A 115,343-nucleotide genomic window follows, 5' to 3' on the forward strand; every position below is an offset into this window, starting at 1 on the left:
GTTTCCTGTAGCGCCTTTTAGCTCTAACCAATGGTTGTCTTTAACAGGGGTTCTTGTTGCTGGTATGTCTATTTTTTCTCGACCAGAAAGGTACTTTCCAGTAAGTGAGTGTTCACTGTTCTTAATGTCGTCAAGCGAACCTTCAGCAATAATTTCTCCACCGTGTACCCCAGCGCCAGGACCAATATCAACAATGTAGTCAGCTTCTCGTATGGCATCTTCGTCGTGCTCTACCACTAACACGGTGTTACCTAAGTCACGCAGATGAGTAAGTGTGCCAAGCAAGCGTTCGTTATCACGCTGGTGCAGACCAATTGAAGGCTCATCGAGAACATACATAACACCCACAAGACCTAGCACCAATCTGGCTTGCTAGACGAATACGCTGTGCTTCGCCTCCCGATAGCGTGTCGGCACTACGCGACATAGAAAGATAATTAAGTCCTACATTTACTAAGAAGCGCAGGCGGTCGAGAATTTCCTTAAGGATCTTCTCAGCAATCTGAGCTTTTTGTCCCTCTAGACTTAAGGTTTCGAAAAAGCCATAGGCGTCTGCTATCGACATGTCAGCGATGGCTGGTAAGTTAGTCCCTTCAATAAATACGTTGCGCGCTTCGACGCGCAGGCGAGTACCGTCACAGCTGTTACAGGGCTGTTGACTTAAGTACTTTGCCAACTCTTCGCGCACAGAATTTGATTCTGTTTCGCGATATCGGCGCTCCATGTTAGGAATAATTCCTTCAAATGGATGCTTTCGCTCCATGATATCGCCGCGCTCATTAATGTATTTGAACGACAGTGATTTTCCCTTAGAGCCGTACAACACAATGTCTTGGTGCTTTTTATCAAGTTCTTCGAAAGGAACGGTTAGGCTAAAACCATAGTGGTCTGCAACCGTTTGTAGCATTTGAAAATAGTAGTAACTGCGTTTGTCCCAACCGCGTATTGCGCCACCAGACAAACTTAGCTCAACATTTCCAACCACACGAGCTGGGTCGAAAAACTGTCGTGTACCCAAACCGTCACAAGTAGGGCAAGCACCCGCAGGGTTATTAAATGAAAACAGGCGAGGCTCTAGCTCGCTTAAACTGTATCCGCAGTGTGGACATGCAAAATTAGCCGAAAACACGATTTCTTCGGCGTCTTTATCGTCCATATCAGCAACTACCGCGTTGCCTCCAGCAAGTGCTAACGCAGTCTCAAATGACTCTGATAAGCGCAGCGCCATGTCTTCACGAACTTTAAAGCGGTCGACGACCACTTCAATGGTATGCTTTTTATGTAAGTCCAACGGGGGAGGGTCAGACAAATCACATACGTCCCCATCAATACGCGCTCGTATAAAACCTTGTGCCGATAGGTTTTGTAAGGTTTTAACGTGCTCACCTTTGCGGTCTTTCACAATAGGAGCAAGCAACATTAATTTGCTGCCTTCTGGCATTGCAAGCACCTTATCGACCATTTGACTGACCGTTTGTGCATCAAGCGGCACATCATGGTCTGGGCAACGCGGTGTACCTACGCGAGCAAACATCAAGCGAAGGTAATCGTAAATTTCAGTTATTGTACCCACTGTCGAGCGCGGGTTATGTGATGTTGATTTTTGCTCAATGGATATTGCAGGCGACAGGCCTTCAATATGGTCAACATCTGGCTTTTCCATCATGGAAAGGAATTGACGTGCATACGCAGACAATGACTCAACGTAACGTCGTTGGCCTTCCGCGTACAAGGTGTCGAATGCAAGAGACGATTTTCCCGAGCCCGACAGGCCCGTTATCACCACCAGTTTGTCTCGTGGCAGTGTTAAATCGATGTTTTTCAAGTTGTGGGTGCGAGCACCGCGAATTTCGATTTTATCCATTGAAGCCTAAATGAGAGAAAAAGAATCAGTATGCCATAGCTGTCAACCAAAGTGATATGACAATCAAGTTATACTTAATAGCGACACTTGGGATCACATCTTGGCAATGCGCATATGTTGACTGAACAGGCGCTAGACGCGAAGTATTAATCCGCAGTAAGGAACGTGGGCACATGTACAATTTGTGCTACACTTCGCGACCTTAATGCTTAGGTTGTAGAGATTATCTACGCGTAAATGATCATCTTTTGAGGAACACTGACGCTTTGAACGCTTTGGAATTACGCGCTGCACTTGCGCTAGCTTCGGTATACGTCTTACGCATGATGGGACTGTTTATGGTTATGCCCGTGCTAGCAGTGGCAGCCATGAATTATCCCGATTACTCACCGCTTTTAGTGGGGCTAGCCGTTGGCGGTTATGGTCTAACGCAGGCGGCACTGCAAATTCCAATGGGCATGATGTCAGATAAATGGGGTCGCAAACCTGTAATTCTGCTTGGCTTAAGCGTATTTGCTGTAGGTAGTTTTGTGGCCGCGTACGCCGACAGTATGATGATGATGATAGTCGGTCGTATTCTTCAGGGAGCGGGCGCTATTGCAGGCGCCATTATGGCTCTGGCCACAGATGTGAGCCGCGAAAGTCAACGCGCTAAAGTGCTGGCAATTATTGGTATAGCAATTGGGTTTTCGTTTTACCTTGCTGTAATACTGGGCCCGTTAATTGCCAACAGTTATGGGCTGGCGGGCGTTTTTGCCATTACGGGCATACTCGCATTGCTATGTATGCCACTTGTTAAGTGGGTAGTGCCAAACGGCGAACCGTTAAGTAGTGGTGACACGCTTCCGCAAAAAGACCAATTAAAACAACTCTTACTTTCACCTCAGTTATGGCGCCTAAACGTAAGCGTGATGGTGCTTCATATGCTCATTACGCTGTTATTTGTGCAGCTGCCTTTAACGTTGTTACAGTTTGATATGACTTTAGAAAGCCACTGGAGTGTTTACCTGCCAGTATTAGGTCTTTCTATTGTTGGACTTATTATAATGATGGGAGCTGCGCGAGGCCGTACGCCTAAATCACTTCTATACATAGCTATCTTGCTTATGGGAAGCGCATTTCTTGCACTCAGCTTACAAGTTCAAAATTGGTGGCTAGTAACCACGGCCGTAGTACTGTTTTTCACTGGCTTTAACTACCTTGAAGCCAATTTTCCAGCGTTAGTATCAAGTATTGCGCCAGCGGGCAAGAAGGGTACGGCAATGGGAATATATGCAAGTTTCCAGTTTTTTGGTGCGTTTTTAGGTGGTGTGGTTTCAGGTCTAGTTACCGATATTTGGACCCCAGAAATAGCGTATTTAGTGGGTGCGATTAGTACGTTAATGTGGTTAGTTGTTATTAGCGGCCTACAAGAAGTCAGTCGCGTTAAACGTGTAATGATGCAATCATCGCTGAGTATCGACGCAATGAACCAAACACATCAACACAATCTGGAACAACAGCTAAGTGTTGTTCCAGGTGTACTAGAGGTCACGTTGAATGGTGATAATGGTGCGGTGTATTTGAAAGTAAACCGCGAATTCGACGCGGTAAAAGCGCGAGATGTGTTAGATACTTTTTAGTGTGCACCATACATTAAGCTAATTTCAGGGCATTAGCCTGCTGGTACTGGAGGACGATAATGATAGATCTTAGTGCGTTTAAGGGCATTATCTTCGATATGGACGGCACGTTAGTTGATTCAATGGCTGCGCACATTGAGGCGTGGCGATTGGCCTGTGAAGAGTTCGGCTACCCATTTGACAGTGATTTTCAATACAGCCTTGGCGGCGTTCCGTCGCTAGCCACTGTGGACATGATGAATCACCGCTATGGTAAAAACTATAGCCCAAAAAACGTCGCAGCGTTTAAACAACGAGCATACGAAGGGCTTTCACACACACCAACACTTATCCAGAGCACGTTAGCGGTCTTCAATTACTATAAATCGATTATGCCCATCGCAATAGGCACGGGGTCAGATAAGAAGCACGCCAAGTGGGTTCTTAGTAAGCACGGGATACTAGCGCATTTATCTGCATTGGTAACGGCCGATGACGTCAATGAGGGTAAACCTCACCCTGAAACCTTTCTCAAAGCGGCAGAAACAATGGGAATTGCACCTAAAGACTGCGTAGTTTTTGAAGATACAGAGATGGGAAGGCAAGCAGCCGTCGATGGCGGAATGACATGCATCTTAGTGGAAAATGGCCACATCCAAGCATAATGCGGCCTATAATGTGGCCTATTCAGGTTTTGTGTTTACTGACAACTTTCAGGAAAGCTATTTCGTAGCTGCTAAATAGCATTTGCGTTTGTAACCGAGCCTTCGCACTCATGCAAAAGTGATGATTTTAACCGACGGGTAGCTTGAGTGATAGCTTCTTCAATGGCGTCCTCTGCACGATCGTAGCCTTGGCTATCGGCACTTTCAGCATTCACTTGCATACCTTTTCCGCGATAAGACACGCTAGGAGAATATTCGTCCGCGTAGTGAGGACGATATTGCACATCGATAATCACGGTAGCCACCATGTTTGACCCCAATGTTTTTACGAATGCCCGTTCAAGAGATACTTTCACGCTGTTATCTGTAGCAACATCAGGCGTCACATTCATATTCATCAAACTTTGTTTTAACAAGTTAAATAGCGCGTCTTGAGACACATTGTCACTGCCAACCAGCAAGTCTTTGCTTGAACGCTCATCGGTTAAACTTGCAAGGTGAAGGGGACATGCTTCGGCTTTTGTAAGACTCGCTAAATACTCTTTGCGTTGCGATGCTGGAATCAGGCTTGAGTTGAAGTCAGGCTCTGGCGTAGATGCGCAGGCAACCACAAATGAAAGGCCACAGCAGATAAAAGTCGTCCTTAATAAGCGCTGTAATGTGTTTGTGCTATACATCATACTGAATTCACTGTTTATTGTGTCATTAGTTGGGTGTGTCACGAAGTAAAACGCCTCTAGTATATGAAACTAATGCGGTTTGAGATATAGGCGAACTGTTGCAAACTGTTTCAGCTTTGCATGTTGAAAAATCAAACAGTGTGTTACATTGAAGTTGAGTACTCACGGTTTTTTATGCGTGCTTTTGGGTACACTTTTACCATTTTGGTTTTGTTATCAACACGGACAGTTTTATTCTTATGGCTTCTTACCTACGTCTATTATGTATTGCATTATGCCTTTGCCTAAGCAGTTGCGCGATCAACGTTTCTCCTTCCGCGTTTTTCTATCAAGACACAAACCAAAAGCCGCTTGATACGACCAAGTTGCATGCTGCTATTCAGCAAGACAAAACATCGGCAGGTATTACTCGTGTTGAAGTAAAAAACAACCAAGGCCTTATGCTAAGAGGCGTTGCTGTATCTTATCCAACCCCAATGGTTAACGTTCTCTTTTTTGCTGACAACCGCATGTCTATTAGCGAAAACAACAGCGTAATACACCGCATGGGTAAACTGCCTGCAAATATTCTGTGGCTCGATTATCAAGGTGTGGGAGCGAGTGAAAAGTCGAATGATTTAAGTATCGATGCCATAAAGCAAGACGCACTCACTCAGTTTGATTATGTCAAAACTACTTTTGATAATACGTTACCTACAATTGTTCACGGACGGGGTATTGGTAGCTACTTTGCAAGTTACGTTGCGGCAAACCGTCAAATTGATGCCCTTGTGCTTGACGGTGCTTTTAATAATATTTCCGACTTAATTGCTAACATGGTGCCTGGTTTTTCTAATGCCATTACCAGCATGCGCTTGCACGATGAAGTGCATAGCATGCAAATTGCACCTATTTTACGTCACTACGATGGACCGCTTTGGTTGGTTGTAGGTGAGCAAGACAAAATTACTCCTTATCCAATCAGTCAACAGCTGCTGGCACAGTCGGCGAGTGAGGCAAAACTTATTTCTATTATTCCCGGTGCCACACATAACGCAACGCTCAGATCTGACTATGCAATCTCTGAGTATCGTCGTTTTTTAGCAAGTCTACGACGTTAAGTTGGCCTGTGGATAAGTAGTGGAAAACCTTGTTGGTAAGTCTGTTAATACCCTTTTAGAGCAACAGATCACGATCGTATTGCCTACAGCTGGTCGGATCACGAAATCACAGTAAAATCAAGCGCTGTAGCGAAGTGTGTTACGATCTTGTTGATTTTTGATCCTAAGTGACGAATGGATCGCGAGTTTTTCCGTATTGGGGATAAAAATATAATTACTGACGATCACATGCTGATTTTTGTCAATAGATATGCGCTATGAAATTTTTAGAATTTGCCAGTCGACTTAAGCAGCATATTTCGATTAACAAAGAGGCAAACTTGCTATTTTGTAGTCGAAATTAAAGAACCGTTAGGTTCGCGTTATACGCGAACCACAGAGTCACGTTTTACAACGGTGGGCGTATATTTGAAGGTAAGTCCTTCTTCAGGCTTGCTACCAGACGCATATTTCAGCGCCAGTTCTGCAGCTTTAGCCGCCATCATTTCAACTGGATAGCGCAACGTTGTTAGTTTAGGGCGACAGTACTTGGCCAACAACACATCATCATACCCCATTACCGAAACCTGTTCTGGCACGGCGATACCGTGGTCTTGCAGCATGGTCATAGCGCCAGAAGCCATTGCATCGTTATACGCAAGTACTGCAGTAAACTTCGCGCCAGTGGCAAGAAGGTTTTGCATTGCTAGTTCACCACCTTCTTGATCGGGAGTAGCGTATTCAACCATGCTCTCCGGCAAATCTAGCTTCGCTTCTTTCACCGCATTGTGAATGCCTTCAAGGCGATGATTTGGGTCATCGATGCGATATTGACTGCTAATAACGGCCAAATGTTGGTGACCTTGATTAATCGCATATTCCGCCATCAATCTTCCACCTGTTACGTTGTCTAGCCATACGCATCGATTAGCAATTTCTGGAATATAACGGTTAATCAAAACAAATCCAGGCACCTGTTTTGCAAAGTCGATGAGGGTCTCGTCATCGAGTGCTTTACTATGCACAACCATAGCTTCAACCCGATGTTCTAGAAGCGTTTCTATAGCGCGAAGCTCGGTGTCTTTTTCGATGGAGCCTGCACTCAACAATATCTGAACATTATTCTTTCGCGTAATAGATTCAACGCCGTGTGCTAGCATGGCGAAAAATGGGTCGTGAAGTTCTGCAATGACAACGCCTAGCGACGCGCTGCGTTTTGTTACTAGCGCCCTCGCATTTGCATTTGGGCGATAGCCCATCTCTTCCATTATTTTTTTGACACGCTGGCGGGTGTCGTTACCCACCTTGGGTCCATTATTTATCACTCGTGAAACAGTCGCCAGCGACACACCTGCGGCTTGGGCTATGTCTTTTATTGTTGCCATTGTCTTTCAAACTTCATCATTGCGGGAAATAAACGGGTTTACTCAAACCCAAAGTTTTCATAGCGTACATTATATTTACAAAAAAAGATAAAATTCTCGCGCATTGCAATCGAATGTATGTAACGAAAAATGGCAAGTGGTTATACCATAGCGTGAATTTAGCCAAACCACTGTAAATCATCACGGAAAACGTATAACCTCAACCTGAAAAAAACAGTGAAATTTGTACCAATTTAATTTTTCGACGGTTTTGAAAAATGAGTTTTTCTTCGCTTAACGCTCGCAAAAGGTAAACAGTTTGTTATGAATATAGAAATCACAAAATTTGGTGAAATTGGGGGCGACACAGTTAATAAGTTTACCCTAACCAATGCAAACGGTATGCAAGTCGAATTGCTAAACTTCGGGGGTATCATTAAAGCGATAACATTGACTGACGCTTATGGCGCTCGCAAAAATTGCGTGCAGGGTTTAGCGTCACTTGATGATTATATCCAAGACACTAGCTATTTAGGAGCCATCGTAGGTCGTTATGCCAACCGTATCGGCAACGCTACATTTACGCTAGATGGAACCCAGTATCTTCTCGATAAAAATGGCGGTGAACACAACCTACACGGCGGCAATGCAGGGTTTCATAAAAAAGTGTGGAACGCGACGAGTGAATCGACAAACGACGAACTAAGCGTAACCCTTCAGCTTACCAGCCCTGATGGAGAAGGTGGGTTTCCAGGTAATGTTAACGTTACAGCGCGATATACGTTAGATAATAACGACACACTCACGCTTGTTATGACGGCTGACACTGACAAGGCGACGCCGTTGAGCTTTACACAGCATGCGTACTTTACGTTGAGCAATGAAGCAACTATAGGCACTACGCAACTGTATATAGATGCTGAAAATGTCACTGAAGCAGACGCCAGTTTGCTGCCAACGGGTAATTATGTTGACGTAAAAGACACGCCATTCGATTTTAGAGAGCTTATCGCCATCAATGAGCGAGCCAATGCGAGTAACCCTATTGCGCTTTATAAAATGGTGGGGGGATACGATCACAACTATGTATTGCGTGATGCGCAAGAAGGTCAGCCGCAAGCTCGAGTGTTAGCAAAGGATACCGGTATCGCGATGTCGCTATATACTTCACTACCAGGGCTACAATTTTATACTGGCAATTTAGAAACCTCAGAGCAACTCGGGTCATTGTGTTTAGAGCCTCAGCATTTTCCTGACGCGCCGAACAAACCACAATTCCCAAATGCGATTGTGCGTCCTGGTGAGCCTATTCAAATGGTCATGCGCTACGCGTTTTCTGTGAAAAAATAGCGAAGACAAAAAAGTCAAAAGAAAATCAAATGTTATAAAATTAACAATTAATTTTCTTTGTTACAGAATTGATAAAATAGCATTCTTAATATACTATTGATGGGTAAACGTTTAACCTTTTAAGTTCCTTGTTGTGCTCAAAGCACGATAGAGCAGATTCAGAGAGAGTGAATATGGGAAGCCCATTTGACCCAACGAATGATCCACACCGCAGATACAACCCGTTGCTTGGTGAGTGGGTATTGGTGTCGCCGCATCGTGCTAAGCGTCCTTGGCAGGGCGCGTCTGAAGAGCCTAATAATGAGCAGAAACCAGCCTATGATGAAACCTGCTATTTGTGCCCAGGTAACACGCGCGTAAACGGTGAGGTTAATCCTCAGTACACCTAAGCACCTTTGTTTTTGAGAACGATTTTGCGGCGCTAAAAAAGGACACAGAGGTTACTAGCGAAAAGAAAGGTCTGTTTCAGTTTGAGACTGAGCAAGGTTGCAGTCGCGTTATTTGTTTCTCTCCGGATCATAGTAAAACACTACCTGAGCTTTCCAATGAAGAGCGCGCTGAAGTGGTAGAATGTTGGAAAGAGCAAACCAAAGAACTTGGTGAGACGTACCGATGGGTTCAGGTGTTCGAAAACAAAGGGTCAATGATGGGGTGTTCTAACCCGCACCCTCATGGACAAGTATGGGCGCAGCAGCACCTGCCTACAGACCCAGCTAAGAAACTGGTTCAGCTAAAGCAATATTACGCTGATAATGCGACACCCATGTTATTGGATTACGCCGAGCAAGAAGTTGCAAAACAAGAGCGTGTTGTTTGTCAAAATGATTATTGGGTTGTAGTAGTTCCTTATTGGGCGGCATGGCCATTTGAAACACTGTTATTACCGCGATTCAACGTACAATCGATGCCGGATTTAAACGGCGAGCAGTCTTTTGCACTGGCACAAATAATTGGTGACATTACTGCAAAGTATGACAACCTTTTCGAAACTTCTTTCCCATATTCGATGGGATGGCATAGTGCACCATTTGATAGTGAAGATCATCCTGAATGGACACTGCATGCGCATTTCTTCCCTCCATTACTTCGCTCTGCAAGTGTAAGGAAGTTTATGGTGGGATACGAAATGATGGCTGAAGCGCAACGAGATCTGACGCCTGAACAAGCCGCTGACAGACTAAAAGCACTTTCAAATGTGCACTATAAGAAACGTGAGAACGCCAATGGATAACAAAACACTTTCTTCAGCTTTCCAACAGCACTACTCAGAGTCGCCTGCGCTTGTAGCTCACGCCCCGGGTCGAGTAAACCTTATTGGTGAGCATACTGATTACAACGAGGGTTTTGTTTTTCCCGCGGCAATTAATTTCGGCACGTGGGTAGCGGCTTCCAAGCGCAACGACAATGACATTAAAGTTATTGCCATGGACTATGGTGAACAGGAAAACCAATTTCCGCTAGCCGATATTCAGTACGATGAAGAGCAAGGCTGGGCAAATTACGTGCGCGGTGTTGTTAAAGTATTAAAAGAAGCGATGCCTGAGTTTGGAGGTGCAAACCTTCTTGTAACCGGAAATGTTCCTCAAGGCGCCGGACTAAGTTCTTCAGCGTCGTTTGAAGTCGCTATATTGAAAGCAATAAGTGCACTTTATGACTTGCCTTTAGATGGCGTTAAAGCAGCACTTCTGGGTCAGAAAGCTGAAAATACCTTTGTAGGGTGTTCGTGCGGCATTATGGATCAGCTAATTTCTGCCATGGGGAATGAAGGCATGGCAATGCTGCTTGATTGCCAGTCTCTTGCCATTGAGCATTCGCCGCTACCTGACACTCACCAAATTGTCATTATTAACTCGAACGTTAAACGTGGCCTGGTAGACAGTGAATATAATCTACGTCGTCAACAGTGTGAGCAAGGCGCATCGTTGTTGGGTGTTTCATCACTGCGCGAAGCCAACATTGACATGCTTGAAGCAGCAAAAGCACATATGCCTGAGGTGGTTTATCGCCGAGCAAAGCACATCATCACCGAGAACGCACGTACGCTTGACGCTAGCCAAGCGCTTAAAGCAGGCGACATCGCGACTGTTAGTAAAGCGATGGCGCAATCGCATGTTTCGATGCGAGATGACTTTGAGATTACCGTGCGTCCTATCGATTATCTCGTTGAGATTATTGATGAAGTATTGGGCAGTACAGGGGGCGTGCGCATGACTGGTGGCGGCTTTGGCGGCTGTGTTGTTGCTTTAGCGCCGACAGATAAAGTCGAGGCAGTCAAACAGGTGGTTGCCGACAAATATTTTGATGAAACCGGTTATAACGCCGACATCTACGTTTGCACCGCAACGCAAGGTGCTTTTGCATAACGCGTTGTACACATTTATTTAAACAGAACAATCCATCCCGTACGATTGTTTGTGTCCCTTAAGCCGCATCATTAGATTGCGGCTTTTTTTTGTCAAAAAAACGAAATTGATACAAATAAGTTAAAAAAATTAAACAAAGTGTGATACTAATATCAACCGCAATCATCAAAAGTGTTGAGAGGATTCTATTTTCAAACACTGCATTGCAAAAAGGCGTCTTCTTAGAAGGCGTTACACTGGTGTGGCAAAACCTAAAAAATAATAAAAACAATTTTTCACCTGTGTACCCTGCAAAAATTTAAATCGCCGCACCCAAAATTAGAACTTTGGGAAAAACTATGAAATTAGCATCATTAGATATCACGTTGTTTGTGATATATGTTGTCGCGCTTATCGGTATAGCGTGGTGGGTGTCTCGTGAAAAGCAGGGTCACGAAAAAGATACCAACGATTACTTCCTTGCTTAGCTCTAGCTTGCCTTGGTGGGCGATAGGCGCATCTTTGATTGCAGCAAATATTTCTGCAGAACAAATTATCGGTATGTCTGGTTCTGGTTATCAGCTGGGACTGGCAATTGCCTCATACGAATGGATGGCTGCTATCACGTTGCTTCTAGTCGGTAAATTCTTCCTACCTATATTCTTGAAGCACAAAATTTACACCATGCCGCAGTTTTTAGAACAGCGCTACGACCATCGCGTTCGTAAAGTCATGGCAATTTTTTGGCTAGGCGTTTATGTCTTCGTAAACCTAACGGCAGTGTTGTGGTTAGGAGCATTAGCTATCAATACCATTTCGGGCGTTGATATGATGTACGGCATGATGTTTTTGGGTTTGTTTTCTCTGGCGTATTCGCTTTATGGCGGGCTAAAGGCAGTGGCACTCACCGACATAATACAGGTGGTATTGCTAGTTTTTGGAGGCCTTTTCTTATCCTATACCGCGCTTAACTTAATCAGCGATGGCAATGGTGCATTCCAAGGCTTTGTTGACCTTACCAACAAACTCCCTGAAAAGTTCGATATGATCTTGTCTAAGGACAATCCCCATTATATGGATTTACCTGGAATTTCAGTATTGATTGGTGGCATGTGGATCATGAATCTTTCGTACTGGGGTTTCAATCAATACATCATTCAGCGAACCCTTGCGGCGAAAAGCGTTCAAGAGGCACAAAAAGGCATCGCATTTGCGGCATTTTTGAAACTTTTAATGCCGCTAATTGTGGTGTTACCAGGTATTGCAGCGGTCCTTATTGTGCCCGACTTACAAAAGCCTGACCAAGCTTATCCCAGCTTGATGACACTTATGCCTGTGGGTTTGAAAGGGGTTATTTTTGCAGCGCTTGTGGCGGCGATCGTGTCTTCGTTGGCGTCGATGACAAATAGTGTTTCGACCATATTTACAATGGACCTTTATAAAGACAAGCGTCCAAATGAGTCGCAGCAACATTACGTTAAAGTAGGGCGCATTGTAAGCTTTGTGGCGCTTGTTATTGCCATGCTTGTGGCAAAACCATTGCTAGGTAATTTTGACCAAGCCTTCCAGTATATTCAGGAATTTACGGGCTTCTTCACTCCTGGCATTTGTGCACTGTTTGTTCTTGGTATGTTTTGGAAGAAAACCACAGCCAATGGCGGCTTGCTTGCGGCACTAGGATCGTTTGTTCTTAGCATTGTGTTTAGGCAGTTTTGGCCTGAGTTGCCGTTTATTGACCGCGTTGGCCTCGTATTTTTGCTTTGTGTGGGGCTTGCTATCGCTGTGTCTTTATTCGAGAAAAAAGGCGTAAGCGAAAATGCCGTTGACCTAAATGAAGTTCAGTTTGCAACTACGAAAGGCTTCAATGTGGCGTCGCTTGCCGTTATCGTGCTTACCACAGCGTTCTACATTACGTGGTGGTAGTGGCAGGAGCGTTCGAGTAAGGGCTTGAATACAGGGCGAAAGTGCAGAGGACGCTTTGGTAAAATGCTGTTAGCATTAAAAGACGAAGCGTCAGTCGGTGAAAAACTTCCAATTTTGTTGGTAGAATACGATATACTAGCTTACTAATACCGATGAATTTTCGCGCTTGTCGCTGCCGTGTCAACCAGACACTATAGCGGTAAGCCATATACAAACGTTACAGGAGACATCAATGGCAACGAAAGGCGTTAATAAGGTTATTCTTGTCGGAAACCTTGGCAATGATCCCGAAGTTAGATACATGCCTAACGGAAACGCCGTTGCGAACTTAAGCCTAGCAACTAGCGAAAGCTGGAAAGACCAACAAGGTCAGGTTCAAGAGCGCACTGAGTGGCATCGCCTTACTATGTACCGTCGCTTAGCAGAAATTGCCGGAGAGTACCTGAAGAAGGGCTCGCAAATTTACGTTGAAGGCAAACTACAGACTCGTAAATGGCAAGACCAGCAAGGCCAAGATCGTTACACTACTGAAATTATCGTAGACCAAATGCAAATGCTTGGTGGTCGTGGTGCTGAAGGTGGCGGTGGTAACGGTGGTTATCAGCGTCAGCAAAACAACCAAGGTGGCGGTTACAATCAAAACCAAGGTGGTTATCAGCAGCAGGGTGGCGGCCAGCAGCAGGGCGGTCAAGGTGGCTACAACCAAAACCAAGGTGGCAGTTATAATCAAGCGCCTCAAGGTGGCAGCAACCAGTCACAGCCAAAAACTCCACCAATGGCTGAGCCTGACTTTGATTTTGACGACGATATTCCGTTCTAATCAATAACAAATCGAAAATTGCTCAATAAATCATTGAAAGCCGCATTGTTAGCGGCTTTTTTATTTTTTGGATGATAGCAATGGTGATTTTTTATCGTATTGACCTATATTTAAATGTAACAACTTTAAATGTTAAAATTTGACCAATTAATATATGAATCACCAGCAGAAAGGTTTAACTAATGTGTTGCGTCCATCGATTGAACACACAGCAGAAAGCGGACATAAAGAACTAACCTCTTTGACACTCAAAAACCACTTATTGACCAGTCGATAACTCTACAAATGTTTGCCATCCTATAATCCAAATAGCGCAATCACGGATGAGACCGTTACTGGCAACACAGCAAACTGCATATTACAAACGAACCTAGCCAGAAAACACCTTGCTCTATCAATTGGTAGAACGTCATTATCCAGAGTTTAAAGAAGCCTTATCATAACAGGAGAAACAACTTCCACAGTTTGCCGAACGTGAGTTTGACGATTTTTTGTGTTGTGGCGGTTTAGAGCATGGATTTTTGCGAGTGGTATGCAGTGATTGCAAGCATGAGAAGCTTGTCGCGTTTAGTTGCAAGTGCCGCGGTTTTTGATAAGTCATTGCTTAAGTTCTCGTTGCTTGTTAGCATCGAAGAGCAAGTGATTTTATTTGTTTCATTTATACAAAAGGAATTCGTTATGAATCAATTTAAAACCTTAATTTTTATTTGCAGCATCGTCATTTTTTCGACGACGGCATCAGGGTCTAATTCACACCTAAGCGGGCAATCTGTTGTCGAATATATTCCTAATCAGTTAGGCATGCCGTTCGAGACGTATAAAAAGTTTCACGCAGTTATAAGAGGAAATGTAGATGCTGAGACTTTGCAGCTTCCGTACGTTTTCGACGACCATCCCGCAGCCATTTCCTATCGCCAACTTATTAACGGTAACAATCCGATACCCCAAGCGCTATTAAATGAACTGTCTGAAGTACATCAAGAATATCGAAACGCACTTGCTGCCTATATTGGGATTTCAACTGATGAGTTCAGCCTTGCTGAAAAAAAATTTACTATCATTCAAAACTCGCTAAATAAATTAGACAAACTGAACGTTGAAAAAAAACTGGGTGTTTCAAATGACAACGATGATAACGACCGTGTTATTGTCGTTATTCGAGACGAGGACCAGCTTGAAGAGTCTACGAGCGGCGGTGGCGATTATGAAACCATCATAGAGGTGCACGGTAGAGGCCAACCGTTCAGAGAAAACTGGTTCGTTGACGTTCAGGTGGTCTTTCAAACGCCTTCTGGTCGTAATTTAGGTTCTCAGATGTGGCAAGTGACTAATAGTTACGCTTGGCCTACAGATAACGTTAGAGGAGGAGCGCTTGTTCCTCTTTAAGAATATTATCCAGACATCGAGCTGATTGCTCGTTAGCTACATACAAAAAGCCCAGCATGGTCGCTGGGCTTTTTATTGCGTGAAAGACGCGTTATTAATGTTTTCGAGATAGTCTTGTTAGTATCAATAACCGTAAGTTCGCCAGCCTTGGAGATAATAATCGAGTAAAACAGGGTTATCTAAACGATTTACTTGAGCTTCTTGAAATGAAAGGTCCTTAGAAAATACCTGCATCGGTCCAATCATACTGAGATCTATATACGTAGTGGGAACTGTAAGTTTGCAGTCTTCTGGTTTACGAAGAGGGCTCTTTGATGCCATAACAAAGCCCCACATACCAAAAGAGGGAACATCAGCATGATACGGAATAACTTTCGCAAAGTGTATTGATTCAATTGTATTTGCGATGCTTCCAAACGCTTTAGTTGCATAATACGGGCTGGTTGCTTGAGTAACGAACATACCATCATTTTCAAGCCGTTGTGATAACACATGATAGAAATGCCTGCTGTAGAGGCGTGCTAGCGATAAATTGTTGGGGTCAGGTAAATCAGCGACAATAAAGTCGAATAAAGTTTCGTTGCCTTTTAAGAAGCTATAAGCATCAGCGTGAACAATGGTTACCTTATCGTTCTTCAGGGAGTTTTCATTTAATCTTGTCAAATATGGATTTTCAGTAGCTAGTTCTACTACACGAGGGTCTAAGTCAACGAGGACTATTTCTTCAATGCTGTCGTACTTAAGTAGTTGCTTTACCGCTAGTCCATCTCCTGCTCCCAACAGTAGGACTCTTTTCGGGAGGCTGATTTTAAAAGCCAGAGGATATGATACAAGCGCTTCATGGTAGCGGTGTTCATCAATGGAAGAGAATTGAATGTTACCGTTCAAGAAAAGGCGAGTATCGCCTCGCTCGTGCGTAATGACAATGTTCTGGTATTGGGTTTGTTCAGTATGCACTACACGGCCTGAAAACATCGCTGAGTCCCACTGCTCCAAAGCGGGCTTTGTGAGCAAAATACTTACTATTAGTATCAAACCTGCTGCGAGTAATATCTTCGATATTGTGCGTCTTTGAGCCCCCAATTTTTCATTGAAGCGCTTGGCCACGACAACGACAATAGTTAAGTTGATAAGTCCCAATATAAGAGAAGACTGATAGTTACCAAACATTGGAAGTAAAAAAAATGGAAATGCTAACGTAGCGAGCAATGCGCCTATATAATCAAAAGTTAATATGTTGGCAATATTCGACTTTAGGGTTTGAAAACTTTCCATCAATCGTGTCAGAAAAGGGATTTCCATACCAATCAAAAAGCCAACGCTCAGCGTGCAGAGCACATAAGTAGGTATAAAAATGTCACCAGCAACATAGGTTAGATACAATAATGGGACGCTTAAACCTCCTAACGTTGCTAAAACGACTTCCAATACTAAGAAATGCTTTAGTAAATCGTCAGCAAAAAACCTAGAGCAGAAGGACCCAGCGCCCATCGCAGCCATATACAGGCCTATGGTAAGCGAGAAAATCGTAACGCTATCACCTAGAAAATATGAAACCGTTGTCGCAATAAGCAGTTCATAGACAATTGAACAAAGACCAGCTACAAAAGCTGCAAAAATAAGTGCTTTTTGTTGTTTATTGTCTTTACTCACTTGCCCCTTCCCGGACCGCCGCCACGAAGGTTAGGGCCTGATACACTGCCTGCTCGATTACTTTTTTCATAGTAGTAATGAGTGTCGTTCCAATACAAAAAAGATGGGCTGTTATAGTATCCAAAATAGCCCATGTAGCCGTATCCATTTGCCGCGAAAGGGATCATTACGACGTAAAGAATTGCAACTATAATCCCTGCAATTTTGATGCTTTTTTTAGTCGTCATAATTCATGTTTTCCAATGTTTTTCGAAATATCCCATACTGAATTTCAATACAAAATAAGCCGCTAATAATTAGAATTAGCCCTGTCCAAAAATGAAGCATGGCACTTCCGTTTCGTTTTGTAAGTCTCACTTTCAAACGACTAGGGTGTTTGTTTGCTTTGCTGCTAACCATAAAATTTAGAAAAAATTTGCCCGTTTCCGGGAAAGTAAGATCAGTATCAAAATCGTATCTAACATCAGTCCAGTTTCCATCAGAGTCTCGACCAGTTTCATGCCAAAGCTCCTGACCAAATGAATATAGATAATCTCCTTTGTGATTCACTACCTCAATCTCGACAAATGTCCAGTGGTTTGCTGGAAGGCCTACAGCTGTATAAACTTCGAATGCGGTGTAGGGTTTGTCGACATCAATTGGACCAATTTGGTAAGGCTTGTCGGTATTAGTAGTCGGTTCGTTCTGCGCAATTTTGTTTGTTGCCCTAGGGATAACGGAGTATTCTTTTGTACTGGCTATTGCATTGAAATAAATAGCAAATATAAAACCTACTAGCCCTAACAAGCATAGCGCGACACCAAGCTTACCAATTTCAAATTCCTTCTGTGTGCTACTTTTCATTTGGACTTTCTCTAAAAAAGTTTCACTAGAACAAAAGAGAAGCTTACCAGCAGAGAAGCTGACAATAAGCCAGCAGCAATATTCCTATTTTGTGCAATTTCAACGGCTAGGCTTTTGCCAGGAATGACTAATCTGTCAGTCAATCTGAGAAGCGCGGGTAAGAAGATAAAGCTTGCGACAGCGGTAGTTGCAAACCATAAAATATCTTCCTTCCATGCAATAAAGTCTCCTGATGCACTGTTCTTAACAATTATTCCTAATCCTATTAATGCGCCAGCAAAGGAGATAGCAGCAGCAAAGTTGTCATTTTCAAGTTCTTGATACAAATCATAAGTAGAGAGGGTGTTGTAGAAACGGGAGAAGACAATTAGAGCCAACTGACCTAGAACAAAAAAGACAAAGAAAGATAAAACTGAGCCACTACCACTTAATGCACCAGATGCAATCATACCTGTAGCGACATAAATCGAAAATTGAATAATCCCAACCCCGTTATTCTTTTGCACTGTTAACTTTTCGATGTTGCAAAATGTTCGCAAGATAGCTTTATCATTGATCCAGCGAGACAGATTTAAAAAAAGAATTCCCAATACGCTGTAGCCACTTACAACCAATAAATCTGTTTTCAGCCCAACGCTAGGGCCAGATAGCTGGCTAACAAAAATGAGTGCTACGCCAATATAGTATCCAGCCATCGTTAGCGATATTGACACGTTATTTTGCTCAGCTAGTTCTTTATTCAAGCTATAAGGAGTGAATACATCTTTCGCCCATTTTGCGCCAAGCAAAATCACGCAGAAAAGCACGACATAAATAGCAGCCGAGAAAAAGGCAAAGGGGAAGTTTGCAAAATCCATTGTTTTACGACCTTTAAATTTTTAATGATTAAGCCATTACTCTGGCCTTAAGTGGACGGGCATCGCTATGATGACCTCTAATTTGAAGTGAGCATCTTATTTCTTTGGCATTGAATGCATTTTGAAGAGGCTCCACTGCCTTTTCTGGATCACAGTCTCCACACATGAATATATCTAAAGCGGCGTACTGAACTTCGGGCCAGGTGTGAATACTGATATGAGATTCAGCCAAAATAGCCACGCCTGTGACGCCATTCCCGCCGTCGAAAGAATGAAAGTGAGAGCCCAATATCGTTGCTCCACAAATTCTTGCTGCTTCACATAACTGAGAATCAATGAATTCGATGTCGGATAAATGGTCTGCGCCATACAGGTCAAGTAGAAGATGTTTGCCTTGCGCAATATGCGATGCGGGCATTTTGTGCTTCCTTGCTGTGAAGTATGTTAATTGCTTTGTAAAATATGATACTTGAGTTCAATGTAGATTACGATGAGTCTATTCAGTACGCCGACAGTCGTACACTTGAATTAACTTTTCGTTGATTTACCTGTCAGTGAGATGCGTGTCTGCACATCAATGAATGAATCATATACAATACGTTTTTGTTAAATGAGCAATCATTTTTAGGCGTTACGTTTTGTCGAGATCTGCGTTATTGGTAGTCGTGCTACTCGGTTCGTTCTTTTTACCGAGCTTATCATTAGCACAAACTGCGAAGACACATTTTGCCGAGCATACAAGCAGGAACATGCCTGAAGTGGTATGGCTGCGCCCTCCTGAAGTTGGATTAACAGTAGAGGGAGTTACCATCGTAGATGGTCCTCTGTTTGAGAACATGGTCTTTCTCGCTTCACACCTACCTCAATATTCACATCGTTTTGAAGCGTACCCCGTAAAGCGTGCGTGGTCATTAATTGAAAGCAGCGCCACACAAGAAACTGTTTATTGTTTTTTTGGTGCTTCGTATCGTGAAAAGCGCACGTCGTGGGGCTATTTTTCTTCCCCAACTTCCATTAGTTTGCCGATGCTAGTGGCAACATCGAAGGCGTTATCAAACAAACTATCAAAAGGTAGCGCCAACGATCAAGGCGTAAATCAATCGGTGTCGCTTAAGTCACTGTTAGAGGCAAATTATAGAACGGTGTTGTATAGCGAAGTGCAAAATGCCTACGTTGATGCCGTAAAACAATGGGCAAAAACAAGTAGCATTGTGCAAATCAATGGGCTAGAGAAGGATTTAGGTGTACACACGGTAGATCTCATTGAGACGGGACGTATCGACTTCGGCTACGTCGGTCACAGAGAGTTAATGAGTCTTAATGAAAAGGATCTTGGTTTAATTTCGGTATTCCGCGTTGAAGAACTGTCACAAGAAACTCGGTTAACTAAGCGATTGTTTTGTTCGAAAAGCGAGCGAGGTAAGCAGGTGATTGATGACTTCGACACTGCAATGCAAAACCTTAAAGGTGATGTAGTGCAAAGCCTAGCACTTAGAGATATTAATTTTGTGGCAGATGGTTATCCAACTATGCTTAAATCATTGTTCGATGAACGTTGGAGTATAATGCAAACCAATGAGCGTCAACAAAGTGAAAAGCTAGGTCATTAATCAGGTCAATTATTCGACTATCTACAGGCTTTGCTGTACACGTTTTACCTCACGCCAGTTCCAACAATTATCTATTCTTATTTTCGTTGATAAGCAATAACAATATTGCCAGCCTTGTTAAGTAGGACAGGCGCGGTAATATAACTTTTGCCTACAAATGACGAAAAAAAGTAATCAATCATGAAAACGTTATCCCCTTTGTTTGGAGCAACGATCATTGCTTCTACTGCCCTAAACGCTCCTGCATTCGCAGCGCAAAATATTTATAAACCTTTCCCATCTGACGTGATGCCTGAGTTAAGTGAAAATGGCCAGTACAAAGTCGGGGTTAAAACCATTGAGGCAACGTATCCAGATAAGGTGACTGACTTTTTAAAGGGCAAAGTAGAGCGTAGTTTGACGCTTGAGGTATGGTACCCAACTGCCGAAACCACAACACTTGCCACTTACAGTGACGAAACGCGCAGCGGTAAAACCTTCGAAATTCAAGCGAATGCCTATCGAGATGTTGCTATTGCAGAAAGTGAAACTAAGTACCCTGTTGTCGTTATTTCTCACGGTTACACTGGCTACCGCACGTTGATGCATTACTTAGGTGAACACTTGGCATCACACGGTTATGTGGTTGCAGCTATTGACCACACTGACTCTACCAATAAAGAGGTTAATTTTGCTGAAAGCCCCTATTCAGGCTTTCCAAGCACATTGCTTAACCGCTCGCGTGACCAAGTATTTACACTAAACACCATAGTTGAACATGATTTCTTTAAAACACTTGTTGATAAAGATAATGCGGGTGTTATTGGCTATTCTATGGGGGGCTATGGCGCAGTAAGCACCGTTGGTGGTTGCTATGCGTTTAATGATACGACCGCAGCAACGTTTACGGGTACACAAGACCCCGCAGCCGTTGCGTTGGTAAAGAAAGCTTTGAATACCTGTGCAGGTGGGAAGCCTAACGCAGAAGAAGTTTTACCGTCGTGGAAAGCGGCGCTGGCACTAGCGCCTTGGGGTGGTCAGCATCAACTCTATGATGTGGAGTCATTAAATAGTATTGATGTACCCGTCTTATATGTTGCGGGCGATAACGATGATATTTCAGGTTATCAGGGAATTCGCTGGTTGTTTGACAATACAGGTAGTAAGCAGTCGAAGTTGCTTACGGTAAAAAATGCCCGTCATAACGTTGCGCCACACCCAGCGCCGAAAGAGGCATATGAAAGTGAATTTGACTTAGGAAGTTATATTGAGCCTGCTTGGGAAGTGCAAAAGCTCAACGCTATTAACGAGCATTTTGCGCTGGCGCTAATGAATTGCCATGTGAAAGGCTTACCCGAGTATTGTGACTTTCTAGCCGTATCGGGAAGCAGCGATCAGGCACCCGTTGACGGTCAGGTGCCTGCACCTTGGAAAGGGTTTGATAACCGCTGGGCAATGGGGCTGGTCATGGAAAGTAAGCAATAACTAGAGCGTGTTGACCTTTGCCGTACGTTTTTGTAGCAAAGTGTTTAGCATTTAGACAAGGAAGTGCACACGTCGTGTAGCCATCTACATAAGTGTGCGCAGACGCAGTATAAATGCTAAACAATTGCTGCCTGAAAGGTTCATCCAAGCGAGCCTCATGCGGCTTTACTCATCGCTAATTTGGAATAACCAAACCACGCAACTCGTTCATTGCCTGATACTCGCTTGGAATGAACGAAAAGTGTACCGCAAAGGTCAACACGCTCTAGGCTTTTCGAAACGAAGAAGGCGCTTAATGATGTTTAAGCGCCTTTTTTGTGCACTTTTTTCATTATAAATTGTTACAAATAATCGATGTAAATTTGTTCAGCCTGAGTTAATTTAAAACAGTCTATTTTGAATGAACATACCGCAGTCATAGATGTCTGAGGGTATATGTTTACTGATTAGCTTCCTAGCACAGTTCAGTAATGCTCTGTTGTGACAACGACATCCTACTTTTCCAACAATACTCATACCAAAGGGAATTGAAATGAAACTTAACAAAAATGCATCCCGACTAATCCGCGCAGTGGCAGTGTCGACATTGTTAAGCAGCACGGCTCCAATGGCTTTAGAGAGTAACGCAGTGCCCGCGGCGACCAAAGCAAGCATTGAAGTGCTTGATGCCCATTTCAAGAAAGGGGATTTCGAGTACGTTGTCTCAACATTAGAAGACCTAAAAAACAAAACACCCCAGCAATATAACTTACTCATTTCTGCGCTTATGAACATTGACCTTGATGATGCCGAGGAGGTAGCTGATGAATTTATTGCCGTATATAGCAACGACTACAAGGCTTATCACACGCACGCGAATGTCATGGGAGCACAGGCTAGTAATAGTGTGTTTTCAGCTCTTGGATATGCCAAAAAAGCCAGGGAAAGCTTGGAAACCGCTATCGAAATTGCGCCGAATGAGGTTGGGGTCTACAAAGCGTTGATGCAGTTTCATATCGTAGCGCCATCTATTGCGGGTGGAGATATGGAGGAAGCTGAAAGGCTAGCCAACAAAATTGCCACTATTGATGCGCTGGAAGGCCAGTTCGCTAAGGCGAGATTTTATCTTGAAGACGAGCAAGTAGAAAAAGCGAACGCCATTTATGCTGACCTTACACAGCAAGAGGCTTCAAAAATACGCGCGAGTTTAGAATTGGGCAGCTATTACTTATCTGAAGAAAGTTTTCAAAGTGCGTATGAGACACTGTCTGTCTTGTTAAACGCGTCGGTACCAATTGTAGAAGATAAAGACTCTACGTTATGGGAAGACTATCAAGAAAATAAAAGCGACCTACTATACGGAAAATACCGTCTGGGGCTGGTCGCTGTGAATAGCGGCGAACATACCGATAGTGGAATTAAAGCACTAGAGCAATACATTGACGAGTATCACACAACCAATATAGATACTACGCATTTGCCTACGATGAATTGGGCTCATTTGCGATTAGCTGAGCTTCGTTTGAACGCAAATGATGTTGAAAAGGCGAAAGCCACGCTTGCGCTTATCGAAGGGGAAGAAGACAAACGTTTCGCGAAAATCTTAAAAGGCCTTAAAAAGCAAATAAAAAAGCGAGCTTAGGGCACACATCCTAAACCCGCTTTTTGTCGGGAAAGCTAGACCACTTTGGTGCTTATTTATACCGCTTTAACGGTATAAATAAGTGTCGTTTGAGGGAATAGAACCAAGCAGCTGCATACCGTATTTCATTAGTACTTCCCCTGAGAATACTTGGCCTTCGGTTTGTTGAAGGATTGACGGCGTGTACTCTTTCAGCTTTTCTGGCCACACGCGATCAATGGTGTATTGTTTCTTAGCATCCAACCCAGCAAAGTAGAAGCGAGTTGGTGTGGTACGAAGGGTTTCTTTTACGCTGTTGTACGCAAATATACCTTCCTCTTTATCTTTAGATACGTAGCCAAACTTGACGTTAAGACCATCGTCATCCATGCGATACAAGTCGCCCCCATGCGTTACATGACGGTACTTCTTGTAAAGTGAAATAGCGTCGGTCAGCACACTTTGTTCATGCTCTGTAAGTTCACGCGGATCCATTTCGATGCCCATGTGTCCAAATAGGGCAACTGCACTGCGAATTTCGATAGGTAAATTACGGCCTGTAATATGGCAGTCTCTTGGACCTACGTGAGCGCCCATCACTTCTGAAGGGAAGAAGTAAGAGCAACCTCGCTGGATATACAAACGGTCTAAAGCATCATTTGAATCAGAGGTCCAAAAGCGATCTGTGTGAGGGAGTATGCCTAAATCTACGCGTCCGCCACCGGAACAACAACTTTCTATTTCAAGGCCAGGATGCGCTGCTTTTACGCGATCGATTAGTGAATACAGGGCTTTCATTTGACCATGCATTGCAGGCTTGCCGTGTACGTTTCCAGGATGGTTCACATCCCGGTTCATATCCCACTTAATGTAACTAATTTTGGGGTATGCACTTAGTACATCAGTGATCACCTTATACAAATACTCAACAACTTCTGGATTGGTTAAGTCAAGCACATACTGGTTTCTAAACGGAACATGCGGATTATTTTTTGTTTGTAGTGCCCACTCTGGATGCGCGCGATAGAGGTCGCTATCAGGATTAACCATCTCAGGTTCAAACCAAATACCGAATTCCATGCCTAAGCCAGTAACGTGATCTATTAATCCATCGAGACCATCGGGGTAGATAGCTTTATCGACAAACCAATCGCCTAAACCAGCTTTGTCATTACGTCGGCCATTAAACCAGCCGTCATCTAAGACAAATCGTTCTATGCCTAGAGGTGCAACTTTATCGGCAAGGGCCTTCAACGTCTCTTCATTGTGGTCAAAATAAATACCTTCCCACGTGTTGTAGTGCACTGGACGCGGTTTAGACTCTGCACTGTGATTCAGCACATTAGCGCGAATATAATTGTGAAACTGTTGAGAAAGAGAAGAGAAGCCATTGTCGCCATGACCGGTGTAAAGTACCGGCGTGGTATAGCTTTCACCCGCTTGTAAAACAACTTCACCAGGAAATAACAATTCACCGAATTGCACATAGCTTCGGCCATCAGCCATTAACTCAGCGCGCAGTTTATGATTTGCTGACGCTCCCAAATGATAACCAAAACATTCCCCGTTTAATTCACCGGTATCTGGCGCAAACGCAATGAGACCTGGGAACGTATCGTGTGAGGTTTTACCACGGCGGTTCTCTCGCACATAGCTGCCAAAGAAAAGATCGTGATCAGTCGTTTGAAATTCAGCTGACCAACGGCCTTCAAACGTCTTTATTTTTGTCACTGTGGTTGGCAGTGGAAGACTTGCTGCGTTGAGGTAATTTAAATTTAGTGCGCTAGTGCCAGTGTTGTCTAAGCGAGTGGTATATTTGACTATCGAAGTCTTATCATCAAGTTCCACTGTGGTGGTTAGCTGCATACCGCGATGCTCATCAACAGCGACAAATGCTACTGCGTTGTCGGTGCGATTGATTTTCGCCAGGCTAAAACCTGCTGACCACTGGTCTGCATCACCTGAAACTTCTAATCCGGGCTGTCCCGTCCAACCCTCTCCATGAGTAGGAACCAGTGTGATTGGCGGCTCGATGACAGGTGCACATTTTGCTTCTTGACGTGTGTTGAGCACACTTAACATCTCTGGTGTCGTCGCTTCGCTTAGCAGTGCGCCATAATAAATAACCTTTGGCATACGACCCTGACAGTCGAAAATAAGCGTAGTTGTATCATTCGACAAACGAACGAAAGAAGAAAGTGACGACATAAAAACCTCAGCGTAAATAAAGCATGAAACAGGCGATGTTTATAAAATGTTATGGCATTTTGCCATTAACAATTACCCGTATTAGACCATGTATCACCATGTGTTCATAGTTATTTAGGGTAAACGTTTTACTTTCAAGTGTAGTAGGGTTTTTCGATAAATTGAAGTCTGACCAATACCTACAAAAACACTGAAAAATATTTGTTAAAAAGATAGTGAAGCGCACCTTTACCAAACGCAGTCAAAAAAAGAGGATGCGTGCTTGCATCCTCTTTAAGTGCCTAATGAAAAGTAGGCTTATTCTTTGTAAAGTGCCAACGAAAATTCCGCTTTTTGATTAAAGATAACTCTATTCATAACCAAAGCGAATGTGACGCAGCCAATAAGCGTTGCAAACATCAAGTGAATATAATGAAGGCCGAATGGTGCGTACATCGGAGACGCTTCAAAACTCATTAATGCATAAATAGACACGCCAAACACAACCGCGCCAATGGCAGCAAATGCATGAACGTTTCTAAACAGAAGGCCCACAATAAATACCGACAAGATAGGCATGCTTAATAAGCCATAAAGCTTTTGCACAAGGTTTATGATGCTGTCTGCTTGTTGATAAACCGGAATTAGCGCTAGCGAGACAAGGCAAAGTAGTATGGTGACATAACCGCTTAACTTCGGAACGTTAGGCGTTTTGTTAACATAGCTCTCATGAATATCGCATACATAAAGTGCGGTAGCAGAGTTTAAGTTACTGTTGAAAGTGGTAAGCACCGCTGCTGCCATCGCTGCTGCAAATACGCCAGAAAGCCAATCGGGTAATACGGTAGCTACTATTTTGCCGTAAGCGCTATCGCCTATATCGCCAAATAACTTATAAGACACAATGCCAGGTATTACTATTATCGCAGGGACAATAAGTAGGCGAATACCAGCGGCTGCAAACACACCTTTTTGCGCTTCTTTTAGCGATGGCGCAGCCATTGCCCGCTGAGTGATAACCTGATTAGTACCCCAGTAGAACATCTGAATAAAGATCATTCCCGTTAGAAGGGTGTGCCATGGGATCGGAGACTCATCATCACCAATTAGGGTCAGGCGCTCTTTAGGAATACCGTCAAAGTTATAGTCGATAGCCTGTAATGCAAGAATAACTACTAGCACTGCCATGGTGAGTAATAGTACACCTGAGTAGGTATCAGACACGGCTACTGCGCGTAGCCCACCAAATATTGCATACAGAGCGCCGACAATAACGAAAATGACCGCGATATACATTAATGGCAATTCAACGTTAAACATCGACTGCATAAACAAAGAGCCAGAGTAGATAACCGCAGGGCAGAAAATTAACGCGCTTCCAGCAAAGAACAGGGCACTGATAACGGCACGAATGTGCTTATCGTTATAGCGCTGCTCAAGCAGTTCTGTGGTTGTTGTGCATTTGAACTTGTAATAGACGGGCAGAAATACTTTTGCCAGAACAAACAAACCTACCACCGCAGACAATTCCCACAGCGCCAGTAGCGCCATTTGGTTGCCGTTCATGCCGACAAGCTGGTCTGTACTTAGGTTTGTTAAGGTAATACTACCTGCAACGAAATACCAAGCAAGGCCGCCGCCCGCTAGGAAGTATTCTCTATTTTGGTTCTGGGTATTTCTATTTTGACCGCGGCAGCTCAGGTAGGTCAAAAAACCAATTAAAGCAGTCACAAAGACAAAAACAGACACCTGTAAAGTGCTGGAAAACATGGGGTACTCCTAGAGTATAGTTATGACTTGCTGGTTTCGAACTTGATGTTGTTAACAGCGCGCTCAGGGAACTTGGTGTTTTGAAGGCGAATAATGCGATTCACTTGGAAAATAGAACCCAAGATATTGAATAGGACTGACAACACCCCTTTTTGATGAAGCGTTGCAAGCTCATCTGCGGATAGGCTTTGCAACCTTTGTTCGTTCACTGTGGCAAGGCCACCAACGCGTTGCTTAGTGTTGTCACTAAACTCGATGATCAAATCAATTGGCTGTATAAGCCCCATTTCGCTGACATCATTCAAAATTACTGCCGTTTGCTTCATTGATGTTACGCGCTCGGCAAGTAGCTTCTGCTTATTGTCTAGAAATGCAGTGGGTCGCTTAGATGATAAAAACAGCGCCTCTCCACCTTCTTCTTGTACCGATGGAGAATCAATATCAATCAAGGTCTCAGGTTCAGTGCTGCTCTTGTCAAAGTTCAACGTAAAAGGCAGGGTGCGAAGGCTAAGTGGCGTGAAATGCGGTAGCCAACTGCCTTGGGTTTCAAATACGTTTTCTTGTGGCGCAAGACCGCATAAGGCAGAAATCGTCCAGTATTGGTTATTGGAAGCACGACTGAAAAAAAGTGGATATTCACTGGAAGCTTGTACTGCCTCTTTAATCTCCACATTAACCATATGGAACTTAGAAAACGTTAACGGTAGCTTGCTCTCGTCAATAGTTATGTTGTTGTGTGATTCAGCTGATAAGGTTTGAAAATTTGGCATATTATTATTCTCTTTAGCTCGCTAACCATTGTTCAATGTAGTCTCTATGGTTAGGTAAGCTGCTTAGTTTTTGTTGCGTGATTAACTGATTTTGCTTTATTACTTTATCAGCTAACTCTCGCTCATTATAGAAATGAGATTGCAAAGAAAAATCCGGAGAAAATCCCATTCCATAAAGGACGTACTGATAACTTGCGGCAGGGAACAGTTCTATCGCCGCTGAGAAATCAGCGATTTGTGGGCCGCGATATTTCCATATTTCCAAGTCTTGCTTTAACGACTCAGGAATAGTGCTTTCTTCGCGGTTTGCAACCCAGTATGGCTCACTACGTTGGTTGAATATGTAGTGAAGCTTTAGAAAATCGATAATGCGCTGCCAGCGATACTGCATTTGCTGGTTAAAACGCTGGCTCACAATAGGCATTGCCACACTTGGCAAGGGCATTTGTTCAGCAATGTAGCGCGCTGAAATCTCAATAAGCATGAGTGCTGTAGCTTCTAGCGGCTCTACAAACCCCGCCGCTAAACCAACAGCAATACAATTGCCTTTCCAGATTTGCTTTTTATAGCCGGAATTGAAACGAATGACGCGTGCATTAAGCTCGCCTTTTTCGTCTCCAACGTATTGTCGCAAAATCTCTTCTGCGCGTTCATCGGTGGTAAAGTCCGTCGAGTACACATGCCCAACACCACGTCGTGAAGACAATCCAATATCCCAAATCCAACCTGCTTCTTGTGCAGTGGCTTGCGTATAGGGTTTTATTTCAAAGTCACTGTTGTAGGGTACATGAAGCGCTAGTGCTGAATTATTGAAAAGGACATCGTCTGTGGATATAACAGGTTCTTTTAATGCTTCGCCCAATAGCAATGAGCGGAAACCAGAGCAATCTACAAATAAATCTGCTTCTACAACACTACCGTCATTAAGTGTAATGCTCTGAATATGCTCCTGCGACGTTGCGTTAACGTGCTCAACGGTAGCTATTTTGTGCGTGACACCCAATTTTTCTTTGCTAAATTCACGCAGTAAGTCGGCAAAGGCACCTGCATCTAGGTGATAGGCGTAGTTCGATTGCGCACTGCTGTATTCTTGTTCGTTCAGCGTACGTGGTGCCATGTTTTGTTCACACACGTGCTGCTGAAAGTTTGTGGCATTTGCGAAATCGCTGATGTTCTCTACGTAGGGGGCCATTTCTACGCGGCCATACCCTAGCGGAACTGTAAACGGGTGATAGTAGGCATCGCCTTCTTTTTTTACCCAATTAACAAACTTTCCACCTTGTTTAAACGCTGCACTACAGCGCCTGAAAACTTCTTTCTCAGATAGTCCGATATCTTTAAGCGTGTTGCGCATGGTGGGCCATGTACCTTCTCCCACGCCAACAGTAGGAATATCACTTGATTCGATAAGCGTTATATCAAGCCCACATTCGCCAACAGAAACATTGTGTTTTGCAGCAACAATGGCAGCAGTAAGCCAGTCGGCAGTGCCGCCGCCCACAATGACAATGCGCTGTTTGTTAGATGTATTTGAAGACTGGTTCATGAGAAATCACTACGTAAAAAGGTGTTTACTACATTTATTCATAAACTCATTGTAAAAGGCAATAAGCGTATGAATAAATGGCAGGGATTTAACCCTGCCATCACTACACATTTTTTTAGAAAGTACCGCGTACACCAACTGCGTAACGAGAGCCGTTGTCTTCAATTGAGTAGATTTGGTCAGGGAAGCGACCCACTTGCGTAAGCTCTTCCTCTGTAATGTTGATACCTTCAAAGAAAACAGTGAAGTTTTCGTTGATTTCATAGCTTGCGCTGATATCCCACTGACCATAAGTTTCAGTTGTTACAGGCTCACCTGTAGCACCGCCAACAGCCGTGTTATCAAGAGCAAACAAGAACGACTCACGGTTGTTAAATGCAAGACGTGCTTGGAATGCATCACGCTCGTAGAACAAGATCAAGTTTTGTGAATCACCAAGACCAGGTAATGCGAAGGTCTGCGTAGTATCGCCTGATACTTCTGCGTCGCTATTTACTACCGTGGCGTTAGCAGTGAAACCAAATCCGTTATCCCAAACGTGTGTAAGCGCAATCTCAAAACCGTTAACCGTAGCGGTTTCACCATTTTGTGGACGAGTTACGGTGTAAATTTCACTTTGACCGTTAAGCTCTTCAGTGTCAGCAACTACGTCACGAGATGGATCTTGTGGGTCAAGTGATACACCTGGTGCACAGTCGTCTGCAGCACAACGGAAGCCGTCATCTGCTGTACGATCTGTTAGCGTGTATGACTCTTGGCCTGATAGTGTCACGATGAAGTTCTCAACATCTTTGCTGAAAACTGCGAACGAGAACACTGAGTCATCGCTGTAGTACCATTCAAATGATAGGTCTAAGTTTTCTGCTTCAAACGGCTTAAGAGATGGGTTACCACCACTTGCTTGAAGGTTCTGACGACGTGGCTCGCCAAATGTTGTCGCTGGAGACATTTGAGACATCGTAGGACGTGTCAGTGAGTCATAGCGAGAGAAGCGAACAATCATGTCTTCTTGCACTTCTAACTTAACGTTCAAGCTAGGAAGTAGGTTAGAGTATGAAGACGTACCAACGATGTCTTGTGCTGGCGCGAAGCGGTTGGCAAACAAGGTTAAGTCAGTAGTAGGAACAACGTCTGAAATGAACGCTTGAACAGCCGATACAGCAACGTCTGTTTCTTCATAACGCGCACCAAAGTTCATCGTTAATGGCATATCACCGATGTCGTAACCAAACTCAAACTGAGCATAAAGTGCCGTTACGTCTTCTTCGATGTTGTAGTAGTTTGGCTGTAGCGTTGGAATTACTGCCGCACCTTGTGATGCAAGGTAATCAAGGTATGCGTCGCCGTCGTACGTGTACCATGTATCAATTAGACCGCTGAAGAAGTTGTTTGCTGTGAACGGACGAATGTTTAGTGCGTCAATTGGCGCTTCAGTACCGTAACCACAGAAAGCACACTGTGATGCAAATTCTTGGAATACGAACTTCTCACGCTCTGAGCGAAGAATACCAAAATCAACTTTACGGAATACGTCAGAGTCAGCAAGGTATGTGAAGTCTGCTTTGTATTCAGTGACTTCGTCTTCAGAAGCAACTACGTTACCCAAGTCGTTATAGTGTAGACGGTTAAGTGAAATATCAGGTAGTTGGCCATTGCCAAAACCGTCGTGTTCAACTGTTGGGGTACCGCCAGTGCTATCAAATGAGTAGTTATTGATAATACCTACAACGTTAAAGCGGCCTTCGCCAGCAATGTCGTTTTCAGCTGTTGAGTTTGAAATGTCAAACGTCGCTGACAGCGCGTCATTGATTTGCCAATCAACATTAATACCGAAACCTTTGTTAGTTACGTCGCGGACGCCGCGCGTTGATGAAACAAAGTCTGATGCTGGGTTACCACTACCTTGGTGCAGGTCAATTTCTTGTGTGAATTGAATTGCAGTACCAAATTCTGAAATTTGTGCAGAACCAACGCGATCTGGTTCAAACCAAGATGCAAGGTCAGTAACTTGCGAGTCTACTTCAAATTTAGATACAAAACCGTCTACGGTGATTGTTACATCATCAGAAGGTGCAAACTGCGCAACCAATGATGCGTTTGTACGTGTTCTGTCTTGCTCGTCTACTACTTGGTCCCAGTTACGAGGAAGGTAAACGTTTGTCGCTAGTACGCCATCATTACGGTTTGAAAGCGTTAAACCTGGGCGCCAGCCTGCAGTTTGAATACGGTTGATTTGAACCTGACGTTCTTGGTGAGAAACCGCTAGTAGTACACCAAACTTATCGTCAGCAAATGTATTACTTACTAAGAAAGACGCTTGTGGCGCAATTTCTTCAGACAAGCTTTCATACATGCCTTTTACGCTGCCTACTGCTTGGAAACCGTCATAATCAAACGGACGTGCAGTAGTTACATTGATTGTTGAACCGATACCACCAGACTGAAGGTTGGCAACACCACTCTTGTAAATGTTAGCGCCAGTAATTTGGTCAGCAGCGATTACGTCAAAGTTAAACGCACGACCCGCATCATCAGATGCAATTTGACGACCATTTACTAGAACAGTGTTAAATTGTGGACCAAAACCACGAACGGTAACTTGTTGACCCTCACCGCCGTTACGGTCAATTGAAACACCGGTAATACGTTGAAGTGACTCAGCAACGTTGAGGTCTGGGAACTTACCAAGATCTTCTGCGGCAATACCGTCAGAAACTGCCAAGTTTTCTTTCTTGTCTGACATCGCTCTTTTTAAGCTGCTTACAAGTCCGCGAACCTCAATAACTTCAACAGGTGCATCGTTTACATTTTGCGTGTCAGCTTCTTGCGAAAGTGCAATTGGTGAGTGTAGGGCAGAGGCGATAGCAACACCTAAAAGTGAGCGTCTCGCAATTGGGCCTAACTGTGATGTGTTAATTTTATGTGTCACTGTGTTTTCTCCGTGAGTAGGCTACGTTTTAACGTATTTAGCACTTTAATTACGTTTATAGTATGTGCGGATCAAGCTTATTAACATTACTTTTACACATTTAACGTTATATTTTCGTGATTATTATTTGTAACTTTATGAAAAATATAACATTTCTATATTAAGGTAAAAGGTGAAACGTTTACCTTAATTTCAATACTAGCACAAAATGACAATGTAATTACAATGTTATAAAAAATTTTTTTGTATAAAAAAAGTGCGGACTATAACCGCACTTTATTAACAAACAGGAAAATAGGCGTGATTTAGCTGCAGCGAATGCGATCTACAGCGGCTTTCCAACCATCGTAAGCCTGATCGCGTTCTTCTTTGGTAAGTCTGGGAGTGAAAACGCTATCACTCTTCCAACACTGGGTTAAATCGTCGATGCTGCTGAATACCTTAGCCTGCAAACCTGCGAGAAAGGCGGCACCCAATGCAGTGGTTTCAGTAATTTCGGGTCGCTCTACTTCTGCACCTAAAATATCTGAAAGGAAGCCCATTACCCAGTCGTTACGTGACATTCCACCGTCGACGCGAATTGTGGTTGGGCGAGCACCGTCGCTTTCCATTGCCTTTTGTAAGTCTTTAGTTTGGTAACAAACTGACTGTAGACCAGCAGCCACGATTTCGCTAATCCCTGTGTCTCTCGTTAGACCTAAAATTGCGCCACGTGCGTCAGGATCCCAATAAGGAGCTCCAAGGCCAGTAAAGGCGGGTACCAAAAATACACCGTTGTCGCGTCGTGCTCGTTGGGCGAGTGCTTCGGTTTCAGCTGCATCGTCAATGAGTTTAAGGCCATCTCGTAGCCACTGTACAGTTGCCCCGGCCATAAAAATACTGCCCTCAAGGGCGTACGTCGTTTTCCCGTTAAGCCTGTAACCTACGGTCGTAAGTAATCGGTTTTTAGACTGCAGTGGTTTATCACCCGTGTTGAGGATCATAAAGCACCCTGTGCCGTAGGTACTTTTGGCCATGCCTTTTTCAAAACACGCTTGCCCTACAAGTGCAGACTGCTGATCACCAGCAACGCCTTGAATGGGAATAGCACTGCCAATAATTTTCTCGTCAATGACCCCAAAATCTGCAGAACAATCCATCACTTCGGGCAGCATATTTGAAGGAATGTTGAATGTAGATAACAGTCGCTCATCCCAACACTGCTTATTGATATCAAAAAGCATTGTGCGTGAAGCATTCGTTGCGTCGGTTTTGTGAGATTGACCATAGGTTAAGCGCCATATTAAGAAGGTATCTACGGTGCCAAATAGTAGCTCACCGTTTTCTGCTTTGGTTCTAGCGCCTTCGACATTATCCAAAATCCAGGCTACTTTTGTGGCAGAAAAATAAGGGTCGAGTAAAAGGCCTGTTGTTTCAGTAATATAATTTACCAACCCCTCATCATCGCTTAATTCTCTGCACAGCTGAGAGGTTCTTCTGTCTTGCCACACGATGGCTGGATAAACCAAGCTTGCTAGGTGGCTTTGTCCCAAACCAGAGTTGTTTCACGTTGATTAGTAATACCTACAGATGCAATATCAGAAATATTGACTTTTCCATTTTTAAAGACATCTTTTAGGGTGGCGACAACGCTTTCCCAGATTTCTTCAGGGTCATGTTCAACCCAACCGTCTTGAGGATATTTTTGAGAAAACTCCTGTTGAGCAATACTTTCTATTTTACCTTGTGGTGAAAAAATAATACTGCGCGAGCTTGTTGTGCCTTGGTCAATGGCAAGTATATGTTGTCCCATGACGTCACTCCTGAAGATAATTTTCATAGAGTTTGCACCATTTACACGTGATTAACAACGCTATATTTTCGAAAACGAACATTTGGTTTTCGATTTAGCATGGGAAGTTGAAACAGTTCAACGTATACTTATAATCACTTTTCAAAGACAAACGGCATGCTTAATGAACCAAACGCAAAGACACGAAAAAATTGTTGGGCTAATTAAACAACATGGCTTTATGTCGATTGACGATTTGGTCACCGCTTGTGAGGTTACTCCACAAACAATACGACGAGATTTGAACCAGCTTGCCGAAGGTGGTGTGTTAAGTCGATACCACGGTGGGGCTGGGCTGAACCGAAGCTGGGAAAATACACCCTATCAAGAGCGCAAAACACAAAACAGCCAGGTAAAAGAAAAGATTGCAGAAGCAGTAGCGGCTATGATCCCCGACGGTGCGTCCTTATTTATCAATATTGGTACTACTACCGAAATGATAGCCACCAAGCTGCTTAACCATAAGAACTTACACGTAGTAACGAATAATATTCACGTGGCAACTATTCTCTCTGCAAAAGAAGATTTCTCTGTGATTATCGCTGTTTATGAAGTGCGCTATCGCGATGGAGGTATCATCGGTGAAGCAACGTGCGATTTTATCAGCCAGTTCAGAATGGACTACGGCATCATAGGCATCAGTGGGATAAGTGCTGACGGCGCATTACTTGATTTTGACTTTAGAGAAGTCAAAGTGTCTCAGGCCATTTTAGAGCATACACAACACGTTATTTTAGCGGCAGACTACAGCAAGTTTGAGCGACGAGCCATGGTAGAGCAAGGCCATATTTCTCAAGTAGATTGCTTGGTATGCGATAAAACCCCTCCCCCTAGCATCGTTAAAATAATCGAAGAAAATAAAATCTCGTTTGTGAAAGCGTGATCATGTTGCTGTCATAAAACAGTTTCACACTGTTATAAAACTATAGGTGGCAAGTCACTCGATTTGTAGCATCTCTGTTTGTGCGCGTTGCTTTCTAGCGTGCGTTACACAAAACCCATCATCTCTATTGCTTATAGCTCGCTTTCATTCCTAGCACAAAAACTATACTTTCTTTAATGTTCGAAAATGTTCGTTTTGTATTGACATATTTTCTTTTTGGTTGTCAAATAACCAAATGAAAGAATGGCCGAATAAGGGGCTTAGCATGAATCGAAACGAGCAAACAGAAAAAACGGTAGACGTTTTAGTTGTTGGTGGTGGTGTAAATGGCGTAGGCGTGGCGCTTGACGCAGCGGGCAGAGGACTCTCTGTTGCACTGTGCGAAAAGGGCGATCTGGCTGGCGCAACCTCATCGTCTAGCAGTAAATTGATTCATGGTGGCCTTCGTTATTTAGAACATTACGAATTTCGCCTTGTAAAAGAAGCGTTAGCCGAGCGCGAAGTGTTGTTGCAAAAGGCACCCCACATTATGTGGCCTTTGCGTTTTAGGCTGCCTCATCAAAAGCACCTTCGTCCTGCATGGATGATTCGTATTGGTTTGTTCCTTTACGACTCGCTTGCTAAGCGCAACGTACTTTCGCGCTCTAGAAAACTCTCTACGTCACCTGAAGGCCCACTTGTTAATGATATTTCAACGTGTTTTGAATATTCAGATGGCTGGGTTGATGACGCGCGTCTAGTGGTTTTGAATGCACTTGCGGCACAAGATCAAGGGGCAGACATATACACAAGAACTGAATGCGTTAGTGCGAAAAAGGATGGGGCACTGTGGAATGTCGAGCTTAAGACGCATTTAGGGAAAACGTTTACAGTTAAAGCGAAGTCGATTGTGAACGCAGCGGGGCCGTGGGCAGTCTCATTCTTAGACCGTCTTGTCGACGTAGCAAATCCAAACGCAATGAGAATGGTAAAAGGTAGTCATTTTATCGTACCTAAACTGTATGACACCGACGAAGCCTACATTTTACAAAACAAAGATGGTCGAATTGTATTCGTTATACCTTACGAAGGGGATTTTTCACTCGTTGGTACTACTGACGAAGACTATAAAGGCAACCCTTCAGACGCTGCTATTTCTAACGAAGAAACGGATTATCTGATTGATGTAGTGAATAACTACTTTAAATCAAAAATTACGCTTGATGATATTGTGCATAGCTACAGTGGTGTAAGACCCCTCTTGGAAGAGAAAAATGCGTCTGCCCAAGAGCTAACCCGAGATTACAAAGTTGAGCTTAAAGGTGAGCAAGGTTCGCCAGTACTGTTGAACATTTTTGGCGGTAAAATTACCACGTACCGCAAATTGGCTGAGCACGCTGTAGATAAACTGGTCACCTGTTTTCCAAAAGCCAAGAAAGCGTGGACAAAAGAAGTGCCATTGCCAGGTGGGGCATTTGAAGATCAAGCAACCTTTATACGGTCGCTAATGCAGCAGTACCCTTGGGTGACTGAGGCACTTGCACAACGCTACGCCAGACAATATGGCTTGCTCTGCAATAAGTTTCTAAAGCATGCATCTTCGTTAGACGCGTTAGGCACTGACTTTGGTGCGGGGCTTTATCAGGCAGAGGTCGATTATCTCATCGATAATGAATGGGCAATGACATTGCAAGATGTCATTTGGCGTCGAACAAAGCATGGCTTGCGTTTAGATGAACAACAAAAAGCGGCACTTAGTGCCTATATCGAACAGAAAGTAAATGGTTCTGCATCGAGTATTGAAGCTCAAGCAAGCGCTTAGTGCGATTAACTTTTCGCTTTAGTTTTGAATTGATATCTGAGACGACTGAAGCGACATCGGACGGTTTACACGCAAAAACAGGGAAGTTATGTCGCACTTACACTCACAGCCTTCAGAAATTGTATTGATTCGCCATGGCAAGCCGCTATCTGCACACAATGAAAAGGTGGATGCGGCGCAGTACGCAAAGTGGATAAGGGACTACAACAAATCTGTACTCGACCCTCAGAGTCAGCCCAAAGATAAAGCTCATCTTGATAACAGCTACATTATTACCAGCCCATTACGTAGAACCAAGTTATCAGCCCAACATTATGGTGTGACTCACGTCAATGAAGTGTGTCCAGAACTCAAAGAAATGGATATTCCTTATTATCGACTTCCAATACGCCTTCGCACTTGGCATTGGGTTTTGTTGAGCAGAGCATTATGGTTTGCGGGCATACGAGGACGATTTGAAAGCTTTCGCGCAGCTAAAGGACGCGTCGCTACGTTGGCAAGTCGACTAGAAGACCTGTCGTTGGAACATAAACGATTGGTTTTATTTGGCCATGGAATGACGAACTACTTCACCCGCAAAGCCCTAATGGCAAATGGTTGGCAGCTTAAACAAAAAGATAGCGACTTTTGGGGCGTTACTGTACTCACCCGTTAATACTATACCTACATTGGTTTGCCACTTTATTGGCTTGCAAGTTTATTTGCTCGTGACTTTATTTGCTTGCCAGTGTCTGTTGTCAGCTTCTTCGTTTTTTACGTGTTTTTTATTTGCCTCCACATTTACCTCACATAGTTACTTTACCATGCCTTTTTAATCAAAAAGACTTGATTCAGCGCGTAGTGCAATTGCTCTAAAAAACGTATGAACAAAACATCTTCTTTATATTTAGCCCCCAATGCCGATACACTACTAAGTAATGTGCCGACAAACGCGCTGTGATGAGCAGGGTAAGCGTTAACGTCGAGGTCATAATATCTCGACGCTTGTGTAATGGTGGGCGCTAGGAAGAGAACAATGAAAAATACAAAAAAAGACACTTCTCCATATCTAAATATTATGAAAGCATCTATCGCTGCGGTGTTTGCGATTGCTCTCGGTATTATGATCAACCTTTTTAATACCGAAGAAAGCAATACTACCGAAACGGCGTTCCTAAAAAGTGCTGCAAGGTTCAAAGATCACATCATTTCTGCACATTGGCAATGGCGAGTCCAGCAACCCACAACAATGATCATGCTTATTCATTACGATGCGACAGGGAAAGAAATAAATAGAAAACCTGTCCGAATGAATCACAATGGTTGGCCAACGGCAAACATGACAGATAAAGGATGTGAGAAAGTATGGACAGCATTGGTTGCGCAGCCACTAAATGTGGATGGCTTTAAAGTGCACGCGCGCTTTTATTCTGACCTTGATGAAGGTGAGGACAACTATTGGTGTCGCTATAGCTTAAGCCGGGGCGCTCATTTCGACTACTATCCTGCTTCAGGTAAAGCAACTGACATCGAGTTTTAAACAAAGCGCAGCACTGGCGTCTTGAGCACGCAAAGTGCAGCCTTACTCACTACAAGTGGTGAAAAGAAAAGACATTACTTGCCCAAATTTGCCCCCATTGTTAAAGTGTGAGAATAAATATCGACTTCACGTTAAAGCGTCGCCATCTCACCTTTGCACAACGCGTTAACACAGTAACAGGAATACACTCTTCATGTTTAAAAAGCTTCGAGGCATGTTCTCTAACGATCTGTCCATCGACCTCGGAACAGCAAACACGCTGATTTACGTAAAAGATCAAGGAATTGTACTTAACGAGCCATCTGTTGTAGCGATTCGTCAAGAACGTGCAGCAGGCCCCAAAAGTGTTGCTGCCGTTGGTGCAGAAGCAAAGCGCATGTTAGGACGTACGCCAGGTAACATCCGCGCTATCCGCCCGATGAAAGACGGGGTTATTGCCGACTTTTATGTAACGGAAAAAATGTTGCAACACTTCATTAAGCAAGTACACGATAATAACTTCCTACGCCCTAGTCCTCGCGTATTGGTTTGTGTACCTTGTGGGTCAACGCAGGTAGAGCGCCGTGCAATTAAAGAGTCTGCTCTAGGTGCGGGTGCTCGTGAAGTTTACCTTATTGATGAGCCAATGGCTGCGGCTATCGGTGCGGGTCTGCCCGTATCTGAGGCAACAGGCTCTATGGTTGTTGATATTGGTGGTGGTACTACAGAAGTTGCAATCATCTCATTAAACGGTGTGGTGTACTCATCGTCAGTACGAATTGGGGGTGACAAATTTGATGAGGCCATCATTAACTATATTCGTCGCAACTTTGGTTCACTGATTGGTGAAGCGACAGCAGAGCGAATCAAACACGAAATTGGTGCAGCATATCCGGGCGAAGAAGTACGCGAAATTGAAGTTCGAGGTCGTAACCTCGCCGAGGGTGTACCAAGAGGCTTTACGCTTAACTCGAATGAAATTTTAGAAGCACTTCAAGAGCCGCTTACCGGCATTGTTTCAGCCGTTATGGTTGCACTTGAGCAATCTCCTCCTGAGCTTGCATCAGATATCTCAGAGCGAGGCATGGTGCTAACAGGTGGTGGTGCACTACTTAAAGACTTAGACAGACTATTGATGGAAGAAACGGGTATTCCAGTAGTGATTGCCGACGATCCATTAACCTGTGTAGCCCGAGGTGGCGGTAAGGCATTCGATATGATTGACCTTCACGGTGGCGACCTGTTTAGCTACGAATAAGCAGGAAAGGCAACCTTAAGGTTGCCTTATTTGTATCATGGATACTATTTTTACTCGCGGTCCATCGCTCAACAACCGACTTACACTGGCATTAGTTTTGTCGGTGGTACTTATTTTTGTTGATCATAAGCTCGACGGCTTCAAGTCAACGCGCGTCTATCTCAATTCACTGATGAGCCCGTTACAATATTTGGCTAACCTTCCAGGCCTGATGCTTAATGAAAGTGCACAGCGTCTTACTTCACAAGAGCAACTGCTCGCTGAAAACCAAAAGCTGAATAATCAACTGTTACTAATGAGTGAAAAGCTTCAGCAATTTGATGTCATTCAAAAAGAAAACAAACAATTAAGAGAATTGTTGCAGGCCCCACTACGCGTTGAGTCACGCAAGATGGTGGCAGAGCTAATGGCGGTTGATAAAAATCCTTACAGTCAGCAAGTCGTTGTCAATAAAGGCGCCATTGATGGTGTTTATGTATCGCAACCCGTTATTGATGATAAGGGCGTTGTTGGGCAGGTCACAGAAGTGGGTACAACTAATAGCCGTGTCTTGTTAATAGCCGATGTAACACATGCCATTCCTGTGCGCTCGCTGCGAAACGATATCCGCTTTATTGCTAATGGCAGCGGGTCGCTAAATGAATTGTATTTAGAACATGTACCGCACAGTGTTGATATCCAAGAAGGAGACGTTCTAGTGTCGTCGGGGCTGGGAAAAATATTTCCCGAAGGGTATCCGGTAGCGCAGGTCTCGCAAGTTATCCGCGATGAGAGCCGCCCTTTTGCACAAGTTGTAGTAGAACCCGTAGCTAAGCTAGATAGACTTAGGCATTTATTACTTCTTTGGGACAAGGAAGATAACCCAGGCGAGTCTGATAGCAACGAGGAAGTGAAAGGGTCAACCGATGCGTAAACGTAACCTCGTTATTTGGATAAGTATTTTCATCTCACTGGTGCTTCAAATAGTACCGCTGCCTATTCAGGTAGATGTATATCGTCCAGACTGGGTGTTAGTCGTATTGGCGTATTGGAGTATGGCGCTACCTCATCGCGTGAATGTGGGCGTTGCGTTTATAGCCTAAGCATAGCAATGGATGTCTTAGTAGGCACGACGCTGGGTATCCACAGCTTAGGATTGAGTATTTGCGTTTACGTGCTGGCGGCAAACTATCAGCGCTTGCGCAATTACTCTGTGTGGCAGCAAGCCATTATCATTGGCTTACTGTCGTCGCTCTATCACCTGCTCACATTTTGGGTGCAGCATCTACTGACCGACATTTACTTTCAAATTGATTATTTGTGGCCTGTTCTGACATCGATGATGCTGTGGCCTTGGATATTTTGGCTGTTGCGCCGTACGCGAAGACAGTTTTCTATCTCATAAGTCATCGATAGGGCGTATATATGACAAAATCAGTGGTACTAGCATCTGCCTCGCCAAGGCGAACTGCACTGCTTAAGCAAATGAATGTTGAGCACATTATTGTGCCAGCCGACATCGATGAAACACCGCGTAGCGGCGAAGCACCCACGGCGCTTGTTGAACGTTTAGCGGCAGAGAAAGCGTTGGCCGTAAAGCATAAGCTGGAATCCGAAGGCACGCTTAATGATGACACCGTTATTATCGCCAGCGATACCCTTATCGCGTTTAATGGTGAAAGTGTCGGAAAGCCTGTTGATAAAGCTGACGCTCACCGCATTCTTGGAATGTTGTCTGGCAAGACACATGAAGTCCTCACAGCGGTAAGTGTGTTAAGTACAGCAAAGCAAATAACAGAGGTTATTAATACCTATGTTGATTTTGCAACATTGACGGATGCGCAGATTGACGCATACTGGGAGTCAGGGGAGCCTGCTGATAAGGCAGGCAGTTATGCGATTCAAGGTATTGGCGGCGAATTCGTTGTTTCTATCAAAGGTAGCGCCAGTGCGGTAGTAGGCCTGCCACTTTATCAAACCCGTCAATTACTCAATGCATTTGGAGTGTAGTTGTGAGTGCCGAACTACTAATTAATGTTACGCCATCAGAATCACGAGTGGCGCTTATAGAAAATGGAATTCTGCAAGAGATCCATGTCGAAAGGCATACCAAGCGAGGGTTGGTCGGTAACATTTATCGCGGAAAGGTAAGCCGTGTATTGCCCGGTATGCAAGCAGCTTTCGTCGATATCGGCCTTGAAAAAGCGGCTTTTTTACACGCATCAGACATTGTCATTCACAATGAAATTGCTGAAGAAGTATCTGCTAGCCACATTCAAAAGCAAGACATTAGAGAATTGGTGCGTGACGGACAGGACATCGTTGTCCAGGTAGTAAAAGACCCTATTGGTATGAAAGGCGCTCGTTTAACTACCGATATCACAATTCCTAGTCGTTATTTGGTTTTTATGCCCTCAGTGACCCACGTTGGTGTGTCACAGCGAATTGAAGAAGAGGCTGAGCGTGACCGCTTGAAAGGCCTAGTACAAGAATTCTGTGATGAAAACGGTGGCTTCATTTTGCGCACCGCAGCTGAAGGTGTAGGAAAAACCGAACTGCAGTCAGATGCAGCATTCTTGCGCAGGTTGTGGGATAAAATTCAATCTCGCATGAAAAAGCGCAAGTCGAATGTGCTTTATGAAGATTTACCATTGGCCCGCCGCGTACTGCGTGATTTTGTGGGGACCGAGTTAGACCGTATTCGTATTGACTCGAAGTTATCGTTTCAAGAACTTCACCAGTTCACTAAAGAGTATGTGCCAGAAATGAATGGCAAACTTGAATATTATACTGGTGATAGGCCTATTTTCGATTTGTACGACGTTGAAAATGAGGCACAACGTGCGCTAGAGCGACGTGTAGATTTAAAATCTGGTGGTTATCTTATTATCGATCAGACAGAAGCAATGACCACGATAGACATCAATACTGGTGCTTTTGTAGGCCATCGTAATTTAGAAGAAACAATTTTTAACACCAATATTGAGGCGACGCAGGCAATTGCGCGCCAGCTAAGATTACGTAATTTAGGTGGCATGATCCTTATCGACTTTATCGATATGATTGAACCTGACCACAAAAGACGTGTCTTACACTCACTAGAGGTGGCGACAAACAAGGATAGGGCGAAAATAAACATTCACGGTTTTACTGCGCTAGGGTTAATTGAAATGACTCGCAAACGCACCCGTGAAAGTATTGAGCATATACTGTGTGGTGAATGCCCCGTTTGCAAAGGGCGCGGCACAGTTAAAACCATTGAAACCATTTGCTTTGAAATAATGCGAGAGATTGTGCGTGTTAACCGTGCGTATGACGCTGATAAGTTTGTGGTTTATGCATCGCCTAAAGTGGCTGAAGCGCTAATGGGCGAAGAGTCTCACATGCTCGCTGAGTTGGAAGTGTTTGTATCTAAACAGATAAAGGTACAGACCGAAACTTTGTACAATCAGGATAAGTACGACGTCGTCATGATGTAATGTATTAACTTATTTAAAGGCAAAGTGTGACAAATTTTTCGTCAGTAGCCGCTTATTTGCTAAAGAAGTTTTGGCTGCTACTTGCCGTATTGCTTGTGTTATTTGCGCTTGTGTTAAGCGCGGCTCGATATGCCCTGCCGCATATTGAGCACAACAAACACCTGTTAGAAAATTATATTAACGAGCAGTACGGTGTAAACCTAACAATCGACAGTGTACACGCAGTGTGGCAACGCAACGGGCCCAGCATTGTGTTGAACTCTGTATCCCTTGCAAAAGATGACGCTTCACCGAGTATCTCTTGATATTCGTCAAATCTATGTCGAGTTGGATTTCTGGCAATCTCTGCGGCTTCAGCTTGTCTCGTCAACGCGTTTTGAACTACGAGGTTTGCATCTTGATATTGATGTAGACAGGGTGTCTGGCGATGGAAAAAATGACTTTCCCGTTGTTAATGCATTAGAGCGTTTGTTCTTAGAGCAACTGCAAAGCTTCTCGCTTGAAGATGGCATGGTTGCTCTCACGCGACAAGACGAAACAACGACCTTTGATATTGAAAGCCTCTCATGGAACAACTTTGAAGAACGACACCAAGGGCTTGGACGCTTAAAGGTTGCTGATCTCTCAGCTAACTCAGCCTCGTTTGTTATTGATATTACGGGCACAAGAGAAGATTTTGATGGTGTTTTTTACGCAAAAGCTGAAGATTTAGATATTTCACCTTGGGTGAGCGATCTTATTAATACCCAGCGTCCTTTGGCGCAAAGCCGTGCTAACTTTGAGGTATGGGTAAATTTAGACGAAACGCGCATCACGAGTGTTCAAGCTGAACTAAATAACAGCCTGTTGCAATGGGGTGATGAGACTGTAAAAACGGTTACGGGTATCACCAATGGAAGCCTACAGGCACTTCCAACCAATACTGGATGGAATGTACGCGTTGACCAACTGGTACTGAACTCCAGTAACGAGACACTGACCACCGACTTAGTTGGCAGTATAAACAAGAATGGCGACGTGTTAGTGAATACCGTAAAGCCAGTCCAGGTGAATCCATTCTTACTTCTTCTCCCTCTGTTTATGGACGATACCAGCGAAGACGAAATACGTTCTCTCGACCCAAAAGGCGAATTAGCCACGTTGCAGTTTCAGTTGCATAACGGTAAACCTGAATTGGCAGCGAAGGTTGTCGACCTACAATGGTCAAAGACAGAAAAGATACCTGGTCTTTCATCGCTGGATGTCGATTTTTATTGGTACAAGAATAACGGTGCCATTTATTTAAACAGCGAAAATAGCGTATTGAGTTCTGAAGGTGTGATTAAAAAAGACCTTCAGATCAACACGCTTAATGCAGATTTCTACGTCTATTCGCAATCGACCTACAGTGAAGGTAAGCAAAAAACACAGGGGGCAGAAGAGTGGATAATTAAAGGCGAGAATATGCTGTTTGATAGCGACGGCATCACGCTGAAGCCTCAGTTTAAACTCAACGCCACGTCTGGATTGATGTCGATTTACGCTGATATTAGCCCAATGGCCCTGAAAGGCGTCAGTGATTTGTTTCCATCCTTTGGCATGGGCAAAAACACCGATAACTATCTTACAAGAGCGTTTTACGGTGATGGCATTATTGAAAGCGCACGTATACTGTGGCACGGCAAGCCGACAGCGTTTCCTTTTGAAGATAACTCGGGCATCTTTCAAGCATTTGTGAACATTAAAGATGCAGACTTTCTTTTTGCGCCAAACTGGCCCGCTTTGAATGAATTAGACTTATCGCTTTATTTCGTAAATAACGCGCTTGTTATGGAAAGCCCTACTGCTAAGTTAGGCGGGATGCAGATTAGCAATATGTCGGCGAGCATTCCAAGCTTTAAACCTTCAGAGCGCTTACTTATTTATGCTAACGGTGCTGGTACTGGTGAAGCATTAACGCAATTGATGATGGACTCGTCGATTAAGCGTTCGCTTGGAAAAATACTTGATAAAGACGTGCAGGTTTCAGGTCCACTATCGGCAGACATAAAGCTTGATATTCCCCTGAAAGGCAAAGACGTTATTGCGTCAGGCACAGCGCACCTGTCGAACAACCCTGTTTACATAACAAGTACTGATATGTTGTTTGATAGTGCATCGGGTGACATTACTTTTCGAAATGGCGATATTGATGCAAATTCACTTAACGCTTCGTTCCTCAATCAGCCTGTAAAAATGTCTTTCTCGGGAAGACAGAATGACGACTATGACTTGAGCGTTGAACTAGGCGGTAAGTGGCATGTGCACCCTCTTGCGAACTACGTAAACACACAACTTACTCAATACATTGACGGTGAGTCGGTATGGAAAACTGAGGTAGATTTGGCGCTTGGCAAATCGACATTTTCTTATAAGGCCATGCTGCGTGCCGACCTAACCGCAACGCAGAGTATTTTGCCTGAGCCCTTTGATACGCCAGCGGGTACGAGTTTACCGCTGATTATCGAAAGCCAAGGCGATAGCCAAGCTTCTACGGTACTTGCAAGCCTTGGAGATAATGTAAGTTTTTCTGGTGTGCTTCCTCACCGGGAAATGCAGTTTTCTCGAGCCCATTTAGCGTTGGGAGAAAGTGACTTAACCAACATAGGTACAGGGTTTAGCATTGCCGCAAATTTACCCGAAGCGAACGTTTTAGAGTGGTTTAGAACCATCGATATGTTGGTATCGGGCCGAGGCTCGTTGCATGACAAAAAAGAAAAAACAGCGCGAACCGTTAAACAAAATAGTGTTAAACGAGACAGCCTTTTTAGTACCCCTTCGCGGATCTTCGCTAAAACCGACAAGCTTCATTTTGCAGGTCACACAATAGACAATGTGGAGCTAAGTGCAACTGAACGTAACAAAGATTGGATTTTAGATATTGGCTCTCCTCATGCCAGAGGCACGGTGCGTATTAATAGTGATTTAGCAGCCCAAGGCATTGAAGTTAATGCTGACTACTTGTCATTAGATAAACCACAAAACACAGAGACCAAAGAGCAAGTGGCCTCTACAAAGGTAGACAACTCACCTTATGATATTGACCCAAGCACATTGCCACCTATTTACTTTTATTGTCAAAGCTGCGGTGTGCATGGTGTTGATTTAGGCGAGGTAACCGTAGATATTGCAAAAGAAGATACGGGGTTGAAAATACGCCAGCTACTAGTGCGTTCGCGAGACACTAATATTACTGCAAGTGGTTATTGGAGTAATACGCAAGACGGCGTAGAAACTGCGCTAGAAGGCACGCTAACTTCGCCAGATGTGGGCCAAATGCTAAAAAACTACGGTGTTGAATCTGGAATAAAAGATTCTAATGCAGACGTAAAATTCGATCTTCACTGGCCTAGTGCGCCTATGACGTTTTCTCTCGCTCAGTTAAACGGGAACGTAGATTGGTCTTTATCAGACGGCTATCTAACTGAACTGAGTGACAAAGGTTCGCGTATTTTTACTTTATTTAGCTTAAATTCATTAGTACGAAAGCTTAGTCTCGATTTTCGCGATGTTTTTGCAAAAGGCTTTTTCTACGATGAAATGGGCGGCACCTTGAGTATTGTTGACGGTAAAGCTTACACCGACGATACAGAAATTGACGGCGGGGCGGGTGAAATAGAAATTGCAGGCTTCACGGATTTAGATTCAGGCGCACTCAATTACAATGTGTCATTTGCGCCCAATGTAACGGGTAACCTTCCATTTTTAGTTTACTTCTTAGCAACGCCTCCGACGGCATTGGCCGCATTGGCGATTGATCAGGTGTTAACATCGGCGAAGGTAATTTCAAACGTAAATTATCGCGTTTCGGGGACGATAAAAGACCCTAAATTTGATGAAGTTGAACGCAATAGCAAAGACATCAGCTTGCCTGCTAAAAACACGCCTGCGCCGATTAATCCGCAGGATAGGCCGTTGACCGAAGACGACATACGTCGACTTAAAATGGAGGTCATAGATGATTAACCTTGTTGCACTTCAAATGACATCGACGCCAGACGTTAGTGAAAACCTAGAAGCGGTTTCTAAAGCGATGGCGAGCGCGAATATTACGCAAGATAGCTTGGTGGTTCTTCCTGAGTGCTTTGCTTACTTTGGTGGAAGAGACAAAGGGCAGCTAGGCATAGCTGAGGTGCTTGGGCAAGGTGTTATTCAGTCTCATCTATCGGCATTGGCTAAGCAATATAAATGCTATCTTGTGTCTGGTACGTTTCCTGTAGCCACAGACGATCAAGACAAGTTCTCCGCGGCGTGCCTGCTATTTGGGCCCGGCGGACAAAAGCTGGCTGACTATCGAAAAATACACATGTTTGACGTGTCGGTAAATGACAATACTGGTAGTTATAAAGAGTCGGCCACAACGCAAGCAGGGAGTGAAGTGGTCACCGTACAAACGCCAATAGGCAACATTGGTCTAGCGGTGTGCTATGATGTACGTTTTCCAGGGTTGTTTTCTGCCATGGGGGACATCGATATTCTCGTGTTACCCGCCGCTTTTACTCAGCGCACTGGTGAGGCGCATTGGCATGCATTGTTACAAGCTCGTGCTATCGAAAAGCAGTGTTTTGTTGTCGCCGCCAATCAGGTAGGTATACACGCAAATGGCCGAGAGACTTTTGGGCACAGTATAGTGTTATCTCCTTGGGGAGAAACGCTGGCAGAACTTAAAGCAGAGCCAGGTGTTGTATCAGCCCATGTTGATATTGCAGAAAGAGAAACCATAAAACAGAATATGCTTAGGTTGCCGAACATAACCGATTCAGGAGTCATTTTGTCTAAATCTGTTGAGCGTCATTTATTATCTGATTCAGGGTTAGATGTCTCTAAACTTGAGCAAGCCCTTGCGACTATACATCGCCACGATACCGACTATGCCGATTTGTATTTTCAGTCGAGCCAGCATGAAAGTTGGGTGCTTGAAGATGGCATTATCAAAGAGGGCAGTTACAACATTGAGCGCGGTGTTGGTGTAAGAGCGATCAGTGGTGAAAAGACTGGCTTTGCTTATTCAGACGAAATCAGCGAAGACGCTCTCACCAAAGCGTGTAAGGCTGCACGCGGAATCGCGCCAAGCGGTGGCACTCAACATGTTGCTGCTTTGGGACAACAGCCGATAGAAGCACGCTACAGCGAAAGCAACCCTATCCTTGCAATGGAAGATGCAGAGAAAATATCTCTCTTAAGAGCAGTGGATGCGTATATTCGAAAGCAAGAGCCTTCGGCTAATCAGGTCGTGGTTAGCTTAAGCGGCGTTTACGAAGAGATTTTGGTTGCAGGTAGTGACGGTACGCTAGCAACAGATATTCGCCCATTGGTGCGCCTAAATTGTTCTGTGTTATTAGAACAGGGCGACAGACGTGAGCGAGGTTCTGCCGGTGCTGGTGGGCGCTACGCCTATTCATTTTTCCAACAAGACGAAGACGGTAAATCCTACTATGAAGGGTTGGCAGATGATGCCCTGCACATGGCAAGAGTAAATATGCAGGCTGTAGCTTCTCCAGCAGGCGCTATGCCTGTTGTGCTAGGCAACGGCTGGCCTGGAGTGCTGCTTCACGAGGCGGTAGGCCATGGTCTTGAGGGCGACTTTAACCGCAAAGGCGCTTCAACGTTTTCTGGGCGTATAGGACAACGTGTGGCCGCGAAAGGTGTTACCGTTGTCGATGATGGTACCTTAAGCGATCGTCGTGGTTCATTATCTGTCGATGACGAAGGCACACCTAGTGCGCACAATGTGCTTATTGAAGATGGTATTTTGAAAGGTTACATGCAAGATAAGCACAATGCCAAGCTTATGGGCGTTGCGCCAACAGGCAATGGTCGCCGTGAATCTTATGCTCATTTACCCATGCCGCGCATGACAAACACCTATATGTTAGAAGGTCAGCATGACCCTCAGGAAATCATAGCGTCTATCGATAAAGGTATTTATGCACCTAACTTCGCAGGTGGGCAGGTTGATATCACATCAGGTAAGTTTGTGTTTTCCAGCGCAGAAGCCTATTTGATTGAAAACGGTAAAATTACGGCGCCAGTGAAGGGTGCAACATTAATTGGAAATGGCCCAGACGTCATGCAAAAGATTTCCATGATTGGTAACGATACTGCACTTGATAAAGGCGTTGGGGTTTGTGGAAAAGACGGTCAAAGCGTTCCAGTTGGAGTAGGACAGCCTACCCTTAAAATTGACGAGTTAACGGTAGGTGGTACGGCTTAGTCTACAATCTACTAAAGACACAGGATATCGAACGCTTTAGTAGGGCGGTATTCAGCGCGTATTCGACGCGCTGAACCCCTGCTGTTCAAGCCACGCCATTGCCGAGTCCTCATCACTAAATACGCCAAGTTGTGTGCCTGCCTTTTGGTAAATTCGGCCAAACTGCGCCTCTACCATGGACTCAATAGTTGTCTCACCAATAACCAGCGCTCCAAGTCTCATCCCTTTACTCACACGCCACTCGATCGACTTTTGTAGTTCTTCTTCACCGCCTTTAGTCAACACTGCGGAGCCGTAAAGAAAGCCAAGGAATGCCCAGCGTTCACCGCCAAACTGGTTGATGACGTCCATCATGTCGCGGCTATATCGGGCTATGGCTTCAGTGTCAGCCATGCCTTCAGCAGAAACACCCACTATGTTGCCTAGCACTGCTATTTGATATTGCCCATACTTACTTTTAAGCTTGGCATTGGGGTTTGAAAAAATTTTCATCGAATTCTCGCTTAAACCGTGACTGCATAACACTGGTTTACGCGTGCTAACGCGCCGATACAGTAAAACTCAACGACAAACATTTACCGACTCCTTTTCATTGTAACGCTCTTTTACTCCTTCGCAAGTTGACGCAAAACAAGGTGCAGGTATTTCATGTTTATGGGCTTTCCTATATGACCCGTAAAGCCAAGCCGGGCATAGTGTTCAACTTCTTCCTTCATAACATTGGCAGTAAGCGCCCAAACAGGGACATCTCGATTGAATTCGCGTAGTAACGTAAACGCTTCTATTCCATCCATTTCAGGCATTTGAATATCCATAAGCACCGCGTCAAACTTATGCTTTTTAAATGCTTCAACGGCTATGGCTCCATTTTTCGCGAAGACTAATTTGGCCTGCGTGTCTTCCAGCATAGACGCAATAATGGTCTGGTTAATTTCATTATCTTCAGCAATGAGGATGCGTGTACCTTTTAAGTGCGGAGCGTCGTCATGTTGAATAGGTTGATTGGTATCGCTTAGTGTAGTTTGTTCGAGGGGCAAGCCAACGACAACTGTTGTGCCCTTGTTTTCCACGCTATGAACGTCGATTTTGCCATCCATGAGAGAAATTAAACTAACGGTGATTGCCATTCCAAGACCTGTACCGCCGTACTTACGCGTTGTAGAGGTATCTGCTTGGGTAAAGCGGTCAAAAATGCGCTGTTGAGCTTCTTCACTCATGCCTATGCCCGAGTCAATTACCTCGAGTGTTATGGCGCTTTTTTCATTAATAGTCCCCATTCCGACTCTTATGATGACACTGCCTTCTTCGGTAAACTTAAGTGCGTTTGACGCAAGGTTAAGCAGTATTTGGCGCACGCGAACATAGTCGCCCAACCAACCGTCTACAAAATCAGGTGCGATATCAGCATCAAAGCCAATCGCTTTTTTGTCGGCCATGGGGCGCAAATCTGACATCACATAATCAACAATCTCGAGCATGGAAAAAGGCTGTTGTTCCAGAGCAAGTTTGTTCGCTTCAATCTTAGAGAAATCTAGAATATCGTTAATGATGACAAGTAGTGCATTGGCAGAATAGGTCGCTTTAAAAACCAGTTCTTTGGATGGTTGTGGCAAATCACTTTTTTCGAGAATTTGAAGAATACCTAACACGCCATTCATGGGCGTTCTAATCTCATGACTCATGTTTGACAAAAATTCAGACTTTGCAGCGTTGGCTTTTTCGGCTTCATGACGGGCTTTGTGTAGCGCTGAGTTAGACATTCTTAACGAGGTAAACTGCTCGGCTATGGTATCGGTCATCATGTCGATATGGCTGGCAAGATTTTGAATGACATCGGTACCCACCTTGCCTGCTTTTACGCCAAAATCGCCTTGATCGATAGCATTAACCACGTCGTTCAAATGCAGTAAAGGCCGCACAACTTGTATGTTCAGTACTAGTGCGGTTATTGCTATAAAGAAAAACAAAATAATAATAGAAACTATGGTAACGGCGCCCAGCGTAAAGTTGTCATCAGGGGTAGCTAATGGGTAAAGGCTAACCGCAAACCATTCAACCTGTTCAATATAGTTAAACGCCGCTAGGTACTTATCATTGGCTATTTTTAGCGTGAGCACCTCTGTAGTAACGTCTTTTGCCTGTGCATGCGCTTGAAGGCTTTCAATGACATCTTCTGAAAACATGGCCGTCCAGTTAAGGTTGGCAAAGTTGTTTATAACATCGTTAGCATGAGTGGCGCCCAGTCTTATGTTACCTCTGTCGTCGATGAGTAGGTTTTTCGAGCTCTGTTCGCTATTGGGAAGTAAGTATCTATGAACATCTTCGGCCTTGGCATATGTGCCAACGAGCCCAAGCAACTCATCATTTTCTCTGACAACATAGTCAAGAAAGACCCCGTTAACTTGGGTTTTTGCTTCAAAACTAGAATCAATTAAGAAGTCTTTGCCAGATTCAACAAGTGGCTGATACCACACTTGGTCGTCTTTAACTAATCTATCGTTGATATAGCGGCCGTCTTGTTGATTAAACGAAAACCCGCTTTTTGATAAATCAGAGACTAAGAACCATCCAAAGCACTTAACCAGTCTACAGACCACAGTAAGTTCGTTGATTGCTTGTTTGCTTAAACGCTCATCATCGGCATTTCGCATCCATTGCTGATAAACCCCTTTTTCTAGGCCTATTTCAATCAATTTCTGGTCGCGATCAAAAAACGACAGAGTGCGTTCCCTGGTAATTTGCACTTGTTGTCTTAGGTTTTGCTCAGACAGGGCTAATCGAGTGGCATAGACATACTCACTGGCAAAATAGTATGCAATGAGATAAATAGTGGCAAAAATCACAAAAATGAGTAACACAATTCGTGCGGTAAGCGAATTGGAAAGCGATCGCAACTACTTATTCCTTCAAGATGTGGGTCTATTTAAAGGGTAGCAGCAATATGAAAAAGTGAGTGTAACTCTAGAAAAAAAGCAAAGAACTATTTGTTGCTACAGGCTATTTTGAAGTTTGGCATTTTGGGTAAGAGGAGTAGTTTATACTTGTTTTGAAACCTTGCTCATTGGGGCAGCTTTAGCTGCAAGGCTGAATTAGACAAGCTGCGGACGTTCAGGCTTTAGGTTTTGTGCTACTTATATTCATATTCTTCATCACTCGATGGGTGAAAGCGGAGTATGTTGTACACCTTGAAAACCTATTGAGTGACTAGTTGCATCGCTTCTAATCGGGTGCTCAAAGTTTTGATGTAAGAACGGCTTACTAGCAATTTTAAACCGTTGGTTAAGGTTATTATGCCTTCTCTCCCAGTTCTCTTGAATGACGCAATGGCTTCAAAAGCAACCCAATGCGAGCGGTGAACCTGCATCCCTTTGTCATGTGGTACTTCTAAAATAGCGTCTTTGAGCGCATATAGAATTAGTTGCTTACCATTGGCTGTGACCACCTCAAGATAGTGTAACTGCGACGAAATACACAACAAATCGTCGCCCATATCCTGGCGCAGCTGTGACATAAATGGATAGTTGCTAATAAGCGTTACATCCTTGCTATCTTTGAGCTGACTTTCTGTAGAAGTGCGTTTCACAAAGTGCATACCTACAATCCACGGTGTATTGATTAACATCCAGACCAAAACTGCGGGAAAAAACACGCCGAGCCATTCGTCTACAAGCTCTACTGCAAATGACGCAGGCCATCCTTCATTGGCGAAAAATATGTCAATCAGTAACGCAAGAGGGAAAAGAGACTCGCGCCTACAGCGCCTGAGACAAAAACTTTTTGCCAGGCCGATAATAGGTTAAACGATGACAAAAATGACAAGCCAATATGGACACCGACCATCAGCGCCATAGGCAGTAAACTCTGCAGCTGCCATTGCACTAAACGGGGTAAAAGAGGCTCATCGTTAGTCGAGGAGATAAAAGCAAACACCAGCCCAACGATGACTGCAATGCCAAAAAAATAGCGAAAAGGATTAATATCACCAAGAGGAAACTGCCCATTCATTCAAAAACCTGCCCATTCATACATTAGTGACCTCAGCATGTGTGCCAATTTGTTGGTCTACCGTAAGAATAATAGAAATTCACAAATTTAGGACCACATCACATGAAATTAATCCCGCTATTCATTCTGACTGCTTTGGCAGTATCTCCCTTTCACGTAAGCGCTGAATCTTCTTGGTATATAAAACCGACTTTTGGCGTCAGTATGCTGTCTGATCAGGACGGACAAGTCACCGATGTACTGGGGCAAACTGGAAATGTAGATATTAATCTGGATCGAGGATTTAATGCTGGCATAGCCGCAGGCTATTTTGTTAACGATAACTGGGCAGCGGAATTATATTGGGAATATAGAAGCAATGACTCAGAAACCACCCTACCTGGTGGTTTACAGTTTACTGATGGGAATTTTGCATCGAGTGTGATTGGGATAAACGCCTACCATTACTTTGACAGTGACACCGATTGGCGCTGGTTTGTAGGCGCTGGGCTAGCTTTTACTCAAGAAATTGATATCGATCTAGAAGATGCTTCTGGTGAAAGATCATTTTCAGGCAGCGGAGATACCGGTTTTCAACTTATGTTCGGTGCCGATTATACTTTAAGCAAACATCTATCTGCACAAGCTGAAGTGCGATATACGAACATTACTGATATTGATATGGATGCAGAGGAAAATGTTACCATTGGTACGTTTGAAAATATCGACTACACACCGCTTAGCTTGCAGTTAAGCCTTAAATACAGTTTTTAAATTCTCTGTGCAGGCTGTATTGATGTTGTACAGCCTGCAAGTTTTTTTGTGCTTTCGAACAGAAAACATTGGCGCATATCGAACAACATATAGTGACTGCCATACGTACATAAGAGCCTGATAGGCTTGGTCATGCTTTTTGAAAATACTGGTTTAAGTCCAAACTAGGCATACACCTTTGAAGTGCATGCCTATAAATCGATTATTCTTCGTGAATAACGTCTTTCAAATACTGAAACAGTTCTCTAAACGCCTTGGGTGGCGCATTTTTCTCACGCTCTTTTTTAATTTGGCGGTGAAACTGACGCAGCTTTTGTCTATCTAGCTCGGGGTGAGCTTCTATAAGTTTTTGAATAGCTGGGTCGCCTTGCGCAATAACTGCTTCACGGGCTTTCTCTAGGGCGTGAAACGCGGCATTGCTCGCCTGATGTTGGTGCGTAATTTTAGAAAGCGCTTCTTCAATGGCTGCGGTATCACGTTGGCGCAAAACCTTACCAATAAATTGAAGCTGGCGACGATAGCCATCTTTTTTCTTATTCACTTTACGTGCAATGGCTACTGCGTCGGCAAGTTCTTCGTCCATTGGAATGGTGGCTACGTGTGCATCGGTTAGGTTAACAAGGGTTTCACCTAGCTTATGTAGCTCTTTAGCCTGACGCTTTAGTTCAGTTTTACTGACAAAGTCTTCTTCTTCGAACTCATCCGCTTGCGCATCTTCGAAGTAAGGATCTTCAGGAGAATTGTATTTCTGATCACTCATTTCAAACTCATTAGTGTTACACTTTAGGTAAATTGTAACTATCACAGTCGAATTAAGACAGCGAAACTTACTATGCAAATTGAGCAGCAGTTAGCAGACATTCAAAATGTCGTAGATGATGTACTTAAGTTAGCCCTTTCAAAAGGGGCAACACAAGCAGAAGCAAGTATGTCAAAAGTGCAAGGCATTGCCGTGTCTTCACGAATGCAAGAAGTTGAAAACGTAGAGTTTACTAACGATGGTGGCCTTGGCATAAGCGTTTATGTGGGCAAGCGAAAGGGCAGTGCATCTACTGCTGATTTAAGTAAAGCCGCGCTAACACTAGCCGTAGAAAAAGCGGTCGACATTGCGCGCTATACCAGCGAAGATCCTTGCACTGGTTTAGCTGATGCAGAGTTAATTGCCACAGAATTTCCTGACTTAGACCTGTATCACCCTGAAGAGCTAGACACACAAAAAGCTATTCAAACGGCAATCGAAGCTGAAACTGCCGCCATGAACTACGACTCACGTATCACAAATTCAGATGGCGCTTCATATAATGCGAATTTGGGCATGCGCGTTTATGGTAATACACATGGTATAAATGCGGGATATCCAAGTTCTCGCTACTCATTGAGCTGTATGGTTATTGGCGCCCAGGGCGACGATATGCAGCGCGACTATGCGTATACGGTAAACCGACAGGCGCCATTATTAAAATCAGCGGTATCAGTGGGTGAAGAAGCGGCAAAAGCGACGGTAGAGCGTTTGGGCGCGCGTAAAATTAATACCGCTAACGTGCCAGTGATATTGCATCGCGATGTTGCATCAAGTTTGTTTGGTCATTATGTCGGTGCGATCAGCGGTGGCAGCCTTTACCGACGTTCAAGTTTCTTACTAGATAGTTTAGGGCAACAAATTTTCCCAGAATGGCTGAATATTGAAGAACGACCACTGATTAAGTCAGGCCTTGCGAGTTCAAGCTTCGACAATGAAGGCGTGGCATGTGCAGATATGACAATTGTTGATGCGGGTAAGTTATCAACATACCTTTACACCACCTATTCTTCACGTAAGTTAAATACTAAGTCAAACGGTCACGCTGGCGGCATTCATAATTGGCTGGTGGGCGACACAGGGCATTCTGACGCAGAACTACTCAAAGAGATGGGCACAGGTTTATTAGTGACTGAGCTTATGGGGCAGGGCGTTAACGGGGTAACGGGTGACTACTCTCGCGGTGCAGCAGGCTTTTGGGTAGAAAATGGCGTTATTCAATACCCTGTACATGAGGTGACTATTGCCGGTAATTTACGCGATATGTTTAGCGGTATTGTTGCGATTGGTGCTGAAAAAGACGCGCGGGGCAGTGTACAAACCTACTCAATACTTATCAATCAAATGAAAATAGCTGGTAGCTAAGCAACCTCTTCTCTGTACTTTGTAGGTGAAACGCCAACCGACTTTTTAAAGCGTTTAGAAAAAACGAAAACGTTGGCGTAACCTACATAATTGGCGATATACGATATCGGCCATTGAGTTCCCTTCAGTAAGCTTTTCGCCCGATGCATTCGCAAAAAAATAACGTGTTGCATAGGGCTTCTTCCGTATTGTTTTACACAAAGCTAGGTGAAGGTGCGGTGCTGAATAGTGCGCTTTTTCACTTAAGTGCTGCATGTTCCACTCGAACTGCAATTGCCTATCAACGGCAGAAAACAACGTGGTTAGACGCTTGTTGTGAGCGTTGTGCTTGTCCTTTTCCTCTGTTTGTTCATAGTTGTCTACGGGTGCACCATCTGCGAATAGTGCTTTAAGGTAGTGCGAAACCACTTGAATAGCCGCTTCTCTGTTTTGGCTAATGCGCTCTAAATACAGAAGCTCCATGGCGTGATGCAGCCCTTCAAGCGAGGCATGTTCTATTACATAGGCGCCTTTTCTTAAAAGCGACTTCCATGTAGCGGTATTAGATAAGTTTAACCAAAATATATCCCAAGAATGCCCCGAGATACTTACTTCGAAACTCTGTTTAGCTGGCAGCACAATAAGCTCGCCTTCATTTAGCGAAAAAACACCCGACGGCGTTCTAAAAACACCACTTCCTTTCAGTGAATAAAAAAGCGTGTGATTTGGCGGTGCTACTCTGCCAACAGTATATTCGCCTGATAAGTTTGAGCATCCAGCCAATTCTATGTCTAAATGGCCTATTTCTGGCGCATTACTATTGTCAATGAAACGTTCTATGCAGTTTGGGCCAATATTTACGATGTCAGAAAAAGCAGGTTGCATAAATGTAAAATGATAATAATGGATAAAGTAATGAGAGTTTAGAGCATAAAGGAATTCGCATTTTTTCGCTATATTTCGCAGTTATTGAACTAAGCTGCAAACACAGGCAGAGAAGAGAAGGATAAGAAATGGCTACTGTTGCTCAGGTTGTCGCCCAAAATGATTGGCAAAACCCCGTTGTTTATCAACGCAATAGAGTTAATGCGCATAGCCCGCATAACGGCTTTATGTCGCTTGAAGACGCACTTCAAAACACCAACGCGCAAAAGCGCAGTCTAAACGGGACATGGTATTTTCGTCTGTTTGATGCGCCTGAAAACGTAACAGAAAGCCTCGTTGACAGTGAGCTATCTGACACGGAATCTGCATTGTGGCAGTCTATAAACGTACCTTCTAACTGGCAGCTTCAAGGGTTTGATAAGCCTATTTATTGTAATGTGAAATATCCCTTTGCCGTTAATCCTCCTATTGTCCCAAGTGAAAACCCTACAGGGTGTTATCGCACAACATTCACTATGGACAAGGCAAGCCTAGAAAAGCGCAATCATATTGTGTTTGAGGGCGTAAATAGTGCGTTTCATTTGTGGTGTAACGGGACCTACATTGGCTACTCACAAGACAGTCGATTACCTGCTGAGTTTGACTTATCAAGCGTGCTGGTAGAAGGCGAAAACCGTATTGCGGTAATGGTTATTCGTTGGTCTGATGGTAGTTATCTTGAGGATCAAGATATGTGGTGGTTAAGCGGTATATTCCGCGATGTCAGTCTTGTAACAAAACCACATCACTGCATTCAAGATGTATTTGTTACCCCTACGCTTGATGCTTGCTATCGCGACGGTTGGGTATCAGTGCGCACAGCCATCAATGCTCCCAGCAGCTTTAAAGTGGAAGTACAGTTATTTGAAGAGGGCAAGGCTGTAACAGAGCCAGTGGTAACAGGTACCAATAATAAGCGCATCGACGAGAAAGGTGGCTGGGACGATGTGATATTCCAGCGATTAGATGTGACAGCACCTAAGCATTGGACTGCAGAAACCCCAAACTTGTACCGCATCGTTGTATCCTTACTAGACGAAAACAATACGGTGGTAGACCGCGAAGCCTACAATATTGGCTTTAGAAACATTGAAATGAAAAATGGACAGCTATTAGTTAACGGTAAAGCCGTGCTTATTCGTGGTGTGAACCGACACGAACACCATCAAAGCAAAGGGCATGCAATTAACGAAGACGATATGCTTGAAGACATCAAGTTGCTAAAGCAAAACAACTTTAATGCCGTGCGTACTGCCCACTACCCAAATCATCCTCGTTGGTATGAGTTATGTGATGAATATGGGCTGTATGTTGTCGATGAAGCCAATATAGAAACCCACGGCATGTTCCCTATGGGGCGTTTATCTCGCGATCCACTATGGGCAGGTGCTTATATGGCTCGATTCACTCAAATGGTGGAACGAGACAAAAACCACGCGTGCATTATTATCTGGTCGTTGGGTAACGAGTGCGGACATGGCCCTACACACGACGCTATGTATGGCTGGGCGAAGTCTTTTGACCCGTCGCGCGTAGTGCAATATGAAGGGGGCGGTGCAGACACGTCGGCCACAGATATTATCGCGCCTATGTACGCTCGTGTTGATACAGACGTGAAAGATGATGCGGTACCTAAGTGGGCTATTAAAAAATGGTTGTCTATGCCTGGAGAACATCGCCCGGTTATTCTGTGTGAGTACGCACACGCAATGGGGAATAGCCTAGGCAGCTTTGACGAATATTGGAAGGCGTTTAAAGAATATCCCCGCCTTCAAGGTGGCTTTATTTGGGATTGGGTAGACCAGGGACTGACAAAGCATACTGATGATGGTACAGCATTTTGGGCATACGGCGGTGACTTTGGTGATACCGAGAATGACAGACAATTTTGTATTAATGGTCTGCTTTTTCCAGACAGAACGCCCCATCCTCATATGTTTGAGGCTAAATACTGCCAGCAACACTTAAGCTTTACGCTGCTAAAACAAGCGCAAACCATAGATATTGAGGTAGCCAGTGACTACCTCTTTAGACATACCAATAATGAAATAGCGCGTTGGCAAATACTGGAAGAGGGGAAAGTAATACAGCAGGGAGAAGTACCTTTAGAGGTAGCACCTCAATCAAGTTCAATGCTGTCTATTACGCCTGATATTACGTTTGCTGCAGGAGCAGCTTATCATCTAAATATTGACGTTGTATTAGCAAAAGATAGTACTTGGGCACGTGCAGGGCATGTCACCGACACTGTACAGCTTAATTTGACCAATACGGCTGGTTTTTTGGTCTTTGAAGGTCCAAGCGAAGCGGCAGATAACGCTGCAATTAATGTTAGTGCTGCTGAGTCTGCATTAGTCGTTGAAGTCGCGAACAATACGTTTAGCTTTAACAGTGAAAGCGGCTTATTAATGTCGTGGCTACAAGATTGTGAAGAAATATTAAGTGCTCCACTTGAGGATAGTTTTTTTCGAGCGCCATTAGATAATGATATCGGCGTAAGCGAAGTAGATAACCCTGATCCTAATGCATGGGAGTCGCGTTGGCGCCGTGCAGGTATAGGGCAGTGGTTACGCACATGTACCAGTGTCAGCGCACAACAAGGTTTGCATGATGTGCGTATAACGGCTTTATTTGAGTACACCTTCAATAACAAGGTTATGTCTGCAACCAAATGGCTGTACACCATTAATCAACAAGGTGAACTGGAAATATCAGTGAATGTGGTTTTCGACGACAGTATGCCGCCTATGCCCCGCATTGGTATGCAAACAGCCATTCCTGCAATGCAGAACTATTCGGTAGGTTCTCAAGATGAAGATGCAGGGTTGCCCATTATGTGGAAAGGTTTGGGGCCGCATGAGAACTATCCAGACAGGCTTGCCAGTGCGCGCTTTGGTGCATACTCCTTGCCATTGAAAGATATGCAAACACAGTATATTTTCCCGTCTGATAACGGCTTGCGCAGTCACTGTAAGGAACTATCAATAGGTAAGCTTGAAGTAAAGGGAGACTTTCACTTTAGTGTAAGCGAGTACGGTCAAGCCCAGCTCGATGTTGCAAAGCACACATGTGATTTAACCAAGCATGACTGTGTATTTGTTTATATTGACCATGCGCATATGGGCGTTGGCGGTGACGATTCGTGGAGCCCAAGCACCCACAAGGCATTTTTACTTGAAGAAAAACGTTATAGCTACACGGTGACATTAAAAGCAGGTGGTGCCCTCGCGTAGAAGAATAAAAAAAGCCGCTATTTTAGCGGCTTTTTTAAATGTGTTTGAAACGGTGTAAATCAGTGTATTAACCGTCTACCTGACCACAAAAGCGATAACCTTCGCCGTGGATGGTTACAATCAACTCTTCGTCAGTCGGATCTGATTCAAAGTGCTTACGAATACGACGAATAGTCACGTCAACAGTACGGTCATTAGGTCGAAGTTCACGACCCGTCATTTCCATAATAAGCTGTTCACGGGTAAGGATCTTACCTGGGTTGCTAAGGAATAGGTGTAGTGCTCTAAATTCACTGCGTGGTAAGCGGAATTCTTTTCCGTTAGGTGAGATGAGTGAACGGCTATCGCCATCAAGAGTCCAGCCGTTGAAGCTCACGCGGCTTGGTAAGTCGTCATCTTCAGAAGAGTTAGTTGTACGAGACAGTAAGTTGCGTGCACGGATCGTAAGTTCACGAGGGTTAAACGGCTTAGTCAGGTAATCATCAGCGCCAATTTCAAGGCCAAGAATGCGGTCAACATCGTTGTCACGCCCTGTTAAGAAGATAAGGCCTACATTTTTGCGGTCGCGCACTTCACGCGCCAAAATCAGACCATTTTTACCCGGCAGGTTAATGTCCATGATAACCAAGTTGATGGCGTGATTTTCGAAGAAATCATGCATTTGGTCACCATTTTCAGCTTCAAATACATTATACCCTTCCGCTTCAAATAAACTTTTCAGCGTGGTACGGGTTACCACTTCATCTTCTACGATTAACACATTTGGCGTCTGCATGGTGTTTTACACTCTTTCTAAAATACGATTTAAGCAACTAACTGGTTAAATTCTAATATTCATGTACTTGATTGCAAGTAACTTGTGAATATTCTTATTGTTAAGTTATTGGGGTTAGCCAATAAATATCAAGAAAAGTTCATACTTTATACAACTAATTAGAAGTCTTGGCATTAGTTACTGGGAATATAATAACAAATTCCACGCCTTTGCCTTCTTCACTGGTGATAGAGATGGAGCCGTTCAAGGCCTGTGTCACCAAGTTGTATACTAAGTGCATTCCTAAACCTGAGCCACCTTGTCCACGCTTGGTTGTCACGAAGGGGTCAAATATGCGTTTGCGAATTTCGGGTGAGATGCCCTTTCCGTTATCTGTATAAACTAGCTTTAATTTACTGCTACTTACCATTTCGGCACGAATATCAATTGTGCCTTCTTCTATGTTTTCAAACCCATGAATAACCGAGTTCATAATCAGGTTAATCAGAATTTGATTAATCGGGCCAGCCTTGGTTTCAACGCTAAGGGTAGGGTCGCAATCTAGGTTGATGTTGTGTTTTAATTTTTTTAATCGCGGCTGCAATGACAGTAGTATCTCATTAACTAGCTGTTCAACGCAAAAACTTCGGCTCGATTCCGACGTTTGATCCACAGCGACTTGCTTAAAGCTGCTAATGAGTTCAGCTGCTCTATTCAAATTGCGATAGATAATATTGAGGTTTTCGTTGCTCTCATCCAAGAAGCGCTTCATGGCACTTGCTTTGAGCGTTTTGTTCTCAAAGTCATTTTGGATAACTGATAGACGGTCTAACATCATTGTTGAAGCTGTTACGCCAAGTCCAATTGGCGTGTTTACTTCGTGCGCTACACCCGCAACCATGTCACCCAGCGAGGCCATTTTTTCGTTCTGTACAATTTGGCGCTGGAATTGATGCAGCTTCTCTAGCGTTTGTATAAGCTCTTGGTTTGCATCTTTCAACGCTGTTGTTCGGTGGTTTACCATGTCTTCTAAGCTGGCATTTAGCTTTCTATGCTGTTCTTCCGCCTGTCGCTGCTTTTGCATGTACTCTTGCATACGCAGCAATAATACGTTTACAGCATCCGCAAGTATGTCCAGCTCATGTATTGTCGAGCCATCGGCGCGTGCTGAATAGTCTCTTTGTCTTGAAGTTCGTTGAAGAAAACCAGCGATGGCTTCAACAGGACCCGTCACTACGCGTTGCATTCTAACAGCAGAGTAAAAACTGACACCTAAAAGAATGAATGCGACGATAAGGTTCAGCCATATAGATTTACCAACAAGTTGGTTGAAGTTGTCTGACGATACGCGTAAGTAAACCCACCCCAACTGAATGCTGGTTTCTTCGTCAAAAATTTTGGTGCTGAGTTCTAAATAATGACCAGAGTCAGCTAACACTGGGTTCATAAGCAGCGTGGTAAGCTGATTTTCCTTACCACCAAGCAGTAGCTGGCCTTCTTTATTGTAAGACGCAAAAATTTCAGGAGTTGGAGAGGCATTGTCTAAGCGGTAAACATGGGCATTAAGAACATATTCGGCTGCGCTTAAATTTTTAAGCGTCGATTCAATTCGCTCAGGCGTTTCGTCATAAAGGTAATCAGCAGAACTTCGCGCCACTAACTTGGCCAACATGATGGCGTTAGACTCAAGTTCTTGACGATAGGTTTTGATTTGCGTGTAGATTGACAGGCCTGAAAGCACGGTAAGCGAGAATGCGGCGATCGACATCACCACCCATAAAAATAGGCTACGAATTGAAAACTTGACTGCCTTTTCCGTCATATCCGTCTTTGTATGTTATCCAATCACATCTTCCGTAAATTAATAGTGGCGCATTATTGCGCAAAAAGAAAGATACGTATAAACAATAATTAATGTTACTAGCTCAAGAGTTTATTGAGCTTTGTAACCCGTAATCAGTGCATTTAAACACACTGTGTTTTTTTACATAGCGGCTTTATAAAGTGCCTGGTAGTTAAGGGCAGCGCTCTCCCACGTAAAACGCGTATTCATTCCCCTTATTTGCATTGCTCTAAATTCAGCTGGGTGCTCATAAAAGGCTAGCAACGCACGGCGAATGCATGAAAGCAATGCTTCGGGTGTTGGGTCATCAAACACAAAGCCTGTACCGTCTTCGTGAGAGTAATCAATGACGGTATCTTTTAGCCCGCCAACAGAACGAACAATAGGAATAGTGCCATATGCTAGGCTGTACATTTGATTAAGCCCACAGGGCTCAAACTGAGACGGCATTAAGAAGAAGTCTGCACCTGCCTCAACCAAATGTGCATGCTCAGAGCTAAAGCCATTAATAAAAGAAAACTGTTCAGGGTGTTGCTGAGCAAATTCACCTAAATCCATGCACACTTTGGGGTCGCCAGTTCCCACAATAACCATTTGCAAGTTGTGCTTAACCAGTTCATCTAGAATGGGCAGTATGTACCCAAATCCTTTTTGCTCGGTAAGTCTGCACACCATTCCAATGAGAGGGACAGCAGGCTTTTGCGGCAAACTCGATTTTTCTTGAAGCGCATGTTTGCAACCTGATTTAGGGTGCAAGTTATCAACGCTGTAATGCTCAGGAAGGTACTTATCGGTTTGTGGGTCCCATTGCGTGTAATCGCAACCGTTTAATATTCCGCTTAAATCACTGCTTCTATTTACCAATCTTTCATGTAAACCATGGCTCCCCAAGTCGGTCAGCAGTTCTCGTGCATAGTTCGGGCTTACCGTTGTAACTTTGTTGGCAAACTCGATACCACTTTGCAACATATTGATGTAGCCGCCATGTACCTGAGCCAAAATACTAGGGTGATGACGCAAGAAAGGGATTTCTTCTAGCTTATGTACGCCTTGAAAGGCGGCGTTGTGAATAGTGAATACGGTTTTTGTGTTAGCAAAAAAGCCCGACTTATCGTGTGCTAACAAAAATGGCAGCATAGCGGTATGCCAGTCGTGGCAATGAATAATGTCTGGCTGTTTATCGATGGCTTGCAAGGTTTGTAGTACAGCACCGCTAAAAAAGCTGAAGCGCTCGCCATTATCGTCGTAAGCGTCGTAGGCGTTTGAGTATAAGCCTTCACGCATGAAGTGATCGGGCGAGTCAACGAAATAAACGGGTATGCCGTTCCATTGCATGTAGCGAATATCGAACTGATAAACTTGGCCTTCAGTGAAAAGGGTTTGCTTTTCAGTGATGCCAGCGAGCTGGTATTCTTCTGCCAATACTTTGTAATACGGCATTACAACACTGACATTATTGCCTAATGCGTGAAGTGCCAATGGCAGTGCTTTACCGACATCTGCAAGGCCGCCAGTTTTAACTAATTCTTCTACTTCCGAAATCGCAAATACAATGTTCACAGGTCATCCCCTTAGTGCTAGCAGTGCGAAGCACCAATAAAGCTGCGCTAAATTCAACGAAAGAGTTAGGAACGCCACATCTATGAAGGCATGAAGTGGCGCGGTCGCAATGTGCGGATAAGTTACGTTAGCACAAGCACGATTGTTTTTTAATGGCTATTTTAAAGTGGGTTAAACCCGCTCAATTTACGCTGCTTGGTACACGGAAAACTGTGAGGTTTGTGCCGTGGTATAAACAGTCTGAAAATGTTCCGATAACAGCCCTGGGTAAGGTAAAAACCTATTGGCAACCATCTGAAGTGTGCCTTGACTGGTTAAAATTGCTTTAGCGTCTGAAATGAAGCGCTTAGTTATGGTGTAATCTGTCTTAACGCCAGTATGAAAAGGAGGGTTTGTAACAATATGCTGCACTTTTTTTGTAAAGCCATGAAGCCCATCGGCACCATACAAGGTTGCTGCGACATTGTTTTCCTTAAGCGTTAGTGCACTACAGTAGATAGCCAACGCGCTGACATCAGTTAAATGCAGCTTCAAATGCGGGTATTTCAGCATGAGATAACTGGCGATAACGCCTGCACCGCATGCAAAATCAAGCACTTCACCTCTAAGCGTTGTCGACATCTTTTCAAGCAGCAGTGCAGTGCCTGTGTCAAGCTCTTGATAGCTGAATACACCTGGCATGGCAGCTACATCCCATGAAGTACCTTCTACTTCATAGGTATTAAAGTCTGTCCAATCGTCCGGGTTGAAGCCGTTATGCGGGTTTTCGACAATCAGTGTTATTAAGCTGCAATGACGGGCAGAATCCACTTTTTGGGTGGGTCCGTATTGCTGCATAAGCTTTGCGGCGCTTTTAATGCCGCCCTTATTCTCGCCAACCACATGAATACGACCATTTTGGCCTACCATACCCGCTGCCATGCGAAGTAGCATTTGAAAATGCGTTTTTGCTTTTGGTAAGAAAAGCATGACATCGGAATGTGAACCTTCAAGTGTCACGAATGGCGTGAAAATATGCGTGTGCTTTCCCACTTTTTGCGTCACTTCAAAGCCTTTGCTAGTGATATCTCTGCTGTCAAATGACACCGACGGGATCACTCGCACGCATTCAGAGAAAATATCAAAGAACTGATGAATGACAGTGACATCTTTAGACTTCAACCCATCCAAAAAATACGCATCTGACGGATTGATAAATGCCCATTGGCCTTCATCAAAAAGGTTGATATTACGCTCTAGTAACTGGCTTTGAGGAGACAGAATCATTATTTGGTACGCTCGTAAATAAGATCCCACACACCGTGCCCAAGCTTTTGCCCGCGAGTTTCAAACTTGGTAATTGGGCGGTAATCAGGGCGCGGAACATAATCGCCATCTTCAGCGGTATTGGTGTAGCCCGGCGCGTTATTCATAACCTCTGCCATATGTTCTGCGTAGGGCTCCCAATCTGTTGCCATATGAAAGCATCCGCCAATAGCAAGCTTTGAGCGCACAAGTTCTGCAAACTCGCCTTGTACAATACGACGCTTGTGATGGCGTTTTTTGTGCCAAGGGTCAGGGAAGAAAAGCTGAAGGCGAGACAAGCTGCCATCTGGGATCATGTTCTTTAACACTTCAACTGCGTCATGCTCCATTACGCGCAGGTTTTCAACGCCTTGTTCGCCAGCATCAGAAAGGCATGCACCCACACCTGGGCGGTGAACTTCAATGCCGATAAAGTTTTTCTCTGGTGCAGCAGCGGCCATCTCAACGAGAGACTTGCCCATGCCAAAGCCAATTTCAACGACGACAGGCGCACTGCGGCCAAAAACCTCAGCCATTGATAGAGGCGAGTCAACATAGTCGATGCCCATTGTTGGCCAATGGTCAGCTAGCGCTTTTTCTTGTCCTTTTGTAAGTCGGCCTTCTCGCTTAACATAGCTTTTTACCTTACTTACATATACACCAGCGGCTTCTGCTTCCGCCTGACTTTTGAATTGCCTCATTTGCAATGCCTTTCTTACCAAATTTTCTGGTGGCGCATTATCCACTTACCCGCAGCTTATGCAACGGCATATTATGAAAAATGCTGTATTTTTAATCGCTAATTTGTCTAGCAATAATAGTGGCCAATGCACTTGTTTGCTCAAGCGGTATCATATGCCCTGTATCTTCAAGCTCGTGGAGCGTGGCATTGGGGATCTTTTCACTTATCGCCTTTACGGCCTGAGCTGACGCTATGTTGTCTTGCTTGGCAGTAATAAAGGTGATTGGCGCATTAATCTTTGTTAGCTGCTCAACCGTACTGTCTCTTGGTGTAGTGGCAAGGGTATGATTAAGCAGGGTGGTCTTGCCTAAATCTTGCGCCATCGCTTTTACCACGCCCGCTACCTGTTCATCGTTAATGCGCGATGGGTGAATAAAACGTGCAAGATAGGCATCGTTGTCGGCTTTAAACTGCCCTTTCTTAAGCATGGATACTAGTTGCTGGCGCTTTGTGATTTCTTCTTTCGATAAACCGTCAGGGTTGTATCCAATAAGCGTGATAGATGCCACGGCGTCAGGAAATTGGTGTGCAAAAAGAGAAGCGATATAGCCACCCATTGAATAGCCAACAAGATGCACTTTCTCACCTTCAAGTAAACGGTCTTTACTTAAGGCGAGCATATCGTCTAATGAAGCAGCCCACTGCAGTGGAACATAGCGGCGCTGATGCGCGGGCAAAGCTTGCCACAAAGGCATAAAAATGCGCTCGTCACAAAGAGTGCCTGGAAAAAACAAAACAGGATGCTGTACCGACACGCTTAGCTCCTTAACTAACTATTATTCGCGTACATGCTACCATAGCGCGCGTTTTTATAAATGACCGAGTAAATGAATAAAGGCAATGGCACAGCCATGCCATCTGTATCTATGAGCGAACTTAATACTAACTATAGCGGCAATTTTGCCGAACGCGTTTTGGCATGGTTTGATAAGCATGGCCGTAAACATTTGCCATGGCAGCAAGATGTCACGCCTTATAAGGTGTGGATTTCGGAAATCATGTTGCAACAAACGCAAGTCACCACCGTTATCCCATACTTCGAACGGTTCATGCAGTCGTTTCCAACTGTGCATAGCCTTGCTGACGCGTCGCAAGATGACGTGTTACATCACTGGACAGGGCTTGGTTATTACGCTCGCGCGAGAAACCTGCACAAAGCTGCCCAAATGTTGGTTAAAGAGCACAACGGAGAGTTTCCCTACGACATTGAAGGCGTTATGGCGCTGCCCGGTATAGGGCGCTCTACCGCAGGTGCTATTTTGTCGTTATCTCGCAACCTGAAACATCCTATACTTGATGGCAATGTTAAGCGTGTATTGGCGCGTTACTACGCCATATCAGGCTGGCCTGGTCAAAAAGCAGTAGAAAACAAGCTTTGGGAGGTGGCCGAGAAAAACACGCCCGACAAACGTTGTGCTAACTATACTCAAGTTATGATGGACTTGGGTGCTATGGTTTGTACTCGCAGCAAGCCTAAATGTGATGAATGTCCATTACAGGCAAACTGTATTGCTTATGCGCAAGGCGAACAAACTAGTTATCCGGGTAAAAAGCCTAAAAAAATACTGCCAGTGAAAGAAACCTTCATGATGGTGGCACAGTTCAACCAACAGGTTTACTTAGAACAGCGACCGTCTTCTGGTTTATGGGGCGGGCTTTATGGCTTTTTAGAAACCACAACCATCGAGGAAGGAACAAAGGCGCTATCGTTACGCGGCATAGAGGTTGCTCAAACGCAGTTGCTAGAACCTTTCAGGCACACTTTTAGCCACTTTCATTTAGATATAACCCCGGTAGTTGCCGTGGTAAACTCTCCACCAACAAAGCAGGTGGCAGAAATGTCTTCAAAATGGTTTATGCTTAATGAACCTATTGAAGTAGGGCTAGCTGCCCCCACAACCAAAATAATTAAACAGCTAGTCTAGCTGCAACCGTTATAAGAACTTCAAGGATAACCCATGGCAAGAACCGTATTTTGTCAAAAGCTTCAAAAAGAAGCTGATGGCCTAGACTTTCAACTTTACCCTGGTGAATTGGGTAAGCGTATTTTTGATAATATTTCGAAAGAAGCGTGGGCAGAGTGGCAAAAAAAGCAAACCATGCTTATTAACGAGCACAAACTAAATATGATGGACCCAAATGCGCGTTCGTTTTTGGAAGAAAAAATGTCGGCTTACCTTTTTGAAGGCATAGAACCTACAATTGAAGGCTATGTCCCGCCTGAAAAATAAGCAAAAAAGCATATTTTGCTTAAACAATGCGCAAACAGTAATAAAACCGAAAAAAAAGCGAGAAAAACGGTTGACTTGTTAGAGGGAAAACCGTTTAATACGCACCCACAGCAGGACAGGCTCAAAAGCCTGAATCGCTAACAAGTTTCAGCCTCGATAGCTCAGTTGGTAGAGCAGCGGATTGAAAATCCGCGTGTCCCTGGTTCGATCCCGGGTCGAGGCACCATCATTGAAGCCCTTGCAGAAATGCAGGGGCTTTTTTGATCCTACGTTCTTAAAATCACCGACCGTGTCGGCGCCAGTGCTTGGCAGGTTACAATCCCGTTTGGAGAGCAGTGTTGTTGTGGGATTGAAAACTCAGGTGAAGACCACCTGAAGTTCTCTTTGCACAGGTGTTTCGCCAAAAAAGGTCATCAAAAGAATTGCAGTTTTATAATAGACGAATTTACGTCAGCTGCACCTAAAAAGAGGATGTCGTCGCCGTAAGACGCCAGCCGTTTAAACAGCACTCTTTGTTTCGTTTTGGCTATTGTCTCCCCTGATTCAATATCAACGATATACGTCGACTCGCCTTTGCTGTACCAATGAGCAAGTTTTCCTTTGTATTCGAAGAGCATTTTTCTCATCAACTGCTTTCCATGAATATCTTGTGCTTGATTCACAATATTGCCAGTAAGATTGTCTACAAATGAGCATCCGTTGTTACTGATAAAAGGGCGCTCTCCTTGTCCTGCCAATTTATCGAACCCCCTGGTTTGGTCATTAAATATGTGGATGCCGTCACTTTCGATTAGCATGCATTGATCGTTAGATACAATTGTTCGTGTTTTTAAAGAGCTGACAGGTTCTAGGTGCTCTCCAGTGACAATATAAATGCCAGAAGGCCCTGCTAGATAGATATCGCCCTTGTAGTATGCAATGCTGCGAAGGGTTAATTCGGTATCAAGGTAGAGTGTTTCAATGACTCTCTCGTCTATTAGGCGTTCTACCGCATAACCAGTATTGGTTAGCGCCAAAATAAACATCTGATTATCTATTATTTTGAAATCTCGAATACCGCTTTCTAATTCGTGAGTAAATTTACCAAACATACTTCGAATTACTTCACTCGAACTATTCCCAAGCGAAAAATACAGCTCGTCTTCAAGAATTAGAGGGTCGTCTAGCTTTACCGCTTGCGGAGCCAATACAAGTTCAGGCTCAATCGCCTTTGTCAGCATATCTCCTGAGACATCAAGTTTAAGAAGTTCGTTGTTGTTCCCCACAAAAAACAAATGGTCTTGCGACAGACCGAAAGAATAGGGCTTAGCCCTGTAGTCAAAAATGCTTCGCTGGTTGTCACCCTCAAAATATACCAGTGACATTTTGTCTAAATGGTCTTCTCTTAGTGAGTAAAGGCCTGTATCTGTTGCTTTTATAAATGCGTCGATAACTTTCTCTCCCGTAGCTGGGAGCAATGAAGACGACGTGTCTTTTTCTAAAAGGCCTGTTTCTAAGTCATAAATGTGAGGGACTATAGAGCCTGCAAGTTCCACGTTATAGGTAACATAGAATTTATTCTCGTCTATCCAATCGAATGAAGGAAACGCGTTTTGTCTATTACAAGGAATTTCATCAATCTGATTTTTAACCGGGACAGCAAAAACTTTTATTTTGCACAACCCGTCTTCGACGAAGTGCATTACAGTTTTGCCGCTTTTGTGAATTTCTATGCCTCTAAATGCACCTGTATATTGGGCTGAAAAAAGAAGTTTTTTCTTGCGATTCACCACTTCATACAAGTTAGATTGGCCGTCTCCACTCGTTGTAACATACATTCTTCCGTCGTACAGAGCATAGTCAATAATTTGTGCGTTTGACTCAAAAATAGACTGTGTGGAAACCTTAGGAATAACTGCTTGCTTAGGGCTGAGTGAGAGGTGCGCTACTAGCGCTAATGATGTTAGTAACAACACAAATACCGTGACATAAGCATATTTGGAGTGTTTGCTGTTCTTCCAAATAGAAGCAGAAGTTTTGTTTGTAGTGAAAATCTCGAAGTCCAGCTTATATCCTTTCCCTCTAATGTTTTGGATACATTCCTTGCTTTCGAACTTGCAGCGTAACTCGCTCATCAATTTTCTTAGCGAATTTTGAGTAACAATCTGCTTTTCCCAAATCGTTGACTCCAATAATTGGCGATCGACAAACCCGTCCTCTGAGTCCAAAAATAGCCTCAACGCTAATTGTTCTTGGTGGGTAAAACTAATCGTTTTATCTTTTTTGTTAGCTGAACGAAGGTCTGTTGAGAGTGAAAATCCGTTTATTCTATATGTCACGAGGCTAAAAGGTTATCAATAAAATGCACTGGTCGGAGATGTTATACGTCAATGCAATCCAAATCAATACAACTTTGTGTTGCTCTTAATTGACTGATAAATATAAAAATTCACACTTCAATCACACTAGGTAATGGTCTTTCTCACTTTTTCACTACCGCTTTTTAAAGTGCGTATAGCACCCTGTCATCGCTCGGTGTATTAGAGATGTGCTATGTAAGAACTCATTTCACTGCCAGTAATAATACTGACCTCTTACACCACCCCTGAAAGCTAAAAATATTTAGAACTGATAAGAATAGGAACTCAAAATGAAAAAGGTGGGCGCATTTGCAGTCGTGGCTTCAACCCTCTTTGTAACCGCGTGCTCTTCGACGATGAATAATGCAATGACGGAAAAGCAGAAAAGCATCGAGCTTTATCGCGTTTTCGATATAAAGACCAGTGCCGATCGTTATGAAGTGCGCGATGCTGCTTCCGACGGTCTTGGTGCAAATGTTTCATCAGCGGACGAACATAACCCTATCGTTATGGGAGATGTTCCACAAAAGCCAGGACGCTTTAAGCCCTCTAATGCCGCGGCAGGTATGGGAGAGCAAATGGGCGGAATGATGCAACTTGCAATGAAAATGAATTCATCTCTTTCCAATATGCTTAAAACTGCCGAGTGCGAAGGTGCAGTTTGGACTGCTACAGCAAGACGAACAGTATCAAATGCTTTCGATATGAGCTTTAACCTTTGCCTATGGGAATATCAAGAAGGTTATGCGCTTGATGTTTATGCTAACTATACGAAGCTAGAAGGTGGTGGTTTCCTAGGAATTGATGGGTTAGCACGAGAAGCCGCTTATGCCATATCTGGTTCTCCAGAAGCGTGGGCAGAAAAAACGGTTCTTGATGTTGTTCGTGAAATAAAAAGTCGTACAGGCGGAGAAATAACATACTTAGAAGGTTATCCGAAATTGGAAACAACGCCATGGCAAGATAGTGGTGAAGTATTCAACTCTGAAGGAGTGTTAGCGCCCGCTGAGGACTAACCTAATTTGCAGCTGCGCCTGACATAAGTTAAGGCGCTTCTAGTTTACCCAAAGTACTATCATATCAAGGAAAAGTAATGTTCAGATTTGTTTTACTAGCCATGTTAGGTCTCTCAATTACGGCCTGCGGCGGTCCGTCTAATTCAGATATTGAGGATGCCGTTAACGCTCAGCTTGAGGTAGCAAAAAGCTTTCAATCGCTTGCTGGAGGCAATGATATATGCCCTGCTGATATGGAAAGTCTGCAACAAGAAAACTACACAGTAGTTACTTCTTGTCTAGCTTGGCATGGACAAGTTGAGGATGTCGAAATTGATAAATGCGTTGAAAAAGAAAACAACAAATTTTCTTGTTTATACAAGTACACACTGACTTCCAAACGATACGGTAATCAGGAAGCTGAGCAAGAAGCTGTTTTTGAAGAAAACGCGGCGGGTTGGGTTTTGATCAACTAGTTACGACGTTGTTGTTAGTCATTAAATATTAGTACGCCCAATGCTCTCATTATTGAAGAGTACCTCAACAATAAGCGAGCATCATAAAGATGCTCGCTTGCTTTAAGATTTCTCTTTTATTCTACTAAGCCTTCTGGGTAATCCAGTTTCTCGTAGAAGATCACGCGTCCACTTGGTTGGAAATAAAGTGGAGCGTCAGGGTTGCCTGTGAATATTAGGTCTGTATTAAAGTAGAAGTGCTCCAATACGTAATATCTGTCTTCTGTTTGGCCTAACGGCGTCCATTGTCTTCTTAACCAAGTACGGCACGTTGGTTCATCTGCATCACAGTCGGCGTTTGCTATTTCGGTCTCGCTAGAGCGTCGTTCGATGTATACAAGGTTATTCTCTCCTTCTACCAAGTGTCTCGCTCTGTTTCTAATCACTATTTCAACCTCAGGGTTTATTCGATACAAGAACCCAAGTAAATAGCTAGGTACTGTCTCGTCATCCGAAAATTGGAAGCCGAAATACCCTGTATTTTTAAAACTACCGTCCGCGTTGTAGTTGTTGGGGTTACTCAGTCCCCAGTTTCCGTTCCATAAAAATTCAGGCTTGCGCATGAGTGACAAGTCTAATTGATCACTTGAGCGTTTAATGGCCATACGAAACTGGCTGAAGCTAGCACCATCTTGATTACTTGCTCTTATCAACATGCCATTGGCTTGTTCGTCTTGAGAAATACGCGTGTAGGTTACTTCATAGCCATCAGTTTGATTTACTGTCAACGTGCCATCGTCATTGATTTGCCATGTACCCGCTTTGTCATGGAACTGGCTTTGCATACTGCCGTCTGCGTCAAATGTCACTAAGTCGGCAAATACACCAGCAAGCTCTCGTACGTCTCCATTTGTGCTACTTTGTACTGGTGCAGAACCTGCAATCGCAAAACCCCATATGCCAGTGACTTCTTCAGCAGTGAATGGAATTTTTGTTTGCAGCGCGGTTTCTACGTATTCTAAATCTTGAGTAAGTGTACGTAAGTAGTCGTCTACGCCCAATTCGCGCGCATCCTCATAGGTTTCTGGCGGGAAGTCTGGGTCTTCATTAATTTTTACATTTACTTCAAAGTCAGTTGAGATGATGTCGACGTTCTCACCATTGAACAACCGGGTCAGGGTAAAGCTGTTCATAAAAGTGGTGTAACTTACGTTGCCAAGTCGGTTTATTGCTTCTTCGTATACCTCTGGGTCGATTAACCCTCTAACATTAAGGGTGGTAAGACTCACTTCATATTCGGTAGGAATAGGAGTATCTAGCGTGATCAGTAGGTCTTTGCTGCCTTCTTCCCAGCTAACGCTCGAACTGGCGTGTTCTGAGAAGTACATGCCAGTACCATCTTGCATAAGGGTAAGCTGTGCACCCACAAAATTATAACTAGCAATACGACCACCATAGCTTGGTTTCAACTGATAGTAGTCAGCTAATATTTCGGTATTCGCCGTTGTACTTTTATCAGATGAATCGCTCTGTAAAGATGCATTCTGTGACGCAACAGGCAACTCAGAGTTAGTTTGTACGTCAGCGCCAATGCGAATGAAGGGAGCAACTAGGCTTCGTACTTCATCCATCTCCGCTTGAAGCCTAGCACCAACAGCCACTATACCTTCAGCACCATTTTGGTTTTCTGAATCAACGCTAATCGCTTCATCATTATTCAACAAAGACTGCGCAAGTGCTTCTAGTTGGGCATCATCGTTTAGCACATCAAAAAGCGTGTCTTGAGAGGTTAATTCACCTTTAGCAATAAGTGAGCTGATGGCTGCTAATTGTAGCAATGTGTCGCCATCAATTTGCGCCTCAAAGGCCTGTTGGTCTGAGCTTGTTAAACGCAAACGAAGGGCTTCAATAGCTGTAGATACAGGCGAAACCAGCATTTCTTTATGTGACTGGTAGGAAAATAGAACATCGCTGCCTCGAAGCGCCACGATGTTATCAAAGGTCAGTGGACTACCTACGTGCAAAAGCTTTTGGTCTTGCATGAGCGCAAACGAAACGTCGCGCGAATCTACAACATTAGTTTGGTAATCAAGTGCAAAGCGGCCTTCAGTATCTAGCTCTGATTCAAAGGACTCTTCACCAATATCTATACGCACTGAAACACCGTTCAGGCTTTCTGCACCAACCACAATACCGTCAAAAGAAACTGCCTGATTAACAGTAATGCTAACATTCGCGCTTGCGCTATCTTCTGAGTCTGACACGGTGTAGCTAAAGTTGACTGTACCCGCGAAAGCTGCACTGCTAGGTGTATAAATAAGCTGGTTGTTTTCGATGCTAACCGTGCCATCAGACGGTTGGCTAACACTTGAGATGGTTAAACTGTCATTGTCAGCGTCGCTATCATTACTCAATACGTTTACTGTTACTGACTGGCCGTTACTGGTTTCGGCACTGTCATCGCTTGCGACAGGAACATTATTTGAGGGAGGTTGAACGCCGCTATTATCTGGTGTTTGAGTTGGAGGTGGTGTATCTGAACCTGAACCACCGCCACAAGCACAAAGCAATGCACTTAGCGTGAGTGGGATAACATACTTCATTTGATTTCCTATAGTAGGTGTTATCAATATCTGCAGTTAGTCCATTAACCGAAATTTAGTGTGCTACACTGCAACGACCAAAAAATAGTAGCACACCGAAATTGTATATTCTATAACCGCTATATATTGGCTACGTTACGCAAAGAAGCGAAGTTATTGCGTAATACAGGTCTAAAGAAATAGCCTGCCTTTAAACCACGTGTGTCAAAGCGCCCGGTATTTAATTGCTACTTTCCTCGGACTTTTTGTCATATTGGCTTAGTGAACCAAATGTTTTGTTATGCGCTTCTTGGTAGCCCTTTTCTATTTGTTGGAGTTTGTCGTACATCTGCCTAAATTGTTCATCTTCAACATATAGCTGTTGGACAATTTCAACATGTTCCTCATGCTTTTTACCCAGTTCTGTAGACCCCAAGTCTGCTGATTGTTGTGCAGAAACAATGGTTCCACCAAAAAACGCACCGTCTATCAGTTTTTTCTCTTCTAATTCGCTTGTCGTATCCAGTTCGGCATTCTCTTTTTTTGAAATTTGAATTAGGAATGCTAACTTTGCGACATGTAAGTTGGAAGTCGTCGTTATCAATGCTTTCGTTAAGATAATCAATAATCTCGGCTCTCGAGTTCGCCAGTGCTTCTTTCCAATAAAAAAGGGGCTTTGAACCATATACTTCAACCACTTCCACATCCTCAGAATCAGCTGTGGAATTGTTTTCTTGCGCCGTGCTGTGACTGCTAAAGCTTGCTGCAATTAGACACGCCGCAATAACGCTGGGTGTTATAACGGGTGTGCGAGCTTGCGTTAATAGGCGATTGAAGGGTAGTGAAAAGCGTTTGACGGTCCTAGTCTTCATGGTAACTCCTGTAGTCCAAAGCGGAAGCTGTCATATGTCATTGATGATTAGCATAGGCTATTTCAGCAGTTTTAACTCTATCTGCTAATATCTGCTTACACCATTTTTTTTTGTATGTTTTATGCGCTTAATTCGATCAGCTTTTTATTTTGGTCTTTCAATCTTGTTTCTGGTTTTTGCACGTTGCGAGGCAAAGGTCATAGATGTGCTGGCTGTCGAATACCCTCCCTTTACTACTTCGCAGGTGGCATCTAATGGCATTGCCTTTGAATTATTAGAAAAAGCTGCGTTGAGTGATAGCGTTGAATGGCGCGCTGTGTATGCGCCTCCCGGTCGAGCTGCTGAAATGATAAAAGCAGGCGAGTGGTGCGCAAGCTTCTATCCTGTTGAGGAAGATATTGAATCTCGCTCAATTACGCTTTCACAAAGTGAGGTGAGCATTGGTTTGGTGCGTCAAACTCAATCAACACCATTTAAATGGAATGACCTATCTGAACTTAAAAATAAATCTGTGGCTTTACTGCGTACACGAGAAGGTTCAACCTTTGCACAGCAGTTTAGTGATGCTGGCTTAGACGTCGTCTTTATCGAGAACATTGAAACGGGTCTTAAACTAGTAAAGCGGTCGCGTGTCGATTTTACGCTTAGCGATAACATATTTTATGTTCAGCAAAACGACCGTGATCTTCAATTTTCTAAAACCACTATTTTGACCACACCTATCACCTTGTTTATTAATCCTGAGTGCAGTGTGATGGATGAATTTGATGTGGATTAAATTACTCTTCCGCCATTAGAAATGCCCTCCCGTTGCCGCAGTAACTCGCAATAAAATGTTTGATTAAAACGAACGACTAAAAATACTTATCCCAAAGTAATTTAAAAAAATTTCGCTGCATTCTTGCCTACTTTTAATATTGGGTACTACGCTTATCAACACTACTCGATTTAGACGAAAGTATAGCTTTTAGTATTTAGTGCTTAAGGCATAACGTCGTCTTCGCTTGGCAAAGGTTAGCCTACTCCTCAACATTTCATTGACGGAACGCCATTTCACAGGAGACGACAGAGCAAAAGGATAAGGGGCATTGGTTATGGCTGATGTATCTACAGGCTCTGATTTAGCAGCGCGAATTCGCCATGTGGCGTTAGGCGCCGCTATAGGCATAGTGGTGTCATGGCTAGGGTATTTTTTAATAACACCGTTAATTGCAGCGCTAGTGTTAAGTGCAACGCTTATAGGCGTTGTGCTTTCTCTCTATTTTTACTTGCTCACAAACACTCAAAACGCGGTCGCTGCACAATCAAATAAATTACCTTCTGCGCCTTTGAAAGCCGATGATATTACAACAGCTGGTCACAACCTTGCTTCGTCGCTTAGTACATGTGCAAGTAACTTGTCTGCCATCAAGTCTACACAAGACGACGCGGTAGTAACTTTGTCTGATGCATTTAACCTAGCTAAAAAGCCTAGAGGGTGAGCAAGCTGAATGTATTGAAGATTTATTAAATGTAGATGAAGCACATACGCTGTCATACCCTGACAGGATGCGCTCTTTTGCGAAAGAAACCGACGCTACCCTAAAGCAGTTTATTACGTCTACAGAGCAAATGTCGTCTTCTACTCAGCAGCTTATGAATCAAGTACAAACTATCCAGCAAGCAATGCCAACGGTTATCGACGCGTTAAGCGGTATTGACGATATTGCTGCACAAACTAATTTATTGGCGCTTAATGCTGCCATAGAGGCTGCGCGCGCGGGTGAAGCCGGTAGAGGTTTTGCCGTAGTTGCTGACGAAGTACGCGCCTTGTCAACGCGCTCCACCCAATTTAGCGATGTCATAAAAACGCAGGTTGAAAATATTCGCAATCTTGTCGACAAGCTAACCGACACTGCAGAGTTTGTTGCTTCTCAGGATATTTCGCAGGTGGTAAATGCAAAAGAGTACATCAGTGCACAGTTATTAGAAATCATTAAAAAAACAGAAGCTGATTTAGAAACAACAAAACAAATAGAAGACATCGGGCAACAGCTCAATGAAGCCATTAATAACGCCATTCGCGGTATGCAGTTTGGTGATATTAACGGCCAGCACATCGAGTATACGCAAGACATTATTCAGTTTGTGATTGAAAAACTAGAAGTGTTAAACCCCAACAATCTTAAAGACTTCACACAATCACTCAATGAATATCAAAAAGGGTTAGCCGCTAAGGGAAAAAATGACCACAACCCGGTATCAGCAACGTCAATGAATGCTGGTGAGGTTGAGTTGTTCTAGGATTTTTACAAGGGAATATCGGTTGCCATTTTGGGCAACGAGAGGAGAAGTTAGCAAATGAGCAAGCACATTTTAGTTGTCGACGATTCAGTTTCTATTCGTCAAATGGTGGAAATGACGCTTAAAAGCGCAGGCTATGACATCACTACCGCGCAAGACGGTCAAGAGGCCCTTGATAAGTGTCAGGGCCAGAGTTTTGACTTTGTACTAACCGATCAAAATATGCCCCGCATGGATGGACTTACTCTGGTCAAAAGTTTGCGAGGGCTAGGTAGCTACGCAAGAACGCCTATTGTCATGCTTACCACGGAAGCTGGCGATGATATGAAAGCAAAGGGTAAAGCCGCAGGCGCTACGGGGTGGATGGTAAAGCCCTTTGACCCAAACAAACTTTTAGATGTCACTAAGCGTGTATTGGGATAGTTACACCATTTTCGTTTAAGTTGGAAAAATTCAATATGACCATTGATATTGAGCAATTTCACAGTGTATTTTTTGAGGAAAGCGAAGAGCACCTTGATGACATGGAGCAGCTGTTGATGGGGCTGAATGTAGACGCCCCTGATCCTGAAGAGCTCAACAGTATTTTTCGCGCAGCACACTCCATCAAAGGAGGCAGCGGCATTTTCGGGTTTGATGCGCTGATGAATTTAACGCATGTAATGGAGAACTTGCTCGATAAAGCCCGCAACTGTGAGCTTCGCGTTACCACTGACACTATAAATGTTCTGCTTGAAACCCTAGATGTTCTGAAAGCCACATTAGAGGCCTATCGCCACCAGTCCGCTGTACCAGAAGAAGATATAGCGCATCGTATTACAGCGCTAAATGCTGTTATTAACAATCAAGCTGAAGTGAAAAGTTCTGATACTGATAGTTCGAGCTGTCAAAACGCTGAAGAAGATGGCTTTGGCTTCTTTGACGATGGCAGCACGCCTGATGCCGAGACCGCTAAAACTGAAACAGACGATAGCTTTGGCTTTTTCGATATGGATGAAACTCCTTCTCAAACATCAAATGTCGCTGATGAAGACGGGTTTGGATTTTTCGATAATGACGAAGCACCTGCTAGCACTGACAAGCAACCCCCTACACCTACACCTCCACCTGCGTTGACGATGGCTGACATGGACGCTGGTAATAGTCTTTCAAACAAGCCAAGTCCTACTGCGCCTAAAAGTAGAGTCGATAGCGACCAATCGACTAAGAAAGTAGCTTCGAGAGAGTCGGTCTCCATTCGCGTCGACACATTGAAAATAGATTCCATGGTGAATTTAGTGGGTGAATTAGTGATCACGCAGTCGATGCTGTCGATGATTGGGCATGGAGTTGATGGGCAGATAGGTGAGCGGCTGCAGCTAGCTATTGACGAACTTCAGCGCAACACCCGCGAGATTCAAGAGTCTGTCATGTCTATGCGCATGCTGCCCTTAACCGCAACCTTTAACCGATTTCCCAGGCTTGTGCGAGACTTAGCCAGTAAGTTAGGTAAGAACGTCGAGTTGGTTTTGCAAGGGGGCGGCACAGAAATAGACAAGAGTTTGATTGAAAAGCTAGTTGACCCGCTTACCCATCTTGTAAGAAACAGTGTCGATCATGGTATAGAGAGCCCGGAAGACCGCGTAGCCGCGGGTAAAACAGCGAAGGGCACCGTTATTTTAAGTGCAGAGCAAAAAGGCGGAAGCATTATTATTGGTATTATCGATGATGGCGGTGGCCTGCATCGAGACAAAATACTGGCTAAAGCAAAAAGCAACGGTCTGCCAGTGTCGGATGACATGCCCGACTGTGCCGTATGGCAACTTATTTTTCAGCCAGGTTTTTCTACTGCAGACGCCATCACTGACGTATCTGGACGAGGCGTAGGCATGGATGTAGTTAGGCGAAACATCGAATCTATCGGCGGGCGTATAGATATTGAATCTAATGCGGGAGAGGGGTCTGCTTTTTTTATCCATTTGCCGCTTACGCTGGCCATCGTTGATGGCATGTGTGTGTCTGTGGGCAATCAAATTTTTGTCATTCCGTTGTTGAACATTGTTGAGTCGTTTCAGCCGCAAGCACACCAGCTCAAAACCTTAGGTAATGACACCGTATTGTATGTTCGCGACCAGTATTGGCCGCTAGTGCCCTTATATGACTTTATGGACGTTGATGGCGCTGAAAAGTCGGCAACACAGGGCATTGTGGTATTGCTAGAAAGCAGCAAAAAGCGTTTTGGTATTTTGGTTGACGCTTTAGTGGGTCAGCAACAAGTTGTAATAAAGAGCCTAGAACTGCACTACAGAAAAGTGGCGGGTATTGCGGGGGCCACCATCATGGGGGATGGCAAAGTTGCGCTTATCATTGATGCGGACTCCATTGCTACTACCTACACATCAAGTCAATTAGAGGAGCTGCTTTCATGAGTCAATCTTCCCTTCAACAAGCGGTTACTCGGTGGGCAAGACAAAGAGTATCTTAGCTTTGTACTTGGTGACGAACACTATGCCCTTGATATAACTACCGTGAAAGAAATTAGAGGGTACGAGCAAGTTACAAAAATCGCCAATGCGCCAGCGTTTATCAAAGGTGTCATCAACTTACGTGGTGACATTGTTCCCATTGTCGATTTACGTATTAAGTTTAACGTGGGTGAGGCGACGTACAACGACTTTACCATTGTTATTATGCTTAACATTAAGCAGCGCATTGTGGGTATTGTAGTGGACGGTGTGTCTGATGTTATCCGTCTAGAGGAAGAGCAAGTATTGCCTCCGCCAGAATTTGGTGTGGCATTCGACAGTCGTTACTTACATGGATTAGCTGATATTGATGAGCATATGGTGATTTTGGTAAATATTGAAAGCCTCATTACTAGTGACGAACTTGGATTAGTGGCGCAAGAGGCAGCTGTTACTGACTAGTACAACAAATGAACAGGTGTAGTGATATTGTAACTTGAGGCGCTGTTTAATCAGTGTTGTAATACTGGCGCTTAACGATGGGTAACGCTGCTACAGAATGCTGTTGCTGTAGCCAATACTAAGGATAGGCCCCCCGTTGAGTGGTTAAGAATAAAGAATCGATAAGAAAGTAAAAGAATAACCAAGTTGTCTGTTTTCATAACAATAAAATTTACAACGACTTGTGGGATCCCGTGCTAAATAATGAGCTGTTTTTCATTACAGCGTATATTTTGTAACACCCAATGCTCAGAAATGGGCTGCTATATTTCTAATCAGATTTGAGGGCAATGCGTTGCCCAATTCTAACGGTACGAAACTAAACCCGGGATAAAAACGAGTAGTTGGGGACTCTTATGAAACAGCAAACGCTTATTGCACTATCAGCCTTAGTATTCTCTTCATCTGTATTGGCCAACGGTGGCTTCGAGCCAAATAAAAAAGAATGTGTAAATGTCGGTAAAGAAATTACCCGCGTAAGCACAGAGATGGACACCGCCAAATCTGGCATTCAAAAATCATGGTTAAAACGCCAATTAAACGCGCTAGAAACAAAGCGTAATTCTTGCGGCACCAAAGGCTTCAAATCAAACATTCAGGAAGTGGCAAAGCTCTAAATACATCTTTATGTAATAAACTTAAAAAAGCCTTACGTTTGCAAGGCTTTTTTAATGGTGACAAACCAACCGTTGACTACTTGCTAATACACGCTAGTAACTCATCAAGTGTGGCAACAGTGTGATCTGGCGGTAAGCCCAGTGGATACATTATTTTTCCGGGCCGAGATACAAATGTGGTCATCATGCCTGTGGCCTTCGCGCCACTGACATCCCAGCCGTGTGCTGCAACCATCATGGCTTCTTTTGGGCTTACTCCCGCTTGCTTGCAGGCCCAATGATAGACACTAGGGTGAGGCTTATAGGACCGGATAGTTTCTACGCTAAGAATATGATCAAAATAGTGGTCTATATTGGCATGATTGAGCTGTGCTCTTAAGCCTTGCTTAGAAGAGTTAGATAGCGCAACTAGCGTAAAACCTGCTTGTTTAAGTGCTTCAAGTGCAGGGGCAACATCGCTGTGAGCGGGCAGAGATGTTATGTGTTTGGCAATGGTTTGTTTGGCTAATTCGTTATCTAGCGCTATACCTTTGCTATGCGCGACCATCACTAACGCTGCGGCGCCAATATCAATAAAATCGTGATACTGTGATGAAGCAATATCGACAAGACTATGATGGAGTAAATTAGCAAACCACACATCAACTAAGCTTTCGTCATTGTTTAGAACGTCAGCCAAGCCGTGCCGAATTTCCTGCATATCAAGTAAGGTTTCGTTGATATCAAAGATAATTGCTTTCGGTGCCATAGTGATTCCTTCCCAAATAACATGCGTTGCTGCGCGTCCCCGCGCATACATTAGCGTTTAATACATACTAGGGTAGTGTGAATTTAGATTTAATGTTAGTTGGTTAAGTGCCTCAGTACACAAATAAAAAAGCCGGCGCTAGGCGCTTACTTGTGTTTAACACCAATGCTATTAAAAGAACATGTAAGACACGCTCAATCGCATACTGCGAGGCATGATAAAGCGACCATTCGGTGAATCTGGATTACGCGGATCACCTTCTGTAATGCCTTGCTCGTCAGTTAAGTTATCAACAGAGAATTGCAGTCTAAGTGACTCTGTAGGCTCAAGGGTTACCCCGACATCTACTTTCTCGTAACCGTCTAGTACAACAGTGTTCTCGTTATTACCAAAGCGATCATCAACCGCAGAAAGCGTGCCGTAGACAGTGGCATACATATCGCCAATATCAAAGCCATAACTTGGCGTTACGCGCACCTGCCAACCTGGCTGACGCTGTGCTTCATTACCTTCATTGGTTGCACTAGCAGTGATTTCTGTTTCTTGCAGCGTCGCGTTTACGCTAACAGAGAAGCCTGAATCGTGGCTATAGCGTCCGTCCAACTCAACACCGTAGGCTTCGTTAGTTAATATTTCAGCGGGTGCACCAGGTCGACGAACAAAAGTATCACCCTGTACTTCGTTAGCAAACAAGGTGGCAAAGAACTGAATGTCTTGGTTCATGAACTTATAACCAAGTTCGCCTTGCGTGACTTGCTGGATAAGATCGTTGCCACCTGTGAATGCGCCATAGTTGTCACGGAAATCGTCAAAGTATGGCATTTTGAAACCGCGGTTCATGCGTGCAAATACACCGCTGTTGTCTGTTAGCGCATAGTTTGCACCAATGGTCCAAGATGTTTTGGTTTCATCGTACTCAACCGCTTTGGTGATAACGCCATCTAAGCCTTCATCTACCGAGTAAGCAACTTCGTGGTTTTCTCTACGCAAGCCCAGGTCAATACTTAGGTCTTCTGTTGCGTACCACGTCGTTGTTGCATATAACGCGAACGTGCTGGCATCGCCTACAGAGTTAATGTCGTAGTTCCAATCACAACCTTCTGCGTCAGAATTACATTCTATTCCGTCTAGCACTTCACCGCCTGGTACTAGCACGTGGTATGCAGTATTACCTAAGCTCCACCAGTCATTTGCTTTAGTGGTCGCCGTGTAAATACCAAACGAGGTATCAAAGTTTTCCCAATTCTTCGACACAGCCAAGTCGTTTGTAAAAGCTTCAATATCTTTCAGTACAACCCAACGGCCAATTTGCTGAATTGGTGTGTCGCCTGAATATTCTGTACCCGTAACCGCGCCTACTGCGGTTTCGCCGTTGTCTGCAACTGCGGCAACCGTGGTTGCAGAGCCATTCGGTACAAGACCGAATGTATTGGCTTCACCTTTTGTTAGGTTAAAGCGGTCAACTAGGTGCCAGTCGTTACCCAGTTCTAGTTTTAAACTACCACCGCTAACGTGGCCATCCCATCCTCGGCCTTCACCAAAATCGAACGACTCAGTCGTCGCACCTTCTGGGCCATAAGCGATAGTAGCTTGACGATTTAATGGGCCAATTTGAGTGTAGTTAGCATCAATGCCTGCAACATTGAGTGGCGTTGGCAAATACCACGTACCGCGATCATCAGTTTGTCGCGTATATAAGTTTAGCTCGCCTTTACTGAATGCTTTTGTGATGTTGATGGTAAATTGATTACCTTTTTCAGAGTTGAAGCCCGCATCACGAATACCATCAGAGCTTTTAATGTAGCCGCCAATCATGTAGTAAAGGTCGTCATCTAGTGCACCACTCGCAACCACATCAATACGGTTTAGTCCAAAGTCAGAAACCGTATATTTGGCAAGTGCCTCTGTCGATTCGCTTCCGCGCTTAAGCCGGAAGTTAGTGGTTAAGCCTGGCTGACCATTGCTAACTACGGGGTTTGGACCACCGCGCAAACCTTCTACCATTTCAATGGTTTCATCAATACGAAACAGCTGTGAATTCTCAAGGAACGATAGCGTAGGTGCTGGATAAATAGGTGAACCTTCTAGCGCAATAGTTAGAAACGGCGCGTCGCCACCACCGGGAAAACCCCTTACAAATACGTTAGCACCAGACTCACCGCCTGAACTTTCTACCCAAACACCGGGAATAGCTTTAAATAAGTCGGCAGTCGATTTTGGTGCTAGTTTTTCAATGTCACTTGCATCGATATTGGTTACTGCAAAACTTGCATCAATTTTTCTGATCCCTGCGCCACCTGGCGTACCACTCACAATAATGACTTCAGTATTGTCATCTGCTTAGTTGTGTTGTGTCATCTTGCGCCAAGGTGGGCTGCGTTAGTGCTACCGCTACTGCACTCGCCAGCATTCCTCTTGTAAACAACGTTTTCATGGTGTGTGCTCCCGAAAATGTTTTATTGCGTTGTTAACTGAATGCGTTAAACAGGTTTCAAAATTGTTATACGCATCGTGATTGGCAACAAAATAGATCTGTTTGCAAACGATTGCAAGAATAAAATGCAAACGATTGCAAATTTTTTGTGGGATATTGTTAACAAGGTTTTACGTGCAGCCAATGTGGGTTATATTGCCCATAGCACAAAGAAATTACCGCGATAACACCGCAGATTTGCGCAATGCGCTGCGTTAAAAGGTAAAGTGGGGCGGCAGTGCAACCATGAATAACAGTGAGAACAAATACATTGGCATCTGATACAAAATTGACGTTGGCAACATTAGCCGAACTCGCAGGAGTGTCCACTTCTACGGCATCGCGTGCATTAAAAGACAATCCGTTAATTAAAAAAGAAACACGGGAGAAAATTCAGGCATTAGCAAAAACCCATAATTTCAGTATTAATGCCGCAGCAAGCCGTTTACGTACGCAAAAGACCAACGTGATTGCCGTTATTCTCAACCTTATTGATAACACTGAGCAAAGCACAACCGACCCATTTCTTCTTAAGCTTGTAGGTGAACTAAACCAAGCGCTTAATGCAAAGGGCTACGAGTTACTGCTATCGAATTCATTTATGGCCAGTGATGATTGGGCTAATTACTTTATTCGTAGTCAACGTGCCGATGGTATTTTGGTTATTGGTCAGGGCAAATCTACGCAAAAAATTGATTTAGCAGCGCAAAGCGGCGTGCCCATTGTTGTATGGGGAGACGCCAAAACACCTGCGCCATATCCCATTGTCGGTGGTGACAATTTTGAAGGGGGCTATCGAGCAACGCAGCATCTACTTAGCCAAGGTGCCAAGCGTATTTTGTTCCTAGGTGATCCCGAGCACGCCGAAATGCATGAGCGCCATAAGGGATACGAGCAAGCTCACGATGACGTAGACTTACCAGTAGACCCGTCTTGTACTTGTGCAATCGATATAACGTCTAAAGCGGCATATCAGTGTATAAACGAGCGTATAAAAGCGAATGGCTTAGACTTCGACGGTATTGTTTGTGTTAGTGATATGGTTGCGCTTGGCGCGTTGAAAGCATTGAAAGAGCGTTATGTTGGCATACCAAGCGATGTGGGTATTGTTGGTTACGACGATATTTCGTTGGCCGAGTTAATGCACCCTTCTTTGACAACCATAAGGCAGAACACGCAGCAGGCTGCCGAGCTAATGGTGGAGCAATTAATCAATCAGCTCAATAATATGGCAACCCAAAGCCAAGTTGTTGAAACAACATTGGTAACAAGACGCTCGACAAAATAGCAGAGAGGCTCGAATATGAACTTGAGAATGCAAACGTTTGCATTTTTTGATTCTTAAGATTACACTCCAGCTAAATTAGTTAACAGAGTGTTTACACATGTCGCGTTTGATGGTCATTGCTGCAATTGCAATTAGTTATTATGTCTTTGCCATATTGCTCAATAGTGTGGGCACAGTCATTCTGCAATCCATCAACAGCTTTGACATCAGTAAACCTCAGGCGAGTACGCTAGAGGGGTTTAAAGATCTCTCTATAGCCATTGTCTCCTTTTTAGTAGCCAGCTTTATTCCAAGAATGGGCTACAAAGTCGCCATGTTGATAGGCCTTGCCCTAGTGACCGTTGCCTGTGCTGCAACACCATCCATTGCTAGTTTTTGGTTTATTAAAGTGCTATTTGCATGCATTGGAACCGCATTTGCACTAGTTAAAGTCTCTGTTTACGCCATCATCGGGCAGCTTTCCTCTTCTACCAAAACACATTCGTCGTTAATGAATACGGTTGAAGGTATTTTTATGTTGGGCGTATTGTCTGGGTATTGGGTATTTGCTGGGTTTATTGACCCTACCAATGACGCGTCGTTGTCATGGCTAAATGTGTATTACTTGCTTGCTGCATTGGTAGCGTTTACGTGTGTCATTGTCGCTATTGCACCTATTAAGAAGGTCGAGCACGCGAGTACAGCTAGCATGAGTCGCGAGTTCTTAAGCATGCTCAAACTAGCGTACAAGCCACTGGTATTAGTGTTTATTTTTTCTATTTTCCTATACGTGCTTATTGAACAAGGCATTGGTTCATGGCTGCCTACTTTCAATAAAGAAGTATTGGGGTTACCCACTCAAGTTAGCATTCAAATAACCAGTATTTTTGCTGTAGCGCTAGCGGTGGGGCGGTTAACGGCTGGCGCAGTGTTAACGCGTATGAACTGGTACCCATTTTTGAATATCTGTCTTGCAGGCATGGCGGTGGTGATGCTGTTAAGCCTTCCAATGGCAGAAAATGTGTCTGGTGCAACAATAGGTAGCTGGTCAGACGCGCCGTTAGCTGCGTTTTTGATCCCTCTTATCGGTTTAATGATGGCGCCTATCTACCCTGTCATTAATTCGGTGATGTTAAGTGCGCTACCGCAACAGCAGCACGCCCCCATGACTGGGCTTATCGTGGTGTTTTCTGCACTTGGCGGCACCACCGGCTCTATTGTAACTGGCTTTGTTTTTGGTGCTGTTGGTGGGCAACAAGCCTTTTATTTGTCACTGGTACCTATTGCAATGCTGGTGATTACGCTGTTCTTTTTCAGAAAAGCATCGGCATCCATGCAAACAAAAACAGCGGGAGACGCCTTATGACTTCGCAGCTGAATAGTGGTGCTGGTGATATGAAACACAACTGGAAAGACAGCCTTGCGTTCTTTGAAAGTGATTTGTTTAAAGACGTGCAAATGGCTGCACTGTTCAAAGACAGCAAAACCTTTGCCGATGCCATAGTGAAAACTGAATTGCCTGAGGTGCTGAGTTTGTACAATGCTGAGGTAAAAGCGGCAGCGTCAAGTGGGGAAAACATCGACTTAGCGGCGTTTGTGAAGCAGCACTTTGTGATACCAAGTTCAGACAACGCGATCGCAAATACAGCGTTTGATAGCGTTTCATATTACATCGAGTCGATGTGGGATGTGCTGACAAGGACGCCTGATGTTCAGCACAAAGACAGCCTTATTGCGTTGAGCCGACCATACATTGTCCCGGGCGGTCGCTTTAGAGAGATATACTATTGGGATAGCTATTTTACTGCGTTAGGGCTTATTGATGCCGGACGAGTAAATATGGCTATCAATATGTTAGAAAACTTCGTTGATATTTTAAACGAGGTAGGCTGTATACCAAACGGTAACCGCGCTTACTATTACTCGCGAAGTCAGCCGCCTATTCTTGCGCTATTTTATCAATTGCTTGAAGCGCATTTAACGCCATCTCAAAAAGAATATGCAATTGAGGGGATGAAAAAAGAATATGCGTTTTGGATGAACCAAGGTGCGAATGCCCCTTTACGCGTTATCACAATGCCATGTGGCGCACAGTTAAACCGATATTTTGACAGTGAGGCGACACCTCGCCCCGAATCTTATCGTGAAGACATTGAAACCGCCGAACTTATCGGTGCTGATAAAGCGGCCTTTTATCAACATGTTCGTGCTGCATGTGAGTCTGGGTGGGACTTTAGCTCCCGCTGGCTTGAAAATGCCGACGAGCTTTCAAGTATTCGCACTACAGAAATAATACCCATCGATTTAAATGCACTGTTAGTTACCCTTGAAGAGACGCTGGCGTCGGTCACACAAGGTGGTGAAGCGAATGTCTATCAAAGCGCAAAAGAGCGTAGGGTAAAAGCCATAAACACCTATTTATACAGTGAAGAAAAGCAAGGATATTTTGATTTTCATTACCCAACGCACCAAATTACCAACGTTGTTTCTGCTGCTATGACAGTGCCACTCTTTGTTGGTATTGCAGATAAAGCGCAAGCTAAAGCTGTAGAAGCGACATTATCGTCGCATTTGCTAAAAGCAGGTGGTGTAGTAACAACAGTGCAAGAGACATCTCAACAATGGGACGCACCGAACGGCTGGGCGCCACTACAGCTTTTTGCTGCCGAGGGCTTAAAGCGATACGGTTACGAGCGACAGGCTATAAGCATTATGCGCCGTTTTTGTACCACCATAGAAGATAGTTTTGCACAAAACGGCGTGCTTCTAGAAAAGTACAATGTGTGCGAACCCAATATCAAAGCAGGTGGCGGTGAGTACGAAGTACAGCTTGGATTTGGCTGGACAAACGGCGTTTATACGCGCTTTAAAACGTATTTAGCCGCCTCAGGTGCCATCTAAATTAAATCACACTTTCATACGCTTGCGCACGGTATGGGAGTGCCATGCGGCAGGTACAATAACAAGTAATGCAATTAGCGCCAAAAGCCAGGGGTAGTTGGCGTCGAACAGACGAAGCTGAGCAATACCAGCTGCGGTTTCATTGTTAATATGCTCTGCATATGCGAAGGGGCCAATGGCAGCCTCTTTTGCCACAGAAAAGCCTTGGCTGAATGCGCTTTGCCAGCCAAGTGAAGATAGCGAAGCATAGGCATTGTATGCCACCGCAGAAGCACCAAAACCTATAATGCCAATAGCTACAGTGCCAAGACTTAACGCACCAATACCCACGGCACCTACCGTTATTACACCTACTGATACTATTCCTACACTAATCGGAGCAACCGCAACACCACCCCACGCAAACAGTAAGCCGTAGGCATAGCTACCCCCACATATCCAACCCCGCGCAGGCTCGTAATTGTCCTCTGGCATACCAAACTGAAAGTGAAAAAGCGGCACACCAAAAATGCGTATCCGGCTTATTATTTCTCGCTGCTTCGCACCTTTTTGCGAGGCGCTATCTTTAAATGCATGTGGGTTAAAAAGCCGCTCTTGCGCTCTTAACGTTTTCATCGCGTTAACCATTTGGCCCACAAGGCGTAAATAGGCAAACACGAAGGCGAAAACCAGTAATTGCGATAGCACGGTAAACAACAGAGCCTGATCAGGTATGGCTAGCGCTGTATATTTAAATGCAATTTGTCCCACCACAAAGGCTATTGCCCACGACATAAAAACAACAACGGTTTTAACGACGAGGTTTCTTTCGTTAACTGTGCGAGTTTGTGCAAGGGCTGCCTGAAGCCCAAAAAATGTACTTATAAAGCCTGATGCGCTAGCTAAGAGGGCAATAAAGGCCGAAAAAGTGAAGAAGCTACTGGCTTTGGCAGCGCCAGCGCCATACGCGGCTGCTTTTGCGGGGGGAGATACTGTGCTGATGGCACTAACAACCGCTGCGGTAAATGCCACGCCTGGTTTGGTGCTTTTCAGTGACTCTTCAACAAATGAAGACATTGCTGCTTTTAGCAGCTTGCGGCCGCGTGAAAGGCGTTGCTTTGTTGTATCTACCGTAAGGTCCAGTTCTTGTGCTACACGCTCTACTGACTGTTGTTCTCGGTAAAATAGAATAAGCGGTTCTCGGTAGGTGCTTTCCATGCCTTCCAGTACATTCCACATAAGTGTTTGTTGTTGCTGTGAAATGGCTTGTTCGTCTAAGTTGCTGGTTGTAATGATTTCATTGGCGGCATCAGTTCCGTCGTACTGCGCTAAAGGTGAAGACATGTCGCTTGAGGCGCTAACATATTTGTGTTCTTTTCGACGGTGATGACTCACTTTAAAACGTAAGATCCCGCAAAGCCATGCTTTAAGCTTTTCGGGGTCGCGCAAGGTATCTAGTTTTGTCCATGCATCTATAAAGGCTTCCTGAGCGATATCTTCGCTTTGCTTTATGTCGCCAACTGACGAGTAAGCCAATGAACACATTAAGTTTTGATAACGGGTGACAATTTCGCAAAACGCATCGCGATTGCCACCCAAAGAGTGCATAACTAAGGTGGCATCATCGGCAGTGTTAAGCGCTATACGTTTTCTAAACATGGCTTCTCTTTATATGACTTATCTTTACATGAGTTGTAAGGGTTTATTACCTGTTGCCACAGGAATAAATCAATGAGCAACTACGACTTCTAATACTAAGTGCCACTTACTTTGTAAAAGGTGACAAATTTTTTTCTACAACCCTAAATAAATTTTTCGCAACACGCTCTAATCAAAATACAAAAAAGGTTTTTTTTGTTGTCACCTTTTCTGCGTCTCGCGTCACTTATACAGCATAGCATTTGCCGCAACGCCAAAATGCTTTTCAAACAAGTGGGGGTAAGCCCCAAATTTTTACTAACTAAGTGACGTTAAGAGGATATGTACTGTGATGACATTAACACTAAGAGCATTATTGACAAAAACACTAGTCAATGTGGTTATTGCAAGCGCAGCAAGTGTTGTACTTGCCACGCCCATAGCAATAGCCAATGACAACACGCAAGCCGTTATTGATGACTTTTCAGATAGCGTGTTGGCGACGACCGGGCATGAAAGGCAGTATTTAGACGATTCGTTAGCGGGTGGTGGCACTACTACAAAACACACCGTTGAAAGCGGAGTTCTGCACGTAACGGGTGAGCTAGTACCACCTAGAGGCCAACCTGGATGGGCAAGTTCTGTCATACCCTTAAATACGGTAGGGCTACCTTTTGATGCAAGCGCCCATACAGGTATAAAACTACGACTTAAGGTCAGTAAAGGTAATGTTAGCGTGTCGGCAAACAGCACAGAGGTAACTAATTTTGACTACCACGCCGTATCTGTAGCAGTACGTGCAGATGGGAAGTTTCACGAAGTCACAATTCCTTTTTCTGATATGAAGCGCATGTGGTCAGAGCAAACTGCGCTTAACCCTAAAACGCTAAATAGCTTAAGTATTGTTGCCTATAGCATGCAAAAAGCCGCGTTCGATTTTGAAGTAGACGACGTGCGCTTTTACTAGTGCATGCTTCGGCAACTTAATACATGCTTATGAATGCAAAAGCGACTAGCTAGGCTACTCACTAAGCGAAATATGCCAGACATTATGGAAACAACACATGACTAATGGACAAGATCAAAGGCTCTATTATTTAGATGCCGTGCGAGCATTGGCGCTGCTGCTAGGCGTAGTATTTCACGCTGGCCTGTCGTTTATGCCTATCTTTATTGGGTGGGCAGTAATGGACACGTCGACAAGCTATGCTGTGGCAATTTTTGTATTTATCAGCCACACCTTTCGTATGCCGCTGTTTTTTCTCATTGCAGGCTATTTCACATGTATGGCGCTTAAAAGAACAGATAATAAACGTTTCATAGTTTCACGGCTTACCAAACTTGCCCTACCTTTGCTGGTTGGCTGGATAATACTACGGCCGCTTATTGTGGCTGGTTGGGTTGCAGGTGGGCAAAGTATGCGTGGAGACATAGATTTTGCCGCAACCATAGGGCAGTCGCTTGAGGTGTTTTCGGCCTTGCCAACAAACTTTTTGATAGGCACGCACCTTTGGTTTTTATACTACCTTCTATTGGTTACGGGCACAGTGCTGGCATTAAGATCGTTGGCAAGTGTGTTTGAACTACAAAAAACGCAATGGCTTAGCTGGTTGAATAGGTTATTAAGCGCCAATCCATCCACACCTGTAAATACAGTAAAGAGCCGTGTTAGTTCAGCTACGCGTTTTATGGTTAAAAGCATACTGTGCATTGTGCCTACTGCGGCGTGCTTGTGGTTTATGAATGGCTGGGGCATCGACACGCCAGATCAATCACTTGCCATACATTGGCCCGCTTTTTTGCTGTATTTGGGGTGGTTTTTAGTTGGCTATACATTGTATGCCAACCAGACGCTGTTTATGAGCTTCACAAATATCAGTGTGGTAAAAGGTTTGTTGGGAATAGTTGCGCTGGGAATTTCACTTGTATTAACCGAGTACGAAATGCAGCAGGGGCACCCTGATTATTTGTGGTTGAAAGCCCTTTTCTGTCTTTGCTATGCCGTGGTGATGTGGACGCTCGTTCCCGTTACTATCAGTGTGTGTCGGCGCCTTTTCTCTACAAAACGACAATGGGTGAGATACGTCGCCGACGCCTCGTATTGGATGTACCTCATTCACCTGCCCATAGTGGTATGGCTGCAAATTGCAGTAGCCGAGCTTGAGTACCACTGGGCAATTAAATGGCTGAGTGTATGCGGCTTAACGGTAGCGATATCGCTAGTCACTTACTCGTTAATGGTAAAGCACACATTTATTGGCAAAGTATTGAAGGGCAAAGTCGCGTATTAAACTACGCGACTATTCATATCGATAGACATGACTAATTCATTAAGAATATCGTTTAAGTCTGAAATCTTCTCATTAGCAATAAAAATACTCATTTTAGAGTCGACGCTAATGTGTTGGTCGTTCACGTTATTATCAAAAGTGGTATCTAGCGCGGCTTGCATGCGCTCGAAGAAAGAACGCGCGCTGCGCTCTTCAATATTGTGAAGACATAAAATAAATTGTTCGGTACCAAAGCGCCCTAAAATGTCATTGCCGCGGGTGGTGTTTTGTAGCGTTTGAGCAATCTGGCGCAGCGCTGCATCACTTTTTGTGACGCCCAATCGACCAGTAATTTCACGAAGGTTGCTAATATCAAAAATGGCGATAGCAATAGCTCTACCTGGCTTTGGCGTATCAAGCGCATTTATACGATTTATTGCGGTGTCTGCGTTAAGTAGTTGTGTTACCGGGTCGATAGCTTTACTGGCCAAATGCTTTTTACGCAGCACATAGCCTGTAATTAAACTAATAAGTACAAAAATGGTAACGGCAGCAAAAAGCGTATTCTGCCGCAGTCTCTCTGCAGCTTCTATTTCTGATTCAAGATTGTAAATGCGGCTTCGTAAATCGGCGGCACTAAGTATGCGAGCAGAGTCTTGATTCATAATTCGACGCTTTTCAGCCTCTGCTGAAAACACTTCGTTGGCTAACTTTGCCCGTTTAAGATCGCCTAGCGCAATATACATCGCCAAATTAAAGCTTAGGTAATCTAGGTTTGTTCTAAAGTTTACGGGTATGAATACATCCTTGCCGCCAAGGCTGTCTAAATAATCTTGCACACAAGCTAAGTCTTTGTTGTAAAGACAAACTTCAGTTTTATGCCAGTTGTAAAATAGGGGGCAAGTGAACTTGAAACCTTAGAACCTGCTTCTTTAAGGTCAGGTAATGTATACGCAAGTTGGCTGTAGTTTTTCGTTTTGCGGTAGTAGTACGACAGCGCATATTGATAGTAGTAATTAGTAAGCGGCGTGTTTACTTCGCTATTAATTGACCCGTATTCAAGTATGCGTTGATACGCCTCATCGGTTTGTCCGCTAGCAAGTAGCGACACTATAGCACTAATCAAAATACTTAGCTTATTGCTACCTTTATACACTTTAAGGCCCATTTCGTGTGCCTTGATGTACTGCTCGGCAGCAAGGGCGTGTTGCTCAAGATCGCCATACAGCAACCCAATCGAGTTGTGAATGTGAGCAAGCTCTGCAGGGCTACCGTCGTCTGAATAACGTTGAAGCACGCTAAACATTTTACTTAGTCGCTCGGCTTCATCAGCGTTGTCTGAACAATAAGTAATTAAACCCAGCGACGCACTGGTAAAAATATCGCTGTGTTTTTCTGGTGACGAAATTTGCTGAGCCTGGTTATAGTATTCGCAGCGCGTAGGGTGTTCGCGCATATCGTACACAAAACCAATTTGATAAATTGCTGACGCATAGGCGTAACTGTCTGTGTCGATATCTTCTTGAGAGGTAATAGTGTTAAGCAGTGTTAGTGCTTCTTTAAGCTTTCCTTCGCAAATTAAAAACTGCCCCTTGGCGGCAGATAATTCAAAGCGCTGTTTGTCGGTTAACGACGTTAACTTAAGCGTGTCTTCAAGCTCGTCCTGAAGCGAGGGCAGAGGGCAATCCCATGAAGGGGTTTGCATTTTTTTGATAATGACGTTTATTTCATCATTGGCAGCCGTAGGCAGCGCCAACATAAAGAGGCTTATAAACGCTGAAAAAATTAAACTAGCTTTACGATACATGAAAACAATTTTGTTCTTTTTTCTTCATCATATCTATTTGAAGCCGGAACTACTACAAAACTAGTACAAAATCTTAATTAAATATGTGACTAATTATAAATAAACCCCTTTAATATTAATATATTAGTGTGCGCCTGACGTGCCAAAGCTAACTAAAATAGCCACGCCGACAAGCGCAATGGCCGACCAAACAACCGTTGCTTTGGTGGCTTTTTCGCCCAGCACCCACGCAACGCCTAGCGACATTAGTGCGCTGGTTGCAATGAGTGTTTGCACTACAGCGGCCTTGGCATAGGCAAATGCAAACATTTGTAAGTAAATAGCTGCGGTAGTACCTAACAGCGTTGCCACTACAAAAGCTGGCCAAACGCGCGAGCCATTTTCAATACTTGGCATGAACTTGGTTTTGGTAAGTGCAATAAAAGGCACCACAAAAAACATTCCACCCACTAAGCGTAAAAATGCGGCACTGGCGGCGTCTATTTCACCTGCACTTAATATGTCGCGGCTAACCACGGCACCTACGGCCTGACACAAGGCCGCACCAACGCCGTATAAATAACCGCTGGTGGCAAAAACATGGGTTGAGCTGCGTTTGCGTGCTTTTATAACCATGTCGACAGACAGTAACACCACAGCCACGCCTATCCATTGTTGCCAGGTTATCCACTCGCCAATAAAGGCCATGGCAAATAGCGCCGTAAAAAGCGGAGCAAGGGTTTCTGCAACCAGCACTGCTTGGCTGTCGCCAATACTTTGCAAGGCCTTAAAAAAGCACGTGTCGCCAATGCCTATACCAATAAAACCGCTAAGCAACAGCCATAAAACGGTGTTAGTGGTTAACCCCGTTGGTTGTACAAACACTAAAACCGCGGCCAGTATGGCAATAGAAATAAGGCCCTTCCAGAAATTCATGGTAAGTGGAGAAAACGCGTTGCCAGTGCCAACAAAAAGCCGTGCGGCAATAGCCCAACAAAGCGCAGTACCTAGCGCAGCAAAAACACCCATAAACAACCTGTTAAAAAAGACATGCCCAAAAAGCATACTGAAAAAGAGCGGCTATGCTAATGCAAGCCCTTGTTTTGGTAAACTTAAATTGTTGAACCAATTCATACACAAAAAACCAAAGGTTTAATGTAAACGTAACTGTTTTACTGGCGCTAAAACTGGCAGAGTTCGCGACTACGTTTGCGCATGTGCAAAAACTACAACGGCATAACAAAATACAAGGGCAGGGTATGAACCTAGACGGTATTAAAGGGGTAATTTTCGACTTAGACGGTACATTGGTAGAGTCGAGCCTAAATTTCACAAAAATGCGCGCCGACATTGGCTGCCCGCAGCATGAAGATATTCTTACCTTTGTTGATGCTATCGCCTGCGAGAAAACCAAAGCCAATGCTCACAACACCATTTTGCAGCACGAACTAGACGATGCACAAAACGCCAAATGGCTAGCCATTGGTAAGGAAATGGTGGAAAAAGCGCAGGCTCATAATTTGCCTATGGCCATAGTGACCCGTAACTGCCGCGAAGCCACAGCCATAAAACTTGCCAACAACAATATACCCATTGATTACGTGCTAACCCGCGAAGATGCACCCGCCAAGCCAGACCCAACGGCGCTGTTAATGGTAGCTGATACATGGCAGCTTCAACCGGAAGACTGCCTGTACGTAGGCGACTTTATTTATGACCAGCAAGCCGCCGAAAATGCTGGGATGAAGTGGTTGTTGGTTTAGATATCTATTGATTGTCCATCGGGTGGCACTGGCACCTCGGGAAGTGCATTGACTACATCCATAGCTATCAAGTAGCCACACCCTTGGCCGCCATATACTTTAGTATAATCTTCTTCAGATAGCTCTTGCATGTCTAAATTTTGTTCGATATTCATAGGCAGACTCCTTTCTTTTAAGAAAAACTAAATAGTGCTCATCGAGCATTGAAAAGAGTAGGCAAAAAAAGGACATATGGATATGCGAATCAAGACTCTAGGTATTATTGGGTGTGCTAAGCACTCACTTGGCTCATTTTTGATCGTTTTTCTGTTTTTGTTCGATAACAACGCTTATGCCTTTGGAAACACTCTAGATGGTAAAACCAAGTTTGCAGGTACTCCTTCAGGAATAATCAGGGATATTGAAGTTGTAAAAGAATCCACTTTTATAGCTTCTGAAAATGGTGTCTTTCATCTTTTAGGTGGACGTTCTGAATCAATCGATTTCAACCAAACAAAAATTAACGGGACTGTATCCGATCTCTCTCTTGGCCTGAATGGCAACCTTTGGATTGTAGAGTATGGCGTTGGTGTTTTCTCGTATGACCTTGAAAGCGGGGTCGCAACACAACAATTCACAAATGAAAAATGGCCTAAGTATGCCTGGAAAATTCAAGAGCTAGAAGGGAGTTTGGTTGTATCACTCATACAAGGCGTGATCGTAGCCGACTTGCGTACTGGTAAAATTCAAGGTTGGGCAGACGAAATAGGAGTCGGTAAGGTATACAAAGCGTTTTCCATTTCTGCTCAAAACAATGTGACAGCCTATGTTTCATCTGAAGAGCATTTATTAAAAATTGATGTTGCTGGCCGAACCGTAGATAGGTTACCCGTTAAGACAGTATTCCCTGAATTAGCGTCAATTAATACTGTTTCGATATCAAAAGAATTTATGTTTGTAGGTGGTAGAGAAGGGCTTTACATACATAATTTCAAAACTGAGACAAAAAGTTTCTTTCCTTTTGAAAAAACATCTAAATCTGCGTACGCAATGTCTGATGTTTACCTCTCCTCAAATAATGATGTCTATGTTGCTGCTGGTGGCCTGTTTGAATTAAAAGGAGATGTACTAAAAGAACCCAATTTCATGGCCCCCCTTTTATCATCAGAAGAGATAAAGAGTATAACCAGAATAAGAGAAACTCAGTCAAAGGAGTTACTGCTTGCCTCATCACAGTTAGGATTAATTTCACTTTCATCAACACACCAATCTATCAACTTGGTTCATGCAGGCGACACAGTTTTCAGAAGCAACATTCAAGAGTTTGGAATAAATGAGCATTCTGATTTCATTGTGAAAACTCGAAAAGGGAACTTAGTTCTAGATAAAGAAACCTAGGTGCACTTACAGCTCCCTTAAATCATGAGGACACCGTTTGTATTGACGCCAAAGCGCACGTAATGAACTCAATTCACAGTAAGAAAGGACTTAGGAATGACTATTGCGAACTTGAGTACATCAGACAATTTCATGTGGATGAAAATTCGTTCTTTTCCTACAGCGATAATGGCGAAACTGCCGTATTTGAATTGATAAGAGACGGTGAAATAATTGACCATTTTCCAGCTCCCAAAAAGATGAAGCATACTTTCCTCAGTCAATCAGGAGAGATAGTAGGCTTTGATGTTCACAACTCTGTTCATATACAGATGTCTAAATTCCGCTGGAAGTCTATCTCGCCCAATGACGGTGGCTGGAGTAGCGTAAGTTGTTTGATTGAAGGGGAAACGATTTTCCTTGTGTGCACATCTGGTCAAGGAATTAGGTCGATTGATAAGAAAACAGGTGAAATAAAAAGCTTCAAAAAGTTTGAGAATGCAGATCTCAGATTTATAAGGGCCGGAATATTATCAAGCAAGAGGAATTTGTGGGTCTCAACCAATAAAGGGCTATATGTTTTATCTTCACAAGGAGAGGTTTTTTCCTTTTCTGAATCCGACGGTATCTACGATACTGATTTTGAGTACGGAGGAATACGTCAAGTAGGTGAAAAGATTCTGCTAATGGGTGACAACTATTCGTATCTAATCGATGAGTCATCGGCGTTAGAGGCTATTGCAAAAAAAGCTAAAAGAAAAAAAGAAGTTATATTTTCAAAATTCTCTTGGATAAATAAGAATGGTGTGACTAAAACCTTTCACCCTCAGTTTGCGGAAAATAGCAGTACCGTAGTCTTAGATAATGATTTTGTAGAACTCAATGTAGATTTTGTCACTAGCAGCTACTCCGACTCTGAAAAAGAGAAGTTGGAATTCAGAATTGTTGGTATTGACGATAACTGGAAGCCACACCCAAGATCACAAGCATATTTGTCTATATCTGACATAAAGCATGGTAAATACACAATACAGTCGAGAATCTTGGGAGAGGGTAACCCAACTAATTCCCTTTCTTTTGCTGTCAGGAAACCATTCTATCTACTTAATGAAGCGTACTGTGTCTACCTAACTTTGTTAGCTGCTGTTATATGGGGATTTCGAAAACGGTTAATACAAGATAAATGGGCAAGGTTTAAATCTACTAATCTCTACACTAATTTAACTCGTTTCGAAATAACGGATGGGCAGTCAAAATTCGAGAAAATGCTTCGCAGTAAAGAACGCCAAATTAGTGAAATTACTCATGAATTGAGAACACCAATTCAAGTTATAAAAGGATCGCTAGAGAAGGCATCAGAAGAAAGTACGGAAACGAAGGAATTTATTAGCATCAAAGAAAATATGCGGCGAGTAGAGCAACTTATTGAGCAAATGAGAAGTGATATCCCCCGAGCTACAAACCCTTCTGACTATTACAGAGTTTACTCGCTTGAAGATATACGGTTCATAGTTAATTCACTCGAACCATTAGCCAAACAAAAAAGGCAAAATCTTGAAGTGCGGTTGAGAGGAAAGAGAGACATTTCCTTGATCAATGATAGTTTAGAGAAGATCATCTCAAACTTGATACAAAACGCAATTAAATACACTCAAGAGCACGGCAATATTACGGTGTCTGCATCAATAGATAGCAAAGTGTTAAAGGTTACAGTTTCTGATGATGGAGAAGGAATTGATGAGCGTATCCAAGGTAAGGTTTTTGAACGCTTTGTTCGAGGTGAAACAGAAGAAGAGGGACAGGGAATTGGTTTATCAATTGTTAGAAATTTAACGGAGCTCAACCAGGGAAATATTGAGCTTGATAGTACGAGGGGAGTTGGTTCTAAATTTATCGTTATATTACCAGTGGATGATATCGAGTTTGTTAATAGTCATGCCGAGGAGTTGCAAATAAAAGGGTTCCAGCCTAACCAAAAATCACTACTTATTGTTGACGATAGCCGGGAATTCCGAACTCACTTGTTTGACTTATTGTCTCCAAATTACAGGTGTTTGGTGGCAGGTAACGGAGAGCAAGCCTTAGACGTAATGCAACGCTTTTTAGTCGATTTAGTCATTACAGACCAAATTATGCCGAAGATGGATGGCCTCCAACTTACAAGAGAAATCAGACAACATGCCAGCCACTTCAATATTCCTATTCTGATGTTATCAGCTAAAACTAACCCAGAACTGGAAAAGGCAGCGCTTGAAGAAAAAGTTGATTATTTCCTTTCAAAGCCAGTATCTAATGATGAAATCTGTTTGAGAATAGAACACTTCCTATCAATAAGGGAAGCGCATAGTCTTGACGAAAATGGCTGTAATAAACCCGTTTTTGAATATGGGTGCCTGGAAATACCAGAGCTAAAAAATGAGAAAGACATGGCTTTCTATCTAAGTTTCATTGCAGTCCTTGAGAAAAATTTCCACCGAGAAGAATTCAACAGGGATCAGGCGGCAGAAGAGTTGTTGATGAGTACAAGAAGCTTGAACCGCCGTTTAGCAGAGCTTTTTGATTATAATTTTAGCGAGTTTTTGTCTCGCTATAGAATTGAGAAGTCTATCCCTATTTTATTAGAGGGAAATTCAATTCTTGAAACTTGCCTAGATGTAGGCTTTGGCACGGCCGCCTATTTCTCAACATCATTCAAAAAAGTAAAACAAGTGCCACCTAAAAAATACGTTGAGGAGTATAGAAGAACAGTTGCCTAGCAAGTTAGGTATCTAAATATACCTACGCCGCTCAGCCAAAAAGCCAATTAACATAAATGATGCCACATAGCCTGCACCTTGGTACTGCCAAGGTAAGTAGGCTATTACGTGTTTCAAAAATGGTGCGCCGTACAGAGTAAGTGCGCCATAGCCAAATGCGCAAAGCACCACAAACAAGCTAACGCGAATAACAAAATGGTAGGGTGCAAGTATGCGCTTTACATGGCCGTTAATAATATCGCCGTATACCACCAAAATGGTGGCCATTAGCATAATGCTCATTTCGGTGTAATAGGGGCTTAGTGCGCGTGAAAGGGCGCTAAATAATTCACTCATAACAAACTGCGTTTACAAAGCTACTAATAGAATATTAAGCGCATAGTAACCGCTTCTGTTTTGTCACAAAAGCGGTTTGCGCTAAATATGAGGAACTTCTAGGGCGGCTTAAGTAATGCCAATTATGCAAGTTGTGCAAATTGAATTTCGAAACTTGCGTCTTTATCGAAAATTCATTTGATACCCATACAGAAATCTAACGTACCAAATCACCATGTTAATAAACCCATCAGATCCACGATGAAGGCGGTGGTAAACAATATGGCAGCACAACAACGCTTAGCTCGGCGGTCTATGCCGACAGGCCCAGTGACAGCGGCGTATGAACGCAAGATAGATGCAGGCGAGGTGCGACTAGATAACGCGCAAATTGCTCTGGCGGCAAAACTCGATGCCCTGCACCAGTCTCTTACCTCGCTTCCACCAGTACCAGTGCGCACCTACAAAGGGGAAGATAGCAGCGCTACTAGTAGCAATCCGCTATCACTGTTACTGCAACGCGGTCTTTGGAATCTGCCAAGTCCTTTCTTCAAAAGAAGTTCTATTCGTGGTCTTTGGGTCCACCACCACAAGGAATGTACATTCATGGCCCGGTCGGGGTCGGTAAGAGCTTTCTAATGGATCTCTTTTACGCGTCGGTTACTCGGTCCTGATGATGATTCTTGTTGTAATAATGACAGCTACAAGCACCAAACATTACCAAACGCCGCGTCCACTTTCATGAATTTATGCTAGACGTCCATCATCGAATTTTTGTCTACAAAGAAAAGCACCCCACAGATGATGCGCTCCCCATCGTTGCGCAACAATTGGCACAAGAAGCCCAGCTTCTCTGTTTCGATGAGTTTCAAGTAACAGACGTAGCCGATGCCATGATTTTGAAACGGCTGTTTTCATTATTATTGAGTTTGAACGTCGTGGTGGTGGCCACGTCGAATCGCGCCCCTGAGGAATTGTATAAAGGGGGCATTAACCGCTCTCTCTTTTTGCCATTCATCGACACACTGAAACAAACGTTCGACATTATTTCCATGGAGGACTCCAGTGTAGATTATCGACGCGAAACTCAGGCAGGTGGTCAATCCTATTTTTGGTCAAACAAAGATGCGCATGGCAATATCAATAGCCACATACAGGCGCAGTTAGAAGAAGTATTTGGCGGCACTGCATCTGAAACTAAGGCCGAGGTTATTTCCGTCCTCTTTGGTCGCACCGTCCAGGTGGCCCGATTTAATGAACGGTGCGCTTGGTTTAACTTTTCCGAGTTGTGCTACCAACCGCTTGGTGCAGCCGATTATATTTCCCTCTGCTGCCGATTTCCGGTCATCATTGTAGACTGCGTTCCCCAACTGGACGCCAATCTCCTTAACGAAGCGCGACGATTCGTTACCCTCATTGATGCGTGTTATGAATCTCGCACCCGCTTAGTGCTGGCAGCACAAGTTCCACTTGACGAATTGTTTGTCGATTTTGAAGCGCATGTCGAGAGCGACGATGGAGATGGAGAATTGATTGTTAATGATAAAGGGGGAAACTCGAGTTCCTTTGCGACAACCATGATCCGCACCAAAGAGGGGGCATATTATGAGTGGTCAGCGACGGGGCGAGTTGGCGTGTCACTGGCACAGTTTTCGTCCGCCAACGATCTCGCCTTTTCCTTTAGACGAGCTGCGTCTCGGTTGGTTGAAATGGGTGGAAGAAAATGGGGACGGCAATAACGGCTTACGTTAAGGTTCCCACCGCCCCTGCTTATCTGAGAAGCACTGTTACATTGTACTTCTCAAACTGGTAGTGCATTTTACTTAAGCTGCTTTAAGCACCCGCATTCAATTTACTCACTGCTTTAAAGCCTTGCTCAACTGTGGCAATGCGGTCGGTGGTGTGGTCGCGCTCTACAAACTTGTGCTCAATACCTGCCAATTCACCGTGTGCAAATATGTCTTTGAAGTTAATGGTGCCTTTGCCCACATCAGCAAAACCACCATCTTCGGCTAAGTCTTTTACATGCCAAAGCTTAAAGCGGCCAGGGTAGGCTTTAAAGTAATCAACCGGGTTCTTGCCTGCTTTAACGGTCCAGTATAAATCTAGTTCCATGGCAACTAAATTCGGATCGGTTTGGGTAATAAGTACGTCCAGCGGTATTTGGCCGTCGCGGGTTTCAAATTCAAAGTCGTGGTTATGGTAGGCAAGGGTAATGCCCGCTTTATGGCACGCTTCGCCTATTTTATTCAGCTTTTCGGCCAATGCTTGATAGGGCGCTATGCCCACGCCACGCTGGGCTTCACTTAGCCAAGGTACTACTAAGTATTTGTGCCCCACAGTTTGTGCGTCATCTAGCACTTGGTTTATGTTTTTATCAAACACATCCAACATAATGTGCGCCGATGGTGCGCGTAACCCGTTGTCATCTAGTAACTGTTTAATGTCTTTAGCACTGTGGTCAAAATACCCCGCAAATTCCATTTCTGTGTAGCCAATATCGGCTACAAGCTTGAGGGTTGCTGGCACACTAACTTTCATAATGTCGCGAAGGGTATAAAGTTGAAGCCCAACCGCACTGGCGTGTTGTGCATGCATAGCATTGTTACCTTTATGGTTGTGCGCCAATACAGCTGGCGTACCTAATGCTGCCAGCGCCCCCGATGAATACTTTAAAAATTGGCGGCGCGATAGCGCAGTAGTGTCATGTGTGCTTTCGTTATTAAAGTTCATGGGGCTGTCCTTTTGCTGTATTGCGTTAATTAAACAAGTTTGCCTTTAATGCTTTGATACAGGGCCTGTGCTTTCTCTGGTAATAAGTTCAAATGGCATAATAACTTTGGGCGCTTTTCTAATTTTGCCGTTAAGCAAGTCCACCAATAGCGTAACCGCCGTGCGCCCAAACTCTTCGGCGGGCTGCGCAATGGTGGTTAGTGGTGGGTCGACAAACGCCGAAAAGGCAATGTCATCAAACCCTGCAACCGAAATATCATTAGGAACGTGCAAGTTAGCTTGCTTAAAAGCCTGCATAGCGCCAATAGCCGTTTCGTCGTTTTCACAAAACACAGCACTTGGCCTGTTATTAAGTTCGCTAATGGTTACGCCCGCGTTATAGCCTGCCTGAAGTGTAAAGTCGCCATCCAGCAGTATGCTTTCGTCAAAGTCTATATTGGCGTCGCGCAGCGCATCTTTATAACCGTTTAAACGTTCTTGTGTTAGCGGACTCGAATTGGGGCCTTTAATCATGGCTATGCGAGTGTGCCCAAGCGAAATTAAATGCTGAGTCATGGCTTTGGCGGCAGCGCGGTTATCTAAACTCACCACCGGATACTGGCCATCATCAATGACCTCACAGGCGTTTACCATGGGCAGCAGCCCATTGTCGTTTATCATAGTGGCGTCAAACGGGTTATGGGCTCGCAGCTGTATAAGGCCGTCTGCCTGCGAAGTACTTACCATTTTGGCGTAATGGTTTTCTATGTCGTTATTACCTAAGGTATTGGCCAGTAAAATAGAATAACCAAGCTCTGCCGCAGCCTCTTGCATACCACTTATTACACGAGCAAAAAATACGTTCGATACGGTAGGCACCAACACCACTAAATTGTGTGTCTTACCCGACCTAAATTTTACCGCCATCAGGTTAGGCTTATAACCCACAGCTTGCACCGCAGCCATTACCTTGCTGCGCGTTTTAGGCGACACCCTTTCTGGTTGTTGCAGTGTTCTAGACACTGTTGCCACAGATACTCCAGCGTTATCTGCCACATCTCTAATGTTTGCCATGTACTTTTCTAGTTCTGCTTGTTCTTTAGCATTGTATTGTAAACCTGTTACACCCTTTTGCGCACCCGGCTAAAAAGGGCATGCCCTTATATTAAACTGATACTGCGATCCGTTTTCTTGTTAAATGTAACCGTTTTCATTTTATAAAGAGAATACGCACATTTTTATCAATATCAAATGCTATTTGTATTAATTTTGTAAATTGTAGCTAGTCTTGTAGGTGAAATTAGCGCTACACGGCGCAAGTTTGAGGTACTAAAGCGCCATTTTGTAAATGATAGTTTAATGGAATGATGCTTTTCATGTTGACATAATAAAATGTAACGGGTTACATTTCATTGCATTAAAGCACGAGAAATATGCAAAATCGATCAGAGGATCACGCAATGCAACCAATTCGAATGGGAATGATCGGAGGCGGCGAAGGCGCATTTATTGGCGCGGTACATCGTCATGCAGCAGGCTTGGATGGTCATTATCAACTAGTGTGCGGAGCGTTTAGTCGTAACGAAGATAACAACGCCCGTACCGCAAATGCAGTGAACGTGCAGTCGTCACGTTGCTATGCCGACTGGCAAACCATGTTGCAGGCAGAGTCATCATTACCAGAAGACCAGCGGATGCAGGTTGTGGTTATTGTTACGCCTAATCATTTACATGTCCCCATTTCTATTGCTGCTATTCAAGCTGGCTTTCACGTGTTTTGCGAAAAACCTGCTTAAGCGTAAATTTTGCCGAAGTTAAAGAGCTGCAAGACATTATTCACGCCAACAACAGCCTGTACGGATTAGCACATACTTACTTAGGCTACCCAATGGTGTGGCAAGCACGCCACATGGTAACTAGTGGCATGCTAGGTAACATTCGAAAGGTATATGTGGAATACCCGCAGGGCTGGCTATCGGGTGAAGAAGAAAGCCACAACAAACAGGCACAGTGGCGAACTGACCCGGCTATTTCTGGGGCAACGGGTGCCATGGGCGATATTGGAACGCACGCGTTTGGTTTAGTGGAGTTCGTATTAAACGACGCCGTTACAGCACTAAGTGGCGAGCTTTACACCCATGTTGAAGGGCGACGCTTAGATGACGATGGTGCAGCGCTAATAAAAACAAAAAGTGGGGCTACAGGGGTACTGATTGCCTCGCAAGTGTGTGCGGGCGAAGAAAACGCCTTAAAAATTCGCGTGTATGGCGATAAAGGTGGGCTTGAGTGGCGACAAATGGAGCCTAACTCGGTGATTTACCGCCCTACCGATGCACCCTTCCAAGTATTTCGCGCCGGGCAAGGCCAAGTAGGACTTTGTGACCAGGCGTCGTCTCGTTGTCGTGTGCCGTCAGGTCACCCAGAAGGCTACCTTGAAGCCATGGCAAATTTGTATACCGACTTTGCAAAAGCAGTTCGCGACAATCAAAAGGGTAAAGCTGATGGTGTACCAGGTATAAATTCTGGTTTACGCGGCATGGTGTTCATCGATGCTATGTTGGCTAGCAGCGGCAGCGACACAAAATGGACGTCGATTAGCGACGAAGGCACTAACTAATGCAAATGCATATCCACAATCATAAAGGGTGCACACATGGCGAATAATCAACAAGCGATTCAAGGCCCCGCTATTTTTTTAGCGCAGTTTATGGGCGACAGCAGCCCTTTTGATACGTTAGAAAATATGGCTAAGTGGGCTGCATCTTTGGGCTACAAAGGTATTCAAGTACCTACCGACCCAAAGCTCTTCGACTTAGAAAAGGCCGCCGAAAGCCAAGCGTATTGTGATGAGGTAGCCGAAACATGCCGCAAAGCTGGCGTAGAAATTACCGAGCTGTCTACTCACCTTCAGGGCCAGTTAGTGGCAGTACACCCAGCGTACGACGAATTGTTTGATAACTTCGCGCCAAAGCATCTGCATGGTAAACCACAAGAACGAACCGAATGGGCAGTGAACCAGTTGAAATGCGCTGCCATCGCTAGCAAGCGACTTGGGCTTAAGGCTCATGCCACGTTTTCTGGTGCGCTTATGTGGCATTTAGTTTATCCGTGGCCGCAGCGTCCAGCCGGGTTGGTAGAACAAGGCTTTGCCGAATTAGCCAAGCGTTGGAAGCCTATCTTAGATGCCTTCGATGAGGCAGGCGTCGACGTGTGCTACGAAATTCACCCCGGTGAAGACCTACACGACGGTGCGTCGTTTGAACAGTTTCTAAAAGCAGTAGATAACCACCCAAGAGCCAATATCTTGTTTGATCCTAGTCACTTTGTACTGCAGCAGCTGGACTACCTAGACTTTATCGATCGTTACCACAGCCGCATCAAAATGTTTCATGTCAAAGATGCCGAATTTAACCCTAATGGCAGAAATGGCGTGTACGGTGGTTACCAAGATTGGCAAGACCGCGCTGGTCGTTTCCGTTCATTGGGCGACGGACAGGTCGATTTTAACGGTATTTTCAGCAAGCTGACTCAATACGGTTTTAGTGGTTGGGCAGTGCTTGAATGGGAATGTTGCTTAAAAGACAGTGCGCAAGGTGCGGCAGAAGGGGCGCCATTTATTGCTTCGCACATTATTGAGCCAAGCAAGTATGCATTCGATGACTTTGCTGGCGGCGACGTAAGCGAAGAAAAGAATAAACGTATCCTAGGGATAGTGCGTTAAGCCAAACGCATAAGGAAAATAATAATTATGATTACCCTACGACTAAGCATAATGATGTTTTTACAGTTCTTCATTTGGGGCGGCTGGTTTGTCACGCTAGGCACCTATTTGTCGAACACGCTGCAAGCGAATGGCGGTCAAATAGGCATGGCGTTCTCTACCCAAAGCTGGGGGGCCATTATTGCGCCTTTTATAGTAGGTCTAATTGCCGACCGATTCTTTAATGCTGAGCGCATTTTAGGGTTACTGCATTTGGTAGGTGCAGCGTTGATGTATTTTATGTATCAGGCTAGCGACTTTGCCAGTTTCTACCCGTATGTATTGGCTTACATGATTGCCTATATGCCCACATTGGCATTGGTGAATTCGGTGTCGTTCGGACAAATGGACGACCCATCAAAGCAGTTCGGAAAAGTTCGTGTGTGGGGCACTGTTGGCTGGATTGTGGCAGGACTTATGATTAGCTATGTCTTTTCATGGGATTCTGCGCAGTCCATTGCCAACGGTATGCTCAAAAACACATTCTTGTTGTGCAGCATTGCATCGCTTGCTCTAGGTATATTTAGCTTTACGCTACCTAAAACGCCACCACAAAGCAGTGACAAAGCGGTCGGGGTTCGCGATGTGCTAGGGCTAGATGCACTGGCACTGCTGAAAGATAAGAACTTTTTAGTATTCTTTTTATCGTCTGTACTTATCTGTATTCCGCTGGCGTTTTACTACCAAAATGCCAACCCATTTCTTACCGAAATTGGCGTAGAAAACGCAACGGGCAAGATGACCTTAGGGCAGGTATCAGAAGTCTTGTTTATGCTGGCACTGCCTGTCTTCTTGAATCGCTTTGGTATTAAAGCGACCTTGGTAATTGGAATGGCTGCATGGGTCATTCGCTATGCTCTATTTGCGTTTGGCAATGCTGATGATGCCTTGTTTATGCTTATTATAGGTATTGCGTTGCACGGTATTTGTTATGACTTCTTTTTTGTCTCTGGGCAAATATACACAAATGCAAAAGCGGGCGAAGCAGTAAAAAGCGCAGCTCAAGGCCTTATTACATTAGCCACCTATGGTGTAGGTATGCTGGCGGGTTTCGCTGTAGCTGGTGCTATTACCGACAGCTATACGTTGGAAAGCGGAGCGCATAGCTGGCAACAAGTGTGGTTATTCCCTGCAGCGTTTGCGGCAGTGGTATTAGTGTTGTTCGCTATCTTGTTTAAATCTGAAAAGGTAGAAGCAGATGCACAACCATGATCATAACCACATGCGTCGTAAGCTATTACAAAGTATGGCGGTAACAGGCGCGGGTGCACTGGCAGCTATGCCCGGTTTATCTATTGCACAAACAATGAAAAATGACGGTATTACCTCATCACTGAAAGGCAACGTGAACCATTCGGTAAGCCGTTGGACCTATGGCGATCTTTCTATCGAGGAGCTTTGCCAAACGGTTAAGTCACTTGGGTTTAATGCTATCGATTTAGTGGGCCCAGCAGATTGGTAGGTATTGAAGCAATACGGTGTCGACTCGTCCATGTGTAATGGCGCGGAAATAAGCTTAGAAGACGGCTTTATTCACGCCAATTTACACGATGAGCTTGAGGCACGTTATCTAAAGCACATCGACCTGGTAGCAAGCGCGGGCTACACCAATCTTATCTGCTTTAGCGGCAATGCCAGAGGCATGTCACGCGAACAAGGGTTACAGAATGCCGTTAAAGGCTTAAAGCGTATTTTGCCTCATGCAGAAAAGCGTGGCGTGGTTATTTTTATGGAGCTATTTAATAGCAAGATCGATCACCCCGACTACATGGCTGATAACTCAGCCTGGAGCATAGAGCTTTGTAAAAGGCTTAACAGTAAGCACTTTTCTCTACTCTACGATATCTACCATATGCAAATTAACGAAGGCGATATTATCCGCACTATTCGCGATAACCATCAGTACTTTGGGCATTACCATACTGCTGGCGTACCTGGTCGTCATGAAATAGGTGCAAACCAAGAACTAAATTACCCGGCAATAGCCCAAGCTATTGTTGAAACCGAGTTTTACTGGCTATTTGGCACAAGAGTTTATCCCCACACCGAAAACTGAAGCTTAAGCAGAATTGCGTCGCTTAAAGAAGCGATTCAAATCTGTGATGTGTAACGTGCAACACGCACAGCGACAATTTAAGCGATAAAGGATGTGTTATGGCAACGAATGAATACGATGCAATTGTAATTGGCTCTGGCATCAGTGGCGGGTGGGCAGCGAAAGAGCTGACCGAAAAGGGCCTTAAAGTATTAATGCTTGAACGCGGTCAAAACATTGAGCACATAAAGGACTATAAAAACGCACACAAAGAAGACTGGGATTACCCGCATCGCGACCTGCCTACGCAAAAAATGAAGGTAGATTACCCGGTACTTAAACGCGACTACCCACTTAACGAGAAAACCTTGGGGATGTGGGCGAACGAGAAAGACAACCCTTACACCGAAGACAAGCGGTTCGACTGGTTTCGTGGCTACCATGTAGGGGGGCGTTCTCTTTTGTGGGGTCGTCAAAGCTATCGCCTAAACAAAGAAGACTTTGAAGCTAACGCCAAAGAGGGTATTGCGGTTGACTGGCCTATTCGCTATGAAGACCTTGCACCTTGGTATGACTATGTAGAAAGTTTTGCTGGTATCAGTGGTAATCGCGACGGATTAGATGTTTTGCCTGATGGTATTTATCAGCCGCCCATGCCAATGAATATCGTGGAAGAAAACGTGGCGGCAAGAGTAAAAGAAGCCTTTAAAGGTAGCCGACATATTATACATGGCCGTACATCTAACATGACGAAAGGCAAGCCAGAAGAAGGGCGTGTGCATTGCCAATACCGCAATAAGTGTTGGCTAGGTTGTCCGTTCGGCGGCTATTTTAGCACTCAGTCTTCCACACTGCTTGGCTGCGGTAAAAACCGGTAATTTAACGCTTCGCCCATACTCTATTGTTAAAGAAATTTTGTTCGACAAAGACAAGAAACGGGCAACAGGTGTGGAGATCATTGACGCTGAAACCAACCAAACCTATGTGTTTAAAAGCAAGATAGTGTTTGTTAATGCGTCAGCCCTTAATTCAGCGTGGGTGTTAATGAATTCTGCTACCGATGTCTGGGAAGGCGGGCTTGGCAGTAGTAGTGGTGAACTAGGTCATAATGTGATGGATCATCATTTCAGAGTTGGTGCATCTGCTGACGTAGAAGGCTTTGACGACAAGTATACCTATGGGCGACGTCCAAGCGGTTTTTATGTTCCTCGTTTTAGAAATTGGGGCAACGATAAGCGCGATTATTTACGCGGTTTCGGATATCAGGGTAGTGCCAGTCGTTCAGGGTGGCGAAAAGATATTGCCGAGATGGGTATTGGGGCTGGGCTTAAAGATGCCATCAGTGAACCAGGGTCGTGGACAATTGGTATGACTGCCTTCGGTGAAATGCTACCTCACCACGACAACCGCATTTATTTGAACAAAAAAGTGACGGATAAATGGGGAATGCCAGTTCTTGCTATGGATGTAGAGATAAAAGAGAACGAACTCAAAATGCGCAAGGATATGCAGCAAGACGCCATTGATATGTTTGAAGCGGCTGGCCTTAAAAACGTGCGAGGTTGGGATGCCGACTATGCACCAGGCATGGGTATCCACGAAATGGGTACTGCGCGCATGGGGCGGGATCCAAAAACGTCAGTACTGAATGCGCATAACCAAGTATGGGATGCCCCGAATGTATTTGTGACCGACGGTGCGGCTATGACGTCGGGTAGTTGTGTTAACCCGTCACTTACCTATATGGCATTAACCGCGCGCGCTGCAAGTTTTGCAGTGGAAGAGCTCAAGCGAGGTAACTTGTAATGGAAAGAAGAGCACTACTTAAACTTATTGCTACTGCAACGGGCACAGCGATGTTCGCTGGCAACGCATTTGCGTACAAAGATTTAGTACCCGTTCCGCTAAGTGCAACCTTGTTTTCTAAAAATGATGTGGCACTTTTTAATGAAATGGCTGAAGTGATTATTCCACAAACCGATACTCCTGGAGCAAAAGCTGCGAATGTAGGGGAAACCATGGCAGTGCTGGTGACAGATTGCTACACACCGCTACTGCAAAAAACATTTAAAGACGGTATCAACACCATCAATACATTGAGCCAGTCGAAATACGGTAAAGCTTTCTTACAGCTTGACGGTAAACAAAGAGAAGCCTTGTTTAACGAGCTGGATACAGAAGCAAAAGCGGCCAACTTAGAAAACAGAGTATGGCAAGGGGTGGAAACCAAGCAAACCAAGTCAGTGGGAGCCAGGCACGGATGAACCAACGCCTCATTACTTCACTTTGCTAAAACAATTAACGCTGTATTGTTTTTTCACATCACAAATAGGGGCCACTAAAGTACTTCGTTATGTATCGATACCGGGTAAGTACGACGGCGCTATGCCTTACAAAAAAGGCGACAAAGCGTGGGCTACATAAGTTCACCCTCTATCAGCAACAATAAAAAACATATATTGCGTACATCAACTTTTAAGTAATTAGGCAAACATAATGAACAAACATTCAGTGGCAAAAGCACTGTTATTCCTATCACCGATATCATTATTGGCGGCTACCAACGCATATCCCTTAGATGAAGATAGGCTTACTCGTGAACAGCAGGCAGCAAAAACTGAGGTATGGAAGCCAGTACCTGAAACAGTATCATTCAGCAAAAACAACGTACCGTCTGATGCTATCGTGCTATTAGGCGACAACCTAAATGCTTGGGAAGCGTTAAAAGGCGGTGATGCAAGTTGGTCTATGCAAGATGGCGTGTTAACGGTAAAACCTGGCGCGGGAGATATTAAAACCAAAGCGTCTTTTTGCGATATTCAGCTACACGTTGAATGGATGGCACCGATGCCAGAGAAAGGAATGGAAGGTCAGCAGCGTAATAATAGTGGCATATTCCTTCAGCAACGCTACGAAGTGCAAGTGTTAGACTCGTTTGAGAACAAAACCTACCCTAACGGTCAGGCTGCAAGTGTATACAAGCAAACTATCCCTTTAGTAAATGCGATGAAGGCCCCTGGCAATTGGCAAACCTACGATATCATTTACAAAGCGCCGCGTTTTGAGGGTGAGAGCTTAAGTTCGCCTGGCTATGTCACCGTTATCCACAATGGCGTGGTGGTGCAAAACCATACCGAAATACAAGGTACAACAGAGTGGATAGGCGCGCCAAAATACAAAGCACATGGCTGTGCACCTCTACAGCTTCAAGATCACGGAAACTACGTAAGCTTTAAGAACATATGGGTAAGAGAGTTGTAATGATGCCAAGCTAAAAAGCGTGTCGGTAAATATCCTCTATTTCCTCTACGCTTAGCTGCTTTGGGTTATTACGCAGTAGGCGAGTGACTTTGCTCGCCTCAATGGCAAGTTCTCCAACATAGGCTTCAGGTATATCAAAGTGCTTAAGCGATTGCGGAATATCCACATCTCTACATAACTTCTCAACGGCATTGAGTAATAGTTTTACTGCTTCGTCCTTAGTGTGATGTCTATCGCAAAGTTTTAGCTGCTTTGCCACGCAATACAGTTTGTCTGCACAAAAAGGCGCATTCACTTTTAGCACATGGGGTAGCATAACGGCATTACTCATTCCATGAGATAAGTGAAAACGTCCGCCTAACGGATAAGCCAGTGCATGCACTGCCCCTACGCCAGCGTTGCCAAACGCAAGCCCTGCCATTAAGCTGTTTAGGTGGCCATATCTTCCCTTGCTGATAAATTTTCGCCATTTGCATAGGCATGGGGCAGGGCGTTGTATATTAGTTTTAACGCTTTTTCAGCAAGCGCATCGGTAATGGGTGTGGCATTAACCGATACATAGGCTTCTAACGCATGAACAAAGGCATCTATTCCACTTGCGGCGGTTATTGCTCTGGGGCAGGTTTTTGTCATCTCCGGTGCAACAATTGCAACGTCGGGCAATAAGCAGTGACTAACAATGCCTTTTTTCATCTGTGATTCGTCGTCGCACAGTATTGCTATATTAGTAACTTCTGAACCCGTACCTGCCGTGGTAGGTATTGCGATAAGTGGCAAGGCACGATAAGACAGGGTATTTTCACCAAAAAGATCTGACAGTTTACCTGTGTAATCGTAAGTAGCGGCTAATATCTTTGCGCTATCAATAGCACTTCCGCCCCCTAGGGCAATAACACCATCTATTTGTTTTTCTCTAAGTAGAGAAAGCTTGTTCTCTATAACGGTGATTTCAGGTTCTGGAGGAATATCATCGATGACTATAGTGGCAGCAGTCGGAAGTAATGGTGTAAGTTGGTCGAGCAATCCTGACGCAGATACGCCTTTGTCAGTGATAATGGCAAAGCTGTTGATCGATAGTCGTGCCATCTCAGCACTAAGTGCCTTTATGGCACCTAAACCAGTAATTAGTTTCCCTGCGGTTTTGAACTCAGAAATATTCATCGCGCCCTCACAATAAACCTGTGCAAATGCTTTCTTTATATAAGTACTTTTATGCTCGTTAATAGAAAGCTATAGCATCTAATCTAATGCACGGGTAGCCAGATACCAATTAAGTGAACTTATAGATGGGTAAAATTGATATGAATTCGCCCGTTTTTACAACGATCTGTTCATAGTTTGCGCAAACGATCGAAAAATAAGGATTTTTTTAAAATACTTGTTGACGTGAGCGCTCAGATCCCTAAAATGCGCATCCGCTTCGACAGGAAAGCAAAACAAATTGCTCCTAAGAAGTAAGTCTCTACTACCTACATAGGCCAGTAAAGACGGGAGTTTAGAAGAAACGCTTCAGAAAATAAATTTTCAAAAAGTGTTGACAACGAAAACTTCCAGCGTATAATACGCACCTCACTCGAACAGGGTGAGTCACTAAGAAGCAAAGCTTCTAGTGAATGTTCTTTAAAAATTTAGACAAGACAATCTGTGTGGGCACTCGTTAAGAGTGTCACAACGACGATTCATATTTCGATATATTTAATTGAAGAGTTTGATCATGGCTCAGATTGAACGCTGGCGGCAGGCCTAACACATGCAAGTCGAACGGTAACAGGATGTGCTTGCACATCGCTGACGAGTGGCGGACGGGTGAGTAATGCTTGGGAACTTGCCTTTGCGAGGGGGATAACAGTTGGAAACGACTGCTAATACCGCATAATGTCTTCGGACCAAACGGGGCTTAGGCTCCGGCGCAAAGAGAGGCCCAAGTGAGATTAGCTAGTTGGTAAGGTAAAGGCTTACCAAGGCGACGATCTCTAGCTGTTCTGAGAGGAAGATCAGCCACACTGGGACTGAGACACGGCCCAGACTCCTACGGGAGGCAGCAGTGGGGAATATTGCACAATGGGGGAAACCCTGATGCAGCCATGCCGCGTGTGTGAAGAAGGCCTTCGGGTTGTAAAGCACTTTCAGTTGTGAGGAAAAGTTAGTAGTTAATACCTGCTAGCCGTGACGTTAACAACAGAAGAAGCATAAGCTAACTCCGTGCCAGCAGCCGCGGTAATACGGAGGGTGCGAGCGTTAATCGGAATTACTGGGCGTAAAGCGCACGCAGGCGGTTTGTTAAGCTAGATGTGAAAGCCCCGGGCTCAACCTGGGATGGTCATTTAGAACTGGCAGACTAGAGTCTTGGAGAGGGGAGTGGAATTCCAGGTGTAGCGGTGAAATGCGTAGATATCTGGAGGAACATCAGTGGCGAAGGCGACTCCCTGGCCAAAGACTGACGCTCATGTGCGAAAGTGTGGGTAGCGAACAGGATTAGATACCCTGGTAGTCCACACC

83 protein-coding genes, 1 tRNA gene, 1 rRNA gene and 15 pseudogenes (2 of these 100 only partly in view) are annotated in these 115,343 nt (G+C 44.2%); 60 read left to right on the forward strand and 40 right to left on the reverse strand.

Annotated features, from left to right (window positions below; translation table 11 throughout):
* Positions 1-1,864 (reverse strand): annotated as a pseudogene (uvrA, locus tag V6N89_RS01145) (excinuclease ABC subunit UvrA) (it extends 961 nt beyond the left edge of the window).
* Positions 1,865-2,130: 266 nt separating this feature from the next.
* Between uvrA and V6N89_RS01150 the strand changes: the two are divergent.
* Positions 2,131-3,486, forward strand: a complete 1,356-nt coding sequence (locus tag V6N89_RS01150; protein WP_338519789.1) for an MFS transporter — start codon at positions 2,131-2,133, stop codon at positions 3,484-3,486.
* A gap of 59 nt (positions 3,487-3,545) precedes the next feature.
* Entirely contained in the window at positions 3,546-4,130 is a 585-nt protein-coding gene (locus V6N89_RS01155; protein WP_338519790.1) for an HAD family hydrolase, read from the forward strand.
* A 71-nt stretch (positions 4,131-4,201) separates the two neighbouring features.
* Here V6N89_RS01155 and V6N89_RS01160 read toward each other — a convergent pair whose 3' ends face one another.
* Positions 4,202-4,852: a hypothetical protein gene (locus V6N89_RS01160; protein WP_338519791.1), complete on the reverse strand. Its 651-nt coding sequence runs from the start codon at positions 4,850-4,852 to the stop codon at positions 4,202-4,204.
* 197 nt (positions 4,853-5,049) lie between these two features.
* Between V6N89_RS01160 and V6N89_RS01165 the strand changes: the two genes are divergently transcribed.
* Entirely contained in the window at positions 5,050-5,910 is an 861-nt protein-coding gene (locus tag V6N89_RS01165) for an alpha/beta hydrolase (RefSeq protein ID WP_346993298.1), read from the forward strand.
* 362 nt (positions 5,911-6,272) lie between these two features.
* Here V6N89_RS01165 and V6N89_RS01170 read toward each other — a convergent pair whose 3' ends face one another.
* Complete coding sequence (locus V6N89_RS01170) at positions 6,273-7,274, reverse strand: LacI family DNA-binding transcriptional regulator (protein ID WP_338519794.1); 1,002 nt, start codon at positions 7,272-7,274, stop codon at positions 6,273-6,275.
* 303 nt (positions 7,275-7,577) lie between these two features.
* On the opposite strand from V6N89_RS01170, the gene V6N89_RS01175 reads away from it, so the two are divergent.
* From V6N89_RS01175 to V6N89_RS01205, 7 genes and pseudogenes are all read left to right on the forward strand, one after another.
* Positions 7,578-8,603, forward strand: coding sequence for an aldose epimerase family protein (locus V6N89_RS01175; RefSeq protein ID WP_346993299.1), 1,026 nt, complete (start codon positions 7,578-7,580; stop codon positions 8,601-8,603).
* A 173-nt stretch (positions 8,604-8,776) separates the two neighbouring features.
* Positions 8,777-9,834, forward strand: a pseudogene (locus tag V6N89_RS01180) (UDP-glucose--hexose-1-phosphate uridylyltransferase).
* Positions 9,827-10,966: a galactokinase gene (gene galK, locus V6N89_RS01185; RefSeq protein WP_346993300.1), complete on the forward strand. Its 1,140-nt coding sequence runs from the start codon at positions 9,827-9,829 to the stop codon at positions 10,964-10,966. Before V6N89_RS01180 ends, galK begins: the two are co-directional and overlap by 8 nt.
* 338 nt (positions 10,967-11,304) lie before the next feature.
* A pseudogene (locus V6N89_RS01190) lies at positions 11,305-12,868 on the forward strand (sodium/sugar symporter).
* Positions 12,869-13,100: 232 nt separating this feature from the next.
* Positions 13,101-13,688 (forward strand): single-stranded DNA-binding protein, encoded by a 588-nt coding sequence (locus V6N89_RS01195; protein WP_338519795.1) that lies wholly within the window; start codon positions 13,101-13,103, stop codon positions 13,686-13,688.
* Between the two features lie 386 nt (positions 13,689-14,074).
* Positions 14,075-14,278 (forward strand): annotated as a pseudogene (locus V6N89_RS01200) (transposase zinc-binding domain-containing protein); the annotation flags it as partial.
* On the forward strand, positions 14,202-15,074 hold the full coding sequence (locus tag V6N89_RS01205) for a hypothetical protein (RefSeq protein WP_338520285.1): 873 nt from the start codon (positions 14,202-14,204) through the stop codon (positions 15,072-15,074). The pseudogene V6N89_RS01200 and the gene V6N89_RS01205, both read left to right, overlap by 77 nt.
* Before the next feature lie 123 nt (positions 15,075-15,197).
* On the opposite strand, the gene V6N89_RS01210 is transcribed toward V6N89_RS01205, so the two are convergent.
* From V6N89_RS01210 to speD, 5 genes are read right to left on the reverse strand one after another with little or no spacing between them, the layout of a single operon-like run.
* Entirely contained in the window at positions 15,198-16,727 is a 1,530-nt protein-coding gene (locus tag V6N89_RS01210) for a polyamine aminopropyltransferase (RefSeq protein ID WP_338519796.1), read from the reverse strand.
* Positions 16,724-16,954 (reverse strand): hypothetical protein, encoded by a 231-nt coding sequence (locus V6N89_RS01215; protein ID WP_338519797.1) that lies wholly within the window; start codon positions 16,952-16,954, stop codon positions 16,724-16,726. The genes V6N89_RS01210 and V6N89_RS01215 overlap by 4 nt, the downstream gene beginning before the upstream one ends.
* Positions 16,944-17,570 (reverse strand): hypothetical protein, encoded by a 627-nt coding sequence (locus V6N89_RS01220; RefSeq protein ID WP_338519798.1) that lies wholly within the window; start codon positions 17,568-17,570, stop codon positions 16,944-16,946. The genes V6N89_RS01215 and V6N89_RS01220 overlap by 11 nt, the downstream gene beginning before the upstream one ends.
* A gap of 11 nt (positions 17,571-17,581) precedes the next feature.
* Positions 17,582-18,427 carry a DUF350 domain-containing protein gene (locus tag V6N89_RS01225; RefSeq protein WP_338519799.1) on the reverse strand — a complete coding sequence of 282 codons (846 nt, stop codon included), beginning with the start codon at positions 18,425-18,427 and terminating at the stop codon, positions 17,582-17,584.
* A gap of 28 nt (positions 18,428-18,455) precedes the next feature.
* Positions 18,456-18,845: an adenosylmethionine decarboxylase gene (gene speD / locus V6N89_RS01230; RefSeq protein ID WP_338519800.1), complete on the reverse strand. Its 390-nt coding sequence runs from the start codon at positions 18,843-18,845 to the stop codon at positions 18,456-18,458.
* A gap of 220 nt (positions 18,846-19,065) precedes the next feature.
* Here speD and V6N89_RS01235 point away from each other — a divergent pair, with 220 nt between their 5' ends.
* The 3 genes from V6N89_RS01235 (at position 19,066) to V6N89_RS01245 (ending at position 23,122) form a co-directional block, all read left to right on the forward strand.
* Positions 19,066-20,037 (forward strand): hypothetical protein, encoded by a 972-nt coding sequence (locus tag V6N89_RS01235; protein ID WP_338519801.1) that lies wholly within the window; start codon positions 19,066-19,068, stop codon positions 20,035-20,037.
* Positions 20,038-20,217: 180 nt separating this feature from the next.
* Entirely contained in the window at positions 20,218-21,501 is a 1,284-nt protein-coding gene (locus tag V6N89_RS01240) for an alpha/beta hydrolase family protein (protein ID WP_338519802.1), read from the forward strand.
* A 532-nt stretch (positions 21,502-22,033) separates the two neighbouring features.
* Positions 22,034-23,122: a tetratricopeptide repeat protein gene (locus V6N89_RS01245; protein WP_338519803.1), complete on the forward strand. Its 1,089-nt coding sequence runs from the start codon at positions 22,034-22,036 to the stop codon at positions 23,120-23,122.
* 56 nt (positions 23,123-23,178) lie between these two features.
* Here the strand turns inward: V6N89_RS01245 and V6N89_RS01250 are convergent.
* The 6 genes and pseudogenes from V6N89_RS01250 to glpK all read right to left on the reverse strand — a co-directional run bounded on the left by V6N89_RS01250 (position 23,179) and on the right by glpK (position 34,095).
* Positions 23,179-25,309, reverse strand: a pseudogene (locus V6N89_RS01250) (alpha-galactosidase).
* 297 nt (positions 25,310-25,606) lie between these two features.
* Entirely contained in the window at positions 25,607-27,058 is a 1,452-nt protein-coding gene (locus V6N89_RS01255) for an SLC5 family protein (RefSeq protein ID WP_338519804.1), read from the reverse strand.
* Between the two features lie 20 nt (positions 27,059-27,078).
* Complete coding sequence (locus V6N89_RS01260; RefSeq protein ID WP_338519805.1) at positions 27,079-27,828, reverse strand: SapC family protein; 750 nt, start codon at positions 27,826-27,828, stop codon at positions 27,079-27,081.
* A gap of 13 nt (positions 27,829-27,841) precedes the next feature.
* Positions 27,842-29,374: a tryptophan halogenase family protein gene (locus V6N89_RS01265; protein WP_346993301.1), complete on the reverse strand. Its 1,533-nt coding sequence runs from the start codon at positions 29,372-29,374 to the stop codon at positions 27,842-27,844.
* A gap of 115 nt (positions 29,375-29,489) precedes the next feature.
* On the reverse strand, positions 29,490-32,303 hold the full coding sequence (locus V6N89_RS01270; protein ID WP_431189757.1) for a TonB-dependent receptor: 2,814 nt from the start codon (positions 32,301-32,303) through the stop codon (positions 29,490-29,492).
* A gap of 305 nt (positions 32,304-32,608) precedes the next feature.
* A pseudogene (glpK, locus tag V6N89_RS01275) lies at positions 32,609-34,095 on the reverse strand (glycerol kinase GlpK).
* Between the two features lie 163 nt (positions 34,096-34,258).
* On the opposite strand from glpK, the gene V6N89_RS01280 reads away from it, so the two are divergent.
* From V6N89_RS01280 to tldD, 13 genes and pseudogenes are all read left to right on the forward strand, one after another.
* Entirely contained in the window at positions 34,259-35,017 is a 759-nt protein-coding gene (locus V6N89_RS01280) for a DeoR/GlpR family transcriptional regulator (RefSeq protein WP_346993302.1), read from the forward strand.
* Positions 35,018-35,282: 265 nt separating this feature from the next.
* Entirely contained in the window at positions 35,283-36,818 is a 1,536-nt protein-coding gene (gene glpD, locus V6N89_RS01285) for a glycerol-3-phosphate dehydrogenase (RefSeq protein WP_338519809.1), read from the forward strand.
* Positions 36,819-36,906: 88 nt separating this feature from the next.
* Positions 36,907-37,473, forward strand: coding sequence for a phosphoglycerate mutase family protein (locus tag V6N89_RS01290; RefSeq protein WP_338519810.1), 567 nt, complete (start codon positions 36,907-36,909; stop codon positions 37,471-37,473).
* Positions 37,474-37,833: 360 nt separating this feature from the next.
* Positions 37,834-38,337, forward strand: a complete 504-nt coding sequence (locus V6N89_RS01295) for a hypothetical protein (protein WP_338519811.1) — start codon at positions 37,834-37,836, stop codon at positions 38,335-38,337.
* A gap of 193 nt (positions 38,338-38,530) precedes the next feature.
* Positions 38,531-39,574 (forward strand): rod shape-determining protein, encoded by a 1,044-nt coding sequence (locus V6N89_RS01300; RefSeq protein ID WP_014947909.1) that lies wholly within the window; start codon positions 38,531-38,533, stop codon positions 39,572-39,574.
* A gap of 37 nt (positions 39,575-39,611) precedes the next feature.
* Complete coding sequence (gene mreC / locus V6N89_RS01305; protein ID WP_338519812.1) at positions 39,612-40,487, forward strand: rod shape-determining protein MreC; 876 nt, start codon at positions 39,612-39,614, stop codon at positions 40,485-40,487.
* A pseudogene (mreD, locus tag V6N89_RS01310) lies at positions 40,480-40,958 on the forward strand (rod shape-determining protein MreD). The gene mreC and the pseudogene mreD overlap by 8 nt, the downstream one beginning before the upstream one ends.
* Before the next feature lie 20 nt (positions 40,959-40,978).
* Positions 40,979-41,563 (forward strand): Maf family protein, encoded by a 585-nt coding sequence (locus tag V6N89_RS01315; RefSeq protein WP_338519813.1) that lies wholly within the window; start codon positions 40,979-40,981, stop codon positions 41,561-41,563.
* A 2-nt stretch (positions 41,564-41,565) separates the two neighbouring features.
* Positions 41,566-43,032: a ribonuclease G gene (gene rng, locus V6N89_RS01320; RefSeq protein WP_346993303.1), complete on the forward strand. Its 1,467-nt coding sequence runs from the start codon at positions 41,566-41,568 to the stop codon at positions 43,030-43,032.
* A gap of 26 nt (positions 43,033-43,058) precedes the next feature.
* Positions 43,059-43,337 (forward strand): hypothetical protein, encoded by a 279-nt coding sequence (locus tag V6N89_RS01325; protein ID WP_346993304.1) that lies wholly within the window; start codon positions 43,059-43,061, stop codon positions 43,335-43,337.
* Entirely contained in the window at positions 43,312-47,016 is a 3,705-nt protein-coding gene (locus tag V6N89_RS01330; protein WP_346993769.1) for a YhdP family protein, read from the forward strand. Before V6N89_RS01325 ends, V6N89_RS01330 begins: the two co-directional genes overlap by 26 nt.
* Positions 47,009-47,829, forward strand: a pseudogene (locus tag V6N89_RS01335) (carbon-nitrogen hydrolase family protein). The gene V6N89_RS01330 and the pseudogene V6N89_RS01335 overlap by 8 nt, the downstream one beginning before the upstream one ends.
* Entirely contained in the window at positions 47,822-49,264 is a 1,443-nt protein-coding gene (gene tldD / locus V6N89_RS01340) for a metalloprotease TldD (protein ID WP_346993305.1), read from the forward strand. The pseudogene V6N89_RS01335 and the gene tldD overlap by 8 nt, the downstream one beginning before the upstream one ends.
* 51 nt (positions 49,265-49,315) lie before the next feature.
* Here tldD and V6N89_RS01345 read toward each other — a convergent pair whose 3' ends face one another.
* The 4 genes from V6N89_RS01345 to V6N89_RS01360 form a co-directional block, all read right to left on the reverse strand.
* The gene (locus V6N89_RS01345) at positions 49,316-49,756 is read right to left on the reverse strand and encodes a hypothetical protein (RefSeq protein WP_338519817.1); all 441 of its coding nucleotides are present in this window, start codon (positions 49,754-49,756) and stop codon (positions 49,316-49,318) included.
* 113 nt (positions 49,757-49,869) lie between these two features.
* Positions 49,870-52,158, reverse strand: coding sequence for an ATP-binding protein (locus V6N89_RS01350; protein ID WP_338519818.1), 2,289 nt, complete (start codon positions 52,156-52,158; stop codon positions 49,870-49,872).
* A 299-nt stretch (positions 52,159-52,457) separates the two neighbouring features.
* Positions 52,458-52,847 carry a LytTR family DNA-binding domain-containing protein gene (locus V6N89_RS01355; RefSeq protein WP_346993306.1) on the reverse strand — a complete coding sequence of 130 codons (390 nt, stop codon included), beginning with the start codon at positions 52,845-52,847 and terminating at the stop codon, positions 52,458-52,460.
* 137 nt (positions 52,848-52,984) lie between these two features.
* Positions 52,985-53,269 carry a hypothetical protein gene (locus V6N89_RS01360; protein WP_338519820.1) on the reverse strand — a complete coding sequence of 95 codons (285 nt, stop codon included), beginning with the start codon at positions 53,267-53,269 and terminating at the stop codon, positions 52,985-52,987.
* Between the two features lie 102 nt (positions 53,270-53,371).
* On the opposite strand from V6N89_RS01360, the gene V6N89_RS01365 reads away from it, so the two are divergent.
* Positions 53,372-54,022, forward strand: a complete 651-nt coding sequence (locus tag V6N89_RS01365; protein WP_338519821.1) for a porin family protein — start codon at positions 53,372-53,374, stop codon at positions 54,020-54,022.
* A 202-nt stretch (positions 54,023-54,224) separates the two neighbouring features.
* Here V6N89_RS01365 and yjgA read toward each other — a convergent pair whose 3' ends face one another.
* Positions 54,225-54,782, reverse strand: coding sequence for a ribosome biogenesis factor YjgA (yjgA, locus tag V6N89_RS01370; RefSeq protein ID WP_338519822.1), 558 nt, complete (start codon positions 54,780-54,782; stop codon positions 54,225-54,227).
* Positions 54,783-54,854: 72 nt separating this feature from the next.
* Here yjgA and pmbA point away from each other — a divergent pair, with 72 nt between their 5' ends.
* On the forward strand, positions 54,855-56,186 hold the full coding sequence (gene pmbA / locus V6N89_RS01375; protein ID WP_346993307.1) for a metalloprotease PmbA: 1,332 nt from the start codon (positions 54,855-54,857) through the stop codon (positions 56,184-56,186).
* Here the strand turns inward: pmbA and V6N89_RS01380 are convergent.
* A pseudogene (locus V6N89_RS01380) lies at positions 56,183-57,050 on the reverse strand (helix-turn-helix transcriptional regulator). The gene pmbA and the pseudogene V6N89_RS01380 sit on opposite strands and share 4 nt — an antisense overlap.
* 128 nt (positions 57,051-57,178) lie before the next feature.
* Here V6N89_RS01380 and V6N89_RS01385 point away from each other — a divergent pair.
* Positions 57,179-60,322 (forward strand): beta-galactosidase, encoded by a 3,144-nt coding sequence (locus tag V6N89_RS01385; protein WP_338519823.1) that lies wholly within the window; start codon positions 57,179-57,181, stop codon positions 60,320-60,322.
* Between the two features lie 67 nt (positions 60,323-60,389).
* Here the strand turns inward: V6N89_RS01385 and arcA are convergent, their stop codons facing one another.
* The 6 genes from arcA to V6N89_RS01415 form a co-directional block, all read right to left on the reverse strand.
* Positions 60,390-61,097, reverse strand: coding sequence for a two-component system response regulator ArcA (gene arcA / locus V6N89_RS01390; RefSeq protein ID WP_014996957.1), 708 nt, complete (start codon positions 61,095-61,097; stop codon positions 60,390-60,392).
* Positions 61,098-61,251: 154 nt separating this feature from the next.
* A complete protein-coding gene (locus V6N89_RS01395) occupies positions 61,252-62,898 on the reverse strand; it encodes a sensor histidine kinase (RefSeq protein WP_338519824.1) in 1,647 nt (548 codons plus the stop codon).
* A 162-nt stretch (positions 62,899-63,060) separates the two neighbouring features.
* Positions 63,061-64,479, reverse strand: coding sequence for a glycogen synthase GlgA (gene glgA, locus V6N89_RS01400; RefSeq protein WP_338519825.1), 1,419 nt, complete (start codon positions 64,477-64,479; stop codon positions 63,061-63,063).
* 186 nt (positions 64,480-64,665) lie between these two features.
* The gene (locus V6N89_RS01405) at positions 64,666-65,745 is read right to left on the reverse strand and encodes a methyltransferase (protein WP_346993308.1); all 1,080 of its coding nucleotides are present in this window, start codon (positions 65,743-65,745) and stop codon (positions 64,666-64,668) included.
* The gene (trmB, locus tag V6N89_RS01410; protein ID WP_338519827.1) at positions 65,745-66,464 is read right to left on the reverse strand and encodes a tRNA (guanosine(46)-N7)-methyltransferase TrmB; all 720 of its coding nucleotides are present in this window, start codon (positions 66,462-66,464) and stop codon (positions 65,745-65,747) included. The genes V6N89_RS01405 and trmB overlap by 1 nt, the downstream gene beginning before the upstream one ends.
* Positions 66,465-66,555: 91 nt before the next feature.
* Positions 66,556-67,260 carry an alpha/beta fold hydrolase gene (locus tag V6N89_RS01415; protein WP_338519828.1) on the reverse strand — a complete coding sequence of 235 codons (705 nt, stop codon included), beginning with the start codon at positions 67,258-67,260 and terminating at the stop codon, positions 66,556-66,558.
* A 96-nt stretch (positions 67,261-67,356) separates the two neighbouring features.
* On the opposite strand from V6N89_RS01415, the gene mutY reads away from it, so the two are divergent.
* The 3 genes from mutY (at position 67,357) to V6N89_RS01430 (ending at position 68,962) form a co-directional block, all read left to right on the forward strand.
* Positions 67,357-68,430: an A/G-specific adenine glycosylase gene (gene mutY / locus V6N89_RS01420; protein WP_338520192.1), complete on the forward strand. Its 1,074-nt coding sequence runs from the start codon at positions 67,357-67,359 to the stop codon at positions 68,428-68,430.
* A 33-nt stretch (positions 68,431-68,463) separates the two neighbouring features.
* A complete protein-coding gene (locus V6N89_RS01425) occupies positions 68,464-68,736 on the forward strand; it encodes an oxidative damage protection protein (protein WP_159627170.1) in 273 nt (90 codons plus the stop codon).
* Positions 68,737-68,886: 150 nt separating this feature from the next.
* Positions 68,887-68,962: transfer RNA gene (locus V6N89_RS01430), tRNA-Phe, on the forward strand.
* A gap of 187 nt (positions 68,963-69,149) precedes the next feature.
* On the opposite strand, the gene V6N89_RS01435 is transcribed toward V6N89_RS01430, so the two are convergent.
* Positions 69,150-71,054, reverse strand: coding sequence for a winged helix-turn-helix domain-containing protein (locus tag V6N89_RS01435; protein ID WP_338519829.1), 1,905 nt, complete (start codon positions 71,052-71,054; stop codon positions 69,150-69,152).
* A 311-nt stretch (positions 71,055-71,365) separates the two neighbouring features.
* Here V6N89_RS01435 and V6N89_RS01440 point away from each other — a divergent pair, with 311 nt between their 5' ends.
* Together V6N89_RS01440 and V6N89_RS01445 are read left to right on the forward strand one after the other, a co-directional pair.
* Positions 71,366-72,091: a hypothetical protein gene (locus V6N89_RS01440; protein WP_338519830.1), complete on the forward strand. Its 726-nt coding sequence runs from the start codon at positions 71,366-71,368 to the stop codon at positions 72,089-72,091.
* Positions 72,092-72,168: 77 nt separating this feature from the next.
* Positions 72,169-72,546 (forward strand): hypothetical protein, encoded by a 378-nt coding sequence (locus V6N89_RS01445; RefSeq protein ID WP_338519831.1) that lies wholly within the window; start codon positions 72,169-72,171, stop codon positions 72,544-72,546.
* A 116-nt stretch (positions 72,547-72,662) separates the two neighbouring features.
* Here V6N89_RS01445 and V6N89_RS01450 read toward each other — a convergent pair whose 3' ends face one another.
* Together V6N89_RS01450 and V6N89_RS01455 are read right to left on the reverse strand one after the other, a co-directional pair.
* Positions 72,663-75,128: an Ig-like domain-containing protein gene (locus tag V6N89_RS01450; protein ID WP_338519832.1), complete on the reverse strand. Its 2,466-nt coding sequence runs from the start codon at positions 75,126-75,128 to the stop codon at positions 72,663-72,665.
* A gap of 220 nt (positions 75,129-75,348) precedes the next feature.
* Complete coding sequence (locus V6N89_RS01455; RefSeq protein WP_346993309.1) at positions 75,349-75,876, reverse strand: hypothetical protein; 528 nt, start codon at positions 75,874-75,876, stop codon at positions 75,349-75,351.
* Positions 75,877-76,184: 308 nt separating this feature from the next.
* On the opposite strand from V6N89_RS01455, the gene V6N89_RS01460 reads away from it, so the two are divergent.
* The 7 genes from V6N89_RS01460 (at position 76,185) to V6N89_RS01490 (ending at position 81,824) form a co-directional block, all read left to right on the forward strand.
* Entirely contained in the window at positions 76,185-76,757 is a 573-nt protein-coding gene (locus V6N89_RS01460) for a hypothetical protein (RefSeq protein ID WP_338519834.1), read from the forward strand.
* A gap of 316 nt (positions 76,758-77,073) precedes the next feature.
* Positions 77,074-77,460 (forward strand): hypothetical protein, encoded by a 387-nt coding sequence (locus tag V6N89_RS01465; protein ID WP_338519835.1) that lies wholly within the window; start codon positions 77,074-77,076, stop codon positions 77,458-77,460.
* A 130-nt stretch (positions 77,461-77,590) separates the two neighbouring features.
* Positions 77,591-78,262 carry a methyl-accepting chemotaxis protein gene (locus tag V6N89_RS01470; protein ID WP_431189779.1) on the forward strand — a complete coding sequence of 224 codons (672 nt, stop codon included), beginning with the start codon at positions 77,591-77,593 and terminating at the stop codon, positions 78,260-78,262.
* A gap of 57 nt (positions 78,263-78,319) precedes the next feature.
* Complete coding sequence (locus V6N89_RS01475) at positions 78,320-78,685, forward strand: response regulator (protein WP_338519837.1); 366 nt, start codon at positions 78,320-78,322, stop codon at positions 78,683-78,685.
* A gap of 35 nt (positions 78,686-78,720) precedes the next feature.
* On the forward strand, positions 78,721-80,670 hold the full coding sequence (locus V6N89_RS01480; RefSeq protein WP_346993310.1) for a chemotaxis protein CheW: 1,950 nt from the start codon (positions 78,721-78,723) through the stop codon (positions 80,668-80,670).
* Between the two features lie 90 nt (positions 80,671-80,760).
* Positions 80,761-81,168: a chemotaxis protein CheW gene (locus V6N89_RS01485; RefSeq protein ID WP_431189780.1), complete on the forward strand. Its 408-nt coding sequence runs from the start codon at positions 80,761-80,763 to the stop codon at positions 81,166-81,168.
* 395 nt (positions 81,169-81,563) lie between these two features.
* Positions 81,564-81,824: a hypothetical protein gene (locus V6N89_RS01490; protein WP_338519839.1), complete on the forward strand. Its 261-nt coding sequence runs from the start codon at positions 81,564-81,566 to the stop codon at positions 81,822-81,824.
* A 76-nt stretch (positions 81,825-81,900) separates the two neighbouring features.
* Here V6N89_RS01490 and V6N89_RS01495 read toward each other — a convergent pair whose 3' ends face one another.
* Both V6N89_RS01495 and V6N89_RS01500 read right to left on the reverse strand, forming a co-directional pair.
* Positions 81,901-82,572, reverse strand: a complete 672-nt coding sequence (locus V6N89_RS01495) for a haloacid dehalogenase type II (protein ID WP_338519840.1) — start codon at positions 82,570-82,572, stop codon at positions 81,901-81,903.
* A 171-nt stretch (positions 82,573-82,743) separates the two neighbouring features.
* Positions 82,744-85,006: pseudogene (locus V6N89_RS01500) on the reverse strand (TonB-dependent receptor).
* A gap of 310 nt (positions 85,007-85,316) precedes the next feature.
* On the opposite strand from V6N89_RS01500, the gene V6N89_RS01505 reads away from it, so the two are divergent.
* From V6N89_RS01505 to V6N89_RS01515, 3 genes are all read left to right on the forward strand, one after another.
* Positions 85,317-86,333, forward strand: coding sequence for a LacI family DNA-binding transcriptional regulator (locus V6N89_RS01505; RefSeq protein WP_338520193.1), 1,017 nt, complete (start codon positions 85,317-85,319; stop codon positions 86,331-86,333).
* A 97-nt stretch (positions 86,334-86,430) separates the two neighbouring features.
* Positions 86,431-87,678 carry an MFS transporter gene (locus tag V6N89_RS01510; protein ID WP_346993312.1) on the forward strand — a complete coding sequence of 416 codons (1,248 nt, stop codon included), beginning with the start codon at positions 86,431-86,433 and terminating at the stop codon, positions 87,676-87,678.
* On the forward strand, positions 87,675-89,213 hold the full coding sequence (locus V6N89_RS01515; protein WP_338519842.1) for a trehalase family glycosidase: 1,539 nt from the start codon (positions 87,675-87,677) through the stop codon (positions 89,211-89,213). Before V6N89_RS01510 ends, V6N89_RS01515 begins: the two co-directional genes overlap by 4 nt.
* 6 nt (positions 89,214-89,219) lie before the next feature.
* Here the strand turns inward: V6N89_RS01515 and V6N89_RS01520 are convergent, their stop codons facing one another.
* Positions 89,220-90,851 (reverse strand): RNA polymerase sigma factor, encoded by a 1,632-nt coding sequence (locus V6N89_RS01520; protein WP_338519843.1) that lies wholly within the window; start codon positions 90,849-90,851, stop codon positions 89,220-89,222.
* A 331-nt stretch (positions 90,852-91,182) separates the two neighbouring features.
* On the opposite strand from V6N89_RS01520, the gene V6N89_RS01525 reads away from it, so the two are divergent.
* Positions 91,183-91,797, forward strand: a complete 615-nt coding sequence (locus tag V6N89_RS01525) for a CIA30 family protein (protein WP_338520194.1) — start codon at positions 91,183-91,185, stop codon at positions 91,795-91,797.
* Between the two features lie 97 nt (positions 91,798-91,894).
* On the forward strand, positions 91,895-93,121 hold the full coding sequence (locus V6N89_RS01530; protein WP_338519844.1) for an acyltransferase family protein: 1,227 nt from the start codon (positions 91,895-91,897) through the stop codon (positions 93,119-93,121).
* On the opposite strand, the gene V6N89_RS01535 is transcribed toward V6N89_RS01530, so the two are convergent.
* The 3 genes from V6N89_RS01535 to V6N89_RS01545 all read right to left on the reverse strand — a co-directional run bounded on the left by V6N89_RS01535 (position 93,118) and on the right by V6N89_RS01545 (position 95,915).
* Positions 93,118-93,939, reverse strand: a complete 822-nt coding sequence (locus V6N89_RS01535) for a GGDEF domain-containing protein (protein ID WP_346993313.1) — start codon at positions 93,937-93,939, stop codon at positions 93,118-93,120. The two genes, V6N89_RS01530 and V6N89_RS01535, sit on opposite strands and share 4 nt — an antisense overlap.
* A 5-nt stretch (positions 93,940-93,944) precedes the next feature.
* Entirely contained in the window at positions 93,945-94,907 is a 963-nt protein-coding gene (locus tag V6N89_RS01540; protein WP_346993314.1) for a hypothetical protein, read from the reverse strand.
* A 123-nt stretch (positions 94,908-95,030) separates the two neighbouring features.
* Complete coding sequence (locus V6N89_RS01545; protein ID WP_338519846.1) at positions 95,031-95,915, reverse strand: DMT family transporter; 885 nt, start codon at positions 95,913-95,915, stop codon at positions 95,031-95,033.
* Between the two features lie 230 nt (positions 95,916-96,145).
* Between V6N89_RS01545 and V6N89_RS01550 the strand changes: the two genes are divergently transcribed.
* On the forward strand, positions 96,146-96,649 hold the full coding sequence (locus V6N89_RS01550; RefSeq protein WP_431189758.1) for an HAD family hydrolase: 504 nt from the start codon (positions 96,146-96,148) through the stop codon (positions 96,647-96,649).
* Here V6N89_RS01550 and V6N89_RS01555 read toward each other — a convergent pair.
* Positions 96,646-96,804 (reverse strand): hypothetical protein, encoded by a 159-nt coding sequence (locus V6N89_RS01555; RefSeq protein ID WP_338519847.1) that lies wholly within the window; start codon positions 96,802-96,804, stop codon positions 96,646-96,648. The genes V6N89_RS01550 and V6N89_RS01555 overlap by 4 nt on opposite strands.
* 82 nt (positions 96,805-96,886) lie before the next feature.
* Between V6N89_RS01555 and V6N89_RS01560 the strand changes: the two genes are divergently transcribed.
* Both V6N89_RS01560 and V6N89_RS01565 read left to right on the forward strand, forming a co-directional pair.
* Entirely contained in the window at positions 96,887-98,026 is a 1,140-nt protein-coding gene (locus V6N89_RS01560; RefSeq protein ID WP_346993315.1) for a hypothetical protein, read from the forward strand.
* A 62-nt stretch (positions 98,027-98,088) separates the two neighbouring features.
* A complete protein-coding gene (locus V6N89_RS01565; protein WP_338519849.1) occupies positions 98,089-100,761 on the forward strand; it encodes an ATP-binding protein in 2,673 nt (890 codons plus the stop codon).
* A gap of 12 nt (positions 100,762-100,773) precedes the next feature.
* Here the strand turns inward: V6N89_RS01565 and V6N89_RS01570 are convergent, their stop codons facing one another.
* On the reverse strand, positions 100,774-101,097 hold the full coding sequence (locus tag V6N89_RS01570; RefSeq protein ID WP_338519850.1) for a DUF3392 family protein: 324 nt from the start codon (positions 101,095-101,097) through the stop codon (positions 100,774-100,776).
* 261 nt (positions 101,098-101,358) lie between these two features.
* On the opposite strand from V6N89_RS01570, the gene V6N89_RS01575 reads away from it, so the two are divergent.
* Positions 101,359-101,715, forward strand: coding sequence for a hypothetical protein (locus V6N89_RS01575; protein WP_338519851.1), 357 nt, complete (start codon positions 101,359-101,361; stop codon positions 101,713-101,715).
* Positions 101,673-102,815, forward strand: a pseudogene (gene zapE / locus V6N89_RS01580) (cell division protein ZapE). The gene V6N89_RS01575 and the pseudogene zapE overlap by 43 nt, the downstream one beginning before the upstream one ends.
* A 94-nt stretch (positions 102,816-102,909) precedes the next feature.
* Here the strand turns inward: zapE and V6N89_RS01585 are convergent.
* On the reverse strand, positions 102,910-103,809 hold the full coding sequence (locus V6N89_RS01585) for a TIM barrel protein (RefSeq protein ID WP_338519852.1): 900 nt from the start codon (positions 103,807-103,809) through the stop codon (positions 102,910-102,912).
* Positions 103,810-103,854: 45 nt separating this feature from the next.
* A complete protein-coding gene (locus tag V6N89_RS01590) occupies positions 103,855-104,862 on the reverse strand; it encodes a LacI family DNA-binding transcriptional regulator (RefSeq protein WP_338519853.1) in 1,008 nt (335 codons plus the stop codon).
* A 386-nt stretch (positions 104,863-105,248) separates the two neighbouring features.
* On the opposite strand from V6N89_RS01590, the pseudogene V6N89_RS01595 reads away from it, so the two are divergent.
* The 8 genes and pseudogenes from V6N89_RS01595 (at position 105,249) to V6N89_RS01630 (ending at position 112,844) form a co-directional block, all read left to right on the forward strand.
* A pseudogene (locus tag V6N89_RS01595) lies at positions 105,249-106,405 on the forward strand (Gfo/Idh/MocA family protein).
* 36 nt (positions 106,406-106,441) lie between these two features.
* Positions 106,442-107,509 carry a sugar phosphate isomerase/epimerase family protein gene (locus tag V6N89_RS01600; protein ID WP_338519854.1) on the forward strand — a complete coding sequence of 356 codons (1,068 nt, stop codon included), beginning with the start codon at positions 106,442-106,444 and terminating at the stop codon, positions 107,507-107,509.
* 27 nt (positions 107,510-107,536) lie between these two features.
* On the forward strand, positions 107,537-108,760 hold the full coding sequence (locus V6N89_RS01605) for a nucleoside permease (protein ID WP_338519855.1): 1,224 nt from the start codon (positions 107,537-107,539) through the stop codon (positions 108,758-108,760).
* Positions 108,747-109,658: pseudogene (locus tag V6N89_RS01610) on the forward strand (hydroxypyruvate isomerase family protein). The gene V6N89_RS01605 and the pseudogene V6N89_RS01610 overlap by 14 nt, the downstream one beginning before the upstream one ends.
* Before the next feature lie 44 nt (positions 109,659-109,702).
* Positions 109,703-111,389: pseudogene (locus V6N89_RS01615) on the forward strand (GMC oxidoreductase).
* Positions 111,389-111,847, forward strand: a complete 459-nt coding sequence (locus tag V6N89_RS01620) for a gluconate 2-dehydrogenase subunit 3 family protein (protein WP_338519856.1) — start codon at positions 111,389-111,391, stop codon at positions 111,845-111,847. The pseudogene V6N89_RS01615 and the gene V6N89_RS01620 overlap by 1 nt, the downstream one beginning before the upstream one ends.
* A 22-nt stretch (positions 111,848-111,869) precedes the next feature.
* Positions 111,870-112,007, forward strand: coding sequence for a hypothetical protein (locus tag V6N89_RS01625; protein ID WP_338519857.1), 138 nt, complete (start codon positions 111,870-111,872; stop codon positions 112,005-112,007).
* A gap of 72 nt (positions 112,008-112,079) precedes the next feature.
* Positions 112,080-112,844, forward strand: coding sequence for a 3-keto-disaccharide hydrolase (locus tag V6N89_RS01630; protein ID WP_338519858.1), 765 nt, complete (start codon positions 112,080-112,082; stop codon positions 112,842-112,844).
* A 10-nt stretch (positions 112,845-112,854) separates the two neighbouring features.
* On the opposite strand, the pseudogene V6N89_RS01635 reads toward V6N89_RS01630, so the two are convergent.
* Positions 112,855-114,005 (reverse strand): annotated as a pseudogene (locus tag V6N89_RS01635) (iron-containing alcohol dehydrogenase).
* Between the two features lie 535 nt (positions 114,006-114,540).
* Here V6N89_RS01635 and V6N89_RS01640 point away from each other — a divergent pair.
* Positions 114,541-115,343: ribosomal RNA gene (locus V6N89_RS01640) — 16S ribosomal RNA — on the forward strand; it runs 730 nt beyond the window's last position.

Origin of the sequence: Alteromonas gracilis, from assembly GCF_036870955.2 — a bacterium.
In the GTDB taxonomy this organism is placed as follows: domain Bacteria; phylum Pseudomonadota; class Gammaproteobacteria; order Enterobacterales; family Alteromonadaceae; genus Alteromonas; species Alteromonas gracilis_A.

Excerpts from the sequence above, each read along its gene's own strand:
- V6N89_RS01545 (WP_338519846.1), bottom strand. The coding sequence starts at position 95,915 with ATGGGTGTTTTTGCTGCGCTAGGTACTGCGCTTTGTTGGGCTATTGCC.
- V6N89_RS01475 (WP_338519837.1), top strand. The coding sequence starts at position 78,320 with ATGAGCAAGCACATTTTAGTTGTCGACGATTCAGTTTCTATTCGTCAA.
- V6N89_RS01425 (WP_159627170.1), top strand. The coding sequence starts at position 68,464 with ATGGCAAGAACCGTATTTTGTCAAAAGCTTCAAAAAGAAGCTGATGGC.
- V6N89_RS01470 (WP_431189779.1), top strand. The coding sequence starts at position 77,591 with ATGTCGTCTTCTACTCAGCAGCTTATGAATCAAGTACAAACTATCCAG.
- V6N89_RS01600 (WP_338519854.1), top strand. The coding sequence starts at position 106,442 with ATGGCGAATAATCAACAAGCGATTCAAGGCCCCGCTATTTTTTTAGCG.
- V6N89_RS01215 (WP_338519797.1), bottom strand. The coding sequence starts at position 16,954 with ATGACGACTAAAAAAAGCATCAAAATTGCAGGGATTATAGTTGCAATT.
- V6N89_RS01490 (WP_338519839.1), top strand. The coding sequence starts at position 81,564 with ATGAAACAGCAAACGCTTATTGCACTATCAGCCTTAGTATTCTCTTCA.
- V6N89_RS01295 (WP_338519811.1), top strand. The coding sequence starts at position 37,834 with ATGAAAAATACAAAAAAAGACACTTCTCCATATCTAAATATTATGAAA.
- V6N89_RS01555 (WP_338519847.1), bottom strand. The coding sequence starts at position 96,804 with ATGAATATCGAACAAAATTTAGACATGCAAGAGCTATCTGAAGAAGAT.
- V6N89_RS01205 (WP_338520285.1), top strand. The coding sequence starts at position 14,202 with ATGGATTTTTGCGAGTGGTATGCAGTGATTGCAAGCATGAGAAGCTTG.
- V6N89_RS01220 (WP_338519798.1), bottom strand. The coding sequence starts at position 17,570 with ATGAAAAGTAGCACACAGAAGGAATTTGAAATTGGTAAGCTTGGTGTC.
- V6N89_RS01525 (WP_338520194.1), top strand. The coding sequence starts at position 91,183 with ATGACATTAACACTAAGAGCATTATTGACAAAAACACTAGTCAATGTG.
- V6N89_RS01170 (WP_338519794.1), bottom strand. The coding sequence starts at position 7,274 with ATGGCAACAATAAAAGACATAGCCCAAGCCGCAGGTGTGTCGCTGGCG.
- V6N89_RS01445 (WP_338519831.1), top strand. The coding sequence starts at position 72,169 with ATGTTCAGATTTGTTTTACTAGCCATGTTAGGTCTCTCAATTACGGCC.
- V6N89_RS01385 (WP_338519823.1), top strand. The coding sequence starts at position 57,179 with ATGGCTACTGTTGCTCAGGTTGTCGCCCAAAATGATTGGCAAAACCCC.
- V6N89_RS01240 (WP_338519802.1), top strand. The coding sequence starts at position 20,218 with ATGAAAACGTTATCCCCTTTGTTTGGAGCAACGATCATTGCTTCTACT.
- V6N89_RS01365 (WP_338519821.1), top strand. The coding sequence starts at position 53,372 with ATGAAATTAATCCCGCTATTCATTCTGACTGCTTTGGCAGTATCTCCC.
- V6N89_RS01450 (WP_338519832.1), bottom strand. The coding sequence starts at position 75,128 with ATGAAGTATGTTATCCCACTCACGCTAAGTGCATTGCTTTGTGCTTGT.
- V6N89_RS01515 (WP_338519842.1), top strand. The coding sequence starts at position 87,675 with ATGACTTCGCAGCTGAATAGTGGTGCTGGTGATATGAAACACAACTGG.
- V6N89_RS01225 (WP_338519799.1), bottom strand. The coding sequence starts at position 18,427 with ATGGATTTTGCAAACTTCCCCTTTGCCTTTTTCTCGGCTGCTATTTAT.
- V6N89_RS01255 (WP_338519804.1), bottom strand. The coding sequence starts at position 27,058 with ATGTTTTCCAGCACTTTACAGGTGTCTGTTTTTGTCTTTGTGACTGCT.
- V6N89_RS01560 (WP_346993315.1), top strand. The coding sequence starts at position 96,887 with ATGCGAATCAAGACTCTAGGTATTATTGGGTGTGCTAAGCACTCACTT.
- arcA (WP_014996957.1), bottom strand. The coding sequence starts at position 61,097 with ATGCAGACGCCAAATGTGTTAATCGTAGAAGATGAAGTGGTAACCCGT.
- V6N89_RS01245 (WP_338519803.1), top strand. The coding sequence starts at position 22,034 with ATGAAACTTAACAAAAATGCATCCCGACTAATCCGCGCAGTGGCAGTG.
- trmB (WP_338519827.1), bottom strand. The coding sequence starts at position 66,464 with ATGAGGCAATTCAAAAGTCAGGCGGAAGCAGAAGCCGCTGGTGTATAT.
- V6N89_RS01495 (WP_338519840.1), bottom strand. The coding sequence starts at position 82,572 with ATGGCACCGAAAGCAATTATCTTTGATATCAACGAAACCTTACTTGAT.
- V6N89_RS01480 (WP_346993310.1), top strand. The coding sequence starts at position 78,721 with ATGACCATTGATATTGAGCAATTTCACAGTGTATTTTTTGAGGAAAGC.
- V6N89_RS01620 (WP_338519856.1), top strand. The coding sequence starts at position 111,389 with ATGGAAAGAAGAGCACTACTTAAACTTATTGCTACTGCAACGGGCACA.
- V6N89_RS01175 (WP_346993299.1), top strand. The coding sequence starts at position 7,578 with ATGAATATAGAAATCACAAAATTTGGTGAAATTGGGGGCGACACAGTT.
- V6N89_RS01405 (WP_346993308.1), bottom strand. The coding sequence starts at position 65,745 with ATGATTCTGTCTCCTCAAAGCCAGTTACTAGAGCGTAATATCAACCTT.
- mutY (WP_338520192.1), top strand. The coding sequence starts at position 67,357 with ATGCCATCTGTATCTATGAGCGAACTTAATACTAACTATAGCGGCAAT.
- V6N89_RS01630 (WP_338519858.1), top strand. The coding sequence starts at position 112,080 with ATGAACAAACATTCAGTGGCAAAAGCACTGTTATTCCTATCACCGATA.
- yjgA (WP_338519822.1), bottom strand. The coding sequence starts at position 54,782 with ATGAGTGATCAGAAATACAATTCTCCTGAAGATCCTTACTTCGAAGAT.
- V6N89_RS01575 (WP_338519851.1), top strand. The coding sequence starts at position 101,359 with ATGGCAGCACAACAACGCTTAGCTCGGCGGTCTATGCCGACAGGCCCA.
- pmbA (WP_346993307.1), top strand. The coding sequence starts at position 54,855 with ATGCAAATTGAGCAGCAGTTAGCAGACATTCAAAATGTCGTAGATGAT.
- V6N89_RS01465 (WP_338519835.1), top strand. The coding sequence starts at position 77,074 with ATGGCTGATGTATCTACAGGCTCTGATTTAGCAGCGCGAATTCGCCAT.
- V6N89_RS01360 (WP_338519820.1), bottom strand. The coding sequence starts at position 53,269 with ATGAATGGGCAGTTTCCTCTTGGTGATATTAATCCTTTTCGCTATTTT.
- V6N89_RS01260 (WP_338519805.1), bottom strand. The coding sequence starts at position 27,828 with ATGCCAAATTTTCAAACCTTATCAGCTGAATCACACAACAACATAACT.
- speD (WP_338519800.1), bottom strand. The coding sequence starts at position 18,845 with ATGCCCGCATCGCATATTGCGCAAGGCAAACATCTTCTACTTGACCTG.
- V6N89_RS01300 (WP_014947909.1), top strand. The coding sequence starts at position 38,531 with ATGTTTAAAAAGCTTCGAGGCATGTTCTCTAACGATCTGTCCATCGAC.
- V6N89_RS01585 (WP_338519852.1), bottom strand. The coding sequence starts at position 103,809 with ATGAACTTTAATAACGAAAGCACACATGACACTACTGCGCTATCGCGC.
- V6N89_RS01440 (WP_338519830.1), top strand. The coding sequence starts at position 71,366 with ATGAAAAAGGTGGGCGCATTTGCAGTCGTGGCTTCAACCCTCTTTGTA.
- V6N89_RS01540 (WP_346993314.1), bottom strand. The coding sequence starts at position 94,907 with ATGTATCGTAAAGCTAGTTTAATTTTTTCAGCGTTTATAAGCCTCTTT.
- V6N89_RS01550 (WP_431189758.1), top strand. The coding sequence starts at position 96,146 with ATGAACCTAGACGGTATTAAAGGGGTAATTTTCGACTTAGACGGTACA.
- V6N89_RS01605 (WP_338519855.1), top strand. The coding sequence starts at position 107,537 with ATGATTACCCTACGACTAAGCATAATGATGTTTTTACAGTTCTTCATT.
- V6N89_RS01165 (WP_346993298.1), top strand. The coding sequence starts at position 5,050 with ATGGCTTCTTACCTACGTCTATTATGTATTGCATTATGCCTTTGCCTA.
- V6N89_RS01565 (WP_338519849.1), top strand. The coding sequence starts at position 98,089 with ATGAACTCAATTCACAGTAAGAAAGGACTTAGGAATGACTATTGCGAA.
- V6N89_RS01520 (WP_338519843.1), bottom strand. The coding sequence starts at position 90,851 with ATGTTTAGAAAACGTATAGCGCTTAACACTGCCGATGATGCCACCTTA.
- V6N89_RS01510 (WP_346993312.1), top strand. The coding sequence starts at position 86,431 with ATGTCGCGTTTGATGGTCATTGCTGCAATTGCAATTAGTTATTATGTC.
- V6N89_RS01155 (WP_338519790.1), top strand. The coding sequence starts at position 3,546 with ATGATAGATCTTAGTGCGTTTAAGGGCATTATCTTCGATATGGACGGC.
- V6N89_RS01265 (WP_346993301.1), bottom strand. The coding sequence starts at position 29,374 with ATGAACCAGTCTTCAAATACATCTAACAAACAGCGCATTGTCATTGTG.
- galK (WP_346993300.1), top strand. The coding sequence starts at position 9,827 with ATGGATAACAAAACACTTTCTTCAGCTTTCCAACAGCACTACTCAGAG.
- mreC (WP_338519812.1), top strand. The coding sequence starts at position 39,612 with ATGGATACTATTTTTACTCGCGGTCCATCGCTCAACAACCGACTTACA.
- V6N89_RS01395 (WP_338519824.1), bottom strand. The coding sequence starts at position 62,898 with ATGACGGAAAAGGCAGTCAAGTTTTCAATTCGTAGCCTATTTTTATGG.
- V6N89_RS01195 (WP_338519795.1), top strand. The coding sequence starts at position 13,101 with ATGGCAACGAAAGGCGTTAATAAGGTTATTCTTGTCGGAAACCTTGGC.
- V6N89_RS01590 (WP_338519853.1), bottom strand. The coding sequence starts at position 104,862 with ATGGCAAACATTAGAGATGTGGCAGATAACGCTGGAGTATCTGTGGCA.
- V6N89_RS01280 (WP_346993302.1), top strand. The coding sequence starts at position 34,259 with ATGAACCAAACGCAAAGACACGAAAAAATTGTTGGGCTAATTAAACAA.
- V6N89_RS01330 (WP_346993769.1), top strand. The coding sequence starts at position 43,312 with ATGACGCTTCACCGAGTATCTCTTGATATTCGTCAAATCTATGTCGAG.
- glpD (WP_338519809.1), top strand. The coding sequence starts at position 35,283 with ATGAATCGAAACGAGCAAACAGAAAAAACGGTAGACGTTTTAGTTGTT.
- V6N89_RS01530 (WP_338519844.1), top strand. The coding sequence starts at position 91,895 with ATGACTAATGGACAAGATCAAAGGCTCTATTATTTAGATGCCGTGCGA.
- V6N89_RS01315 (WP_338519813.1), top strand. The coding sequence starts at position 40,979 with ATGACAAAATCAGTGGTACTAGCATCTGCCTCGCCAAGGCGAACTGCA.
- V6N89_RS01570 (WP_338519850.1), bottom strand. The coding sequence starts at position 101,097 with ATGAGTGAATTATTTAGCGCCCTTTCACGCGCACTAAGCCCCTATTAC.
- V6N89_RS01290 (WP_338519810.1), top strand. The coding sequence starts at position 36,907 with ATGTCGCACTTACACTCACAGCCTTCAGAAATTGTATTGATTCGCCAT.
- V6N89_RS01345 (WP_338519817.1), bottom strand. The coding sequence starts at position 49,756 with ATGAAAATTTTTTCAAACCCCAATGCCAAGCTTAAAAGTAAGTATGGG.